The 115343-nt window shown below is 67.9% G+C and carries 105 protein-coding genes (2 of these 105 running past the window's edge); 54 read left to right on the forward strand and 51 right to left on the reverse strand.

Annotated features, from left to right (window positions below):
- Window positions 1-273, forward strand: partial view of a helix-turn-helix domain-containing protein gene (locus tag CHC08_RS12825; RefSeq protein WP_179282015.1) — the end only. Its footprint begins 1008 nt before the window's first position; only the last 273 of its 1281 coding nucleotides appear in the window; its start codon lies off the left edge, out of view; its stop codon occupies window positions 271-273.
- A complete protein-coding gene (locus tag CHC08_RS12830) occupies window positions 261-2057 on the forward strand; it encodes a prolyl oligopeptidase family serine peptidase (protein WP_089207476.1) in 1797 nt (598 codons plus the stop codon). Before CHC08_RS12825 ends, CHC08_RS12830 begins: the two co-directional genes overlap by 13 nt.
- Window positions 2058-2351: 294 nt before the next feature.
- Here CHC08_RS12830 and CHC08_RS48190 read toward each other — a convergent pair whose 3' ends face one another.
- Window positions 2352-3155, reverse strand: coding sequence for an HNH endonuclease (locus CHC08_RS48190; protein WP_143653198.1), 804 nt, complete (start codon window positions 3153-3155; stop codon window positions 2352-2354).
- Between the two features lie 343 nt (window positions 3156-3498).
- Here CHC08_RS48190 and CHC08_RS12835 point away from each other — a divergent pair, with 343 nt between their 5' ends.
- A complete protein-coding gene (locus tag CHC08_RS12835; RefSeq protein ID WP_179282016.1) occupies window positions 3499-4047 on the forward strand; it encodes a transposase in 549 nt (182 codons plus the stop codon).
- 38 nt (window positions 4048-4085) lie between these two features.
- Here the strand turns inward: CHC08_RS12835 and CHC08_RS12840 are convergent, their stop codons facing one another.
- A complete protein-coding gene (locus CHC08_RS12840; RefSeq protein ID WP_245878286.1) occupies window positions 4086-4580 on the reverse strand; it encodes a very short patch repair endonuclease in 495 nt (164 codons plus the stop codon).
- A 116-nt stretch (window positions 4581-4696) separates the two neighbouring features.
- Between CHC08_RS12840 and CHC08_RS12845 the strand changes: the two genes are divergently transcribed.
- The 6 genes from CHC08_RS12845 to CHC08_RS12870 all read left to right on the forward strand — a co-directional run bounded on the left by CHC08_RS12845 (window position 4697) and on the right by CHC08_RS12870 (window position 13567).
- Window positions 4697-5968, forward strand: a complete 1272-nt coding sequence (locus CHC08_RS12845) for a DNA cytosine methyltransferase (protein WP_089207479.1) — start codon at window positions 4697-4699, stop codon at window positions 5966-5968.
- Window positions 5969-6068: 100 nt separating this feature from the next.
- Window positions 6069-7505, forward strand: coding sequence for a PIN-like domain-containing protein (locus CHC08_RS12850; RefSeq protein WP_143653199.1), 1437 nt, complete (start codon window positions 6069-6071; stop codon window positions 7503-7505).
- Window positions 7506-7564: 59 nt separating this feature from the next.
- The gene (locus CHC08_RS12855) at window positions 7565-10084 is read left to right on the forward strand and encodes an ATP-binding protein (protein WP_089207481.1); all 2520 of its coding nucleotides are present in this window, start codon (window positions 7565-7567) and stop codon (window positions 10082-10084) included.
- On the forward strand, window positions 10081-11829 hold the full coding sequence (locus tag CHC08_RS12860; RefSeq protein ID WP_089207482.1) for a DEAD/DEAH box helicase family protein: 1749 nt from the start codon (window positions 10081-10083) through the stop codon (window positions 11827-11829). The genes CHC08_RS12855 and CHC08_RS12860 overlap by 4 nt, the downstream gene beginning before the upstream one ends.
- Window positions 11830-11841: 12 nt before the next feature.
- Entirely contained in the window at window positions 11842-12438 is a 597-nt protein-coding gene (locus CHC08_RS12865) for a peptidase associated/transthyretin-like domain-containing protein (protein WP_089207483.1), read from the forward strand.
- Between the two features lie 418 nt (window positions 12439-12856).
- Window positions 12857-13567, forward strand: coding sequence for an HAD hydrolase-like protein (locus CHC08_RS12870; RefSeq protein ID WP_143653200.1), 711 nt, complete (start codon window positions 12857-12859; stop codon window positions 13565-13567).
- A gap of 156 nt (window positions 13568-13723) precedes the next feature.
- Here the strand turns inward: CHC08_RS12870 and CHC08_RS12875 are convergent, their stop codons facing one another.
- Both CHC08_RS12875 and CHC08_RS12880 read right to left on the reverse strand, forming a co-directional pair.
- Window positions 13724-14995, reverse strand: coding sequence for an SGNH/GDSL hydrolase family protein (locus CHC08_RS12875; RefSeq protein WP_089207485.1), 1272 nt, complete (start codon window positions 14993-14995; stop codon window positions 13724-13726).
- Between the two features lie 88 nt (window positions 14996-15083).
- Window positions 15084-15566, reverse strand: a complete 483-nt coding sequence (locus CHC08_RS12880) for an anthrone oxygenase family protein (protein WP_089207486.1) — start codon at window positions 15564-15566, stop codon at window positions 15084-15086.
- Between the two features lie 368 nt (window positions 15567-15934).
- Between CHC08_RS12880 and CHC08_RS12885 the strand changes: the two genes are divergently transcribed.
- The 5 genes from CHC08_RS12885 to CHC08_RS12905 all read left to right on the forward strand — a co-directional run bounded on the left by CHC08_RS12885 (window position 15935) and on the right by CHC08_RS12905 (window position 22480).
- Window positions 15935-16669 carry a GNAT family N-acetyltransferase gene (locus CHC08_RS12885; RefSeq protein WP_089207487.1) on the forward strand — a complete coding sequence of 245 codons (735 nt, stop codon included), beginning with the start codon at window positions 15935-15937 and terminating at the stop codon, window positions 16667-16669.
- A gap of 374 nt (window positions 16670-17043) precedes the next feature.
- A complete protein-coding gene (locus tag CHC08_RS12890; RefSeq protein WP_089207488.1) occupies window positions 17044-18882 on the forward strand; it encodes an RICIN domain-containing protein in 1839 nt (612 codons plus the stop codon).
- 394 nt (window positions 18883-19276) lie between these two features.
- On the forward strand, window positions 19277-19957 hold the full coding sequence (locus tag CHC08_RS12895) for a TetR/AcrR family transcriptional regulator (RefSeq protein ID WP_089207489.1): 681 nt from the start codon (window positions 19277-19279) through the stop codon (window positions 19955-19957).
- A complete protein-coding gene (locus CHC08_RS12900; RefSeq protein WP_089207490.1) occupies window positions 19950-20858 on the forward strand; it encodes an ABC transporter ATP-binding protein in 909 nt (302 codons plus the stop codon). Before CHC08_RS12895 ends, CHC08_RS12900 begins: the two co-directional genes overlap by 8 nt.
- On the forward strand, window positions 20855-22480 hold the full coding sequence (locus CHC08_RS12905) for an ABC transporter permease (protein ID WP_089207491.1): 1626 nt from the start codon (window positions 20855-20857) through the stop codon (window positions 22478-22480). The genes CHC08_RS12900 and CHC08_RS12905 overlap by 4 nt, the downstream gene beginning before the upstream one ends.
- Before the next feature lie 428 nt (window positions 22481-22908).
- Here the strand turns inward: CHC08_RS12905 and CHC08_RS50665 are convergent, their stop codons facing one another.
- Complete coding sequence (locus CHC08_RS50665; protein ID WP_218825290.1) at window positions 22909-23256, reverse strand: hypothetical protein; 348 nt, start codon at window positions 23254-23256, stop codon at window positions 22909-22911.
- On the opposite strand from CHC08_RS50665, the gene CHC08_RS50670 reads away from it, so the two are divergent.
- Complete coding sequence (locus CHC08_RS50670; protein ID WP_218825291.1) at window positions 23246-23683, forward strand: hypothetical protein; 438 nt, start codon at window positions 23246-23248, stop codon at window positions 23681-23683. The genes CHC08_RS50665 and CHC08_RS50670 overlap by 11 nt on opposite strands.
- Before the next feature lie 382 nt (window positions 23684-24065).
- Here CHC08_RS50670 and CHC08_RS12915 read toward each other — a convergent pair whose 3' ends face one another.
- A complete protein-coding gene (locus tag CHC08_RS12915; RefSeq protein ID WP_089207493.1) occupies window positions 24066-24521 on the reverse strand; it encodes a hypothetical protein in 456 nt (151 codons plus the stop codon).
- Between the two features lie 595 nt (window positions 24522-25116).
- Between CHC08_RS12915 and CHC08_RS48200 the strand changes: the two genes are divergently transcribed.
- A complete protein-coding gene (locus CHC08_RS48200; protein WP_143653202.1) occupies window positions 25117-25635 on the forward strand; it encodes a hypothetical protein in 519 nt (172 codons plus the stop codon).
- A gap of 538 nt (window positions 25636-26173) precedes the next feature.
- Window positions 26174-26716, forward strand: coding sequence for a dihydrofolate reductase family protein (locus CHC08_RS12930; protein ID WP_089207496.1), 543 nt, complete (start codon window positions 26174-26176; stop codon window positions 26714-26716).
- Window positions 26717-26898: 182 nt separating this feature from the next.
- On the opposite strand, the gene CHC08_RS12935 is transcribed toward CHC08_RS12930, so the two are convergent.
- Entirely contained in the window at window positions 26899-27471 is a 573-nt protein-coding gene (locus tag CHC08_RS12935; protein ID WP_089207609.1) for a TetR/AcrR family transcriptional regulator, read from the reverse strand.
- A gap of 88 nt (window positions 27472-27559) precedes the next feature.
- Between CHC08_RS12935 and CHC08_RS12940 the strand changes: the two genes are divergently transcribed.
- On the forward strand, window positions 27560-27931 hold the full coding sequence (locus tag CHC08_RS12940) for a DUF4267 domain-containing protein (protein WP_089207497.1): 372 nt from the start codon (window positions 27560-27562) through the stop codon (window positions 27929-27931).
- Between the two features lie 216 nt (window positions 27932-28147).
- Window positions 28148-29389 (forward strand): alpha/beta hydrolase family protein, encoded by a 1242-nt coding sequence (locus tag CHC08_RS12945; protein WP_218825292.1) that lies wholly within the window; start codon window positions 28148-28150, stop codon window positions 29387-29389.
- 153 nt (window positions 29390-29542) lie between these two features.
- Here CHC08_RS12945 and CHC08_RS12950 read toward each other — a convergent pair whose 3' ends face one another.
- From CHC08_RS12950 to CHC08_RS12965, 4 genes are all read right to left on the reverse strand, one after another.
- Window positions 29543-30190: a response regulator gene (locus CHC08_RS12950; RefSeq protein ID WP_089207498.1), complete on the reverse strand. Its 648-nt coding sequence runs from the start codon at window positions 30188-30190 to the stop codon at window positions 29543-29545.
- Window positions 30187-31362 carry a sensor histidine kinase gene (locus CHC08_RS12955; protein ID WP_089207499.1) on the reverse strand — a complete coding sequence of 392 codons (1176 nt, stop codon included), beginning with the start codon at window positions 31360-31362 and terminating at the stop codon, window positions 30187-30189. Before CHC08_RS12955 ends, CHC08_RS12950 begins: the two co-directional genes overlap by 4 nt.
- Before the next feature lie 485 nt (window positions 31363-31847).
- The gene (locus CHC08_RS12960; RefSeq protein WP_089207500.1) at window positions 31848-32348 is read right to left on the reverse strand and encodes a hypothetical protein; all 501 of its coding nucleotides are present in this window, start codon (window positions 32346-32348) and stop codon (window positions 31848-31850) included.
- A gap of 103 nt (window positions 32349-32451) precedes the next feature.
- On the reverse strand, window positions 32452-32898 hold the full coding sequence (locus tag CHC08_RS12965) for a MarR family winged helix-turn-helix transcriptional regulator (protein ID WP_089207501.1): 447 nt from the start codon (window positions 32896-32898) through the stop codon (window positions 32452-32454).
- A gap of 226 nt (window positions 32899-33124) precedes the next feature.
- Here CHC08_RS12965 and CHC08_RS12970 point away from each other — a divergent pair, with 226 nt between their 5' ends.
- Window positions 33125-34117 (forward strand): Lrp/AsnC family transcriptional regulator, encoded by a 993-nt coding sequence (locus tag CHC08_RS12970; protein ID WP_089207502.1) that lies wholly within the window; start codon window positions 33125-33127, stop codon window positions 34115-34117.
- Entirely contained in the window at window positions 34114-35418 is a 1305-nt protein-coding gene (locus CHC08_RS12975; protein ID WP_089207503.1) for a M20/M25/M40 family metallo-hydrolase, read from the forward strand. The genes CHC08_RS12970 and CHC08_RS12975 overlap by 4 nt, the downstream gene beginning before the upstream one ends.
- A 342-nt stretch (window positions 35419-35760) precedes the next feature.
- On the opposite strand, the gene CHC08_RS12980 is transcribed toward CHC08_RS12975, so the two are convergent.
- From CHC08_RS12980 to CHC08_RS13005, 6 genes are all read right to left on the reverse strand, one after another.
- Window positions 35761-36576, reverse strand: coding sequence for an NAD-dependent protein deacetylase (locus CHC08_RS12980; protein WP_089207504.1), 816 nt, complete (start codon window positions 36574-36576; stop codon window positions 35761-35763).
- A 175-nt stretch (window positions 36577-36751) separates the two neighbouring features.
- Complete coding sequence (locus CHC08_RS12985) at window positions 36752-37963, reverse strand: metal-dependent hydrolase family protein (protein WP_218825293.1); 1212 nt, start codon at window positions 37961-37963, stop codon at window positions 36752-36754.
- A gap of 427 nt (window positions 37964-38390) precedes the next feature.
- On the reverse strand, window positions 38391-39077 hold the full coding sequence (locus tag CHC08_RS12990; protein ID WP_089207505.1) for an alpha/beta fold hydrolase: 687 nt from the start codon (window positions 39075-39077) through the stop codon (window positions 38391-38393).
- Window positions 39078-39133: 56 nt separating this feature from the next.
- The gene (locus tag CHC08_RS12995) at window positions 39134-39748 is read right to left on the reverse strand and encodes a TetR/AcrR family transcriptional regulator (RefSeq protein ID WP_245878287.1); all 615 of its coding nucleotides are present in this window, start codon (window positions 39746-39748) and stop codon (window positions 39134-39136) included.
- 42 nt (window positions 39749-39790) lie between these two features.
- Window positions 39791-40984, reverse strand: a complete 1194-nt coding sequence (locus CHC08_RS13000; protein WP_089207507.1) for a cytochrome P450 — start codon at window positions 40982-40984, stop codon at window positions 39791-39793.
- A 162-nt stretch (window positions 40985-41146) separates the two neighbouring features.
- Window positions 41147-42004 carry an NAD(P)H-binding protein gene (locus CHC08_RS13005; RefSeq protein ID WP_089207508.1) on the reverse strand — a complete coding sequence of 286 codons (858 nt, stop codon included), beginning with the start codon at window positions 42002-42004 and terminating at the stop codon, window positions 41147-41149.
- Window positions 42005-42270: 266 nt separating this feature from the next.
- Between CHC08_RS13005 and CHC08_RS13010 the strand changes: the two genes are divergently transcribed.
- Window positions 42271-43095 carry a sensor histidine kinase gene (locus CHC08_RS13010; RefSeq protein ID WP_179282018.1) on the forward strand — a complete coding sequence of 275 codons (825 nt, stop codon included), beginning with the start codon at window positions 42271-42273 and terminating at the stop codon, window positions 43093-43095.
- Window positions 43096-43209: 114 nt separating this feature from the next.
- Here the strand turns inward: CHC08_RS13010 and CHC08_RS51465 are convergent, their stop codons facing one another.
- The 3 genes from CHC08_RS51465 to CHC08_RS13030 form a co-directional block, all read right to left on the reverse strand.
- Complete coding sequence (locus tag CHC08_RS51465) at window positions 43210-44226, reverse strand: putative protein N(5)-glutamine methyltransferase (protein ID WP_245878288.1); 1017 nt, start codon at window positions 44224-44226, stop codon at window positions 43210-43212.
- Between the two features lie 272 nt (window positions 44227-44498).
- On the reverse strand, window positions 44499-44843 hold the full coding sequence (locus CHC08_RS49515; protein ID WP_179282019.1) for a GlsB/YeaQ/YmgE family stress response membrane protein: 345 nt from the start codon (window positions 44841-44843) through the stop codon (window positions 44499-44501).
- A 149-nt stretch (window positions 44844-44992) separates the two neighbouring features.
- The gene (locus CHC08_RS13030; protein ID WP_089207510.1) at window positions 44993-45958 is read right to left on the reverse strand and encodes a helix-turn-helix transcriptional regulator; all 966 of its coding nucleotides are present in this window, start codon (window positions 45956-45958) and stop codon (window positions 44993-44995) included.
- A 61-nt stretch (window positions 45959-46019) separates the two neighbouring features.
- On the opposite strand from CHC08_RS13030, the gene CHC08_RS13035 reads away from it, so the two are divergent.
- A complete protein-coding gene (locus tag CHC08_RS13035; RefSeq protein ID WP_245878289.1) occupies window positions 46020-47366 on the forward strand; it encodes an epoxide hydrolase family protein in 1347 nt (448 codons plus the stop codon).
- A gap of 104 nt (window positions 47367-47470) precedes the next feature.
- Here CHC08_RS13035 and CHC08_RS13040 read toward each other — a convergent pair whose 3' ends face one another.
- From CHC08_RS13040 to CHC08_RS13065, 7 genes are all read right to left on the reverse strand, one after another.
- Window positions 47471-48067: a TetR/AcrR family transcriptional regulator gene (locus tag CHC08_RS13040; protein WP_089207511.1), complete on the reverse strand. Its 597-nt coding sequence runs from the start codon at window positions 48065-48067 to the stop codon at window positions 47471-47473.
- 28 nt (window positions 48068-48095) lie between these two features.
- Entirely contained in the window at window positions 48096-48356 is a 261-nt protein-coding gene (locus CHC08_RS13045; RefSeq protein ID WP_089207512.1) for a hypothetical protein, read from the reverse strand.
- A gap of 15 nt (window positions 48357-48371) precedes the next feature.
- Window positions 48372-48506: a hypothetical protein gene (locus CHC08_RS52380; RefSeq protein WP_275937168.1), complete on the reverse strand. Its 135-nt coding sequence runs from the start codon at window positions 48504-48506 to the stop codon at window positions 48372-48374.
- A 168-nt stretch (window positions 48507-48674) separates the two neighbouring features.
- Complete coding sequence (gene corA / locus CHC08_RS13050; protein ID WP_089207513.1) at window positions 48675-49832, reverse strand: magnesium/cobalt transporter CorA; 1158 nt, start codon at window positions 49830-49832, stop codon at window positions 48675-48677.
- 314 nt (window positions 49833-50146) lie between these two features.
- On the reverse strand, window positions 50147-52138 hold the full coding sequence (locus CHC08_RS13055; protein ID WP_089207514.1) for an ABC transporter ATP-binding protein: 1992 nt from the start codon (window positions 52136-52138) through the stop codon (window positions 50147-50149).
- The gene (locus tag CHC08_RS13060) at window positions 52135-53868 is read right to left on the reverse strand and encodes an ABC transporter ATP-binding protein (protein ID WP_089207515.1); all 1734 of its coding nucleotides are present in this window, start codon (window positions 53866-53868) and stop codon (window positions 52135-52137) included. Before CHC08_RS13060 ends, CHC08_RS13055 begins: the two co-directional genes overlap by 4 nt.
- An 85-nt stretch (window positions 53869-53953) precedes the next feature.
- Window positions 53954-54694 (reverse strand): TetR/AcrR family transcriptional regulator, encoded by a 741-nt coding sequence (locus CHC08_RS13065; RefSeq protein ID WP_179282020.1) that lies wholly within the window; start codon window positions 54692-54694, stop codon window positions 53954-53956.
- Between the two features lie 311 nt (window positions 54695-55005).
- On the opposite strand from CHC08_RS13065, the gene CHC08_RS13070 reads away from it, so the two are divergent.
- Window positions 55006-55359, forward strand: a complete 354-nt coding sequence (locus tag CHC08_RS13070; RefSeq protein ID WP_218825294.1) for a DUF3140 domain-containing protein — start codon at window positions 55006-55008, stop codon at window positions 55357-55359.
- Between the two features lie 198 nt (window positions 55360-55557).
- On the opposite strand, the gene CHC08_RS13075 is transcribed toward CHC08_RS13070, so the two are convergent.
- Window positions 55558-56529 (reverse strand): NAD-dependent epimerase/dehydratase family protein, encoded by a 972-nt coding sequence (locus CHC08_RS13075; RefSeq protein ID WP_089207614.1) that lies wholly within the window; start codon window positions 56527-56529, stop codon window positions 55558-55560.
- A 341-nt stretch (window positions 56530-56870) separates the two neighbouring features.
- Between CHC08_RS13075 and CHC08_RS13080 the strand changes: the two genes are divergently transcribed.
- Both CHC08_RS13080 and CHC08_RS13085 read left to right on the forward strand, forming a co-directional pair.
- Entirely contained in the window at window positions 56871-57188 is a 318-nt protein-coding gene (locus tag CHC08_RS13080; protein ID WP_179282021.1) for an ATP-binding protein, read from the forward strand.
- 98 nt (window positions 57189-57286) lie between these two features.
- Window positions 57287-57661 (forward strand): STAS domain-containing protein, encoded by a 375-nt coding sequence (locus CHC08_RS13085; protein WP_089207517.1) that lies wholly within the window; start codon window positions 57287-57289, stop codon window positions 57659-57661.
- A gap of 31 nt (window positions 57662-57692) precedes the next feature.
- Here the strand turns inward: CHC08_RS13085 and CHC08_RS13090 are convergent, their stop codons facing one another.
- The 4 genes from CHC08_RS13090 to CHC08_RS13105 form a co-directional block, all read right to left on the reverse strand.
- Complete coding sequence (locus CHC08_RS13090) at window positions 57693-58238, reverse strand: AAA family ATPase (RefSeq protein WP_089207518.1); 546 nt, start codon at window positions 58236-58238, stop codon at window positions 57693-57695.
- 86 nt (window positions 58239-58324) lie between these two features.
- On the reverse strand, window positions 58325-58795 hold the full coding sequence (locus tag CHC08_RS13095) for a MarR family winged helix-turn-helix transcriptional regulator (protein ID WP_179282022.1): 471 nt from the start codon (window positions 58793-58795) through the stop codon (window positions 58325-58327).
- A gap of 60 nt (window positions 58796-58855) precedes the next feature.
- The gene (locus CHC08_RS13100; protein WP_089207519.1) at window positions 58856-59224 is read right to left on the reverse strand and encodes a hypothetical protein; all 369 of its coding nucleotides are present in this window, start codon (window positions 59222-59224) and stop codon (window positions 58856-58858) included.
- A 272-nt stretch (window positions 59225-59496) separates the two neighbouring features.
- The gene (locus CHC08_RS13105) at window positions 59497-59937 is read right to left on the reverse strand and encodes a hypothetical protein (protein ID WP_143653203.1); all 441 of its coding nucleotides are present in this window, start codon (window positions 59935-59937) and stop codon (window positions 59497-59499) included.
- 392 nt (window positions 59938-60329) lie between these two features.
- Here CHC08_RS13105 and CHC08_RS48210 point away from each other — a divergent pair, with 392 nt between their 5' ends.
- Together CHC08_RS48210 and CHC08_RS13115 are read left to right on the forward strand one after the other, a co-directional pair.
- Window positions 60330-61334 carry an FAD-dependent monooxygenase gene (locus CHC08_RS48210; protein WP_143653204.1) on the forward strand — a complete coding sequence of 335 codons (1005 nt, stop codon included), beginning with the start codon at window positions 60330-60332 and terminating at the stop codon, window positions 61332-61334.
- Between the two features lie 174 nt (window positions 61335-61508).
- Window positions 61509-62513, forward strand: a complete 1005-nt coding sequence (locus CHC08_RS13115) for an iron-containing redox enzyme family protein (protein ID WP_245878290.1) — start codon at window positions 61509-61511, stop codon at window positions 62511-62513.
- Window positions 62514-62694: 181 nt separating this feature from the next.
- Here the strand turns inward: CHC08_RS13115 and CHC08_RS52900 are convergent, their stop codons facing one another.
- Window positions 62695-62922: a CDGSH iron-sulfur domain-containing protein gene (locus CHC08_RS52900; protein WP_089207521.1), complete on the reverse strand. Its 228-nt coding sequence runs from the start codon at window positions 62920-62922 to the stop codon at window positions 62695-62697.
- Window positions 62923-63136: 214 nt separating this feature from the next.
- On the opposite strand from CHC08_RS52900, the gene CHC08_RS13125 reads away from it, so the two are divergent.
- From CHC08_RS13125 to CHC08_RS13145, 5 genes are all read left to right on the forward strand, one after another.
- Window positions 63137-63781, forward strand: a complete 645-nt coding sequence (locus CHC08_RS13125; RefSeq protein ID WP_143653205.1) for a hypothetical protein — start codon at window positions 63137-63139, stop codon at window positions 63779-63781.
- Entirely contained in the window at window positions 63778-64179 is a 402-nt protein-coding gene (locus CHC08_RS13130) for a phage holin family protein (protein WP_089207523.1), read from the forward strand. The genes CHC08_RS13125 and CHC08_RS13130 overlap by 4 nt, the downstream gene beginning before the upstream one ends.
- The gene (locus CHC08_RS13135; protein WP_089207524.1) at window positions 64155-64826 is read left to right on the forward strand and encodes a DUF3618 domain-containing protein; all 672 of its coding nucleotides are present in this window, start codon (window positions 64155-64157) and stop codon (window positions 64824-64826) included. The genes CHC08_RS13130 and CHC08_RS13135 overlap by 25 nt, the downstream gene beginning before the upstream one ends.
- A gap of 89 nt (window positions 64827-64915) precedes the next feature.
- Window positions 64916-65905, forward strand: a complete 990-nt coding sequence (locus CHC08_RS13140) for a YihY/virulence factor BrkB family protein (protein WP_089207525.1) — start codon at window positions 64916-64918, stop codon at window positions 65903-65905.
- A gap of 415 nt (window positions 65906-66320) precedes the next feature.
- Window positions 66321-69509 (forward strand): penicillin acylase family protein, encoded by a 3189-nt coding sequence (locus CHC08_RS13145; protein WP_089207526.1) that lies wholly within the window; start codon window positions 66321-66323, stop codon window positions 69507-69509.
- Window positions 69510-69640: 131 nt separating this feature from the next.
- On the opposite strand, the gene CHC08_RS13150 is transcribed toward CHC08_RS13145, so the two are convergent.
- Entirely contained in the window at window positions 69641-70501 is an 861-nt protein-coding gene (locus tag CHC08_RS13150; protein WP_089207527.1) for an aldo/keto reductase, read from the reverse strand.
- A 107-nt stretch (window positions 70502-70608) separates the two neighbouring features.
- Between CHC08_RS13150 and CHC08_RS13155 the strand changes: the two genes are divergently transcribed.
- Complete coding sequence (locus CHC08_RS13155) at window positions 70609-71508, forward strand: LysR family transcriptional regulator (protein ID WP_089207528.1); 900 nt, start codon at window positions 70609-70611, stop codon at window positions 71506-71508.
- Window positions 71509-71565: 57 nt separating this feature from the next.
- On the opposite strand, the gene CHC08_RS13160 is transcribed toward CHC08_RS13155, so the two are convergent.
- Complete coding sequence (locus tag CHC08_RS13160) at window positions 71566-72048, reverse strand: DUF2000 domain-containing protein (protein WP_218825295.1); 483 nt, start codon at window positions 72046-72048, stop codon at window positions 71566-71568.
- A gap of 108 nt (window positions 72049-72156) precedes the next feature.
- Between CHC08_RS13160 and CHC08_RS13165 the strand changes: the two genes are divergently transcribed.
- Window positions 72157-72633 carry an Lrp/AsnC family transcriptional regulator gene (locus CHC08_RS13165; RefSeq protein WP_179282023.1) on the forward strand — a complete coding sequence of 159 codons (477 nt, stop codon included), beginning with the start codon at window positions 72157-72159 and terminating at the stop codon, window positions 72631-72633.
- Between the two features lie 162 nt (window positions 72634-72795).
- Here CHC08_RS13165 and CHC08_RS13170 read toward each other — a convergent pair whose 3' ends face one another.
- Window positions 72796-73419: an XRE family transcriptional regulator gene (locus CHC08_RS13170; protein WP_089207531.1), complete on the reverse strand. Its 624-nt coding sequence runs from the start codon at window positions 73417-73419 to the stop codon at window positions 72796-72798.
- 320 nt (window positions 73420-73739) lie between these two features.
- On the opposite strand from CHC08_RS13170, the gene CHC08_RS13175 reads away from it, so the two are divergent.
- Entirely contained in the window at window positions 73740-75323 is a 1584-nt protein-coding gene (locus CHC08_RS13175; RefSeq protein ID WP_089207532.1) for an NCS1 family nucleobase:cation symporter-1, read from the forward strand.
- A complete protein-coding gene (locus tag CHC08_RS13180) occupies window positions 75323-76057 on the forward strand; it encodes an aspartate/glutamate racemase family protein (protein ID WP_089207533.1) in 735 nt (244 codons plus the stop codon). Before CHC08_RS13175 ends, CHC08_RS13180 begins: the two co-directional genes overlap by 1 nt.
- Before the next feature lie 201 nt (window positions 76058-76258).
- Here the strand turns inward: CHC08_RS13180 and CHC08_RS13185 are convergent, their stop codons facing one another.
- Entirely contained in the window at window positions 76259-77680 is a 1422-nt protein-coding gene (locus CHC08_RS13185; RefSeq protein WP_089207534.1) for a M1 family metallopeptidase, read from the reverse strand.
- 718 nt (window positions 77681-78398) lie between these two features.
- Here CHC08_RS13185 and CHC08_RS13190 point away from each other — a divergent pair.
- Complete coding sequence (locus CHC08_RS13190; RefSeq protein WP_089207535.1) at window positions 78399-79892, forward strand: mannitol dehydrogenase family protein; 1494 nt, start codon at window positions 78399-78401, stop codon at window positions 79890-79892.
- Window positions 79893-79937: 45 nt separating this feature from the next.
- Here CHC08_RS13190 and CHC08_RS13195 read toward each other — a convergent pair whose 3' ends face one another.
- Together CHC08_RS13195 and CHC08_RS13200 are read right to left on the reverse strand one after the other, a co-directional pair.
- Complete coding sequence (locus tag CHC08_RS13195) at window positions 79938-80792, reverse strand: ABC transporter permease (RefSeq protein WP_218825296.1); 855 nt, start codon at window positions 80790-80792, stop codon at window positions 79938-79940.
- 220 nt (window positions 80793-81012) lie between these two features.
- Complete coding sequence (locus CHC08_RS13200; protein ID WP_218825297.1) at window positions 81013-81909, reverse strand: ABC transporter substrate-binding protein; 897 nt, start codon at window positions 81907-81909, stop codon at window positions 81013-81015.
- A gap of 418 nt (window positions 81910-82327) precedes the next feature.
- Here CHC08_RS13200 and CHC08_RS13205 point away from each other — a divergent pair, with 418 nt between their 5' ends.
- The 3 genes from CHC08_RS13205 to CHC08_RS13215 all read left to right on the forward strand — a co-directional run bounded on the left by CHC08_RS13205 (window position 82328) and on the right by CHC08_RS13215 (window position 85068).
- Window positions 82328-83110 carry an ABC transporter ATP-binding protein gene (locus tag CHC08_RS13205; protein WP_089207536.1) on the forward strand — a complete coding sequence of 261 codons (783 nt, stop codon included), beginning with the start codon at window positions 82328-82330 and terminating at the stop codon, window positions 83108-83110.
- Between the two features lie 5 nt (window positions 83111-83115).
- On the forward strand, window positions 83116-84054 hold the full coding sequence (locus CHC08_RS13210; protein ID WP_089207537.1) for an LLM class F420-dependent oxidoreductase: 939 nt from the start codon (window positions 83116-83118) through the stop codon (window positions 84052-84054).
- Window positions 84055-84291: 237 nt separating this feature from the next.
- Complete coding sequence (locus tag CHC08_RS13215) at window positions 84292-85068, forward strand: S1 family peptidase (RefSeq protein ID WP_089207538.1); 777 nt, start codon at window positions 84292-84294, stop codon at window positions 85066-85068.
- A 177-nt stretch (window positions 85069-85245) separates the two neighbouring features.
- On the opposite strand, the gene CHC08_RS13220 is transcribed toward CHC08_RS13215, so the two are convergent.
- Window positions 85246-86100, reverse strand: coding sequence for an NAD-dependent epimerase/dehydratase family protein (locus CHC08_RS13220; protein WP_089207539.1), 855 nt, complete (start codon window positions 86098-86100; stop codon window positions 85246-85248).
- 635 nt (window positions 86101-86735) lie between these two features.
- Between CHC08_RS13220 and CHC08_RS13225 the strand changes: the two genes are divergently transcribed.
- Window positions 86736-87029 (forward strand): hypothetical protein, encoded by a 294-nt coding sequence (locus CHC08_RS13225; RefSeq protein ID WP_143653206.1) that lies wholly within the window; start codon window positions 86736-86738, stop codon window positions 87027-87029.
- A 1058-nt stretch (window positions 87030-88087) separates the two neighbouring features.
- Here the strand turns inward: CHC08_RS13225 and CHC08_RS13235 are convergent.
- Window positions 88088-88495: a hypothetical protein gene (locus CHC08_RS13235; RefSeq protein WP_089207542.1), complete on the reverse strand. Its 408-nt coding sequence runs from the start codon at window positions 88493-88495 to the stop codon at window positions 88088-88090.
- Window positions 88496-88593: 98 nt separating this feature from the next.
- Here CHC08_RS13235 and CHC08_RS13240 point away from each other — a divergent pair, with 98 nt between their 5' ends.
- Window positions 88594-89568, forward strand: coding sequence for a GlxA family transcriptional regulator (locus CHC08_RS13240; protein ID WP_089207543.1), 975 nt, complete (start codon window positions 88594-88596; stop codon window positions 89566-89568).
- Window positions 89569-89689: 121 nt separating this feature from the next.
- Here CHC08_RS13240 and CHC08_RS13245 read toward each other — a convergent pair whose 3' ends face one another.
- Entirely contained in the window at window positions 89690-90991 is a 1302-nt protein-coding gene (locus CHC08_RS13245; RefSeq protein ID WP_143653207.1) for a hypothetical protein, read from the reverse strand.
- A 249-nt stretch (window positions 90992-91240) separates the two neighbouring features.
- On the opposite strand from CHC08_RS13245, the gene CHC08_RS13250 reads away from it, so the two are divergent.
- Window positions 91241-91639: a YciI family protein gene (locus tag CHC08_RS13250; protein WP_089207545.1), complete on the forward strand. Its 399-nt coding sequence runs from the start codon at window positions 91241-91243 to the stop codon at window positions 91637-91639.
- A gap of 63 nt (window positions 91640-91702) precedes the next feature.
- Complete coding sequence (locus CHC08_RS13255; RefSeq protein WP_089207546.1) at window positions 91703-93028, forward strand: RNA polymerase sigma factor; 1326 nt, start codon at window positions 91703-91705, stop codon at window positions 93026-93028.
- Here CHC08_RS13255 and CHC08_RS13260 read toward each other — a convergent pair.
- From CHC08_RS13260 to adh, 7 genes are all read right to left on the reverse strand, one after another.
- The gene (locus tag CHC08_RS13260; RefSeq protein WP_089207547.1) at window positions 92960-93586 is read right to left on the reverse strand and encodes a TetR/AcrR family transcriptional regulator; all 627 of its coding nucleotides are present in this window, start codon (window positions 93584-93586) and stop codon (window positions 92960-92962) included. The two genes, CHC08_RS13255 and CHC08_RS13260, sit on opposite strands and share 69 nt — an antisense overlap.
- Window positions 93583-95067, reverse strand: coding sequence for an MFS transporter (locus CHC08_RS13265; protein ID WP_245878291.1), 1485 nt, complete (start codon window positions 95065-95067; stop codon window positions 93583-93585). The genes CHC08_RS13260 and CHC08_RS13265 overlap by 4 nt, the downstream gene beginning before the upstream one ends.
- Window positions 95068-95249: 182 nt before the next feature.
- A complete protein-coding gene (locus tag CHC08_RS13270) occupies window positions 95250-97691 on the reverse strand; it encodes an outer membrane protein assembly factor BamB family protein (RefSeq protein WP_179282024.1) in 2442 nt (813 codons plus the stop codon).
- Window positions 97682-98509, reverse strand: coding sequence for a hypothetical protein (locus CHC08_RS49520; protein WP_179282025.1), 828 nt, complete (start codon window positions 98507-98509; stop codon window positions 97682-97684). Before CHC08_RS49520 ends, CHC08_RS13270 begins: the two co-directional genes overlap by 10 nt.
- On the reverse strand, window positions 98506-100188 hold the full coding sequence (locus CHC08_RS13275; RefSeq protein WP_089207550.1) for an outer membrane protein assembly factor BamB family protein: 1683 nt from the start codon (window positions 100186-100188) through the stop codon (window positions 98506-98508). Before CHC08_RS13275 ends, CHC08_RS49520 begins: the two co-directional genes overlap by 4 nt.
- A 484-nt stretch (window positions 100189-100672) precedes the next feature.
- Window positions 100673-101080, reverse strand: coding sequence for a DUF779 domain-containing protein (locus CHC08_RS13280; protein WP_089207551.1), 408 nt, complete (start codon window positions 101078-101080; stop codon window positions 100673-100675).
- Between the two features lie 46 nt (window positions 101081-101126).
- Entirely contained in the window at window positions 101127-102650 is a 1524-nt protein-coding gene (adh, locus tag CHC08_RS13285; protein ID WP_089207552.1) for an aldehyde dehydrogenase, read from the reverse strand.
- A gap of 312 nt (window positions 102651-102962) precedes the next feature.
- Here adh and CHC08_RS13290 point away from each other — a divergent pair, with 312 nt between their 5' ends.
- From CHC08_RS13290 to CHC08_RS13320, 7 genes are all read left to right on the forward strand, one after another.
- Window positions 102963-104414 (forward strand): sigma-54-dependent transcriptional regulator family protein, encoded by a 1452-nt coding sequence (locus CHC08_RS13290; protein ID WP_218825298.1) that lies wholly within the window; start codon window positions 102963-102965, stop codon window positions 104412-104414.
- Window positions 104415-104598: 184 nt separating this feature from the next.
- Window positions 104599-105069 carry a diol dehydratase small subunit gene (locus CHC08_RS13295; protein WP_275937169.1) on the forward strand — a complete coding sequence of 157 codons (471 nt, stop codon included), beginning with the start codon at window positions 104599-104601 and terminating at the stop codon, window positions 105067-105069.
- A gap of 64 nt (window positions 105070-105133) precedes the next feature.
- Entirely contained in the window at window positions 105134-107542 is a 2409-nt protein-coding gene (locus tag CHC08_RS13300) for a propanediol/glycerol family dehydratase large subunit (protein ID WP_275937170.1), read from the forward strand.
- 14 nt (window positions 107543-107556) lie between these two features.
- On the forward strand, window positions 107557-109407 hold the full coding sequence (locus CHC08_RS13305; protein ID WP_089207555.1) for a diol dehydratase reactivase subunit alpha: 1851 nt from the start codon (window positions 107557-107559) through the stop codon (window positions 109405-109407).
- A gap of 151 nt (window positions 109408-109558) precedes the next feature.
- Complete coding sequence (locus CHC08_RS13310) at window positions 109559-110056, forward strand: glycerol dehydratase reactivase beta/small subunit family protein (protein ID WP_143653208.1); 498 nt, start codon at window positions 109559-109561, stop codon at window positions 110054-110056.
- Window positions 110049-110492, forward strand: coding sequence for an OsmC family peroxiredoxin (locus CHC08_RS13315; protein ID WP_089207556.1), 444 nt, complete (start codon window positions 110049-110051; stop codon window positions 110490-110492). The genes CHC08_RS13310 and CHC08_RS13315 overlap by 8 nt, the downstream gene beginning before the upstream one ends.
- A gap of 154 nt (window positions 110493-110646) precedes the next feature.
- On the forward strand, window positions 110647-111066 hold the full coding sequence (locus CHC08_RS13320) for a GlcG/HbpS family heme-binding protein (RefSeq protein WP_089207620.1): 420 nt from the start codon (window positions 110647-110649) through the stop codon (window positions 111064-111066).
- Window positions 111067-111182: 116 nt separating this feature from the next.
- Here the strand turns inward: CHC08_RS13320 and CHC08_RS13325 are convergent, their stop codons facing one another.
- Window positions 111183-112142, reverse strand: a complete 960-nt coding sequence (locus CHC08_RS13325) for a hypothetical protein (RefSeq protein ID WP_089207557.1) — start codon at window positions 112140-112142, stop codon at window positions 111183-111185.
- Between the two features lie 288 nt (window positions 112143-112430).
- Here CHC08_RS13325 and CHC08_RS13330 point away from each other — a divergent pair, with 288 nt between their 5' ends.
- The gene (locus CHC08_RS13330; protein WP_089207558.1) at window positions 112431-113756 is read left to right on the forward strand and encodes a phytase; all 1326 of its coding nucleotides are present in this window, start codon (window positions 112431-112433) and stop codon (window positions 113754-113756) included.
- A 189-nt stretch (window positions 113757-113945) separates the two neighbouring features.
- A complete protein-coding gene (locus tag CHC08_RS13335) occupies window positions 113946-114506 on the forward strand; it encodes a flavodoxin family protein (protein WP_218825299.1) in 561 nt (186 codons plus the stop codon).
- 150 nt (window positions 114507-114656) lie between these two features.
- On the opposite strand, the gene CHC08_RS13340 is transcribed toward CHC08_RS13335, so the two are convergent.
- Window positions 114657-115343, reverse strand: partial view of a hypothetical protein gene (locus tag CHC08_RS13340; protein ID WP_089207559.1) — the 3' portion only. The gene runs 699 nt beyond the window's last position; 687 of the gene's 1386 nt are visible here — the last part of the coding sequence; its start codon lies off the right edge, out of view — the gene reads right to left on this strand; its stop codon occupies window positions 114657-114659.

Genomic DNA, 115343 nt, shown 5'->3' on the forward strand with positions numbered 1-115343 from the left:
GCCCGCTCCTTCGAACACGCTCTCCGCGGTGCCCCCGCCACGTGCGTCCGCCGACGAGCGGAGATCAGCGTGGACCTGGCACAGGCACGCCTCGGGGAAGGTGAAACGACTGAAGCCGTACGGCTGGCGCGAGAGGCGATCGCCGTGTTCGCCCGGCGAGGATCCACCTCGGGCATGTCCCGGGTGCGGCGGCTCCGTGACCGGATGACGGAGCAGCGCCAGGACGTGGCGGTTCGCGAGTTGGATGATTTCGTCCGAACATGGCAAGAGTGAGCCCTATCCCGGCCGAACTCGTCGCCCGCGCCACCGTGTCCTACGACGCCGTCCAGGCGGTCGGCGAGACCGTCTACTGGATCGAGGGGCGGCCGAGCGGGGACGTGCTCGTGCGCTGGACCGCCGCTGATAGCTCTCGGGACGTGCTGCCGGAGGGCTTCCATGTCGCCTCCTACGTGCACGAGTACGGCGGAGGCGCCTATTTGGCCACCGAGCGGGACCTCTGGTTCTGCAATGCCGACGACCAGCGGATCTACCGCGTGAGCGATGGCCTGGATCCCGTACTGGTGACGCCTGCTCCCGTCTCACCGGGCGCCCTGCGCTATGCCGATCTGCGCCTACTGCCGGGCAGCGGTCAGTTGATCTGCGTCCGGGAGCGACACGAAGACGACAGGTCCGTCCACAATGAGCTCGTCATCCTGCCGGGCGACGGCTCGGCCGAGCCGCGGGTTATCGCGTCCGGTGACGACTTCTACATGTCGCCTGAGCCCAGCCCCGATGGGATGCGGCTGGCCTGGGTGTCATGGAACGCGCCGCTCATGCCGTGGGACGGCTCCTGCCTGTGGGTGGCGGACATCCAGTCTGACGGATCGCTTGTTGACCTTCGGCTCGTCGCGGGGGGTGAGGAGGAGTCGGTATGCCAGCCGCGGTGGAGCCCGGACGGCGTGCTGCACCTCGTCTCGGACCGCTCCGGCTGGTGGAACCTCTACGCCTGGCGTGATGATCACCTCGACCCGGTGATCACGGGGGAGTTCGAGGTCGCGGCGGCTCCCTGGGAGTTCGGCTACCGGACCTACGCGTTCCGGGATGCCCAGGTCGTGGCCGTCATCCAGCAGGGGCCTCAGCATCATCTGGCGGTGAGGAATCCTGATGGTGCCCTCGAACGTCTGGCTCTGCCGTTCACCTCAATCAAGCCCTACCTGGCCATGGCAGGCCGGAGCATCGCCTTCATTGGATCCAGCCCAGCCCAATTGCCCGCGGTAATGCTGGCCGAGCTGGATGGTTCCACCCGGGAGCTCGCCTCAGCCGACCTTGCTCTGGATCCGGCCTCGCTCGTCCGGCCCGAACCCTTCGTTTTCAGCACTCGTGACGGAGCTGAAGCGTATGGCCTGTACTACCCGCCGCTGGAGGCGAGAGGCCAGCCGCCACCGCTGCTCGTGCGGGCTCATCCGGGGCCGACGGCGAACTGGCCGCTGCGGCTGGACCTTCATGCGCAGTACTTCACGAGCCGAGGCTTCGCCGTCGCCGACATCGACTACCGGGGCAGCATTGGGTATGGCCGCGCGTATCGGCTTCAGCTTCGAGGGAGATGGGGAACAGCCGACGCCACCGACTGCGCGGATGCGGCTCTTCACCTGGCGGCTACCGGTCGTGCGGATCTCCAGCGAATGGCCATCTGGGGTGCCAGTGCTGGCGGCTACACCGTTCTATGTGCTCTGGCGACGAGCGATGTGTTCGCGGTGGGAATCGCCAGGTCCGCCGTAGTCGACCTCGAGACCTGGAGCGCAGTCGCACCGAAGTTCCAGGCTCATCATGCTGAACTGCTTCACAGAGAGCATTCCCGTGGAGTAAGCGAATCTGAAACCGAGGTCCGGCGTCCGCTCCTTCTGGTTCACGGAGGCGATGATCGCGTTGCCCCCCTGAACCAAGTCGAGACCCTTGCCCAGCGCTTAGGCCGTGTCTCACATCTGCTCGTCGTTCCCAAGGCAGGGCACACCGTGCGAAATTCCTCTGACGTCCGTTACATTCTCCGCCTGGAGCTCGAGCACCTTCGGTCGATGTAGGCAACATCCATTGGAGAAGCACGGCAGCTTTCAGATGGACTGCCGGTGCTGAAGGCCGGTCGTTCGGTCAAGCAGGTCGCGCATAGCGGCCCCCGAAATCATCTCCCATTGGATACGGGTCCGGCTATCACATCGACACCATTGGCCAGTGGGAGCACGGCCAATTTCTTGGCTTCCTCGTCGTCGACTCTGCCGAGCGTTCGTCGATGCCGTGCAGGATCGGCCGGGGATTGGCTTGACCCCCTCCCCGGCCTTACCTCAAGATAATCACCATCTGACCCCTTCCGGTACGGCTTACTGTATGTTCTCTCGCCCTTGAACTATGTCGCGAAGAGTCTGAACTAGTTCTTCGCGTTCGGTGGCAGAGAGCCGTCGTGTACGGTCATACGCCGTATCCACTCGGTTTCTGATGCGTTGCTTAGCCTGTAGCCAGGAAAGAAGCGTCTCCAAGTCTTGTTTACGGAAGCGTCTCACTTCCGGGAGGAGTGCCGCCAGTGTTTCGGGGATTCCTAACTCATTCCGTACAGGTTCGTTGCACCGTTTGCATTCAGTCTGAAGGTTATCGAGTTCAACTGAGCCGCCGAGATTACGTGCAATCCGATGTCCAATAGTCAGAACCGCTTTCGCGTTAGACTCGTCTGGATACGGCTCCTGGCTAGCCACACCACACACGACACAGCGCCGGTCATCGCGGTCAAACACGCGGCGTCGATCCCCATCTGACACCGCATCACTCTTTGGCCTCGGTCCAAGGCCCGGATGCCATCCCTTCACTTCCAGCCGGTAGGTACCGACGGGCAGGGTTCGATCATCGGCGTTGGACGGGATTCGCCAGCCGTCTGGCCTGAGATTCCGCAGGCGACGGTTCAAATGCTCTGCGTTGTTGGGAACGTCTTCGCCGAGTGCTCGGCGAAGGTCTCCCATAGTGAATGTGCCCCACTCTTCGACGTTGAACGTCAGCCAAGCAGCAAGCTTTTGCTCGTCACCGAACGTGCGGCGCGTCCCTGGCGCGAATTTTAGACGCCACCACAGTTCGCCGCTAGGGGCGTAGGCCTGAGGAGGGTAGGGGTGGCCGTCGGCCGTGTTGTCCGTGGTCATACGGAACTTTTTAGTCTGTCCGCGCAGCCATGCACAAATCACATCTAATCACAGAAAATTACATGTTAACCAGACGGGGGTCTCAGCACGTGTTCGCTGATCCAAGCGCCAAAGCTCGGCTAGAGCTGAGTGTGATAGGGAGTGACGACGATAACGCCCGAACATGTACATTTAGTCCGAAAAGTCACGGTTGAGGCGAGGTGTGAACAGTATGTATGTCGCGGGCTGTGACTTCCTTGAAGTTGTTGTCGACTACTCATAGTCGTTCAAAAGTCGCCAACGGTGACATTGTCGCGAGTGCCACCCGGCCTTTCTGGACCTGTTTGCCGGTCAAGACGGTGGGGTGACCTGCCGTGAAGCCCGCGCCATCTTGGCCATCGCTCCCACTCCCCAAGCCGCCGCCGCGCCCACCCCACCCCAGATCCGCGCTGCCCTGGCCGACAGCGGACGCGTCTACCACTTGGACACCTGGACCGAGAAGATCCATGCCGGGCTGCGCGTCCCGCACTTGCGCCAACCCGCACCCGTCGAAGAGGCCTTCGGCCGCCACTCCATCGCTTTACTGGCCATCCTGGACGCGATCTGCGCAGCAGCCGCCGCGTTTCACGAGGCGACCGTCACCGCCTTCCGCTCCCATCCCGAACACCCAATCATCACCAGCTTCCCCAGGCTTGGAGACCTGACCGGAGCGCGGCTGCTGGCCGAGATCGGCGATGACCGCACCCGGTTCGCCGACGCACGAGCGATCAAGGCCTACGCCGGCGCCGCGCCAGTCACCCGGGCCAGTGGACGCAGCCATGCCGTGGTGCACCGCCGCGTCAAGAACCGCTGCCTAGCCGCTGTCGGATACGTATGGGCCTTCGCCGCCGGGGCCGCGAGGATCAGCACATAGGTGAAGGTTGGTTTGCTGCGGGGCCAACGTTGATTCTGTCAGTCCTCAGCGATAGCTTCGAATCCGAGTTCGATCGAGGCCCGATCGATAGCAGTTGCGACCGTTTCAACCGCGGAGGGAAGAGGTTCATGCTCCCAGAGGCGGACAACCTGCCAGCCCGACGCAGTCAGCGCAGCATCAGCTGTGCGGTCACGCTCGACGTTACGCCGCAGCTTGGGAGTCCAGTACCACTCGTTCGAGGTGGGCTCCCGGCCGTGCACAGGGCAGACGTGCCAGAAGCATCCGTCGACAAATACGGCGACCTTCCGTGCAGTGAAGACGATGTCTGGCCGGACCCGGACTCCTCCTGGCAGATCCAGCCGGAAGTCCTTGCGGTACCGGTAGCCACGCGCGTGCAGGGCTTTCCGGAGCGCGATCTCGGGCTTCGTATCGGACCTCCGGTTGGCCCGCATGTTCCGCGAACGCCCCTCGCTGGATGCTCGCGGGTAAGCGCGCTTCGGCTTCGCTACCGGCGGCTCTGCATCTTGGTTCATATCGGACATGATCTAGCTGATGTTCCTTCAGTGTGCTCAGCCAGCGCTTCCATAGGAGAAGATAGCCTCCATGTCTCCACGCTCGCAGGGCCCTCGGTCACCACACGGAGGCCCAAATGACGGATCTTGAGGTAGTTGAGATCTGCGCCGGAGCTGGAGGCCAGTCTCTCGGGCTCCACCTCGCCGGGTTCAAGCACCGGCTGGCCGTTGAGCTCGACACCAATGCATGCAACACCCTGCGGGAGAATCTCAGCACCCGCGAAAAGATTGACGATCCCGAAAAGGTGGTCGTTCAGGGCGATGTTGCGGATCCGGAAAAATGGAAGCCCTCGGATCATGTTGAGGTTGACCTGTTTGCAGGCGGCGTCCCCTGCCCGCCGTTCAGCATTGCTGGGAAGCAACTCGGCGCCACCGACGAACGTGACCTGTTCGCCTGGGCCGTTGAGCAGGTCGAGGTCATGCGCCCTCGCGCCCTCATGCTCGAGAATGTCCGTGGTCTCAGCATGCCGCGCTTCGCTGCCTACCGTCAGCATGTTCTCGACAAGCTCACCTCGCAAGGCTACGTCGGCGAATGGAAGCTGCTCCACGCTTCGGACTTCGGTGTACCTCAGCTGCGCCCAAGATTCGTCCTCATCGCGCTTCAGGAAGAAGACGCTCCCTACTTTCACTGGCCTGACCCGCTCCCTGGTCCTCCGCCCACGGTCGGCAAGACTCTTCACGCCTTGATGGCTTCCAAAGGCTGGACAGGTGCTGATGCCTGGGCAAGGCGCGCAGACAAGATTGCGCCAACGATTGTCGGCGGTTCCAAGAAACATGGTGGCGCTGATCTCGGCCCGACCCGCGCTAAGCAGGCTTGGAGGGAGATGGGCGTCGACGCCATGGGCGTCGCGGATGACATCCCGAACGAAAGCCACCCCGCCGACTACCTTCCCAAGCTGACCACCGCGATGGTTGCCCGGCTTCAGGGCTGGGACGACGACGAATATCAATGGACCTTCACGGGCCGCAAGACTTCGGTCTACCGGCAGATCGGCAACGCGTTCCCGCCTCCTGTCGCTCGCGCCATCGGTGAAGCCATCGTTCGGGCTTTTAACCACGAAGGCGAGCCCACGGAACGTCTCGTCCCAGAGATCGATCCCATCTATCGTGCTCTCCGCGATAGCGATGGCTACCTCACCCCAGCCCAGCTCGCCCGTAAGTCCCGTCGCCACCTCGCTCCTGAGGACCTAGAACGCCACATCAGCCGCCTGAGCCGCGACTTCACCATCCTGACCAGCTCCACCAAATCCGGTGTCGCCTATAAGCTTGTCGAGTTCAAGGCCTTCACCGGGCAGGAGAACCACAGTCGCCACGAAGCCTTCCAGATGGCTCTCCCAACAATCAGCTGAGCAAAGCTGATCAAGTGATGCCTGGAGGTCAATAATTCAGCGGAGGGGAGACTCTTAATCTGTCTAGAATGCCGTGGGGACTCGGCAGGGAGGCGCCTTGGTGCAGGACGGGCAGACCGAAGCAGAGCTGAAGCTTCTCCGGCAATACTCGGCCTGGATCCGGCCCGGCAGTCTGACGGATGAGGAACGCAAGGAGTTCTTCGCGGGCGGGACGATCGTCTTGGATACGAATGTCCTCTTGGACCTCTACCAGTACACCCCGAACACCCGCCAGCAGCTGCTCGTCGCGCTTGGAAGGGTTTCAGACCGGCTTTGGATGCCGTACCAGGTTGGCCTGGAGTTCGTTCGCGGCAGGGCCGGGGTCATTAAAGGTCGGGTCGAAGCGCTGCACAAAGCTCCTGGCAAGGTGTCCACCGCCTTCAGCGATGCTTGGAAGCAGATCAATGACGCTGTCGCCGACGTCAAGCAGCTTCTCGAGGACTATGCGGGTGATCAGGACACCAGTGAGATAGACGCGTTGATCAGTGAGCGTCAGTTCAACAAACTGATGGATCCATGGCGAGCTGAGCTCGTCGACCGGGCCAAGAAGATCAAAGATGAGAGCGACTTCGGCGCCGCCACCTTCATCCAGGGGCGGGACACCCTTCTGCCACAGATCGCTGAGCTGTTTGGTGACCGGATCGGAGATCCTCCGGATCAGGGTCTTCTGAGGGAACGCATCGAGCTGGCGATTGCCTTCCGGTTCCCGAACAAGATCCCGCCGGGGTTTGCTGACACCCGTAAGGACACCGATCTCCGCTCGGCTGGTGACTTCCTGCTGTGGGAAGAGCTGGTAGAGCATGCCCAGGCGCTGCCGCCGGGGGCGAAGGTCATCTTGGTCTCGCGTGACACCAAGAAGGACTGGTATCAGCCCAAGGGCTTTGGGCAGGAAGAACGTCCCTGGCCGCAGCTGATCGACGAGTTCGAGCGGCGGACTGGCACGCACCTGCTCATCGCCGAGACGGCCACGTTCTATTCCGATGTGAAGAAGTATCTAGGTGCAGAGATCGCCAGCAGCACGATCGACGAGCTTAACCGGCCTGTTCCCTCTCCAGCTGAGGAGCAGCTCTTCCTGACACGGAAGGATCTCGCCCGGCAAGACCCGCCCGAAGAACTCGCCCTCGCCGCGTACCGCGCAGCCGGCTTGTCTAGCAAGGCGATCCGGCAAGCGCTAGTGCGGCCTTCGGATCGTCTTTTCCAGTGGTGGCTGGTCGGGGCCACGCGCGACCTTGGACTCCGGGAAAGCGGCGATGAACCGCTATTCGACCTCCAAGCGATTCTGCGCCCCGAGGCCCATCCTGGTCCAGGATGGGTGCTCGCGACAGAAATCGTTCAACCGGGAGAGCTTCCGTATCTCTCCATGTCCCTAGCGCCCTGGTTCGTCTCGATCTTGAAGGTAAGCCCTATGGTCGATCGAACGCGCCTCTTGAGGCTGGTCCAGCTTCATGGAAGTGCTACTGGTTTCGGTGCACCGGACCAGCCCAACCTGGATAGTTAACTCCGCGTGACATCGCAACACCACCGTATCGGCCCCCCACGTGAACAGGTAAGACATTCATGGCGCACAAGTTGCTCGACATCACCCCGACGCCCGAAGTGCTTGTAGCGCTGACGCGAACGCCGATCTCACCTCTTGACGCCCTGAGCGAGCTGATCGACAACGCCATCGACTCCTTTCGTGCTGCCGAGATCGCGGGGAAACCGCCTGCGGTCCGGCATGTCGTGATTGAGGTTCCCGGTTCTGCAGCGGTTGACCGAGGCGAAGGCTTGATCCGCGTCCGGGACACCGGCCCAGGCTTGAGCGCTGAGCAGATCGCCAATGCGATGCGCGCTGGATTCACTTCGAAGAACCACTACGACACCCTGGGCCTGTTCGGTATGGGGTTCAACATTGCCACGGGCAAACTAGGGCGGATCACTCGGGTGATCTCAGTGCAAGCCGGCGAACAGCATGCCCTCCAGGTCACGCTCGACCTTCCCAAGCTCATCAGGGATCAGGCGTTCGAAGTGCGGGCGGAGACCATCGAACGCCCTCCTGGTCTCGAGCACGGGACGATCGTCGAGGTCAAAGGCTGGTGGCCGCACGGAGACGCTAACCACGGCTTCATCAAAGACGTTGCCCGCATGTCCAAGCCGACGCTCAGGGACCGGATTGGCCGCCGATATGCGACGTTGCTGCGTGGTGACGCCGAGAATCCGGTCAAGATGACCGTCAACGGCGAGCCCTGCCGCGGTTACGAGCACTGTGCCTGGTCCCCGGAACGCTATGTCGAGCGCGCCGGACACGGGAGGATCCCAGCGAGGATCGCGATCGATGAGGAACTAACGCGTTCCCGAAGGTGCCTGAAGGATGGCGCCGACTTCGATGGGCATGATGCCTGCCCGCGCTGCGGCGGTAAGGACAGCCGCGAGGTGGCTGAGCGCATCCGTGGATGGGTAGGCATCCAGCGCTTCGACGATGCGAGCGGCTTCGGCATCGACCTGATCCGTAACGGTAGGGCTATCCGCACGGAGGAAAAGGACGCCTTCTTCACCTACCAGGACGAGGTTAAAGGCGTTTCTGAACGCGAGTACCCAATCGACCAGCAGTACGGCCGGATAATCGGTGAAGTTCATTTGGATCACGTGCCAGTTGACTTCCAGAAGCAGAACTTCCAAATCTCTACTGAGGAGTGGCAGACGGCGATGAAGTTCCTCCGCGGAGGATCGCTCCTGCCCAGCCAGTGGGCAGACGGCGAGAAGAACACGTCGCCGGTGTCGCGGCTCTTCCAGGGCTACCGCAAGGTACGGAATTTCGGCCGTGCCGACATGTATATGGGCAAGTACGACGAGGTGAAGAGCAAGGCTCTCCGGATCCCCCGGGAGGTCGAGCGGGAGTATCTCGAAAAGTTCAGAAATAAGGTCGACGGGTACTACGACGACGCCAAGTGGTGGGAACTAGTCGAAACAGCCAACGAGCCCCCGATCGAGGAACTACCCGAGTGCGAGGCTTGCGGGTTCCAGAACGTCAAGGGAGCTGAGAGCTGCGGCGGCTGTGGGGCGATCCTCATCGGCAAGACCTGCCTGAGCGCAGAGTGCAGCCAGATGATCGCCAAGAACGCAGATATCTGCCCGATATGCGGTGCCGATCAGAAGCCCGAGATCGCCTTCCCCTGGACCTGTACGTTCTGCGGTGGCAACAACACTCCGGGATTGAAGCAATGCGCGAGCTGCGGGCACCTCGAAGGCGAACCACACCCTGCCAGCCCGAAGACCCTGCAGGCCGAGTCGGATGAGAACACCGAGCTGAGCGTCACAGGTTTGTCGATCGAGCTGTGCAACGGGAAAGCCACCAACGCGCTCGATGTCGTCGTGCGGAACGTTCATCGCCCGATCCTCACTGGCCCGGCGCAGTCGGCAGTCCCGATGATCGCCGACCGCAGCACCGGGCGTATCACTGTCTATCTCCACCCGGGACACTCCGTCTTCGCTGCTGGTCTGCGGCCCGCATACCTGGTGGCTTCGGAAGTAGCCCAGTACCTCTATAGCCTCCATCAGAACCTCGCCGGCAAGCCCGGGCATACCATGGGGACGCTCATTACCCAGGTGCTGATGCAGGGCTGGGGCGACGCGGTCACCGAAAACGCTGACACTGCCAGGCAAACGATCAGGACGCTGTTCGCGAGCATCGTCGACCGCGTCATCGGTATTGGCCAGGCCGGAGACTTCTACGCCGAGCTCAGCGGCGAGCAGCAGACCGCCATGGCCAATGAAATGATCAGCTCCGACGTCGATCTGGCCGAACTCGAGCACCTCAAGACCGGTGGGTATCTGAAGTACTGCACGCCAGAGACGCTAGCGGCGTTCTTCAGCCGCTACCCTGCCGCTTGGTTCGGGGGCCAGGTCTGGAGCGACCCGTGGCCGAGAGTCGATCAGCTTCTGCCGGTCGCGGCGGAGGCACTGCAGGCCGAGCTGACGACGAAGTACCAGCGCTGCCTCGAAGACTGCGCCTCTTACCTCCGCTATCAGCAGCCAGAGCGCCTGATTGTTATCCGGGCGAGGGCGGCCGCCGAGTTCCTCGGTGACAAGCTCGCATGACCCAGCGGATCATCACCGACCGGTACCTGGACGACACCGGCTGGCAAGCGTTCGAGCGGATCGTGGAGAGACTGCTGTTGGGGCTCGGATACCAGTCCGTGCAGCGGGTTGGCGCCTCTGGCGATGGGGGCGCCGACGTTATCGGGACCTTCCACGACCGCCGGTGGCTCTTCCAGATGAAACGCTGGACACGGCCGGTTGGCCCCGCAGCAGTGGCCGAGACCATCGCTGCGTGCCATCGCTATGAAGCCGATATCCCCGTTCTGGTCAGCCTGAACGGCTTCGAGCCTGCGGTACGTGCGCAGCAGCGAGAACTCGTAGCCCAAGGCGTTCAGCTCCAGCTGTGGGACCGCAGGATGCTTAAGCGCCGGGCTGAGAAGATTCCCGCGGAATCCGTCGCGGCCAGGTTCACGGACCGGTATGAGCTGCGCGCCTATCAGGCTCAGGCCGTAGATCGGATTACCTCGGAGCTGCTTAACGGGTCCCGCAGCGCGCTTGTAGTGCTCGCCACCGGACTCGGCAAGACCTTCGTCGCCTCCGAGTTTCACCGCCGGTTCAGCGCGCTGAGACCGGGCGCACGAACACTTGTTCTGGCTCATCGCAATGAACTCGTTTACCAGCTTGAGCGATCCTTCTGGCCGATGCTTCCGGTGACAGCGGCCACGGGCGTCTGGAACGGCCACGAGCGACCACATCCCGGAACCCTCGCTGACCTGGACGTCGTCTTCGCGTGCGTGGACAGTGTTGCGACCGCAGTCGGCGCCGGCCGAGAGCTTCCAGACTTCGGCCTCGTCATGGTCGACGAATGCCACCACCTTGGGACCCGCGCCTACGACGCCGTCCTCAGCGAGCTATCAGCGGGAGACGGCGGGGCGTTTCTCGTAGGCATGACCGCGACCCCATGGCGCCCTGATGGCACAGACCTGGGCCGGTGGTTCGATTTTCCGATCGTCGACATTGACCTCGTCCGCGGACTGCGAGAGGGCTACCTCTCCAACGTCGACTACCGGATGTTTACCGACAATATTAACTGGGACGCGCTGGCTCACGGCCTGGCTTCCAAGCTCCCAGCGCTCTCACCCCGCGGCATTAACCGTACCCTCTTCATCGAGGAATGGGACGACGCCGTCGTCGAGCGTCTTGCCGAGGCATGGCATGAACAAGCTAACCCGCGCGGCATCGTTTTCTGCGGCACCATCGACCACGCCGAGCGCATGGCGGCCCGGATTAACGCTCTCGGCTTTACCCGCGCCGACGTCATCGCCTCCAAGCGCAGCGACGGCAAGACAATGGACGTCCCCACCCGAAGCCGCACTCTCTGGGACTTCGCCGACGGCCGTACCGGGATCCTTTGCGCCGTCGACATCCTCAATGAGGGTGTCGACGTGCCAGACGTCAACATCGTCGTCTTCCAGCGCGTCACCCATAGCCGCCGCATCTTTGTCCAGCAGCTCGGACGGGGACTCAGGCTCGCGCCGGGAAAGGACAAGGTCATCGTCCTCGACTTCGTCTCAGACATCCGCAGGTTCGCCGCAGGCTTGGAACTACAAGACAAGCTCAACAAACCCGACCTAGGCTCTCCGCGGATCAAGCTTGGCAACAAGGTCAGCTTCCTCAGGGCCAGCGGAGAAGATACCCAAGGCGCACAGTTCCTCCGCGAATGGCTCGGTGACCTCGACACCGTGCAGGATGCGGGTGAAGACTCCCATATCCTGAGATACCCACCCAGTCCGCCTGTGCGCTGAATCGGAGACCCAATGTCCCCAAGCACGTCTTCCCCCCGCGACGCTTGGAACCGCCTCCGCCCAGATGCCGTACTTGTCGTCAAAGACCTTCTCGTCCTTCTTGAATCCGACGGCTCATCTCAGGACATCTTCGACGTCTACCTCTACGCTAAGCGCCTGCTCGCGGAAGCTATGGAAGCTCGTATCAAGATTGACCTCGACCAGTCATGCGAGGCGTTCCATGATCTGCGCGGGAAGCTCCGCACCGTTATGGAAGACCGTTACTCGGCTCAGCTGCCGGCCGCGTACCTGACCGTCCCCTACGGATCTGTCGTCCACGAGAAGCTCTTCCTTACGCTGCTGCAGCGCCAGGGCAATGAGGTCCCCGCCAGCTTGCTGCGAATCGTCACCGCGGACTCGGTTCACACCGAGCGGCGGGTCAGAGAGCTGCGCGAACTCGGCCTCGACATCGTTACAGCCAAGGCTTCCGGGAGCGACACCTATAAGCTCGACTCCCTCGAGCTCGATCTGTCGTTCCTTCCCACAATCATCTACAACACTGCCAGCAGCAAGAAGCACCGCCTCATGCCCGAGCCGGAGCTAAAGAATCTCCTCAAGATCGCCGACTGATCCCTGCCCGATCGGGTCTTCGATGCGCGCGCCGCGCGGGACATGCGCGGGATAATCAAGTAAGTGATACGAGCCGTACAGGGCGTTTAAACAGGTCAGCTCAGGTGATCAGGCTGCTCTATCCTCGCTCTCCTAAGGCGTGGATCACATCGCTCACGGTGCCGGTGTCCGCGGCAACCAGCCGGGCGATCGCCGACTCGCACGGACCTCGTTAGTCGATCCGCTGAGCCTACAGCGGAGGGACAGGCACGCCGCGGGGTGGTATCGGTCGGCCGTGCTCGAAATCAAGGCCCCGCCCGCCGATGAGGTCACGACCAAGCTGGAAGGGGACGACCCTCCTCCGCTGCCGTCAGGTCCCGGACACTAGGCCATTAACGGCGATGACCTGGGAAAACAGGTGTCTCGTTATGCTCGTAGGGTGAGTTCTGCGAGGATGCTTGTGTTGTGGGACATCGATCACACGCTGGTCAGCATCGATGGGGTCGGCAAGGACATCTACGCCGAGGCCTTCCGCGTGGTCACCGGGCGGTCGATGCGGCGGGTCGCGGCCATGGCGGGGCGGACCGATTGGGCGATCACGGTGGAGACGCTCCGGATGCATGACGTCGAGGTGTCGGAGGAGCTCCTGGAGTCCTTCGGCGCCGCCCTCGCCGAGGCGTTTGTCGTCTACGAGGCGACGATCTTGGAACGGGGCAGGGTCCTGGCCGGGGCGCGTGAAGTGCTCGGTGTGCTGGCGGGCCGGGCCGATGTGATCCAGTCGGTGCTCACCGGGAACATGGAGCCTCTCGCGATCGGCAAGCTCACGGCGTTCGAGCTGGAGCATCTCGTGGACTTCGAGGTGGGGGCCTACGGCATGGACCACGAGGATCGCGCCATGCTGGTGGGCCTGGCGCAGGAGCGGGCTGCCCGGAAGTACGGGGAGTCCTTCGCCAGGCACAACACGGTGCTGGTCGGGGATACGCCGAACGATGTTCTCGCCGGTCACCTGGGCGGGGCGAGGGTGGTGGCCGTCGCCACCGGCTCCAGCGATGTCCAAACGCTGCAAGCGGCCGGTGCCGATCTGGTGCTGGAGGACCTCACCGATACCGCTGCCGTTGTGCGGGCCGTACTCGCGGCAGCGGATCGGTAAGCGGGCGATACCTCGCCGCGTCGTCGGATCGGTTCCTCGTGCTCTCTCCGACCAGATGTCCTCGGCTGAAGTTGGGACTGCGATGGCCGTCATCCTCATCTGCAACCGATTCTCGGTCGAACCGGTCACCGACCTGACCGGCAATGAGTCATTGCCTCAACCGAGGTCGGCCGGGTCGACGGCGTGAGCCATCGCGCGGTATCCGGCGTCGTTGGGGTGCAGGTGGTCGCCACTGTCAAAGGCGGGGTTGAGCTGGTCTCCGTCGGTGGGCGAGGCCAGAGCGTGATCGAGATCGACCACCGCGTCGTACGCTCCCGAGGTCCTGATCCACGCGTTGACCTCGTCCCGCTTGATCTCGCTGCGCGCGGTGTAGTACCGCGATCCCTTCATCGGCGGCAGCGTGGCGCCGATGACCCGCAGGCCTCCGGCGCGAGCCTGCCGGATCAGGTCGCGGTGCGCGGCGATGAGTTCCCCGGCGGAGACCTCGGTGAGCGGCGCGTCCATCGGTGAGGGGGCTTCGCTCATGCCGATGTCGTTGATGCCTTCCAGGATGACGACGGTGCCCACGCCCGGCTGGCTGAGGACGTCACGCCGGAACCGGGAGGTCGCCTTGTCACCGAGCCAGGCGGAGTCGACCGTCACCCGGTTGCCGCTGATGCCCTGGTTGAGGACGGCTCGGGGCCGGCCCGCGGCGGCCAGGCGCTCGGCCAGCTCGTCGGGGTAGCGGTTGTCGGCCTCGAACGTGGCCCCGTAGCCGTCGGTGAGGGAGTCGCCGAAGGCGACCACGCCGTCGCGGCGCGGCGCCCCGATGACATCGACCCCGCTCAGGTAATACCAGGACTGCGAGGTCTCACCGAAGGCCGCGGCGTTGCCGTCGGCCCGGTGGTCGCCGGTGGCGCGGTAGCTGGTCGCCATGGCCTGGGCGTGGTACGTCGCCGGACCGGTCGGCGCGGCCAGGTAGAACGTGACCGTCACCGAGTCCAGGGCGCCCAGCGGCAGCGGCACCGCGTCACTGGCCAGCTCGCCGCCGGCCGGGATCGTGAAGGAGCGCGCCCGATTGACGGTGAGGTGCCGAAGCGACCCCGGCCGGATGGCGGCGCCGTTCGCGGTGCGGGCGATGGTGGCGCCGGTGACCTTCAAGGGGGCGCTGCCGTAGACGTTCGACAGCCGGACGCGGACCGCCACTCCGCCGGCGCTGACCCGGACCACCTGGCGGATCGTCTGATTCGCGAAGCCCTGCTCGGACCAGTTCGGGGTGTAGTTCGGGCCCGGGCGCTGCGGCGAGGTGCTCCAGGTGGCGCTCCAGCCGCGAGCCGTGACGGCGGCCGGCGCCGGGGTCGCCGCGGACGCCACCTCGGAGCCGGCCAGCAGTGTGGCGAGCGTGAGGGCCGAGATGGACAACAGCGTCCGTCGGGGTACGAAATGCATGGGTGATCTCCTAATGATCGACTGCATGGGCAGCGGTTCGGATGGTCGGCGAGGTCCGGTGAAGGTGAAGGGGGAGCACAGCCGTCCATCATTCAGCGGTGCGGGACTTCCCGACCCGGTCGCCGAAGACGACGAGAAGGACGATGAGGAGGAACGCGACAAGCGCGGTGATGGTTCGCACGACGTGCCACGCCTCCCACCGCTGCAGGATCGCCGCGTAGTCGGCCGGGGCCGAGGAGACGGCCCACTGCCTGATCTGGCCGTTGATGGGAACATTGCCGAACCGGGTGACCAGGAACGAGGTCACCACCAGGGTGCCCGCGCCCGCCGCGAGAAGTCGCGGGACAGCGCGCGTCATGACGGCGAGCAGGAACGAGCTGACCACCGCCAGGGCCATCATCGTCTGCATGACGAGGCCGTTCACCCCCATCAACGCCGTGTGGAAGGTGAACCGCACATCGAGGGGAACGGCCCGGAACGCGTAGACGACGTTCACGGCGCCATAGCCGAACGCACCCGCGAGTAAGCCCGTGGACAGAAGCGCGAACGTTTTGACAGGTTGAACCAGCACGACGAGATCTCCTGTGAGAATGCGGAAGAGGGGTGTGCCCGGCTGTCTTGACGCGGCGGCTCACCACGTTCTTGCGGGCGGCACGTCGTAGCGATCACCTCCGGACACGTGTGCGGGGCCTCCGGAGAGGTCACGCAGCTCCCATGTCGTGGCTTTCACCTGAATCGTTCTCATGCCGAGATGATCGCTTCCGTCATCGCTCGCGGTCGTCATCCCTGGGGCGACCCCTCGGCTACGCCGCGGAGCGTAGACGCGGGTGGAACTACTACGCGGGTGCCACCCTGGAGGTGTTGCGCGACTTCGCCGACGAGCCGCCGGGAAGCGGGCCGGTCTCGTGACCTGCTACGCATCCGGCTACCGTCGTCTCGGTGGAATCACTTGAGACATCGCTCGCCGCGCACCGCGCGTACCTCCTCGGCTGGAACATCGGGGCCTCCGGAGGCCCCGACCTGCCGATCTACCGCAGTGAGGTGCCGCACGCGCCGCTCAACGGCGTGCTGCGCGTGGGCGGGTGCGCCCCGCAGGAGGCGCTCGCCGAGGCCCGTCACCGTCTCGACGGCGTGCCCCGAATCTGGTGGGTCGGCCCGGACAGCGACGCCGGCACCGCGGACGCTCTGCTGTCTCTCGGCGCTGTCCTGCTCGCCCGCATGCCGATCATGACCGTGGCGATCGACAAGGCGGCCTCCGCGCCCACGCCGCCCGGGTTGCACATCACAGAGACCACCGACCTGCTCGAATTCGTCCCTGCCTACGCCCGGGTATCCGGAATCAGCCCGGACGGTGTGGCCGTCGCGATCGAGCGGGAAAGGGCGTTCTCCGGTGACGGTACGGTGATCAGGCTGGCCGGTCGCCTCGACGACGGTCAGATCGTCGGCACGGCCGTCGCCTGGCTGAGCCATGATCTGCTCACGCTGTACTTCATCGGCACCCAGCCCGAGCATCGCCGGCATGGCATCGGCGCCGCCATGACCAGGGCCGCGCTCGATCTGGCCCGCGAGCGGGGCATACGCACGGCCGCCCTCACCTCGACCGCCGCCGGCGAATCGGTTTACCGCAGCATCGGCTTCCGCACCGTGGACGCCTTCGACCTGATGTCGTTCTGAGCCAAGCGACACCGCCTCACCGTTGAAATATCCCGAGGCCGATTCATTGGCTTGACCCGGGCACCACCTTCCAGGCATGCCGACGCTCTGATCCTTCCGGCGCCGGCCGTACCCATGAAGCGGACATCGAGTCCCTGTCGCCACGCCGTACACCGCGGCTCACGCCGGACGTCTCTCGCATCCGGTCCAGGGCTGCGCCGACTGACTCCACCACATATCGGGAATCGGCCAACTCCCCGTACGCCGCCGCTGGACCGTGCCAATTGATGACCTTGATATCCACTTATAAGTTGATCTTCGCCATCGCCAGGGGAGCGATGCGCGCAATCGGAGGTCAACCGGTGTTAGTCAGACGAATTTCGCTTTTTCTCACGGTGGGCCTTCTTGCCGTCACGGGTCTCGTCGGCGGTGGGGTGGCCGCCTCTCCCGTGGGAGCGGCGGCGGTCGCCCCGTGTCCCGGGGTCAAGGGCCTGCCCGATCCGGCGCTCTGCACCACCCATGAGGACGTGTTCCCCGGCGCGCGGACCGGGGCGCGGACCGGCCCGGAGGCGGCCGGGCCCCGGCTCACCGCGAGGCAGGCCGACGCGGCGGCCGAGGTGGCGCCGGCCCAGATCGCCTGTGAGGGCGACGGGGTGAGCGGCAAGCGCCTCCAGATGCTGTACGTCCGTGAGCCGAGCATGCCCGACCGCTACAGCCAGTTCATGCCCGTGTTCCAGGCGTGGCTCGCCAGCGCCGACGACGTCTACAACGACGCCGCCGCCGAGAAGGGCCAGAGCCGGCACATCCGCTTCGTCACGAAGGAGGTCCCCGGGGGGTGCCAGATCGTGATCGAGCCGGTCGTGGTGCCCGCGGGCTCGCTGGTCACCCTGGCGAGCAGCATCGCCGCGGTGAAGAGCCTGGGATACAACCTCCCGGACCGGAAGTACTTCATGCTCACCGAGTCGACCGCCATCTGCGGAGTGGCCCAGCTCTTCACGGACGATCGGCCCGGCCCGGAGAACTACAACAACTACTACACCAGCTACGGGCGGGTTGACGCGACCCCCAACTGCTTCGGAGCCAACGCCTTCACCCACGAGCTGGGCCACGCGCTGGGCGCGGTGCAGTCGACCGCCCCGAACAGCGACGGCAAGGGGCACTGCTCGGACCTGTACAGCACGATGTGTTACGGCGGAACCCCGACCTGGTCGTGCCCGGAGTGGAAGAGCAACCTGGTCCCCGACTGTAACCACGACGACTACTTCACCATGGCCCCGGAGGCCGGCAGCTATCTCGACACCCACTGGAACATCGCGAACAACGACTTCCTGATCAAGGGGAACACCGCCGACCCCGCCCCGCACCCCACGATCGGCCTCACCTATGTGATCACGAACGTGTCGACCGGGGGAGCCATCGAGCCGGTCGGCGGCTCCGTCGCCAGCCTGAGCAGGCTCAGCCAGCGGGCCCGGACCAATACGCCGAGCCAGAAATGGCTGATGGGCTACAAGACCGGCCTCCAGTTCGTCAACATGAACAGCCGGATGTGCGTGGACAGCGCCTACGAGGGGACCGTCCCCGGGACCCAGACGCTTCAGTACGGCTGCAAGGGCTCGGACGCCATGCGATGGACATACCTGTCGCAGACGGACGGCAGCCACTCCATCATCAACTGGAAGTCCGGGCTGGCCCTGACGGCCGTGGCCCCGTACCCGGCGCCCCTGGAGCAGCAGCCCTACACCGGTGCGGCCAACCAGCGGTGGATGTTCAACCAGATGGCCGACGCGGGTCCGGTCAGCAGCGCGACCTACTCCCTGACGGGCGTCGGCAACCGCGAGAACGCCGAGGTCCTCAACGGGTCGCTGACCTCCGGCGCGTCGGTCACGCACGCGGCGCCCTCGGGTGCGAAGAGCCAGCAGTGGACGTTGCGCAGGCAGGGCGCGCCCGGCATCTGGAAGCTGGTCAACGTCAACAGCGGCATGTGCCTGAACGTGCTGGCGTCGCCCGTGTCCGTGCCCCCGACCACGCCGCCCCGGGTCGTGCAGTCGGTCTGCGGCGGGAAGCTGGCCAGGGACATGTGGATGCTGCGTCGCGTGGCGGACGGGACGTACATCATCGTCAACACGTACGACCAGCTGGTGCTCAACATGACCACCGGCGCGCTGTCCGGCCTGAACCAGCAGGTCCTCGCGGCCGACCAGGACAGCCAGCTCTGGGCGCTCAAGCCGCTGTAATATCCGGCACCCCCTCCGGCGCCGTCTCCACGGCTCCGGAGGGGAGGTCGTCGGTGCGCGTCCGCAGGAGCGCCTCGGTGAGATCCTCCAGGTCCGGCCGGGGAAAGCCGGGCCGGTCGCGGCGGAGGGCGAGCCCGTGATGACCCCCGGGAGCGCCGGGCCGTCAGCGGGGTGCGGCGTTGCAGCGCAGGCCGTCGACGAGCAGGACGATGAGCCGGTTCGCCCGCTCCTCGGTCCCGGGCCGGCTGTAGGCGCCGGCGATGAGTGCTTCCCGGGTGGGGAAGTGGCGGTAGGGGGCCCGTCCATGTGGGGCTATACGCGTTCTTACCTTCCTATACGCTTGTGTAGCGAATTTCACAGGAATACAGTCAGCTACATGAGCAAGTAGGAGCGGATGCCAGTGACGACGATCAGCCCAGACCCCGAGGACCTCACCGCCCGCGCCCGGATCAGAGATGCGGCGATGCTGCACTTCGGCGAGCACGGGTTCGAGCGGACCACGATCCGGGAGATCGCCGCGACCGCAGGTGTGTCCTCGGGGCTGGTGCGCCATCACTTCGGCTCCAAGCAGGAGCTGCGTGAGGCGTGTGACGCCCACCTGGTCAAGATGGTCCGCCGGCTCAACGACCAGGTCCGGGCCGACGCCACCTATTCCGACGTGAACTACGTGGCAGCGGCCCGCGCCGCGACCAGGCCGTACCAGCAGTACATGGCCAGGGCCATGGCCGAGGGATCGGCCGAGCCGCTGTTCGACGAGATGGTCCGGCTGACCGAGGAGTGGCTCGCCGAGGCCGACCGGAACCGTCCCGACCCTCCCGACGTCGACCTCAGGACTCGGGCGACGGTGAGCACCGCGATGGCGCTGTCCGTCATGGTGCTGCACCGGCACATGTCCCGGGTGGTCGGCGTCGACCTGCTCAGCCCCGAGGGCGACCAGCTGCTGTCCCGGGCCCTGATCGACATCTACTCCCACCCGCTGATGAGCCTGGAGGACGCCGCCCTGGTGCGGGCCGCCCTCGACAAGGTTCAGCACACCCCACCCCCACCCTCATTCGAAGAGGACCCCGATGAATGACGCCTTAGAAGTGACCGGACTGGTCAAGGCCTTCGGCTCGACCCGGGCGCTGGACGGTCTGGATCTCCACGTGCGCACCGGCGAGGTGCACGGCTTCCTGGGACCCAACGGCGCGGGCAAGACCACCACGATCCGGGTGCTGCTGGGCCTGCTGCACGCCGACTCCGGGCAGGTCAAGGTGCTCGGCGGCGACCCCTGGAAGGACGCGGTCGCGCTGCACCACCGACTGGCCTACGTACCGGGCGATGTGAACCTGTGGCCGAACCTGTCCGGCGGCGAGGCCATCGACCTGCTCGGCGATCTGCGCGGCGGGCTGGACAAGGCCCGGCGCCAGGAGCTGATGGAACGGTTCCAGCTGGACCCGGCCAAGCGCTGCCGTACCTACTCCAAGGGCAACCGGCAGAAGGTGGCGCTGGTCGCCGCGTTCGCCTCCGACGTGGAGCTGTTCATCCTGGACGAGCCCACCTCGGGCCTGGACCCGCTGATGGAGGCGGCGTTCCAGCAGACCGTCCGCGAGGTGAGCGGCAGGGGCGCGACCGTGCTGCTGTCCAGCCACATCTTCTCCGAGGTGGAGGCGCTCTGCTCCCGGGTCAGCATCATCCGCGACGGCCGTACGGTCGAGTCCGGAACGCTGGCCGAGCTGCGCCACCTGACCCGCACCGCGGTCGCCGTGGAGGCCGCCGAGCCGATCACCGGGCTGGACGGGCTGCCCGGCGTGCACGACCTGGTGGCCGAGGGCATGCGGGCCAGCTTCGACGTGGACTCGGCGGAGCTGCCCGGCGTGCTGCGCCACCTGGCCGCGTTCGAGGTGCACGTGTTGACGAGCCATCCGCCGACGCTGGAGAAGCTGTTCATGCGCCACTACGGCAACGGCGTGCCCGTTTCCGAGGTGTCTCGATGAGCGCCTACGCGGGCACCGGAAGGCTGATCCGGCTGGCCGCGCGCCGCGACCGCATCCAGCTGCCGATCTGGATCCTCGCCTCGGCGGCCGTGATGGGCGCCGGTGTCGCAGCCGTCGCCGACGAGTTCCCGACCGAGGCCGGCCGGGTCAGCGCGCTGCAGGCGGCCGGTGGCAGTCCCGCCGTGCTGCTGATGCGCGGCACCCCGGTCGGCACCGACCTCGGCGCCCTGGTGAACTTCCGCAACTTCTCATCCATGCTGGTCGTGGTCGGGCTGATGAGCACGTTCGCGATGGTCCGGCACACCCGGCAGAACGAGGAGACCGGCCGGGCCGAGCTGATCGGCTCCGGTGTGGTGGGCCGGCACGCCGCGCTGACCGCCGCGCTGACCGTGACGATCGCCGCGAACCTGCTGCTCGGCGCGCTGGTGACCGCCACCCTGCTGGGTTCCGGCCTGGCGGTGGACGGCTCGCTGGCCTTCGGCGCCGCGTGCGCCGTGACCGGCATGGCTTTCACCGGGATCGCCGCGATCGCCGCACAGCTGTTCCAGGGCGCCCGCGCCACGAACGCCTTCGCCGCCACGGCCGTCGGGGTGGCCTTCATGGTCCGCGGCGTCGGTGACGCGCTCGGCGAACGGGCCGCGGACGGCATCCAGGTGAACAGCGCCTGGCTGTCGTGGCTGTCCCCGCTCGGCTGGGGCGCGCAGGTGCGCCCGTACGGGGACGAGCGCTGGTGGGTGCTCGCGCTGCCGGTCGCGCTGCTCGTGGTCTGCGTGGGGGCCGCCTTCGCGCTGGTCGACCGGCGGGACCTGGGCGCCGGGCTGCTCCCCGACCGCCCGGGACCGGCGATCGCGTCGCGGTCGCTGCTCAGCCCGCTCGGGCTGGCCTGGCGGCTGAACCGGGGCGCGACGTACGGCTGGGTGATCGGCAGCGCCGTGTCCGGTCTGGCGATCGGCTCGCTCGGCGCGGCGGTGAACGACGCGATGGCCGGCAATGAAGGCGCCTCCGAGCTGCTCGGTCAGCTCGCCGGGACGGGCGGCCCCGACCTGGTGGACGTGTTCTTCGCCGCGATGATGAACATCTTCGGTGTGCTGGCGGCGAGCTTCGCCGTCCAGATCCTGCTGCGGTTGCGCGCGGAGGAGTCCGGCGGGCAGGCCGAGGCCGTACTGGCCACGGCGGTCGGCCGGGCCAAGTGGCTCGCCTCGCACCTGACCTGCGCGGTCGGCGGTGCGGCGGCGATGCTGGTGCTGACCGGCGCCGGCGCCGGGCTCGCCGACGCCGCGGCCGGCGGTGACACCGGGGTGGTGACGCTGGCCGGCGCCGGGCTCGCGCAGCTGCCGGCGGCGCTGGCCATGGCGGGGTTCGTGGTGCTGGTGTTCGGCGGCCTGCCCCGGCTGTCGGTCACGCTGGCCTGGGCCGGGCTGGCGCTCGCGATCACCTTCGGCCTGCTCGGCGACGTGATCGGGCTGCCGCAGTCGGTGCGCGATCTGTCCCCGTTCAGTCACGTCCCGGCGATTCCCGCGGTGGCCGCCACGGCGGGGCCGATCGTGGGACTGCTGGCGGTGGCGGCGGTGCTGACGGCAGCCGGAGCCGTCCTGTTCCGGCGCCGCGACCTGGCGCTCTGAAGACCAGCCGGGGCGCTGCGGCCTGGCGTTCCAGAAGTCCGATAAGGGCGCAAACAACGGATTGGGCACCCAACGGAGCTCCCGCCGAGCAGTGATCTTGGTCGACACGGTTCTGGCAGGGGCTCCGTCCCAATTTCCGGCAACTCGCCCCACACCTAACTACACGGCGTTGATTCTGGAACTCCAATGGGGGTCACCGGCCCCAGCTCGTCGGCGTGGAGCGGCGGGTGCGCGAACAGTAGCTTCGGCATGGTGGCCCCCTGGAACCATCATGCCTCCAGCTCAGCTGGTATCCACACCCTCAATCAGGAACGCAGCGTCAAGGATCGGATTGCTCAGAGAATCACAGGTCAGCCACAGCGTTCTCATATGAACGACCGACAGCCTCTGTGCAGTTGCCCAAGCCAGAGGAGCGCCATCATGAACAACTACAACCCGACAAGCCACTCGTCGGCCGGGTCAGCCGCGTCGACCATGGCCGTGCAAGCACGCCGGCCAAGCGTACGGCGGTTGCTGTCGAAGAAGAAGGGTGGATGGATCGTGGCCGCCGGGCTGACGTGTGCGGTGGCCGGACTCACCGGTGTCGGCGCGTTCGCCGCGTCCGCGTCGTCCTTTTCGGCGACAGCCGCGTCGTCGCCGACCGCAGCGCCCAGCCGGCCCGCCAGCGGCGGGCCGGTGGCTCCTCCGTCCGCCGGGGGTGCGACCGGCATCGTCGACACCACGTCCGCGTCGGGCTTCACCATGTCGACGGCAACGGGTGTGAAGGTGACCGTCAACAAGACGTCCTCCACGAAAACCCTCGGCTCCTCGGCCAAGGCCGTGAAGAAGGGCGCAAGCGTCCTCGTTCTGGGGACGATCGACAGCGCGACCATCACGGCTACGCAGGTCATTGTGCAACACAAGGGCGACGGCGGAGCTGCGGCTGCCAAGGCGGCAGGGGTGATCGCCTTCCAGCGGGGGACGCCGTCACCGACGAAGACGGTTGGTCAGATCCCGTCGGACTACACCGAGGGAGAGGGGACGATCGTCAGTGGGACGACGGCGAACAAGGTGACGAAGGCCGCGCAGGCCGTCGTCCCCGGAGGCATCAACAACCGAGTGGTGAAGCTGAGCAACGGCGAGTACGAGGTCCACAACATCAGCGTCAACTGGCCGCACCACGTCTTCGTCAGCAAGAACTTCAAGGTCCTCGGCTACGAGTAAGCCGCCGCGATAGAGCGGCCGGTGCCCGTGGCCGGCTCGGGTTGCCCCTGGCGGCGTGCCGCCAGGGGCAACCCGGCCTTCGGGACCCACGGCGCATCAGCGGTTCGCCGAGCGGAGCGAGGCCAGGATGCGGGCCGAGCTCCACCGGGCGCCCCGCTGCCTGCCCTCCTCCGCCGGCAGCCCAATTAACGCGCATAGCGACGAAACGGCACGTCGGCGGGCGGCCCGCCATGAAGGAACTCCTAACAAAGTGCAACCAGTGCCACGTTCCTCATGGGAGGCACGGATCCCTGCCGGCCCGGGGCGCCGAGGGTAGGGAAGGCCCCGCAACAACCTCGGGTTCTCCACCGCGTGTTCGCTACCTCCGTTGAGGCACGCAGCGCTAGTCGCGCACGTCGTGCTTCTTGCCGTTCTTGCCGTTCTTGGCGGTGGTGACGGTGAACTCCGCTGTCGTGATCTTGCTGCCGACCGTGACGGTCACCGTCTTGCTGCCTGGCCGGGCGTTCGACGGAACGGTGAGAGTCTTCGACGCCTGCCGACCCCTGATGGTCACCTGGTAGCTCCTGCCCTCAGGGGTCTTCACGGTGGCCGTCGCACCGGCCGCGGCCCCCTTGGCGACGATCGACACCGTGTAGGAACCGCCCTGCCTGACCTGGCCGGGGTTGACTGCGACCTTGAGGGAGATCGCGCTGGGCGCCGTGGGCTTCGGCTGAGCGTCCTTGGTGACGGTGGCGATCGGCTGCAGGTGGCCGCTGTCCGCGAGGGCACTGCCGGCGAACGGGAGAGCGATCAGAGTCGCGCCAAGGACGGTGGCGGTAAAAGGCTTTGCGAAGCGCATTGAATAGATCCAATCCTAAACAACCTGACCGAATGACGATATTCAGCTCACAGAGGTTGTTCGTACTCAAAGCACTCTGTAGTCGTAGCCTGAAAGAAAACTAAGATTGAACTATGTGTTGGTATCAAGGTGACGAGATCACTGGGGCCCGCGGGGCGCACGACGCTGGAATGATCGCAGAGCCCGCCCGGCGGGCGAGAGATCCCAACCACTCTCTACCGGCTCCCTAGTGGACCTCCTGACCTGTGCCTTGCGTCATGGATGGGCCCGGATCGCCCGGAAACGGGAGGGGCCGCACCTTACCCCCCGGAAAACGGCCTCATCAAATTCACAGGTCGCTCATATTTTTCACAGAAAAGCCATCAGACCCGTTCTGGAGGATATCTAGCTGCTGAGGGTGTCTGAAAAAGTGTCAGGTTGGCGCTCAGTTGAGCCAGTGAACGTTTTTCATCGCGATTCGCGATCCGGAGGTTTCGCATCAGTCTTCCCGCTGCGGACGTTGATAGGTGGCCCACAGGTTCGTGCAATCTCACGCATAGGTTCATGCGCTGGGATTGAGCCGTAAGTTTTCAGGTCTCGCTCCGGGGGTCTCATCGTGGAATTGATCTCTTCGCGGTTCATCGGTGTCGCGGCTGCCGTTGCCACGGTCGTTCTGCTCGCCACCGGTTGTGGAGGAGAGGTGCCCGCCGCGGGTGCCGCCCCGGCGCAGTCGGCCGGCCCCGGAGGCCAAGACACCGCATACGCCGAGTGCCTGCAGAAGAACGGGGTGTCCGCACCCTCCGCCCGGCCTGTCGGAGACCCCTCCGCCAGGCCCAGGCCGACTGATGGGTCGTCGGGCGGTCCCGGTGCGGGCAGGGGCGGGGATGAGGTGTCTCCCGAGAGGCAGAAGGCGATGCAGGCCTGCGCGTCCCTGCGCCCCACCAACGGTTCCGGCTCCAAGGGTGGCTCCAACAATTCGGCCATGCAGGCGTTCCGCACCTGTATGAAGGACAACGGCGCGGAACTGCTCCAGGGGGTGGGCGCCCAAGGGCTCGACGAGAGCGATCCGAAGGTCACTAAGGCCCTTGAGGCCTGCGGCTCGCTCAGGCCCACATCCGGCGGATCCGGCGAATAGAGCAGACGGAAATACGGGTCGGCAGCCGTAGCGATACCATCCTGAATTCGCCCGATCTGGGACCATGGCGGCCGAGGATCGGCTTGATCTCTGGGCTGAGTGATGCCGAACTGGTCACCCTGGCGGTGATGCAGGTCCTACTGGGCTTCACCGCCGAGGCACGAGGGCTCTCGCGGGGGGTATTGCCCGGTTCTTCGTGGTCGTTCCGCAGGCGCCCGGATGAGCGGCGTGCCAGATGTCAGGCGGTGACTCGGCCGCGCAGGATGATGCGGCTGGGGTGAGCCAGAACCGAGGCGTCGAGGGTCGGATCAGTGTCGTAGGCGACCAGGTCGGCAGGGCCTTCGTCGACCAGCCGGGGCAGCCGCCAACCGCCGTCGACGATGAGGTCCGCGCCCGGACCGGGCTCACCATGTGGCCGCGGCGTACCGATGAGTTTTCGCGCACTCCGTCATTTCAACAGGGTCGTCTCAACAGGATCAGCTCAATAAGGTCGTCTCAATAGGGTCAGCCAAAATCGATCTCGATGGAGGTAGGTCGCATGGGTAAGGTTCTGTACTCGGTCACCATGTCGCTGGACGGCTTCATCGCCGGTCCGGGTGGTGACATGTCCTGGTTGACCGAGCACATCGGGCCCAACCCGACGGTGGACGCGTTGATCGGCGACATCGGCGCGCTTCTTGTCGGCAACCGCACCTTCCGCGGCGACGACCCGCACCGGGACACAGACAGGGAAGGCAAGCCGTTCGGCGGGGGATGGGACGGACCGCAGTTCGTGCTCACCCACCACGCGCCCCCCACCTCGGTTCCGGATATCACCTTCGTCGGTGACCTCGACAGCGGCGTCGCCGCGGCCAAGGCCGCCGCGGGTGACAAGTACGTCAACGTGCTCGGCGCGAGCATCGCCCGGCAGTGCGTCGAGGCCGGCGTGCTCGACGAGATCTTCGTGTGCGTCGCGCCCGTCCTGCTCGGCGACGGCGTCCGGCTGTTCGACCACCCGGGCGGGACCAACGTCAAGCTCGAACGCATCGGCCTGACCCACGCGCCGCTGGCGACGAACATCTGGCTGCGCGTCGTCCGGTAAACCCTTCGCGCTCATCGGCCGGGCGCACGAGTCGGTCGGGCGCGTGAGGTGGCCGGGCACGCCGTAACGATTCGGCCGGGCACGTCACGACGGTCACGGGCCGGCCGGACACTCCATGACGATCGTGGTTCGGCCGGTCCGTGTCGCCGTGATGACCGCTCTGTCCGCCGGCCTCCGGGAGGTCAGTTCGAGAAGCGTCCGATCAGGATCGCCAGCCGCAGTTCGTGGTCCTCGCGCCGGAGCCTACCGTTGCGCATGAGCGTGATGAGCCCGTGCAGCCCGCTCCAGAAGGTCTCGGTGAGCGTCTCCAGGTTGTCGTCTCCCGCGAACGGCCGCACGGCCTCGCGGAACTCGCCGAAGGCCTCCTGCAGGGCGGGCGGCGCTTCGGGGGTGGCGAACGGCAGATCGACGATATGCGTGAACATCACGTCGTAGAGCGCGGGTCGCCGCTCGGCGAACGCGGCGTACGCTGCGCCGATGCCGGCCAGGACCTGCCGGGGGTCGGTCGCCGACTCACGGACCGCGCGCATCTCGGCGGCGATCTCGGCGCAGCCCTCCACCGCGACCGCGGCCATGATGGCGTCCTTGCCCTTGAAGTGGCTGTAGAGGACCGGCTGGCTGTACTCGATCTCGGTGGCCAGCCGACGCGTGGTCACCGCGTCCCAGCCTTCTGATTCGGCCAGCTCCCGCGCGGCCGTGACGATCAGCCGTTCTCGCTCTGCGCGCTCGCGCTCCCGGCGCTCCTGGATCGACATGGCCATCATTCTAGCGCCGCTAGTGTTCCTGTCGAAGATATGTTAGTTTCGCTCTTGCACCTAGCGCCGCTAGAAAAAGGAGAAGATCATGCTCACCACCATCGCCTACGGACTGGCCATCGTTCTCAACCTCTTCATCATCTTCATCGGCGCCCGGTTCCTCCTGGCGCCCCACGCCTCGGCCGCCGGTTACGGCGTCCCGGCCAAGAAGGACGGGGACGCGGCCTACCTGACGATCAAGGGTCTGCGCGACTTCAGCTACGGCGTCATCGGGCTCGCCCTGCTCGCCTTCGTGGGAGCCCAGGCCGAGGCCTGGTTCATGCTCATCGTCGCCCTCGTCCCCCTCGGCGACACCGTCATCGTCCTGCGCCACGGCGGCACCAAGGCGGTCGCCTTCGGCATCCACTTCGCCACCGCCGCGGTCGTCCTCATCAACGCCGCCCTGCTGTTCGCCGTCTGAGGGCCGGAGCCCACCAACGCAACGAAGGTCGCAGGGGTTCGGCGACCTTCGCATGATTCGCCGGAAGGTACCCCGTTCCTACGGTCATCACGTGGCGGGAACGCCCGCCACGCTGGGACGAAACCCTCCGGGAGAACAACCGTGTCCGTACGTCGATCACACCTGCCGGGAACGGTCGCAGCTCTCTGTCTCTGCGCCGTCGCCGGGACCGTAGCCGTGCCGATCGCACCGGCCGCCTCCGCGGTCACGGCGCGGGTACGGCAGGCTCCGGCCCCCCACTCCGCCTCACCCCGGCTCATCGGCCCGCAGGACTTCCGCTTCGCCCTGCCCGAGCCGAGCGGACCGTACGCCGTCGGCACGGTCGAGCTGCATCTGGTCGACCGGGACAGACCCGACCCCTGGGTGGCCGGCAGGAACAGGGAGCTCATGGTCAGCGTGTGGTACCCCGCCAAGAGGGGAGGTGGCGACCGTGCCCCCTACCTGTCGCCGCCATTGGCCGATTACCTCAATGGGCTCACCGTTGCCCAGCTCGGGCTGGAGGAGGGCCAGGTAGACGCCGCGAGGGTCACGAGTCACGCCCGGATCGGCGCCCCGCTGCGTGATCGGCGAGACCGGCCGGTCGTGCTCTACTCCCCGGGAGGCGGCAACCCGCGGCACCTCGGCACCACGCTGGTGGAGGACCTGGCCAGCCGCGGCTACGTCGTGGTGACCATGGACCACACCTATGAGACGCCCGCGGTGGAGTTTCCCGGCGGCCGGGTCGCGACGCAGTCCCTGCCGAGCTCCGGTGATTCCGTCGCGCTGAACAGAAAGATGATCGACACCCGTGTCAAGGACACCCGGTTCGTGCTCGACGCCCTGGCGGAGCTGGCGGCCGGTCGCAATCCCGACGCCGAGGGACGGCGGTTGCCCAGCGGGCTCGGCCGGGCGCTCGACCTGACCAGGGTCGGCATGTTCGGTCATTCCGCGGGCGGGTTCACCGCGGGCGAGGCGATGCTGACCGACAGGCGGATCGACGCCGGCGCCGACCTCGACGGCAGCATGGCCTACAGCATGACAAACGGCGTGTACGGCGAGGTGGCCGAGCGCGGGCTGGACCGGCCGTTCATGCTCATGGGCGCGGGCATGTCGAGGGACCTGCCGCACACCCACCGGGACGCGCCGGACTGGAAGTCCTTCTGGGAGCGCTCGACGGGCTGGAAGCTCGACGTGTACATGGCGAAGGGGGAGCACTCGTCCTACACCGACTTCCAGTCGATCGTGCCCCAGCTCGGCAGGAAGTTCGACGTGCCGCAGAAGGTCGTGACCGACGCGGTCGGCACGGTCGACCCGGCGCGCAGCCTGCGCTCGCAGCGTGCCTATGTCACCGCCTTCTTCGACGAGCACCTGCGAGGCAGGCCCCAGCCGCTGCTCGACCGTTCCTCACCGCTCCATCCCGACGTCGAGCTCGTCCCGTAAAGCCCGCGATGCGGACCGGGCCGGTCGGTCAGCCCGTACGGACTGGGCCAGACGGATAGCGCGTACGGACAGTCCGGACGGACCGGGCCGGACGAGAAGAACCGCAGGGGAAGGACCGCCCACCGGAAACAGCGCGGCGGGCGGTTCGGGTGGTCACAACGGACCGGCGTCGTGGACCAGGATCGCCGCCTGCACCCGGTTGCTCAGCCCGAGCTTGGCCAGCGCGCGGCTGACGTGGCTCTTCACGGTCGCCTCCGACATGGACAGCTCGCGCCCGATCTCGGCGTTGGACAGTCCCCGCGCCACGGCCTGGACGACGACACCCTCACGGTCGGTGAGCTGGGCGAGGCGGTCGTGTGCGAGCTTCGCCCGGTCCGGGCCTCGCTCCACGAACGTGCCGATGAGCCGCCTGGTGACCGACGGCGAGAGCATGGCCTCGCCGGCGGCGACCGTACGGACGGCGGCGGCGATCTCGAGTGGAGGGGTGTCCTTCAGCAGGAACCCGACGGCGCCGGCCCGTAGCGCCGGATGGACGTACTCGTCGAGGTCGAAGGTCGTCAGCATGACGACCTTCGGCGGATCGGGCAGCCGCCCGATCTCCGACGCGGCGCTCAGACCATCCTTGCCGGGCATCCGCACGTCCAGGAGCACAACGTGAGGGCGGAGCCGGATGACCGCGCCGACCGCCTCGTCACCGTTTCTCGCCTCGCCGACGACCACGATGTCGCCCGCGGCCTCCAGGATCGTCCGGATGCCGGTCCGGACGAGAAACTCGTCGTCGACGACCAGAACACGGATCATGCGAGTGCCCCCACGGGAGCGACCGGGATCCGGGCGTGGACCTCGAACCCACCGTCCGGTCGGTGACGGGCCTCCAACGTGCCGCCGAGGAGTTCGACGCGCTCCCTCAGCCCGGCGAGGCCGGTCCCCGATCCGGGCAGCGAGCCGACCCGCCGCTCCGGCGGGTCGTTGCTCACCGTCACCTTCAGATGGCCGCCGAGATAGCGCAGCGTCACCTGGGTGGCGGCGTTCCCCGCGTGCTTGTGGATGTTGGTGAGCGCCTCCTGGACCACCCGGTAGGCGGTGCGCTCCACCGTGGACGGCAGCGCTCGCACGTCGCCCTTGTCGTGCCGGGTGATGGGGACGCCCGCCGTACGCGACTGGTCCAGCAGCCGGTCGAGGTCCTCCAGCACCGGCTGCGGGGCCAGCACCGCGTCCGCCGCGTGGTACGGCGAGCGCAGCACGCCCAGCACCTCCCGCAGGTTCACCAGGGCCTCCCGCCCGATCGAGCGGAGGAGCGTGGCCGTCTCCCTGGTCGTGTCGTCCGGGGTGCTGACCTCCAGCGCCCCGGCGTGCAGCACCAGCAGCGAGATCTTGTGGGCCACGACGTCGTGCATCTCCCGCGCGATCCGTGCCCGTTCCTGCGCCCGGACCTGCTCGGTGCGTGCCTCCTGCTCGCGTTCGAGGCGCTCGGCCCGGTCGCGCAGGGCCGTGAACGCCAGCCGGCGCGCGTCAAGCCACAACCCGACCGTCAGCGGCAGTCCGATCAGCAGCAACGCTGTCAGCACCGCGTTCCCCGGGGTCGCGGTGTTCATGGCGCGATCCCCGCCGATGTCGAGGGCGATCAGGATGCCCACTCCCATGACCGCGAGGGTCCCGGCGAGGTAGCCGGCGAGGTAGGCGCGGCGCCGGACGAGGACCGCGGCGTGGTAGGACGCCAGGAGTGGGGCCGGCCACATCGCGAGCAGGGCCCAGCCGACGGCGGCCATGACGAACAGCGGCCCGCGGCGACGCGGGGCCAGACCGGTGGCCACGCCCGACAGGGCCGCGACCACAAGCACGACCGGCGTGCCCACCGAGGCGCGCGTCCCCAGGAACCCCTCGGCGGAGGCCCAGGACAGAAGGAACACCGTCGTCCCGATTGCCCATGGAACGGCCGCGCGCAGGAGGGCGGTGACTCTGCTCCATCTCATGCGTCCGAGACTAGGCACCCCCCGCCGTCACCCCGTACGACCTTCGTGAAGAGCCGCTCCTCCTTTCGTCGCAGACGCCGGTATCGGGCGACCGGGCGCGGCACCGCGATCCGGATGCGGGAGAACGGGCCGCCTCGCCGCGCTGAAGCGCCTCGTGGGGATCAACTACACACCCTGGGCAACGTCTACCGGGTCCAAGCGGAGATCAGCCCCACCTCGGGCAACGTCTGAGGCCGTGGACGGAGCGGGCGTCGGATCGTTCACCCCGGCCAGCCACGGTGACGGGATCGCACCGGACGGTTCTGTCACCGGAGACGGTTTGCGAGACACGTCGGCCGAGCCGCACGCCGTCACGGAAACCGCCACGAACGCCGGCGCCAGTAGTCGCCTCATGACATGAAGATCCTATGGCTGACGGTCCTTCACAAGCGGAGCCGATCGGCGGGGCCGCCGGCGCGGAAGCCGTCCGTGTGCCGGGATGACGCTCACGTATAGTTTCCCGGGCGGACGATCATGAGGACCACGACGGCCGCCCACAGCAGGTTGTAGATTCCGGCGAGCATGCTCAGGGTGCGCAACTGCCTGCCGTCGTCCGGGGCGGCGAGGGCGTCGCGTTGACGCGGATAGATCTGCAGGGCGAGCAGCCCGCCTGCGCCCGCGGTGAGGATCATGGAGATGTTGATCCAGATCTCGCCCATCCGTCCCTGGACGAGGGCCAGAGCGATCCCCACAACAGGTACGACGATGCCGAAAATGCCGTACCCGCGGGTGATGCGGTGCATCGCGACAGCCACGGCCCGGTTGCGGCCTCCCGAGGTTTCCGGCTGCGGGTCGACGGGCGCGCCGAGAGCGGCTGTGCTAGCCGTGCCTGCCGTGACGCTCGTGGTGACCGGGGCATAGCGCGGGAACAGGCTTGCCGCGACGGCCGAACCCCCGACGAACACGATGCCGGCGAGCACATGCACAGACAGCAATAGACCTTCCATGAATTCTCCCCTCCACAACCTTCAGGCATACTGAAGCATATCAGATGCTTCAGTATGCCTGAAGGTTGTGGAGGGAACCCTGCCATCTGTCCCGCACATCAGGTCAGAGCGGGAAACGACCCTCGAACGCGGCGCGTACGGCCTCGGCGATCTGACGCTGGATCGGGTCGGCGTCCGGACCGAACAGCTGCTCGTCGACCTCGGCCACGGCCTTCATCGCCTCCCGCATGAGCTGCGCGCCCTCGGGGGTGATCTCGATGGCCGAGGCGGACCCGGCGCGAGCGGTGTTGTCACGAACGAGCCCGGCGCCGGACAGCGCCTTCACCGCCGTATGAACGCTCTGGACGGTGATCCCGGACATTCGCGCCAGGTCGCTGAACGACGCGCCGGGCACGCCGGTGATGTGCCCGAGCAGACCGAGCCTGCTGACCGTCAGCCCGAGCGGCGCGAGGGCGGCGCCGAGCTGGGACTCGATCCGGTGCGCCAGCGTGAGCAGCACGATGGAAGGGCTGGTCGCCGGCGGACCTGGAAGGGCGTTCTCGGTAGTCACCCCCTCAGTCTCCCGGATGGCGGTGTCACGGCGTAGGCTCCCTCGGCCGCCCTGCCGCCCCGCCGAGGAGAGGAGGCAGATCGGCACGCTGACCCGTACGGCCCCGGTGGACAGGAGTCGTTGGGATGACGGGCGAAGTCTCGGGTGGCCTACCGCGCGACTCGATGATAGAAATAGTCAAACATCTCCAGATCTCTTTATATTTGCGACACAAAGACGAGCCCTCGTGACTGCTTTGGATGTTCTCGACCGCCGCCTGGTCGCAGCCCTTCAGGTCAGCCCCCGCGCGACCTGGGGTGAGATCGGCGGCGCCGTCGGTGAGAACGAACGGACCGTGGCCCGTCGCCTCCAACGACTCCTGTCCACCGGGGCCGTACGGGTCACCGCAATTCTCGACGAGCTGCGCTGCGGGCTCGGCACGCCGGTCCACCTGCACGTCCAGGTCCGGCCCTGCACGGTCGAGCAGGTCGCCGAGGCCCTTTCCCAGCGGCCGGACACCCGCTCGGTCTACGGGGTCACGGGAAGCGCCGACGTCGGCTGTGAGCTGGTGGTCCCCTCCAGGGAACTCCTGCACGACGTCCTGACCGCGCAGATTCCCGCCACACCGGGGATCACCCAGACCCAGACCCAGGTCGTGCTGTACGCCTTCCAGACGGTGGCCGAGTGGCACGCGCCGTACCTCACGGAGGAGCAGGTCGCGCTCCTGAGGGCCACGGCTCCGCCGTCGGCCGGCCCGCCGCCGGAACGGGTCGAGCTGACCGCGGCCGAGAGGGATGTCGTCGCGCTGCTGGCCGCCGACGGACGCATCGGTTTCACCGCGATCGCCGAGCGGCTGGACCTGTCCGTGCCGACCGCCCGCCGCCGGGTCACGGCGCTCCTCGATCGCGGGGTCGTGCACCTGCGCGCGGAGGTGGAGCCCATGCTGCTCGGCCTGGAGGTGGAGGCCCAGCTCTGGCTCTCGGTCCGCGCCCACGGCCTGGACAGGGTGGGCAGGACGCTCGCCGCGCACCCGAGCGTGCGCTACTGCGCCGCCACCTCGGGTGCCCACACCATGATCGTTCAGGTCGCCGTGGCCCACGAGACGGAGCTCTACCGTTTCCTCACCACGGTCCTCGGCCCGCTCGACGACGTCACCGACGTCAACGTCACCCTCATCACCCGTGCCTACAAGCGTGGACACCTGCGCAAGTCGGGCCTGCTCACCCTGGAGTACGAATGACCCCCGCCGAGACCGAGGTAGCAGAGCTCTGCGCCGAACTCATCCGCGTCGACACCAGCAACTACGGGGACGGCAGCGGTCCCGGCGAGCGCGCCGCGGCCGAGGTCGTCATGGCCAGGCTCGCTGAGGTCGGCGTGGAGGCGACCTACGTGGAGAGTGCGCCGACCCGCGGCAACGTCGTGACCAGGATCGAGGGCTCCGACCCCGGCCTGCCCGCGCTGCTGGTCCACGGTCACCTCGACGTCGTGCCCGCCAACGCCGCCGACTGGGCCGTCGACCCGTTCAGCGGGGAGATCAAGGACGGCTACATCTGGGGCCGGGGCGCGGTCGACATGAAGGACATGGACGCCATGATGCTGGCGGTCCTGCGGCAGATGGTCACCGAGGGCCGTAAGCCCAGGCGCGACATCGTCTTCGCCTGGCTGGCCGACGAGGAGGCGGGCGGCGAGCACGGGGCCAAGTACCTCACCTCCAAGCATCCCGAGCTGTTCGACGGGGTCGACAACGCCATCAGCGAGGTCGGCGGTTACTCCATGGAGGTCGATCCCTCGCTGCGGCTCTACCTGATCGAGACGGCGCAGAAGGGCCTGGCCTGGATGCGGCTGGTCGCCGACGGCACCGCCGGGCACGGCTCCATGCTCAACTCGGACAACGCGGTCACCGAGGTCGCCAAGGCGGTGGCCAGGATCGGCTCGTACGAGTGGCCGCTCAAGCTGACGCCGACCGTGCACCGGTTCCTCTCCGAGGTGGCCGACGCCTTCGGTCTGCCCTTCGACCCGGAGAATCCGGCGCCGATCATCGACGCCATCGGCCCGCTGGCCAAGTTCGTCGGAGCGACCCTGCACCACACGGCCAACCCGAGCATGCTCTCCGCGGGCTACAAGGCGAACGTCATCCCCGGCCAGGCCAGCGCCGTGGTGGACGGCCGGTTCCTGCCCGGCCTGGAGGCGGACTTCTTCGCCACCGTGGACGAACTGCTCGGGCCGAACGTCCGGCGCGAGCAGCTTGTCCACGACATCGCGCTGGAGACGACGTTCGACGGCGCGCTGGTCGAAACGATGATCTCGGTGCTGAAGGAGGAGGACCCGACCGCCCGCGTGGTGCCGTACTGCCTGTCCGGCGGCACCGACAACAAGACGTTCTTCGCCGACCTGAACATCCGGGGGTTCGGGTTCGTCCCGCTGAGGCTACCCGCCGAGATGGACTTCGCCGGGATGTTCCACGGTGTGGACGAGCGGGTGCCCGTGGACGCGCTGCAGTTCGGCACGCGGGTCCTCGACCGGTTGCTGATGAGCTACTGAGACACGCGCCGGTGGGTCCCACAGGGGCGGGTCCATCGGCGCGGACGCGCCGGAGCACGACGCGGGCTCACCGGTTCGGTGCTCCGGTGAAGCTTGTACGGATTCATCGGTTCGGATGCGCCGGTGGGCTTGTGCGGCTCACCTCTGTGCGGCTCACCTCTGTGCGGCTCACCGGTTCGGATGCGCCGGTGGGCTTGGCTCACCCTTGTGCGGCTCATCGGTTCGGGTGCGCCGTGGCCCCTGCCTCGGAGGGCTTATCGGCCCCTGGCGAGCCAGCGGTCAGGCCGGCGTCGGCAAGGCCCTGCCTCGGGGGCGGGCCCATCTGTCTCCGGGAGTCGACGGTCAGGCCCGGGCGTCGACGAGGCGGACCAGTTCCGGAAGGACCGTGCCCAGCGGGGCGTCGACGGTGAGCGTCGCGTAGCCGTCGCCACGGGTCGGGCCCTGGTTGACGATCGCCACGGGGATGCCGAGCTTCGCGGCGCGCAGCACGAACCTGCGGCCCGACATCACCGTCAACGACGAGCCGAGAACCAGGAGCAGGCGCGCCCCTTCCACGAGGTCGAAGCACTCGCGCACCCGCTCCGCCGGGACGGTCTCCCCGAAGAAGACGACGTCGGGCTTCAGCACCCCTCCGTCGCACGCCCGGCAGCCGACCACCTGGAACCCGTCGATCTCCTCGTCCCGCAGGTCGGCGTCACCGTCGGGGTTGACCGCGGTGGCCAGAGCGCCGAACCCCGGGTTCGCCTCGGTCAGGCGCCGGTCCAGCTCCTCTCGCGGGCTCAGGTCGCCGCAGCCCAGGCAGACCACGTCATGCAGGCTGCCGTGCAGCTCGACGACCGCCTGGGCGCCGCCCGTCTGGTGCAGGCCGTCGACGTTCTGCGTCACGATGCCGGTCACCAGATCCCGCCGCTGGAGCTGCGCGACCGCGTGGTGGCCACTGTTGGGCGTCGCCCGGGTCATCGTCCGCCACCCGACATAGCTCCGGGCCCAGTAGCGTCGCCTGGCCACCGGGTCGCCGACAAACGCCTGGTAGGTCATCGGGGTGTTCCGTTTCAGGGCCCCGCTCGGCCCCCGGTAGTCGGGAATCCCCGACTCCGTCGATATCCCGGCTCCGCTCAGCACCACGACGTCGCCCGCGGCCAACAGCTTCGCCAGCATGTTCGTACCCTCGCTCACCCCTCCATGCTGCCTCACCGCTCATACCGGGCGAGCCTCCGCCCCCGTCAAGCGGTGCCGCCTCGATCTCTCCGGATCGCCGGACGGGTTCATCCGGGCAGGCCTCAGGACCCCGTCAAGCGGCGCCGTCTCGATCTCTCCGGATCGCCGGACGGGTTCATCGGGAGGAGATCACCCTGCCCGCCTGGACGACGTGGCGGATGTGCTTCGGCTCGGCGAGGACCCCGATGTCCCGCAGGGGGTCGCCGTCGAGGACGAGCAGGTCGGCGTGGGCGCCCACGGCGAGAGTGCCGATCTGGCCCGCCATGCCGACGAGGTCCGCCGCGTTGACGGTCGCCGCGCGGATCACATCGAGGGGCTCCTGCACCTCGCGGCGCAGACGGAACTCCTGGTTCTGGTGCCGGTGCATGCCGCCGAGCAGGTCGGTCCCGAAAACCAGCCGCACCCCGCCGCGCGCCGCGCGCTCCAGCGCCTCGACACCCGCGCCGAGCACCGCGTCGACCTTGTGCCAGCTGGACTCCGGCAGCCCGAAGGACCTGCCCTCCTCCTTGAGCGCCCAGTAGGTCACCAGGGTCGGCACGAGATAGGCGTCGTGCCGCAGGAACAGCTCCACGCTGCGGTCGTCGAGCAGGTTGCCGTGCTCGACGGACCGTACGCCCGCTTCCAGCGCGCGGTTGACGGCCCGCGCGGTGTAGGCGTGCGCGGCGACGTAGCGGTTGGCCGCTCCGGCCTCGTCCACGATCGCCCGTAGCTCGTCCATGGAGTACTGGGTGGAGTCGATCCGATCGGTGGGCGAGCTGACGCCTCCGGACGCCATGACCTTGATGTGGTGGGCGCCCTTGCGCAGCTCGTCACGGGCGGCGACGCGGACCGCGTCCACCCCGTCGGCGACCCGGCCGAGGCCGGCGCAGCACGGGTGGTCGTCGTGCCTGTCCGTACCGCGGCCGCGCACGTCGCCGTGACCACCCGTCTGGCTCAGCGCCTTGCCGCAGAACAGCAGCCGCGGCCCACGGATCAAGCCCTCGGCCTGCGCGTCGGCGAGCCCGTAGTCGGCGCCGGAGGCGTCGCGGACCGTGGTGAAACCACGATCGAGCATCTGCCCCATGATCCGCGCGCTGTGCGCGGCGACGTAGGACGGGGCCAGCGAGGTGAGGGCTCCGAGGTCGGCGGTGCACGCCGTGACGTGCACGTGCGCGTCGATCAGACCGGGAACGACCACGGCGCCGTTGACGTCGACCACTCGCGCGTCCGGCGCGGTCAGGCCGCGGCCGGCCTCGACGACCCGGCCGTCCTCGCAGCGCAGGTCACCCTCGGTGTAGTCACCGCTGACCACGTCGAGGACCAGGGCATTGCGCAGAAGTAGGCTCACGTGCGACCTCCATGGATCTGCCGGTGTCCGGTACCGGGCGTACAAACTATGACGTTGCCACATCGGTCGATGGGATTCGCGCCGGTTGTCGTCCGTGCCCCGCCGTCGGAGGCCGTACGGCTCCATGCCGTCCATGCCCCCTGCCGGTCCGTACGGGACTCCGTACCGGCTCTCGTCCGTATTCCGTTCCCGGTTCGCATGATTGCGGCAGGCCCCTACCTGCGGCGGCCTCGATTTTCCCGTCAGACCAATCCGATCGGGCGGCCGGTGCGTATCTCCTGGTGCCGGGACGACAGGGTTCCGGTGTTTCGCTGAGGACAGATCACTGCGCGGCGCGATGGGAGGTACGGCCCGGACAAGGGCCGCGTGGCTCGGAAGCTGGAGGGCTCCGAGCCACGCGGCCCTTGTCCGTTCACCGGGCGTTCGCTCAGCCGGCGGCCGCCTGCTTGATCAGCTCGGCGACGGCCTCCGGCTGGGAGATGTAGATGGCGTGGCTGCCGTCGGCTTCGACCACGGTGGAGCCGGCACGCTCGGACATCGCCCGCTGAGCCGGCGGCGGGATCGTCTGGTCACCGGTGGCGATCAGGTACCAGCTGGGCTTGGCACGCCAGGCGGGTTCGGTGACCACGCCGCCGACCGCGCCGACGCCCCACGGCACCTGCGAGTCGGCCATGAACGCGGCCTGCTCCGCGGGCAGGTCGCCCGCGAAGGCGCCGTGGAACCTGTCCCGGTCAAGAACGAGGAACCCGTCGCCCAGGGGCACGATCGGCGGCGCCGGCGCGCCCGGCGGCGGGTCGGCGATGAGTGTCTGCACGGACTCGCCCTTGTCGGGCGCGAACGCAGTGACATAAACGAGCGCCGAGACCCGCGGGTGCGTACCGGCCTCGCTGATGACCGCGCCGCCGTAGGAGTGCCCGACGAGCACGGTGGGGCCGTCCTGAAGGTCCAGGATCTGCCGGACGGCCTCGGCGTCCCCCTCCAGCGTCAACGTGGGGTTCTGGACGACGCTGACCCGGTAACCGTCCCGCTTGAGCAGGTCGTAGACGCCCTGCCAGCCCGACCCATCGACGAAAGCGCCGTGCACGAGCACGACGTTGATCGCAGTGGAACTCATGATGCTTCCTCCTTGACAGCGTTATCTCGGCGAAACTAGCTGGCCTCACTGGACGATCAGTGAAGATTTAGTTGACCGCTGCCACGGACCGTCGTCGAGGGGCGGGGGAGCGGATCGGCCGACGGGCGGATGCCGTTCAGGAGGAGCGCCAGGTAGCGCCGCTGGTCGGCGTCGTCATGGTCCGCCCGGTAGTCGGTCGCCAGCACCATCACCACGATCGCCGCCAGGTCGCGGACCAGCAGATCGGCACGGACCAGCCCGCGCCGCTGGGCGTCGGCCAGCACCTCGCCGAGCGGCTCCGCGAACCGTTCGGCGATGGTGACCGTGAACGCGCCGACCTCCCGCGCGGCGGTGAGGAGGGACCGGTGGGCTGCCAGCGTGTCGATGATGGAGCCCAGCGCCTCGGCCAGCCCCCGGAGGGGGTCGGCGGCCTCGCGGGCGGCCAGGGCGAGGGGCTCCACCTCTTCGGCGAAGTACGTCTCGAAGCAGGCCCGGATCACACCGTCGCGGTCACCGAACCGCCGGTAGACGGTGGCGATCCCGACGCCGGCCCGACGAGCGATCTCCTCCAGGGGGACGGCCACACCGGACTCCCGCAGAGCCGCGATCGCCGCCCGGACGATCCTGTCGGAGTTGCGCAGGGCATCGGCTCGGGGTCGGTGCTCCGGCACGTATCGAACGCTAGCGGTTCGCATGCGGTCATCCGGGGAGGGTCACCACGCGACCTGCAGGGATGCCAGGCCGTAGATGGCTTGGAAGGAACGGAAGTCCGCCTCGGGCCCGGTCACGCGGAGCTCGGGGAAACGCTGGAGCAACGCCGGGAAGGCGATGCGCATCTCCATCCGCGCCAGCGGCGCGCCGAGGCAGTGGTGCACGCCGTGACCGAAGGCCACGTGGGGCGCGCTCCGGGTGATGTCCAGTGCCTCCGGGTCGGACAGGAGAGCGGGATCGCGGTTGGCGGTGGGCAGGGCGCACATCACCATCTCGCCGGGCCCGATGGTGTGTCCGGAGAGCTCGACCTCCGTGGTGGTCACCTTGGAGGTGCCGGAGTGGACGATGCTGAGCCAGCGCAGCAGCTCCTCCACCGCGGCGTCGATGCGCTCGGGCTCCTTCCTGAGCAGCTCCAGCTGCTCGGGATGGCGCAGCAGGGCCAGCGTGCCCAGCCCGAGCATGTTGGCGGTGGTCTCGTGGCCGGCGAGCAGCAGCAGGCTGCCGATGCCGACGAGCTCGCTCGCGGTCAGGTCGTCGCCGTGCTCGCGCACCAGCATGCCGAGCAGCTCCTCGCCCGGGTCGGCCTGGGCGCGGGCGACCAGCTCGGCCATGTAGGCGCGCGACTCCCTCTGCATCGCCATGCGCTCCGCGGGGGGAGCCGAGACGTCGAGCAGCCGGCTGGTCGTGCGCTGGAAGTCCTCCCGGTCGGCGTACGGCACGCCCAGCAGCTCGCAGATCACCAGCGACGGGACCGGCAGCGCGAACGAGGACACGAGGTCGGCCGGAGACCCGGCGCGTTCCATCGCGTCCAGGTGCTCCTCGACGATGCGGGTGACCCGCGGTTCCAGCCGGCGCATCCGGCGGATCGTGAACTCCGGCGTCAGCATCCGGCGCAGACGGGTGTGCTCGGGAGGGTCGAAGGCGAGCAGGTTGCCCGCACGCAGTTCGGCGCGCTCCTCCTCGCTCAGCTCCATGACGCCGGGCAGCCGGATGCCGCCCCTCCAGGCGGTGCTGAACCGCTCGGCGTCGCCCATCACCGTGCGCACGTCCTCGTAGCGGGTCACCAGCCAGGCGTCGATGCCCAGAGGTGTGCTGACGCGCCTGATCCCCTCCCCGTCGCGCAGCGCCCCCAGCTCCGGATCGGGACCGAACTCCACTCGCCGCATGTGCAGCGGTAGCGTCGAAGACTCGCTCATGCAACCTCCTGGATGACTCGCCATCCTGACCGATCTGACAAAAACGATAGCAACCTATCGCTTACGTGCAAAGGATTCCGGCGAGGTGGCGGAGCGCCCGCCCGGACCCGTGAGGATCGCCCCCACCGACGTCGCCGGGCGGAAGGCGAGGATCGCTCCCGCTCACGCCGCCGGGCGGAAGGCGTCCGCGTGGTCGGCCGCCCATCGGCGGAACGAGGTGGCCGGGGCCCCGGTGAGCTCCTCCACCGTGGAGGTGACCGACTCCGGCAACGTCACCATCTGGGCGTGCGCGTGAAGGATTCCCTCCGCCATGGCCGCGGGCATGCCCTGGGCGACGAGCTCCCGCAGCGCGACCTCCGAGGGGAGCTCGTCCCAGCGCACCGGCCGTCCGATCGCCTCGCCGATGGCGGTCACCTGCTCGATCTGGGTCAACGTCTCGGGCCCGGTCAGCTCGTACGTCGCACCGCCATGGCCGGAGCCGGTCAGCGCGCGCACTCCCACCGCGGCGATGTCGCGTTCGTGGATCAGCGCCCTGGCCGCCGCCCCGTGGACCCAGCGGACGGCACCCGAGTCCCGGATCTGCGCCGCCCACATCAGGGTGTTGGCCGCGAATCCGCCGGGGCGCAGGAATGTCCACTCCAGCCCGGACTTCCTGATCAGGCGTTCGACGTGGGCATGGGAGCCGAGGATCGAGCCCGGCCGCTGCTCCAGGTCATCGGACACGCCGCGCGCGGAGACGTAGACGGTGCGGCGGGCGTGCTTGGCGATCGCCTCGATGGTCGCGGGCGCCGCGTGATCGGCCGAGAGGGTGGGCCAGACCAGAAACACCGACTCGATCCCGTCCAGGGCGGCGTCCAGGGAGGCGGGGTCGGCCAGGTCGCCGCTTACGACCTCGACGCCTTCCGGCAGGGACGCGGAAACGGGACTGCGGGTCAGGGCGCGCACGTCGGCGCCTGCGGCCAGAAGCTGGAACACGGCCTGGCGGCCGACATTGCCGGTGGCTCCGGTAACAAGGATCATGAGGACTTCTCTTTCGGCAGCGGGGACACTGCGCCCAGTCTTTAACCTCAAGTAAAGTTGAGGTCAAGAAATCGGGCCCCTGAAATGACGGCGAGGACGCCGGGGACCGGGGCCGGCAGCCGCGGGCGATCCTCTGAGACCATCGCTCGTCCCCAGGTCAGATGACGTCTTCGGAGGCCAGGGCCCTAGGCTGGACTCAGTGGTCCGCAAGCCGTCCGCGGCTACTGGGGATTTCCACGTTGTCAGGGGACCGAGGGGGCCCGGACATGAAAAACCCGACCAACCTGCATGACTGCCAGTATGAGCTGAACAGGGTGAACGACATCCTGGACTGCGTTCGCAGCCATCTGAAACAGACAAGCGATCAGCAACGGCGGTTCGCCGCCGATGCGGCACACGAGCTGCGAACTCCTGTCGCCGGGCTCCGCGCCCAACTGGAGGAAGCCCGGCTGAACCCGGGCGAGACCCCCCTGCCCGAGCTGTTGGATTATGCGCTCAAAGACGTCGACCGCCTGCAGCGGATCATCACCGATCTCCTTCTGCTGGTCCGGCTGGAAACCGGCATGATCACCGCGGAGGAGCCGCTGGACCTGGCCGAGCTCATCCGGACGCAGGTTGGCAGGCGAGACGATGAGATCACGGTGAACGTGCGGCTGGACCCGGGGGCGACCATGATAAACGCCGTCCCCTCTCTGATCGCCCGAGCGGTGACGAATCTGCTCGACAACGCGCAGCGGCACGCGGCGCAGGCGGTCGAGGTTCAGATGCGCCGCGACGACGGCAGCGCCGAACTGGTGATCACCGACGATGGACCGGGGATCGCCGCCCCGGATCGGGAGAGCGTCTTCGACGCCTTCACCAGGCTGGACACCGCCCGGGATCGCGACCGTGGCGGCACCGGACTCGGGCTGCCTCTCGCCCGTAATATCGCGGTCGTCCACGACGGAACGCTCATGGTGGAAGAGGGGTCCCACACGGGAGCTCGGTTTGTGCTCCGCCTCCCCCTGGCGGCCCCGGGAACAAGATCGTTCCCGCCGTCGGACTCGACGGTCTCTACCTCGGCGGTCGTGCGGAACCTGCCAGCGGATTGATCCGCGCCGAGGCTCTCACCTCGCCGCGGATCCACCTCGCCTTCCGGCCCGCGCATGCGGCCGCCGGGCCTCCTCGATGTCGATCCCGGTGACCACCAGGTCCGAAGGACGGGGTCAGCCGCCCGAGCCCTCCGGGAGGGCGGGCCTGGTACCGATGACAACGGTGGAGTTCAGCGTTCCGATGACAACGGTGGCGTCCAGATCGTCGGAACCGGCCACCCGTGGGATCAGCCCGTTACGGGTGAAGGTTTCGACGGTCTGCGGCGCCTGGCGCTCACTCGTCTCGACCAGCAGGTAGCCATCCGGCGCCAGCCATTGTGACGCCTCGGCGATCACCCGCCGCACGATGTCGAGCCCGTCCGCGCCACCGTCGAGCGCCACCCACGGCTCGTATATGCGGGCCTCCGGGGGCAGCAGCCCGATCGCCTCGGTGGGTACGTAGGGCGCACTGGCGACCAGGATGTCGACGCGGCCCCGCAGCCGGGCGGGGAGCGGCTCGTAGAGGTCGCCTTCGTACACCTGACCGCCGGCGGCGACGTTGCGGCGGGCGCACCGTACCTCGGCGGGGTCGATGTCGACGGCGTGCAACTCGACCCGGCCCAGGGCCGCGACCAGCGCGGCGCCCACCGCGCCCGAGCCGCAGCACAGGTCGACGACGACGGTGCGTGGCCGGGAGGGAGCCTGGTCGGTGGAGTCGGTGGAGTCGGTGGAGTCGGTGGGGTCGGCGGTCGGGTGTGCGGAGGCGGTGGCCTGATCGACGGGGCTCACGAGCCGGTGTTGTACGGGGGTGACGACCTCGTCGGTGAGGCCGGCGGTCTGACGGGCGAGGGCGGTGGCCTGACGAGCGAGAAACTCGGTGCGGCGGCGAGGCACGAAGACCCCGGGGGTCACGGCTATCCGCAGACCGCAGAACTCCGCCCAGCCAAGGACGTGTTCAAGGGGCAGACCTGTGACGCGCCGTTCCACCATGGTGGCGAGGTCGGCCGGGGTCGGCGCCGTGGAGATGAGCAGCTCCGCCTCGTCCTCGGCGAAGACACAGCCGGCGGCCCGGAGCCTGGTGACGACGACGGATCGAGAGAGGGGCGCGGGGGAAGCGATGGAACGGGAGAGCGGTGACGGCGAAGCCGACATGGGAAACCTTTCGGGATGCCTGTGGGCGCTCCCTCGGTCACCTATGTCGGATGGACCGCGCGGCCGTGAGATGGGAGCACCCGACCTGATACAGCGGTAATGGGTCCCACCTCCTCGATCCGTTCACTACTGGAGTCGGCAACTCTACCCGAGCCGGAATGAGTTGCGTCGGCCGGGTGACGCGCCAAGGCTCTGGCCTTCTGGTCTACCCGAGTTGGAATGAGTTGCGTCGGCCGGGTGACGCGCCAAGGCCCTGCCCTCTGTACTTTCCGCTACCTCTTACGCGGGTCCGTGCCCGGAAGGGGCAGGACATCGGTCTGTCCATCGTTGAATTCAGTCTGGCTCTGGTTGCCGTTCTGGTATCTCGATACGACACCCACGCAGACGATGGCCAGGCCGAACTGCACCAGGAGGACGATCCAGGCGTCGTCCGCGAAGCTCAGAAGGTGGGCGACAACCGTACCGGCAAGGGCGGCCGCGATGCCCGCGAGGATCGTGGCCCTCCACCCGATGTCCTGGCGGCCGGGTATCAGGAGCCGGCCGAGGAAGCCGGTCACGGCCCCGACGAGAATGGCGCTGAGGACGAACGTGATCATGCTGCCGATGAACGCGATCATATCGATCTCCCTGGGGGTGTCGTCCAACTCTCCACAACGATGCTAGAGCGCCTTAGTCGACACGAACTTGATATTTCGTACACACGAAACAGGCTATGGGGCGATGGTGAATCGCGCGGGATTCGCGGAGACAGGCGCCGAGGAGACCCTCAGGCGCCGGGGGTGGGCGGGTGCGCCGCGCGGTGGTAGCGGTCGGCCAGCCTGGCGACGTGCTCGACGAGCTCGGGTGGTTCGATGACGTCGAAATCGGCGTCAATCATGCTTAGGAAGACGGTGATGACGCCGAGGCTGTCGCCGGCCACGGTCAGCATGCAGCTGTGCTCGTCGATCGCCTCCAGCAGCCCGGTTATCCGGTCGGCGATGCTCTCGGCCGGCGCGTGCACCCGCACCCGTGCCTGGTACGGCCACATCGCGGTGCCCATGCGGTGCGAGACATAGGCGACGACGTCGCCTTCGGGCGGGTCGCGGGGGGCGAACCGCGGGCCGGCCGGGGTGCGGGGACTGATCCGGTCGGCGCGGAAGATGCGCCAGTCCTGCCGGTCGAGGTCCCACGCCACCAGATACCAGCGACGGCCCCAGCTCACCAGGCGGTGCGGTTCGACGGTGCGGACGCTGCCGGATCCGTCGTGGACGGTGTAGTCGAAGCGCAGGCGCTCATGGTCGCGGCAGGCGGCCGTGACGGTGGTCAGCACGCCGACGTCGACGGTCGGGCCGGTGCCGGGCATCGTGACGGTGTAGTCGTGGACCGCGTTGACGCGGCGCCGCAGCCGGGACGGCAGCACCTGTTCCAGCTTCGTGAGGGCGCGCACCGAGGTCTCCTCGATCCCCGCGACGCCACCGCCGGCGGCGGCCGAACGGAGCCCCACCGCGACCGCCACCGCCTCGTCGTCGTCGAGCAGCAGCGGGGGCAGCGCAGCGCCGACTCCCAGCCGGTAGCCGCCCGAGACGCCCGGGGTCGCGTGCACGGGATAGCCGAGGCTGCGCAGCCGTTCCACGTCACGCCGGACGGTGCGCGCCCCGACGCCCAGCCGTTCGGCCAGAGCGGGGCCGGACCAGTCGCGGCGTGCCTGGAGCAGCGACAGCAGGCGGAGCAGACGGGCCGAGGTGTCCAGCATGCCCGTAGTCTGCCAGCGATTGCGGCCCGAACCTGGCCGCAATCGTTCCTACTGTGGCGCCATGGACACCGAGACCCCCGCATTTCACACTGACATTTCCCGGACCGAGCTGGACAGCGCGCCCGAACCGAGAGGTGCCGACCTGGCCGGCGATATTTCCCGGACCGAGTTGGACGGCGTGCCCGAACCGATGGGTGCCGACCTGGCCGGCGACATTCCCCGGACCGCGCTGGACAGCGAGGTCCGGCCGCCGAGCCTGGACGTCCCCCCGGCCGGCCTGGGCGAGGAGATCCGCCCGTTCCGCGTCGACATCCCCCAAGCCGACCTGGACGACCTGCGCGACCGCCTGGCCCGCACCCGCTGGCCCGACGAGCTGACCGGCGTCGGCTGGTCGTACGGCGTGCCGCTCGACCGGTTGAAGGAGATGGCCGAATACTGGCGGACGGCCTACGACTGGCGTCGGCACGAGGCGAGGCTGAACGAGTTTCCGCAGTTCACCACCACCATTGACGGGCAGAACGTGCACTTCCTGCATGTCCGCTCGCCCGAGCCGGACGCACTGCCGCTGATCCTCACCCATGGCTGGCCGGGCTCGGTCGTCGAGTTCCTGGAGTTAATCGGGCCCCTGACCGACCCCCGCGCGTACGGCGGCGATCCGGCGGACGCGTTTCACGTGGTCGTCCCGTCGATCCCGGGCTACGGGTTCTCCGGGCCGACGGCCGCGACCGGGTGGGGCGTGTCGCGCATCGCCCGGGCCTGGGCGGAGCTGATGCGCCGCCTCGGCTACGAGCGGTACGGCGCCCAGGGCGGTGACTGGGGCGCGCGGATCTCGCCCGAACTCGCGAGGGTCGACCCCGTTCACCTCGCCGGTCTGCACCTCAACGGGTTCCTGGCCTTCCCGTCCGGAGACCCGGCAGAGGTCGAGGCACTGACCGAGGCCGAGCGGGCGCGTCTGGCGAACATCAGCGGCTGGGCCGGCGAGCGGTCGGGCTACGCGCAGATCCAGTCGACCAGGCCGCAGACGCTGGCCTACGCCCTCGCCGACTCACCGGTCGGCCAGCTCGCCTGGAACCTCGAATGGTTCGACGGCTACGGGCAGGACGTCGGCACGATCGGCCGGGACGCCATCCTCACCAATGTGGCGCTGTACTGGCTGACCGGGACCGCCGGGTCCTCGGCCCGCCTCTACAAGGAGGGCGCCGCCTCGTGGGGGCGGCAGGTCGAGCTGTCTCCGGTGCCGACCGGAATGGCGGTCTTCGCCGGGGACTCCACCATCCGCTCCTTCGCCGCACGCGAGCACACCATCACGCACTGGTCGGAGTTCGACCGCGGCGGCCACTTCGCCGCGTTGCGGGAACCGGATCTCCTTGTCGGCGATGTCCGCGAGTTCTTCCGCGGCGTTCGCTGACTCGCACGCCGCCACCACTCTGGTGGAGCCGGTCAGCCGCTCCACGCCATCCGGATACTCGATCACCAGATGTGTCTTGATCGTGGGCCGAAGCCGTACGAGGGTCAGCTCCGGGTGGCGTGGGTGAAGGTGGTCACGAGTTCGTCGGCGCACAGCACGGGGTCGAGTCCGGCGAGCAGCCGGTCGGCGACCGCGTCTATGGCCGCGCGCACGGTCGAGGCCATCAGCTCCGGGTGGAAGGGCCGGAAGACGCCGGTGTGCTGGCCGTTGGCGAACAGGGCGGCCAGTAGGGCCAAGGCGGTGTTCTGGTGCTCGCCCGGCACTGCCTTGGCGTTGGAGACGATCTGTTGGACCGCTCGCACGTGCGCGGGATGTGCGGCGATGAACTCCACATTGGCGCGGATGTAGGCGGCCAGTTGGTCGCCGGGATTGTTCGTGGCGTGGATCCTGGGGCGCATGTAGGCCGCGGAGTCGGCGATCACTTTGCCCAGTACGGCGGCGAGCAGGTCTTCCTTGGTGGCGAAGTGGTAGGAGATCAATCGCTTGCTGCTCAGTCCCGCATGCTCGCAGATCGCCTCGAAGGTGGTGGCGGCGTAGCCGCGCTCGGCCAGCACCTCGATCGTGGCCTGTGCGATCTGCTCGCGCCGGGCCTGGGTGGCCTGCGCGCGGTCACCCGGCTGGCGAGGTGCGGGCGTGGGCATGCGGGGGCCTCTCCGTGGCTGCGACTGATCAACCCATCTTGCCAGCCTTGGGGAACGCCGCCCTGACGGCGGGCCGGTTGACCAGGATCGCGACCCCCACGAGCAGCAGGCCGACCAGACCCTGCTCGGCCTTCATCCACAGCGGGTAGCCGCTGTCGGGTGCGAGCAGGATCGCCGCGATCCCGAGCGGGGCGAGTATCGAGATGAACCGGATCCGTACGAACGCCGGTCGCTTTCCCCGCAGGGCCTGACCGGCCAGGGAGATCAGCCAGAGCGAGGCGAGTGCCACGGCACCGCCGCGCAGCTACACGACCCAGTTGACCAGGTCGGCGTTGTCGCGCAGGACGGCGGCGACGAGAAGGGCCAGCACCGACACACCGAGCATGCCGATGAAGATCCGCTTGATCTGGGTGAGCGTCGAAATCACGTTATTATCCATGTGTGTAAACATTACTCATATGGATAACAAGTGGCAAGAGGTTGTTGCGACTGCTTGATGTGGGGTGTGCCGGTAGAAGCTCCTGGCTCACCGAGGTGAGGCGATACCCACAGGTCAGGGCGCGACCTCGACCGATGCCGACGCCGAGGAAGCGCCGCGGACTTCTCGTCAGAGCCAGTTGCGACGCTTGAAGATCACGTACAGGCTCGCGCAGGTCAGGGCCATCAGTGTCACGGCCAGGGGGTAGCCGAAGATCCAGTGCAGCTCCGGCATGAAGGCGAAGTTCATCCCGTAGACGGTGCCGATCAGGGTGGGCGCGAACAGGATGGCCGCCCACGAGGAGATCCTCTTGATCTCCTCGTTCTGGGTGTAGCTGGCCCGGGTGAGGTTGCGCATCTCCTCGTTCTGGGCCTGGTTCACCAGCGTGGCGTTCACGCTCAGGATGTCCTGCAGCATCTGCCGGAACCCGTCCACCCGCTCCACCACCGTGGTCAGGTGGTCCACCACGTCACGCAGGTAGCGGCGCATCTCATCCTCGACGCCATACTTGTCGAACCCCGCGGACAGCGATTCCAGCATGCCCATCAGGGGACGCGTGGCCCGCTGAAACTCGATCACCTCGCGTGACAGCTCGTAGATCCGGCGGGAGGCGCTGGGATCGCCGCGGAACACCTCGGTCTCGATCTCGTCGATGTCGTTCTGCAGACCCGCGATCACCGGCGCGTACCCGTCCACGACCGCGTCCACGATGGCGTACAGGATGGCCTCGGGCCCTCGGGCCAGCAGCTGCGGGTCCGCCTCCATCCGGCGGCGGACCGCCGACAGGTTCGGGGCCTCGCCGTGGCGGACGGTGAGCACGAAGTCCGGGCCGACGAACACGTGCAGCTCGCCGAAGTCGACCTCCTCGGCCTCGTCCAGGTAGCGGGCCGCGCGCAGCACGACGAACAGCGTGTCGCCGTAGCGCTCCAGCTTGGGCCGCTGATGGGCGACGATGGCGTCCTCGACGGCCAGCTCGTGCAGCCCGAACTCGCCGCCCAGCGACAGCAGTTGCGCCTCCGCCGGCCGGTACAGGCCGATCCAGGCGATGCTGCCGGACCTGTCGCGCAGGCACCGGTAGGTGTCGGCCAGCGTGGTGGGAGATTGACTGCGATGGCCGCCGACGTAGACGGCGCAGTCGATGATGCTGTTCTCCACGGGGACGTCGACGGTTGTCGCCCGCGGGTCCATCGACCGCTCGGGAGCCTCCTGGGGTCCCGGTGCGGCTTGATCGTTGTTCTGGGTGGCGCGCCGGAGGGAACGCAAGGCACGTGAACGCAGCTCAGACATGGTGAGCCCCCGAATCGGCCCAGCTCCAGGCGGTCTGCTGATCGCCACTCCAATGTACTGCGCGGCGGTGAAAGCAGCCTGCGGAGGGGCTGTCCCACCGCCAGGCGTCGCGGATCATTCGTGTACGGCGGCGATCCGGGTCGCCTTTCATGGCGGATCATCCGCGTACGGCGGCGATCCGGGTCGCCTTTTGTGAGGGGCCGGTCAATGGCCGGACCGGGTGAATGGGATGCCTCAGGGAAACTCGGATAAATACGGCGCCGCGCCACCTGGCCAGGTGGCGCGGCGCCGTACGGGGCTACATGACGCGGCGATCAGCTCTCGACGAGCTCCTCGTCGAGCGGATCCGCGGCGCCGCTGAACTGCGCGGCGTACAGCCGGTGGTAGGCGCCCCGAGTGGCGAGGAGCTCCTCGTGGGTGCCCTGTTCGACGATGCGCCCGGACTCCATCACCAGGATGAGGTCCGCGTCGCGGATGGTGGACAGCCGGTGGGCGATGACGAAGCTGGTGCGGTCCGAGCGCAGCGCGGCCATCGCGTGCTGCACCAGGACCTCGGTCCGGGTGTCGACCGAGCTGGTGGCCTCGTCGAGGATGAGCAGGGACGGGTCGGCGAGGAAGGCGCGGGCGATGGTCAGCAGCTGCTTCTCTCCGGCGCTGACGTTGTTCCCCTCGTCGTCGATCACGGTGTCGTAGCCGTCGGGCAGGGTCTGCACGAACCGGTCGACGAACGTGGCCCGCGCGGCGGCCTGGATCTGCTCCTCGGTGGCCTGGGGGTTGCCGTAGGCGAGGTTGTCGCGGATGGTGCCGCCGAACAGCCAGGTGTCCTGCAGCACCATGCCGATGTGCGAGCGCAGGTCGTCGCGGCTCATCGCGGTGATGTCGACGCCGTCGAGGGTGATCCGGCCGGCGTCCAGCTCGTAGAAGCGCATGACCAGGTTGACGAGGGTGGTCTTGCCCGCTCCCGTCGGGCCGACGATCGCGACCGTGTGCCCGGGTTCGGCCACCAGGGACAGATCCTCGATGAGGGGCTGCTCCTCGTTGTAGCGGAAGGACACGTGCTCGAACTCGACGCGGCCCTGCCGGACGGTGGGCAGCACCGGGGTGGCGGGATCGGGCTCCTGCTCCTCGGCGTCCAGCAGCTCGAAGACCCGCTCGGCCGACGCCACGCCCGACTGCAGGAGGTTGGCCATCGAGGCCACCTGGGTCAGGGGCTGGGTGAACTGCCGTGAGTACTGGATGAACGCCTGGACGTCGCCCAGGCTCAGCGATCCGGTGGCGACCCGCAGGCCTCCGACGACGGCGATGGCGACGTAGTTGAGGTTTCCGATGAACATCATCATCGGCATGATGAGCCCGGAGATGAACTGGGCGCCGAAGCTGGACGTGAAGAGCTTCTCGTTCCTCTCGCGGAACACCTCCTCGACCTCCGGCAGGCGTCCGAACACCTTCACCAGCTCGTGGCCGGTGAACGCCTCCTCGATGTGGGCGTTCAGGGCGCCGGTGTGGGACCACTGCGCGACGAACAGCTTCTGCGAGCGTTTTGCGATCTGCCCGGTGGCGAACACCGACAGTGGGATGGTCACCAGGGCGATCAGCGCGAGCAGCGGCGAGATCACGAACATCATCGCCAGCACGCCGATCAGGGTCAGCAGCGAGGTCAGCAGCTGGCTCATCGTCTGCTGCAGGGTCTGGGACACGTTGTCGATGTCGTTGGTGACCCGGCTGAGCAGCTCACCGCGGGGCTGGCCGTCGAAGAACCGCAGGGGGAGCCGGTTGATCTTGTCCTCGACGTCCGACCGGAGCCGGAACACGGTGCGCTGCACCACGCCGTTGAACAGGTAACCCTGCATCCAGGCGAAGACCGACGCCGCGACGTAGAGCACCAGGACCCACATCAGGACGGTGCCCAGAGCGCCGAAGTCGATCCCGTGACCGGGCACGACGTCCATCCCCGAGAGCAGGCCGGCGAAGTTGTCGTTGCCCGACGCCTGGGCGGCCTGGACCGCCTGCTCCTTGGTCGTTCCGAGGGGCAGCTGCTTGCTGATCACGCCGGTGAAGATCAGGTCTGTCGCGCGACCGAGGATCTTCGGTCCGATGACGGAGAACACCACGCTGATCACAGCCAGGCTGATCACGGCCAGGATCTTCGGGCGTTCGGGGGCCAGCCGCCGCATCAGCCGCCGGGCGGACGGCCCGAAGTTCATCGACTTCTCCGCGGGCATCCCGCCGCCCGCGAACGGTCCCCGTCCGAAGCCTCCGCCTCCCGCGGGCGGTCGGGGCCGCGCGGATGTCATGGGGGTGCTCATGCTGCGCTCTCCACGGCTAGTTGGGACTCGACGATCTCGATGTAGGTCGGGCAGGAATCCAGCAGCTCGTCGTGGGTTCCCTTGCCGACGATCACGCCGTCGTCGAGGACGATGATCTGGTCGGCGTCGGCGATGGTGGAGATCCGCTGGCCGACGATGATGACGGCGGCCTGGGCGGTGTGCGGACGCAGGGCGGCGCGTAGCCGGGCGTCGGTGGACAGGTCGAGGGCGGAGAAGGAGTCGTCGAACAGGTAGATCTCGGGCTTGCTGACCAGCGCCCGGGCGATGGAGAGCCGCTGCCGCTGTCCGCCGGACACGTTTGTGCCGCCCTGGGTGATGGGCGCCTCAAGGGCTTCGGGCATCGCCTCGACGAAGTCGCGGGCCTGGGCGACCTCCAGCGCCTCCCACAGCTCCTCGTCGGTGGCGTCCGGGTTGCCGTACCGCAGGTTGCTCGCGACGGTTCCGCTGAACAGGTACGGCTTCTGCGGCACCAGGCCGATGCGCGTCCAGAGCATCTGGGGATCGAGCTCGCGGACGTCGACACCGTCGACCGACACCGTGCCGGCGGTGGCGTCGAACAGCCGGGGGATCAGGGAGACCAGCGTCGTCTTGCCCGAACCGGTGCTGCCGATGATGGCGGTGGTCTGTCCCGCCGTGGTGCGGAAGGAGATGCCGGACAGCACCGGCGCCGCCGCACCCGGGTAGCGGAACTCGACGTCGCGCATTTCCAGCTCGCCGCGAGTGTGCACCTGCCGTACGGGGTTCTTGGGCGGGACCACCGACGACTCGGTGTCCAGCACCTCGATGATGCGCTCGGCGCAGACCGCGGCGCGCGGAATCATGATCGAGATGAAGGTGGCCATCATCACCGAGGTGAGGATCTGCATCAGATACATGAGGAACGCGGTGAGGGCGCCGATCTGCATCTCACCGCTGTCCACCCGGCTGGAGCCGAACCAGAGCACGGCGACGCTGGAGGCGTTGAGGATCAGCATCACGATGGGGAAGATGAGCGCGGTCAGTCGTCCGACACGCAGCGAGGTGTCGGTCAGCGCGGTGTTCGCCACGGCGAACCGCTGGGTCTCCTCACGCTCGCGGACGAAGGCGCGGACGACGCGGATACCGGAGAGCTGCTCACGCATCACCTGGTTGACCGTGTCGATGCGGGTCTGCAGCGCGCGGAACTGGGGAACCATGCGGGAGATGATCAGGCCGATCGACACCAGCAGCGCGGGGACGCAGACGAGCATGAGCCATGACAGGCCGATGTCCTGCCGCAACGCCATGATGATTCCGCCGACGCACATGATCGGCGCGGCGACCAGCATCGTGCAGGTCATCACCACGAGGATCTGGACCTGCTGCACGTCGTTGATGCTGCGGGTGATCAACGAGGGTGCCCCGAACTGGGAGACCTCACGGGCGGAGAACCCGCCCACCTGGTGGAAGACGGCCGAGCGGACGTCGCGTCCGAATCCCATCGCCGCGCGGGCGCCGTAGTAGACCGCCGCGATCGAGCAGGCGATCTGTACGAGGGACACGGCCAGCATCCAGCCGCCGGTGGTCAGGATGTAGCCGGTGTCGCCGACGGCGACACCCTGGTCGATGATGTCGGCGTTCAGGCTGGGCAGGTACAGCGAGGCCATGGTGCCGACCAGCTGCAGCACCACCACGATGATCAATGTTGATGAGTAGGGCTTGAGGTAGGTGCGTAGCAACCGACTCAGCATGGGGGCTCTCCACTTGAGGCGTCCGGGCGGGGCGCGTCTGAGGCGTCCGCGCGGAGCGCGTCGTGTTCAGGGGGAATGTCGTGCTCTAAGGCGAGGTCGTGTTCGGAGGGTTCGGGGGGCTCGGAGGGAGGGCCGTGTTGGGGGCGCAGGTGGATTCCGTGGGTTCGGGGGAAAGGTCGGGTTCGGGGTTCGGATCGGGTTCGGGATTCGGACCGTGTTCGGGGCTTGGATCGTGTCCGGGGCGCAGGCGGATTCCGTCCAGCAACATGGAGACGATCTCCGGAGACGACAGCGGGTTGCCCTCGACGAGCCGGGGATGGCTGCCCGCGGTGGTCATCAGTTGCAGGCGGCGCGCGGCCTCCAGTGGCTCGCATCGCAGCCGGTCGGGGCCGGGCTCGATCAGGTCGGCGAGCGCCTGCCGGATGACGTTGCCCTGATCGGTGCGGGCCCGGGGGTTGCGACGGGCCTCCGCGAGCCAGGGCGGTCCCAGCGCGTCCACCAGCCGGAAGATGCGCGTCGTGTGCTCTCGCAGGATCTCGACCGCCGCGACGAGCCTGACCCGCAGGGGAGCCGTACGGTCGACGGCTGCCAGGTCTCGCAGCAGCGGGGAGAGGTCGAAGGCGCTGGCCACGGCCGCGTCCACGAGCTCTTCCTTGGTGGCGAAGACCCGGAAGATCGTCCCCTCCGCCACACCGGCGGCCTGCGCGATCTGCCGGGTGCTCACGTCGGGGCCGTGGGCGAGCACCAGTGACAGGGTGGACGCGATGAGTGCGGCCCGCCGTTCGTCCGGTGGGAGTGGAGCGGCGCGCTGGGAGGTCGAAATCACATTCTTTACCCTACCCGAGTGAGTGAGTGAGTGGCTCACTCACTCGGGAGTTCGGTTCCGTCCTCGGCGAACAAATGCCAGGAACCGGATGCTTCCGGCGCGGACGGTGAGGGCGGCCGGGAGACGCCTGGCCGTACCATTCGCCGGTTTGACCATGGTGTTTGTTAGGGCGGCGAGGGCGGGGGTATGGCCGCCTGCGTCGGTCTCGTCGGGGCGGCCGAAGGCGAGATCGATCATCGGTCCGCATCCGGTGAGACGGCCGTTCCGGCCTGACGTGGAGAGGAGAGACCTGAGGTGGAGAGGAGAGAACGGTGGCCGAGAATTCGGATCTGATCTTCGATCTGGTGTGGCAGGAATTCCACGAGATCGTGAACATGACGTCGGATGAACTACGGGCCTTTCTGCTGGCGTCCGGCTCCGGGGAGGTTTTCCCGGGGGATCCCGAGTCGCAGATGCCAGAACTCGGGCGTCAGGTGCTGCGGGTTCTCGGCAAACGCAAGATCGACCTCACCCAGGACGACATCGAGACGATGCAGCGGGCCATCGACCGCGTCGAGGACGCGCTGACCGACACTTCCTTCGACGCCGAGGATGACGACGATCGGCGGCGGGCACTGCTGGAGGTCGGACACAACCCGCTCAGGCCATCGCGAATGGGAATCTGACCCGTCCCGCCACCGGCAGGGGATGTGTGGTCATCCCGCTGCCGGCGGGGAGAAGAAGAAGCCGTCGATCGACACGGCCTCGGCCTCGGTCGAGATCTGCCGGCTCCGTCACCCGGTTCCGTGCCCCACGGGACGGCTCCGTCACCCGGCCTGTGCCGTATGGGTCCGTCACCCGGCCTGTGCCGTACGGGGCAGAACCTACGACCGGGCTCGCCAGCGGGACAGGATGTCGGCCTCCCGGTCGGGGGTGATCGTGGTGCTCGTCGAGAAGGAGGCCTCCGCGTCGCGGATCTCGCGCACCGACTGGCCGAGGGGGCGCGGGCTGAGCCCCGCGGCGTAGGCGGCGGCCGGGTTCGCGGTGTTGATCGAGATTCCGTCCTCACCCATCGGCCAGAGCGGCAGTGACCGGCTGTCTTCGCCCTCGGCCGTCAGGAAGTCCTGCCCGACCCAGGTCAGGGTGGTCCCGGGAGGCGCGACCTCGGCCACGATCGCCTCCAGCATGTCGCCGAAGGAGAACGGCGGGGCGGGGCTGACCGCGTGGAAGGTGCCCGAGCCCGTCTTCTCGATCATGGCGATGATCCAGGAGGCCATGTCACGTCCGTCGATCACCTGGATGGGGTCGTCGGGGTTGCCGGGCGCGAGAACCTCGCCGCCGCGCGCGATCCGGTTCACCCAGTAGGTGAAGCGGCCGGTGTAGTCGTACGGGCCGATCACATACGTGGGCCGTACGATCAGCGTCTCAGGCCCGAACGCGTCGGTCGCCGCCCGCTCGCACAGCACCTTCAGCGGGCCGTAGGTCTTGCCGTTCACCTCTTCCGTGACCGGTCCGTCGAACTCGACCAGCGGCGCGTCCTCGGTGAAGTTCGGCGTCTCCGGGGCGTACACCGAGGCGGTGGAGACGAAGACGTACTGGCCGGTGGAGAGCGCGCCGGCGAGATGGGTGACCTGTGACGGCAGGTAGGCGCTGACGTCGATCGTCACGTCCCACCGCCGGTCACGCAGGACCGACAGGTCCGCGTCGCGGTCGGCCAGCAGGTGCTCGGCCTCGGGGAACAGGTCCGGACCCGTCTTCCCGCGGTGTATCAGGGAAACCTCGTGCCCGGCCGTGAGCGCGGCCTCGGTGATGTGACGGCCGACGAACCGGGTTCCGCCAATGATCAGAATCTTCATGCATGCCATTTTGTCGCATATTTGGATGGGTTTGATTTGCCGTCCCCGGGGTGAGGCGACGACGTTCGCGCCGCGCGCCTCGGGGGGCCGTGGCCGCCTGCTTCAGGGGGCCGTGGTTGTGCGGGCCGTTCGCGCCGCGTGCTGCGGGAACTCGGTCGGGTCGAGCGTTCACGCTGCGTGTTCGGGGCTACGGTGCGTAGAGTTTTCGCACCGCGTGTTTCGGGGTCACGGTCGTGAGGAAAGTTCACGCCGCGTGCTTCGAGAGTCGAAGCCGTGGTGGTTTTTCTCTGGCGTCATCTGAATTTTTCGGCCTTTCCCGTTAAAAGTTAAAAGCAGGCCGGATGGGGCTTGCCGGAGAACGCCTGGAGGACCTGCGGCTGATCGTCAGCGAGCTGGCCGCGAACAGCCTCGACTACGGCGGTGGGTCGGGGGTTCTGCGCCTGTGGCCGGAGGATCCGCGGGTGGTCTTCGACATCAGTGACGCCGGTCACATCGCCGACCCCCTCGCCGGGCGCCGCCCGGTCGGCCCCCGCCACCCGGGACTCCCGCGGCCTCCTCGTGACCAACCTCCTCAGCGATCTCGTCCGCGTCCACACCTCTCACGGCGCCACCACCGTCCGCGTCTACTTCAACATCCGCTGATCTTCTTCCTGGCGTGAACGACCGGAGGGGCCTCCCCGGGGTTCGCGTTTCACGGCACCGTCAAGGGGCAGGGCTTCACTCGCCGTCACCGTCTGTCTGTCCGGAAGAGCGTTTGATGCCCGAACTTCACCTGCAGACGCCCGCCGCGGAGTTCTGGGCCACGGCCGACGAGGGCGTGGGGGTCGTGGTGATCCGGGGAAGCCTCGACTTCTCGATCCACGATCTCGCCGGTGACTTCCTCGACCGGGCCTTCGCCCTGTTCGGCTCGGACCTGATCGTGGATCTCTCGGGTCTCGCCCTCCTGGACTCCCGGGCGACCGGTCTCATCGTGACCTGCTGGAAGCATGCCCTCAGCGAGGACGGCTGGTTCGCTCTGGTGGCCACCGAGCGCGGCGCCACCCGCATCCTCTGGATCACCGGGCTGACGATGCGCATCCCCGTCTTCCCCACGCTCCGGGACGCCCTGGACGCCCGGCCCGCTCGTCCCTAGACGAGTGCCTCCGATACGGTCCGCGGCCCGGTCATGATGCGGCGTCGAGCTGCTTCCTGACCGCCGCTACCCGGTCCGGCAGCATGCCCGGGGAGATCGGCACGCACTCGTAGCCGAGTGAGACGTAGGTGTCCTGGTGGACCCGCTCGAATCGCAGCGACTCCTCGAAGGAGATCAATCGCGCGTCGGTCGGTGTGACGAACCCGAGGTTTTGGATGAAGAAGACCTTCCTGGCGTAGATCTGCTGAGCTTGGATGCGTTCCAATTCGCGGGACAGGGCCGGAGAGACGGGATGGCCGAGATAAATGGCCAGGGCGTAGGTGCAGACGGGTGATCGATCGTAGATCTGTACATCGCCGGGAAGGGCCGTGGCCTGTTCCTGCCGCCGGCGCTGCAAGGTGGTGATCGCCTCCACGAAGGACGGCTTCGTCCACGGCTCGGGTTCGCCCCGGGCCTGGTGCAGGGCGATGACATCTGTCGCCGCCTCCTCGACGACGGTGTAGCCGTCACACTCCAGCCAACGCAGGATCGCCGTCTTCCCGGCCCCAGGGGTGCCGGTCAGGATGTAGCGCTTCATCAATTGCCCCCGTATGTCTCGGACCGGGCCGCCTACGGCCACGCGTCCGGCTTTCCCCCGAACGCCCGGACCGCTCGTTCTCAGGGTCAGTAGCCGCCGAACCAGCCGGGCACGTCGAGCCGGAAGAAGTCCGTCGGTGTCACCGCGCGCAGATCGGCCTCCAGGGCGCGCAGACGCTCCTCCCCGAGGGTCTTCGCCCAGCCCGCCCGCAGGTCGTCGAAGATGCGCGCCGACCGCACCAGGCTGTCCACGCCCCGCTCGGTCAGCCGTACGATCTTGCGCCGCGCGTCGGCGGGGTCGGAGCCGCGCTCGACGTAGCCCAGGTGCTCCAGGGTGTCGATCGTTTTGCCCGCCGCCTGCTTGGAGATTCCCAGCCGCCTGCCGAGCTCGACGGCGGTCGTGCCGCGCGAGCCGATCGCCTGGAGGACGAATCCGTGCATCGGACGCATGTCGGGATGGCCCTGGCGGGCGAGCTCGGCGTGGAGCTCGTCGATGAGGACCCGGAAGCCGAGGAAGAGCCGGAGCGGAAGTTCGAAGCCGGGAGGGTCAGCTGACACGATCGACGGCCCGCCTCGCTGTGTCGACACCTATATTGTCCAGTTTAGCAATGGAAGGCGTCATCGGGGATGACGGCGATCATGGAGCCAGACGTCGGTCTGGCGGGTGGTGACGGGTCTGGCGGGGGTGGCGACCGAGCGGCGGGTGGCCCGGGTCTCGGTCACGGTGAAGCTGGTGACCACGTGCCGGTTGTGCAGGAGGAAGCCCACCACGCCCGCGATCGCCTGCACGCTGTCCTCGGCGCGGGCATGGCCGGTCAGGAGATAGACCAGCGGCGTGGACGGCTGGTCGAGGGCGAAACGGCGGCCGTGATGGTGGACGTCCTGCAAGGTCCTGATGGGGATCGGCCGGTCGGTGGTGAACCACGCGACGACCTCCCAGAACGACAGCTCCGGGTCGGCGTCGGTCGATTCCTCGTAGCATGCCACGCAGCCTCGACGGGCATCCTGCCCATGAGGGCACGCCCACGAGCTGGGGTCGTGCGGCATGCTGCGCTCAGACATGAGCTGACCGTACCTTCCCGGGGTGAGGTACCAAAGTTCCCCCAGAGCAAGGCGTCAATCAAGTCCGGATGAGTTCATCCCCTTCGCCACCTTGTGGTCTTCGCCGTCCCGGCCGTTCTCACCGCGCCAGGTCTGTCCCGCCGCTTTCCGGGTGCGGCGGGAGATCACGTCGATGGCGTCGCGGTCTGGAGCGCTCCTCAGGAGGGCCCGCGCTCGTGGAGCCATACGTCTGTCTGGCGGGTGGTCTTGGGCTTGGTGGCCGTGGCGGGTGAGCGGTGGGTGGCCCGGGTCTCGGTGACGGTGAAGGTGGCGATCACGTGCCGGTTCTGCAGGAGAAAGCCGATCACGCCCGCCACGGCCTGAACGCCGTCGCGGGCGTAGGCTTCGCCGGTCAGGAGGTAGACGAGCGGGGCGGACGGCTGGTCGAGGGCGAAATGGCGGCCGTGGTGGTGGACGTCCTGAATGGTCCTTATGGGGATGGGCCGGTCGGTGGTGAACCAGGCGGCGACCGTCCAGAACGTCAGCTCCTGGCTGGGGCGGGCTGATTCCTCGTAGCAGGCCTCGCAGCCTCGGCGGGCGTCCTGCCCGTGGGGGCACGACCATGAAGTGGCGTCGTGTGGCATGCTGCGTTCAGACATGAGCTGACCGTACCTCCCGACCCCTGCTGCCAGGGTTCTAGGAGATCACATGTCGGCCGAACCGAGGACGAGTTTCCACGGTCACGAGGCGTCGGCACGGGTGAGACCCTGCGTTACGGCGGGTTCTGCCGGACATGCCCAATCCGATGGGCATCATTTCCGAGGGTGCGACTGCCTGTCGTATCCCCTCAGTCATGCCGGGCGAATCCTGATTCCGGCCGTCATCCGCCGGCGGCCGGTAGCCGGGCAGCCCGGGAGGGGTGGACGGCGTTCCGGCAGCGCGATCGACAGCGTCCCGGTACTGCGGCCGGACAGCTCCCTGGCAGCGTCCTGGCAGTGAGCCGACAGTGCGATCGGACACGCTCCTCTCCATGACCACGGAGGAGAAAGTGATGAACGACACCCAGGTACTCATCGTCGGGGCGGGGCCGACCGGGCTCACGCTCGCCATCGAGCTGGCCCGGCGCGGGGTGGGCTTCAGGATCGTGGAGAAGACCCCGGGACACCCCGCCGGGTCACGCGGCAAGGGTCTGCGGCCGCGGACGCAGGAGGTATTCGACGACCTCGGTGTGATCGACGAGATCCTCGCCACCGGCCGGATCTACCCGCCCATCCGCACCTACATGGGTGAGCAGGTGGTCTGGGAAGGCGTCATGCACGAGCACCGGGAGCCCGAGGCCGCCGTGCCGTACCCGATGGTCCTCATGCAGCCGCAGTGGCGGATCGAGCGGATCATGCGTGAGCGGCTCGCCGGGCTGGGCCACCACGTGGAGCTCGGCATCGAGGCGATCGCGTTCGAGCAGGACGAGGATGGGGTGACGGTCACTCTGAAAAGAGCCGCTCCAGACGGTGCCGCTCTTGAGGCCGCTCCTGAGAATGTCGTTCCGGAGACCGCCGCTCCTGACGGTGCCGCCCTTGTGACCGCCGCTCCTGACGGTGCCGACGTCGAGACCGCCGCTTCTGACGGTGCCGACGTCGAGACCGCCGCTTCTGACGGTGCCCTCGTCGAGGGCGCGGACGGTGCCGCTTCCGGTGGCGTCGAGCGCGTGCGGTGTGCCTATCTCATCGGTGCGGACGGCGGGCGCAGCTCGGTGCGTAAACTGCAGCGCGTTCGCCGGATTGACGGGTGGGTCGCCGGCCCAGAGGTCGTCGATCAGCCGTTCGGCGGTGATCACGCGACCGGGACTGAGGGCGAGCCTGACCAGGAGGACCCGCAGCCGCGCGCCATGGATCTCGGCGTCGCGCACGTACAGCGGTCCCAGGATCCCGATTCGCATAACGCACCCATTGTCTCCTTTGGTCTCCCTTTATCGGGCTATCCCGCGGAGAACAGGATCGAAGCAGGTTCTCCACCCCCGGGGGAAACCTTCGGGTTGCGGTGTTTTAGCTGCTCATGAGTGATGTATTGCGATCTTTCAGGCGTTTCGGCGGTGCCGCCGAGGGCATCGGAACCTCCAGCGGTCGGGGAATCGGCCGCGGAACGGAGAAGGGCTCATGGAGCAGAAGCCGGGTACGCGCGCCGGATCGCCATTTTTGATCTCTTACCGAGCAGTCCATCGCTTCTGGAGGCGATGATGCTGCTGCCCACGCCGCGGGGTCCGATCACGGCCCTGCTCTTCGATCACCTGACGCGTCTGCCGCACCCGCTCGACCCTCTTCCCCCGTATTCCGGGGACCCGGTTCTGGGGGACGAGGATTTCCAGCTCGCGCTCTTCGCCTGCTACGAACTGCACTACCAGGGCTTCGACGGGGTGGACGACCGGTGGGAGTGGAATCCGGCGCTGCTGGCGGTGCGGGAGATCCTGGAGGGCCGGTTGGAGCACGGCCTGGCGCAGGCCGTACCGCGCCCACCTTTCACGCCACCCGCGCAGATGCGCCAGGTCCTGGCCGATCTGGTGGCCGCCGATGATGGACCCTCCCTGGCGAGGTTCCTCCAGAAGGAGGCCGACCTCGGGCAGTTCCGCGAGTTTGTCATGCACCGGTCGATCTACCATCTCAAGGAGGCCGACCCGCACACGTGGGCGATCCCCCGGTTGCGCGGCTCCGCCAAGGCCGCGCTGGTGGAGATCCAGGCGGACGAGTACGGCGGCGGACGCGTCGAGCGGATGCATTCGGAGCTGTTCCGGGCCACCATGCGCGGGCTGGATCTGGATGATTCCTACGGCGCCTACCTCGACCGGGTTCCGGCGATCACGCTGGCGATATCCAATGTCATGTCCCTGTTCGGGCTCCACCGGCGGCACCGCGGAGCCCTGCTGGGACACCTCGCGGCGTTCGAGATGACCTCCTCGCTTCCCAACCGCCGGTACGGCCAGGGCCTGCGGCGGCTGGGCGGTGACGAGACGGCGGCCCGGTTCTACGACGAGCACGTGCAGGCCGACGCCGTCCACGAGCAGATCGCCGCCAACGACATGTGCGGCGGATTGACGGACGCGCAGCCGTCGCTGGCCGGGGACATCCTGTACGGCGCCGCCTGCTCACTGGCCCTTGAGCGGTTCTTCGCCGAGTACGTCCTGGGGCGCTGGCGGAAGGAGACCACGTCCCTACGGCAGGTGGGCGTCGTGACGAGTCCCTGACGGATCTCGGCGATGTTCGCCAGGTGGGTGTCGTGAGGAGTCCCAACGGATTCCGGCGGTGTTCGCCGTCTCGGAGTGCGTCGGGCGAGGTCCGTTGGCGCGGGTCGTCGGGCTCGCTCGAAAGGGCGTTCCGTCGGGTGGCGCGTCCCCTCGTCCGGTGGTGCGTCCCGAGGGTGCACCGTCAGTTTGGGCTGTCGGGCTCGCTGGAAGCACGGAATCCGGCGGCCTTGTGCGAGCCGTCGCAGAACGGTTTGGTCGCTGACCGGCCGCAGCGGCACAGCGCCACCGTCGTCCTGCCCGGGTCGATGGAACGCCCTTCCTGAGTCTCCAGTGTGAACGCCCCACGCAGTAGGAGGGGGCCGTCCTCACAGAGGGTTACTGTGACTGAATTATCAGGTTTTGCTTGCATTTCTGGTGGATGCCCGGGGCGCCCGAGAAAAAACGCTGACGGGTTGAAACTTAAATGTAAGGGGCGGGGAAGCTTGCTCGGATTACCGTCGCTTGGGATCAAAATTCACTTTCCTGTATAGGTCTTTTATAGCCTTTTAGGTGTTTTGCGTATTTATGCAACGATTGGGGGTAGCGCGAATTAAGTCAGAGAGGTGCAAGTTCAGGAGGCATCGATGAGTGAGTTTCCGACCGATGCGGGAGAGCGCCCGGGACAGAGCGGGGAGTTCCAAAAGACAGCTCAGCACGCCAGATCCGCCGCCGGGGAAGTAGCCGGAACCGCCAAGGAGCAGACGCAGGCAGTGGCCGGAGAAGCCAAGGAACAGGCCCGCCAGATGGTGGGGCGGTTGCGCGGCCAGGCGGGCGAGCAGGTGCACCACCAGAGCCGGCGTGCCGCCCAGGGGATCCGTCAGTGGGCCGACGACCTGTCCTCGATGAGCGAGGGAGGCAAGCCCGACTCTCCGGTGTCCGGGGTGGTGCAGCAGGTCGCCGACGGAGGGCGGCGAGTGGCGGACTACCTGGAGCAGCACGGACTGGCGGGGGCGGTGGACGAGGTTCAGAGCTTCGCACGCCGCCGTCCTGGAGCGTTCCTGGCCGGGGCGGCGGCGATGGGTTTCCTCATCGGCAGGATCGCCAAGGCGTCGGGAGGCTCCGCTTCCACGACCGCGAGTACCGGTCCGACCACCGGCGCATCGCCGATTCCGGCCCAACCGCTGCAGTCGCCGGTCGAGCCGCCGTTCCGGACGCAGCCGCTCACGCCGGAGGAGGAGTTCGGCGGGGCCGCCGCGCCGCCGGGAGGCATGGGCGGTGAGGTCCGATGAGTTATCCCAGCCGGCCCGACCAGCAGCCGTCATTGGGGCAACTGGTCGGCGAGATCGGGGGAGACCTGTCCAAGCTGATGCGCCAGGAACTGGTACTGGCCAAGGCAGAGATTCGCGAGGAGGCGGCAAAGGCCGGCAAAGCGGGTGGAATGCTCGGCGGAGCAGGACTGGCCGGCTACACGGCCGCCCTGTTCGGGACGCTGGCCGCGGTGTTCGGCCTGGGCCACGTCATGGACCTGGGTTGGGCCGCGCTCATCGTCACCGTGATCTGGGCGGTGATCGGCGCGATGCTGTTCGTGACCGGACGTTCCCGGCTACGGCAGGTGTCGCCCAAGCCGGAACAGACCATGGAGACGCTCAAGGAGGATGCGCGATGGGCACGGAACCTGAAGAAATAAGGGCCGAGATCGACGCCACCAGGGCGGAGCTGGCCGCGGACGTAGATCGGTTCGCGGATCGGACGAGCCCGGCGCGGATCGTGCAGCGCCGTACCAACAGGGTGCGCCAGACGATGCACTCGGTGCGTGAGCGGGTGATGGGAACCCCGGCTCACACCGCCCACAGGGTGGGCCGGCAGGCGGGACACGCCGCCGGAACCGTTCGTGACGTCGCCGCGGGCACCGCCGGAACCGTTCGCGACGCCGCCGCCGGCACCGCTGACACCGTCAAGTACGGCGCGCAGCAGACAGCCCAGGTGGCACAGAAGGCGCCAGAACAGGTGATGCGGAGCACGCAGGGCAACCCGCTGGCGGCCGGAGTGATCGCTTTCGGAGCCGGGCTTCTGGCGGCGACCCTCATTCCCGGGACCGAGGCCGAGGAGCGTGCCGCCGGGCAGCTCATGGAGCAGGCCGAAGGAGTGATCCAGCCGGTCAAGGAAGCGGTGCAGGAGTCGGTCCAGAACCTCGGTCAGGAGGTCAAGGACGCCGGAGGACAGGCCGCGCAGCAGATCAAGGAGACCGCCACCGAAGCCGCGCAGACCACGGGCCAGCACGCCCGTGATCAGGCTCAGCAGATGACCGACCAGACCCGCCCCAGCGATTACTAGCTGTTTCGAGCGCTGCTGCCGTCCTCGCCGCGGGCAGGGCGGCAGCAGCTTTCATCGAGACAGCGGTCTCTACCGAAGACGGCGCACCCATGTCGAACCACGAGATCAAACACCCAGCCGTCGGCTCCGACCGTGACCCGGGGAACGAAGCGGCACCCCAGAGTCCGACCGAGCTGCCCAAACAGTCGTGGTGGGGCGTGCTCAAACGCACCGTCAAGGAACTCCAGGAAGACCACCTCACCGACTGGGCCGCCGCCCTCACCTACTATGCGGTGCTGTCGATCTTCCCGGCGCTACTGGCCGTGGTCTCGCTGCTCGGCCTGTTCGGGGCGTCGGCCACCCAGCAGCTCATCGACAACCTCGGGGCCGTGGCCCCCGGAGCCGCGCGGCAGACCCTCAACACCGTGCTCCAATCCCTGCAGAGCAACCAGCGCGCGGCCGGGATCGCCACCATCGTGGGCATCGCCGTCGCACTCTGGTCGGCTTCGGGTTACGTGGGGGCCTTCATGCGGGCGGCCAACGTCATGTACGAGATGCCCGAAGGCCGACCCATCTGGAAGACCCTGCCGCTGCGTCTGGCGATCACCACCGTCCTGGTGATCCTGGCAGCGCTCGGCTCGGTCGCGGTCGTGTTCACCGGAGGTCTCGCCGAGCAGGCCGGCAAGCTCCTCGGAATCGGTGAAACCGCGCTGACCGTCTGGGGCGTCGTCAAATGGCCGATCCTGGTGATCATGGTGATGCTGGTGCTGGCTCTGCTGTACTGGGCGGCGCCCAACGTCGAGCATCCCGGGTTCCGCTGGCTCACCCCCGGCAGCGCCCTCGCGGTCGTGCTGTGGATCCTCGCATCGGCCGCGTTCGGCTTCTACGTGGCCAACTTCGGCTCCTACAGCAAGACCTACGCCGCCCTCGCCGGTGTCATCGTCTTCCTGATCTGGTTGTGGATCTCCAATATCGCCGTGCTGCTCGGAGTGGAGTTCGACGCCGAACTCGCTCGCGGGCGCGCCATCGAGGCGGGCAGGCCCGAGGACCAGGAGCCCTACGTCGAGCCACGTGACACCCGCAAGTTCGACAAGCGATAACCGGTGCGCGCGAGCGCCGGGATCGAGCGGGAGTCACCGGCGCATCGCGCCGTGCCCGGCACGGCGAGGAGGCCGGTCGACCGTACGGTGAGATCGAGAAGACGCCGAGCACTCGCCTCGGACCGGGCGAGATGCCGCGGCGCCTCGACGCGTTGCGATTCACGTGGGGCTTCCGCCTGCTCGATCCGTGCTGACCGCTCGACGCGATTCACGCGGGGCTTCCGCCTGCTCGACCCGTTCTGACCGCTCGGCGCGCCGTTTCCCGCGCTGTCGAACGATGCCTGATGACTGTCGACGATGACCGATGGTCATGGTCCGGCGTGGGCGATTATCACATCTGCCATTGATCCGCCGTTGGCCCGGCAGTATGTTCCTCCCAACATCCGAGCACGCCTCATGTTTTGGGGGTTCTCACATGCCCGCACGTCTCCGGCGGAAGATCACTGCTGCCTCCGCGGTCGCGATCCTCACGCTGGCTTCCCTCGTCGTGCCCGCATCCGCAGCGGTCTTCACCCCTGCCGACTACTGCCTCGGCGAATGCGCGGACATCCTGCCACCCGGCGAGAACGGCAACGCGACCCTGGTCGAGATTCTCGGCAACCAGGGGTTCGGCACGATGCCGCGACACAGCGACGACCAGCTCGGCAAGTACGCCAACCTCATCTCCGGCTACACCGGACTGACCGACGACCAGATCACCACCTTCTTCAACGACGGCTCGTTCGGCGTGCCGGCGGGGCAGGTGGAGAGCACGACCAGCCCCCGGCCGGATGTGAAGATCGTCCGTGACAAGGCGACCGGCGTCCCGCACATCACCGGGACGACCAGGCAGGGCACGATGTTCGGCGCCGGATACGCGGGCGCGCAGGACCGCCTGTGGGTGATGGACCTGATGCGGCACGTCGGCCGTGGTGAGCTGACGCCGTTCGCCGGTGGCGCGCCGGGCAACCGCGCGCTGGAGCAGAGCGCCTGGCGGAACTCCCCCTACACCGAGGCGGACCTCCAGGGACAGATCAACAGGCTCAGGGACGGAAGCCCCCGAGGCGCGCAGCTCTACGCCGACGTGCAGGACTACGTGAGCGGGATCAACGCCTACATCGACCGCTGCATGGCGAACCGCGACTGTCCCGGCGAGTACGTCCTGACCGGGCACATGGACGCGATCACCAACGCGGGCGGGCCCCAGGACTTCACCATGACCGACCTGATCGCGATCTCCGGAGTGATCGGCGGGCTGTTCGGCGGAGGAGGCGGCGCGGAGATGCAGTCCGCGCTGGTGCGGGTCGCGGCCCGGGCCAAGTACGGCACGGCGGCCGGTGACCAGGTCTGGTCGGCGTTCCGGGCGCAGAACGACCCGGAGGCCACGCTCACCCTGCACAACGGCCAGAGCTTCCCCTCCGGCAACGCGCCCGGCGCCACCGGGGCCGTCCTGCCCGACCCGGGGACGGCCCCCGTGGACATCACCGAGAACGAGACCGGATCGGCCACCGCCTCGGCCACCGCTTCGGCTCCTGCCGCGAAGGGCGTGCTCGAAGGGATGCTCGTCGACAACTCCAAGCCCGGCATGTCCAATGCCGTGGTGGTGTCGGCGGCCAAGTCGGCGTCCGGGCATCCGGTCGCGGTGTTCGGCCCGCAGACGGGCTACTTCGCCCCCCAGCTGCTCATGCTGCAGGAGATCTCCGGACCCGGCATCCAGGCACGCGGCGCGGCGTTCTCCGGGCTCAACTTCTACGTGCTGCTCGGCCGGGGCGCGGACTACGCCTGGAGCGCGACCTCCAGCGGCCAGGACATCACCGACACCTACGCCCTCCAGCTCTGTGACCCGGGCGGCGGCACGGTGACCAAGGAGTCGAAGTACTACCTCTACCACGGCGTCTGCATGGCGATGGAGACGCTGAAGAAGACGAACGCGTGGAAGCCCAGCACCGCCGACGCCACCGCCGCCGGTTCCTACGATCTGGTGGTGGAGCGGACGAAGTACGGGCTGGTGAGCTGGCGCGGCACCGTCGGCGGGCAGCCCACCGCCTTCGCCACCCTGCGGTCGACGTACCAGCACGAGGCCGACTCGGCGATCGGGTTCCAGATGTTCAACGAGACGGCCCAGATGGGTGACGCGGCGGCGTTCACGAACTCCGCCTCCAACATCGGCTTCGCGTTCAACTGGTTCTACGTGAACTCCTCCGACGCGGCGTACTTCATGTCGGGCAACGACCCGGTCAGGTCCGCGGTCTCCGACCCGAACCTCCCGATGCCGGCCGACGCGGCCCACGAGTGGGCGGGCTTCGACCCGTCCACCAATACCGCGACGTACAAGGCTCCCGCCACCCACCCGCAGACGGCCGACCAGGACTACCTCGTCAGCTGGAACAACAAGCAGGCCAAGGACTACGGCGCCGCGGACGGCAACTTCAGCTTCGGGCCGGTTCAACGGGCCGACCTGCTGGACGCCCCGGTCAAGGCGGCCCTGTCCGGATCCGGCAAGCTCGACCGGGCGGGCACCGTGAAAATCATGGCCGAGGCCGCCACGACCGACCTGCGTGGCAAGAAGGTCCTGCCCGACCTGCTCCGAGTGATCAACAGCGCGACCGTGACCGACCCGGCACTCGCCTCGGCGGTCTCCAAGCTGTCCGCCTGGGCGGCGTCGGGAGCCAGGAGGCTCGAAACCTCACAGGGCAGCAAGGCCTACACGAACGCCGACGCGATCCGCGCGTTCGACGCGTGGTGGCCGAAGCTCGTCAACGCGCAGTTCAAGCCCGGCCTGGGCGCCGGGCTGTACCAGTCGCTGGTCAACGCCCTGCAGATCAACGAGTCGCCCTCCGGCCACCAGCAGGGCGACCTCTCCAGCCTGCCCACCTCCGCGAACGAGGCCCAGACGCACAAGGGCTCGTCGTTCCAGTACGGCTGGTGGGGCTACGTGAGCAAGGACGTCCGGTCCGTGCTCGGCGACCCGGTCACCGGTCCGCTGCCCAGCAAGTACTGCGGGGACGGCACGGTGGCGGGCTGCCGTACGGTCCTGCTGAACAGCCTGTCGGCGGCGCTCGCCGAACCCGCGGCGACGACCTACCCGGCGGACGACGCGTGCTCGGCGGGCGACCAGTGGTGCGCCGACTCCGTCCGGCAGTCGCCGCTCGGCGGGATCAAGCAGTCGCTGATCTCCTGGCAGAACCGGCCGACCTACCAGCAGGTCGTGTCGTTCCCCGCTCACCGCGGTGACCCGATCGCCAACCTGGCGAGCGGGGGAACGGTGAAGGCGTCCGAATCCCAGCTCTTCTACCCGGCGAGCGCGGCCGTCGACGGCGACCCGACGACCCGCTGGGGGAGCGGGTGGAACGACAACCAGTATCTCCAGGTCGATCTCGGATCCGCGAAAACCGTGGCCCGGGCGGTGCTGCGCTGGGAGTCGGCCTACGGGTCGGCGTACTCGATCCAGACGTCGGCCAACGGGTCCACCTGGACCACCGTCTGCTCCACCACCACCGGAAACGGCGGCGTGGACAACGTGACGTTCAGCCCGGTCAGCGCCCGCTACGTCCGCATGCAGGGCGCCGCGCGCGCGACGTCGTACGGCTACTCCCTCTACGAGTTGGAGGCCTACTCCCGATGACGACGGGAGAAAAGACACCGAGGTAGGCGAGAGGGACGGTGGCGGAGATCCTCCGCCACCGTCCCTGGGAACTTCTCCGTGACCGGCCGACGATTCCGGCGGCACCGGGCTCGGCCGGGCCGGCGCCGGGATCAGGCCGTGTCGAGGCGGGCCAGCTCCTCGGCGGACAGCTTCAGGTCGACGGCGGCAACCGAGTCGCGGATGGTCTCGGGGCGGGAGGAGCCCGGAATCGGGATCACCACTGGCGCCTTGGCGAGCATCCACGCCAGGCACACCTGCTGCGGACTCACCCCGTGCGCCCGCGCCACGTCCGCGAACACGGCGAACCGTGAGCCCAGTTGGCCCGCGCGCGAAATCCCGCCCAGCGGGCTCCACGGCAGGAACGCGATGCCCAGCTCCGCGCACAGCTCCAGCTCCGGTTCGCTGGAGCGGAACGCCGGTGAGAACTGGTTCTGCACACTCACCAGTCGCCCGCCGAGGATCTCGTTGGACTGCCGGATCTGGTCCGGGTCGGCGTTCGAGATGCCCGCGAAGCGGATCTTGCCGGCGTCCAGCAGATCACGGATCGCCCCGACCGACTCCGCGTAGGGGACCTTCGGGTCCGGCCGGTGGAACTGGTAGAGCCCGATGGCCTCGACGCCGAGTCGCTTGAGCGATGCGTCGCAGGCATCCTTCAGGTACTTCGGTGAGCCGTTCAAGGTCCACGAGCCGTCACCGGGACGTAGGTGACCACCCTTTGTCGCGATCAGCACGTCGGAGGTGTCGCCGCCGTAGCCGGCCATCGCGCGGGCGATCAGGGACTCGTTGTGGCCGACCTCGTTCGCGCCCAGATGGTAGGCGTCCGCGGTGTCGATCAGCGTCACGCCCGCCTCCAGGGCGGCGTGAATCGTCGCGATCGAACGTTGCTCGTCGGGGCGCCCCTCGATCGACATCGGCATCCCGCCGAGACCGATCGCGCTGACCTGGACATCGCCGATGTGGCGAGTCTGCATGGGAGTCCCTCCTGGGAGATCAATTGGTACGCCCTCAGCCTGCATCCTTACGATTAAGCTGTCCAACAGAAAAAATCGATTCCTTTGAGCAGGCCCGGTGATTAATCATGGAGCTCCGGCAACTCGAGTACTTCGTCACCGTCGCGGAGGAGTGCCACTTCACCCGGGCGGCCAAGCGTTTACGTGTCGCACAGTCGGGGCTGTCGGCCTCGATCCGCTCGCTCGAGCGTGAACTGGGCACCCCGCTGTTCCTCCGCAGCACCCGGCAGGTTCAGCTGACCCCTGCCGGACAGGCGCTCCTGGTCGAGGCTCGGCGGGCGCTGTCGGCGACCAACGCCGCCAAGGACGCCGTCGCGGCGGTGCGGGGCCTGCTCCGGGGCAGCCTGGCCATCGGCTCGCTGCAGTGCCTGCACGCGGTGCATCTGCCGGCCGTGCTCGCTCGCTTCCTCACCGCACACCCCGGGCTGGAGATCCGGTTGCGCCAGGGGGGATCCGGCGAGCTGATCGAACAGGTGCGCGCGGGACGGCTGGATCTGGCGTTCGTCTCCCGCCCGCCCCGATACCCGGACGACGTCACGGTCGCGCCTTTCGCCAGCGAGCCGCTCGTGCTCGCCTGCGCGCCCGAGCATCCGCTGGCAGCACGCGAACAGGTCAAGTTGGTGGAGTTGCAGGAAGAACGGTTCGTGGACTTCCCCCCGGACTGGGGCACCCGGGACCTGGTCGACGACGTGCTCGCCACCGCGGGTGTCGAACGCCGCGTCGCGCTGGAGGTGACCGACGTGCACTCGCTGCTCGATCTGGTGACCTTCGGGCTCGGCGTGGCGCTCGTGCCGCAGTCGTTCGCGGCCAAGACCGATCGGGTGCGCTTCATCGGTCTCGCCGGGATCGTGTCGGCCTGGGAGATCATCACGGTGACGGCGGATCCGACGAGCGCGGCCGCGGTCGCGCTGCTGCGCGAGGTCCACGAGACGAAGAGCGGCCGCCGGCCCACCGCGTCGACGGATTGACGGCGACGTGCCGGAGAGCTCACCGGGCCTCAGCGGACGCCGTGCGGGCGCGTCTCCTCACGGCAGCAGCGAGAGCTTGCGGACCAGCTTGTCGATCCTGTTCCGGGGGCCGACGAGGCTCAGCGCGTAGTAGGCGATCTCGTCCGGGCCGGACGCGGCCATCCGGTCGAGGTATTCGTCGTAGACGCGGGTGCTCTGCGCGAGGCTCGGCATGTCCGCGACGAACACGTCGCCGGCCTCGGCGGCCCTGGCCCGGATCGCCGCCAGTTGCTCGGCCGAGGCGGCCAGGATCGAGCATCCCGCCCAGGGCAGGCCCGGATGGGCGGCGCCCTCGGCGTCCTTCGCGTCCGGGCCGAGCAGCCCGGGAACGGCCACCGCGGTGGCCGAGGCGACGCAGACCGCGGCATTCACACCGCGTCCCGCGGGCAGCGCCTCGTCGACGACGACCACCCACTTCAGTTTCGCCGCCCGGGTCGACTCTCCCGTCTGGATCTCCTCCGGGGCGTATCCGACCGCCGGGGCCGACTGCTTGTCACTCACCGACCTGCTCCCTCCGTAGCTGCTGATATCCACCATCTCGCTGAAATGCTAGGCGGATATTCGAGGTGGAAGCAAGGCGTCCGTATTAAGTACGGTTACCATGGCCGCATGGCGGATTTGGATGAACTTGATACGGCGATTCTGCGAGAACTGCAGACAGATGCGCGGCGGACCAACCGCGACATCGCCGCTGCGGTCGGTGTCTCGCCGACCACCGCGCTGGACCGCACCCGCGCGCTGCGCGAGCGGGGCGTCATCCGGGGCGCCCTGCTCGACGTCGACCTGGCCGCGATCGGCCGGCCGGTCCAGGCCCTGATCGCCGTACGGATCCGGCCGCCGTCCAGGCGGAACATCGAGGCGTTCCGCAACTGGGTCAGCCGGCTGCCCGACACCCTGGGCGTGTTCGTCACCACCGGCACCGAAGACTTCATCATCCACGTCGCGGTGCCCGACAACGACAGCCTCTACGCGTTTGTCATCGACAAACTCACCGAACGCGCCGAGATAGCCGACGTGCGCACGTCCGTCATCTACGAGCACCTGCACAACAGCCGCATCGCGCCCGTGACATCGAACCCCGCCTGACCCACCTCGGGCGGGGAGGGCACCCGAGTGTCCGTGGCGGTCTCGTCGCCGTACGCCCAGGGGTCTCGGCGGCGGGCTGTACGTCCGAGGGGCGGGCCGTGCGCCTGAAAGACCGATGTCGGCTGTACGGCCCAGGGACGGCGCGGGCTGTACGCCCGTGGGTCAGTGGTGGACGATGAGCCAGGTCGCCACGGCGGTGATGGTTTCCGAGCGGTTGCCGATGATGTGGGGACGGCTGCAGGGGAAGGTGATGGAATCGCCTTCGGCGAGGGTGACGACCTCCGACTCGAAGTCGACGGTGAGCTCGCCCTGGGTGACGGTCCCCACCTCGTACCCCTTGTGCCTGAGGAAATGGCCGTGAGCGTTGGAGATCGAGCTCGGTGGATAGGTCGACTCGAAGAACTCGACGTCGGGCGTCGGCACGGGCGAGAGCCTGCGGAAGGTGATGCCGCCGCTGAGCTGGATGGGGGCGGCCTCGAACGCACGCCGGATGGCGAACCGTTCGACGGGCGAGGAGGGAGCCTGAGCGTGCTCGCCGTCGGCCGCCTCCGCGGCGTCGAACACGGCGGCGAGCGGCGCGCCGATCGCGGAGACGAAGGCGATGAGCCTGCTGACGGACGGCCGCATCGTACCGAGCTCGATCTGGGAGACCGCGCTGGCGGAGATGCCGAGCTCGCGTGCGAGGGCTCGCAGCGACATCCCCGACTGGAGCCGCAGCTCGCGGAGCCGCCGACCGAGCCGCTCGTTCGTGATCGCCTCGATCTCCGTACCGGATTCCGGGGTCATGGCTGTAGTGGCCTCCACGCCAATTGTCACAAAGCCTTTACGCGCGCGAAATTAGGGCTCGAATGTCAAGGCATACATTAACGGCAGCTGTTAAGTGACCACTTAACAGCCTACGTCGTAGCCCTGATGCGCCACCGTGGCTCGTCGGCGCATCACCTTCGCCAATCCTCCGAGTACGTCCCGCCCCTACCTCGGCATGCCCGCACGTAGGACATCCCGGTTCCCGCACCGTACCTCCCGCGGAATCCGGAAAGACCACCCTAACGGACGCCAAAACGACCCCCATGGAAGCCGGAACGATCACCCCCACGGAAGCTGAAATGACCGAACACAGCGCACCGCCCCAGCCGAAACCACACGACCTCGTCGAGGCAGCCGGCATGCCGGTCGGCGCAGGCCTCATCAAGCCCGGCTACGACCCCCGGCTCGCGAACGAGGATCTGGCACCGCTCCGCAAGCAGACGTGGTCCTCGTACAACATCTTCGCCTTCTGGATGTCCGACGTGCACAGCGTCGGCGGCTACGTCACCGCGGGCAGCCTGTTCGCCCTCGGGCTGGCGAGCTGGCAGGTCCTGTTCGCCCTGCTCGCGGGAATCGTCATCGTGAACGTGTTCTGCAACCTGGTCGCCAAGCCCAGCCAGGTCACCGGAGTGCCGTACCCGGTCATCAACCGGGCGATCTTCGGGGTGCGCGGCGCGAACATCCCCGCCGTCATCCGCGGGCTCATCGCGATCGCCTGGTACGGCGTGCAGACCTACCTCGCCTCCCAGTCGCTCATCATCATCTTCCTCAAGTTCTGGCCCTCGACGGCCGCGCTGAACGAGGGCGGCTTCCTCGGCCTGTCCGCCCTCGGCTACATCTGCTACGCCATCCTCTGGGTGGCCCAGGCGGCGGTGTTCTGGAAGGGCATGGAGGCGATCCGGCGGTTCATCGACTGGGCCGGGCCCGCCGTGTACGTCGTCATGGTCGTGCTCGCCGTCTACCTGGTCAGCCAGGCGGGCTGGGAGAACATCAGCCTGGACCTCTCGGAGGGCGAGAACCTCGACTTCGGCGCGCCGATCCCGGTCATGATCGGCGCGATCGCCCTCGTCGTCTCGTACTTCTCCGGCCCGATGCTGAACTTCGGCGACTTCTCCCGGTACGGAAAGTCGTTCGCGGCGGTGAAGAAGGGGAACCTCCTCGGGCTGCCGGTCAACTTCCTGTTCTTCTCGCTGCTCACCGTGATCACCGCGTCGGCGACCGTGCCCGTGTTCGGCGAGCTCATCACCGACCCCATCCACACGGTCGAGCGCATCGACACGCCGTTCGCGATCCTGCTCGGCGGGCTCACCTTCGTCATCGCGACCATCGGCATCAACATCGTCGCGAACTTCATCTCCCCGGCGTTCGACTTCTCCAACGTGAACCCGCAGAAGATCAGCTGGCGGACCGGCGGCATGATCGCCGCGGTCGGATCGGTGCTGCTCACGCCCTGGAACTGGTACGGCAACCCCGACGCCATCCACTACACACTCGGCATCCTCGGCGCCCTGATCGGCCCTCTCTTCGGGATCCTGATCTCCGGCTACTACATCGTGAGCCGCCAGCGGGTGTGGGTGGACGACCTGTTCACCTACGACCCGGCCGGCCGGTACTGGTTCCGGAACGGTTACAACCCCAACGCGGTCTGGGCGACGGTGCTCAGCGGCGTGCCGGCGATCGGGTCCGTGCTCGTGCCCAAGATGCTGGTCGACCTGGAACTCACCACGGTCGACATGACGTGGATCGCCGACTACAGCTGGTTCGTCGGCTGCGGCCTCGGGTTCGTGGCGTTCACCGTCCTGGAACGGAGGTCGCCGCGGATCGGCGGTCTCGACCGCGACCTCGAGCTCGTGGCGGACGGCACGGCGGCACAGGCCGGTTGATGGTCCACATCCGAGTGATCAACCCCAACACCGCCCGGACCATGACCGAGAGCATCGGACACCGCGCCCGGGCGGTCGCGGAGCCGTCCACCATCGTCACGGCCGTCAATCCGGCCATGGGCCCCGAGTCGATCGAGAGTCACTACGACGAGGCTCTGGCCGTACCCGGCCTGCTGGCGGAGATCGCGGCGGGGGAGGCGGCGGGGGCGGACGGGTACGTCATCGCCTGCTTCGGCGACCCGGGCCTCGACGCCGCGCGCGAGCTCGCGTCGGGACCGGTGGTCGGGATCGCCGAGGCGGCCATGCACGCCGCCACCCTGGTCGGGCGCGGCTTCAGCGTCGTGACGACCCTCGCTCGGACCACGGGGCGGACACGGGACCTCGCCGCCCGGTACGGCTTCGCGGATGCGTGCCGGGGAGTGCACGCCTGTGACATCCCCGTGCTGGAGCTGGACGACCCGTCCTCGAACGCGAGAAAGGTGGTCGCCGATCTCTGCGCCTCGGCCGTGGACAGGGACGGATGCGACTCGATCGTGCTCGGCTGCGCGGGCATGGCCTCCTTCTGCACGGACCTCTCCCGCCGTGTCGGTGTCCCCGTGATCGACGGTGTGGCCGTGGCGACCAAACTCGTCGAGTCGCTGGTCTCTCTCGGGCTGCGGACGAGCACCCGCGGTGAGTTCGCCCGGCCGGGTCCCAAGAAGTACGCGGGCCTGCTCCGCGATTTCTCCGTCTGACCGGCCGGCGCGGCATGGGGCCAGAAGTTCGGCGACCTGGCCGGGAGCGCTGCTCCAGGGACCGTGACGGCCGATGGCCGTGCGAACCCGAGGATGGGTTCGCACGGCCATCGGCTGCCGTCGGTACGGCTGGTGAGGGCGAGGCTTCCAGGTGGAAGGCTTACCGGCCGGTCGGCGATGAGCTCGCCGGGAGGGGCGAAACTACCAGGTGGTGGGCTTGCCCTTCTGGTAGAGCCACACGTCGAAGAAGGACTTCAAGTCCTTGCCCGAGATTCTCTCCGCCTCGCTGATGAAATCGGCGGTGCTCGCGTTGCCGTACTTGTGCGTGGAGGCCCAGTCCTTGATCAGCTTGAAGAAGGCGGTGTCGCCGATCTTGCCGCGCAGCGCGTGCAGCGTCATCGCCCCGCGGTTGTACGGCACATTGCCGAACATGTCCATCGTGCCGGGGTCGGCCGTGACGGTCTGCCAGAACGCCGAGGTCGCGGCACGCCCGTAGTTACTGGTGCTGTCGAACGTCTGCTGCGCTGTGGCCCCTCCGTTGTGCTCGGTCCACAGCCACTGGGCGTAGGTCGCGAAGCCCTCGTTGAGCCAGATGTCGGACCACCGCTTGACCGACACGCTGTCCCCGAACCACTGGTGCGCGATCTCGTGCGCCATCGTGCTGAGGCTCGGGGCGCTGGAGAAGATCGGCTTGGTCTGGCTCTCGAGGGCGTAGCCGACGTTCGGCGCGCGGTCGATGATCGCCCCTGCCGAGGCGAAGGGATACGGCCCGAAGAGCGAGTTGAAGTACTCGATGATGTCCGGGATCTTGGCGACGGTGGCCGCCGACTGGCTCGCCAGCGCCGGGTCGACCGCGGTGTAGATGGGGATCCCGCCGGGCGTCGTGGACTTGGCGACCTGGAACTTGCCCAGGGTCACCGTGGCGAGATAGGTCGCCATGGGCTCGGTCGAGTCCCACACGAACGTCGTCTGGCCGTTCTTGGTCGTCTGCGACAGCAGCTGGCCGTTGCCGACCGCGGTGATGCCCTCCGGCACGGTCGCGTGGAAGGTGAACGTCGCCTTGTCCGTCGGGTGGTCGCTGGACGGGATCCACGCGGGAGCGCCCTGCGGCTCGCCCGGCACGAACGCGCCGTCATCGGTCGGCACCCAGCCCTCGATGGAGTCGTCCGGGTCCGTGATGACCGGCGGCGTCCCCGCGTACTTCACGACCACCGTGAAGGACTTCCCGGACTTGAGCTTCGGGCGCGGCGTCACGACGAGTTCCTGGCCGTCCCGCTGGAACGAGGCCTTGTGCTTGTCCACGTTCAGGCCGGTGATCTCCGGGCCTCGGAAGTCGAGGTTGAATCGGTCCAGGTCCTGGGTCGCGGTCGCGGTGATCGTCGTGGTGGCGTCCATGAGCTTGGTGGCCGGGTCGTAGGCGAACGAGACGTCATAGTGCTTCACATCGAAGCCCCCGTTGCCCTGGGCGGGGAAATACGGGTCGCCGATGCTGGCCGCACCCGCCGAATAGCGTGGCTCACCGGGATTGCCGGGAGCGGCAAGAGCGGGATGCGCCAGTTGGGCACTCGCCAGAACGCACAGCGCGGCCGTGAGGGCCGTGCCACGGATACTGCGGAGTCTCATGCGGTTCCTTTCATTGGTTCCGGCCGGACGGTAACCCGGCCGGAACACACTTGCAAAATGAGGGGGGCAGAGTCAGCCCGCGACGGTGCACAGCGGGATACCGGCGCTGTGCGGTATGGCGACTCCTCAAGTTGGCAGGGACGACCCATCTTCGGGGGAGAGGGGCCGTCCTGGAAAACGACGCCGCTGGGCGCCGGGGAAAGATGATACAAATGGTATAAATCACCACTAAATCGGTCAAGCACCCTCGAAGCACTTAAAATGCCGTGTTCTCCACGCGGATGCCCTTTGCGGATCATTCGGAGGCGAGGCGGGGGCGTGCGTCACCGGCATCGAAGGTGCCCGTGACCTGGCCTTAAGGCTCGTCTCATCGTGCGGGACCGGGCGGGCCGGGGCTGCCGGAGTCCAGCTCTGGCCCATGTAAACATCACGTTACGGCCCCTCGCAGGGTCAACGGGGGCGAAGACCCGCACCGCGCCTGGGCGAACCCGCGCGGCCTGCCCGCACGGCGGCCACCCCGTTCGATCCTCGCGGGCCGGACCCGCCGCGGCTCTGACCGGTCACCGGAGTCCCGTCCCGACATGCCTCTTTCATCGCCATTCCTTTTAATGCCGATGAACAGGGTGGATGTTATGCCAATAGTTTAAATTTTTAAGCTGTTGGAGATGGCCATATTAGGCGTAAAGACGAATTAGGGAGGTCGCCGAAGAGGAGATCGATGGCAGTGACCACACTGACGCAGGAGACGGTGAGAACCCTTCCCGGGGAAGTGGCGATCCCTTCCTATGACCGGTCGGGGCTCACGGCCGGCATCGTTCACTTCGGGGTGGGCGGGTTCCACCGCGCCCACCAGGCGATGTATCTCGATCGGCTGATGAACGAGGGCAGGGCACACGACTGGGCCATCTGCGGCGTCGGGGTCCTCCCCGGAGACGCGCGGATGCGGGACGCGCTGACCGCGCAGGACGGCCTTTACACGCTTGTGGTGAAGCACCCCTGCGGAGCGCGGGAGGCCCGCGTCATCGGATCGATCATCGAATACCTCTTCGCCCCCGACGATCCGGAAGCGGTCATCGAGAAGATGGCCGATCCGGCGGTGCGGATCGTGTCGCTCACGGTCACCGAGGGCGGCTACAACATCCATCCCGTCACCGGGGAGTTCGACGCGGAGGCCTCCGCGATCCGCGCGGACCTGGAGCCCGGCGCGATCCCGGCCACGGTGTTCGGGCTCGTCACCGAGGCCCTGCGCCGCCGGCGGGCTCGGAGGATCACGCCGTTCACCGTCATGTCGTGCGACAACATCCAGGAGAACGGGGAGGTCGCACGGCGCTCCTTCACGGCGTTCGCCCGGCTCGCCGATCCTGGCCTCGCCGCCTGGATCGAGGACACTGTCGCGTTCCCCAGCTCGATGGTCGATCGCATCACCCCCGTCACCACCGGCCAGGACCGCGAGGCCACGGCTCTGCGGTTCGGCATCGAGGACGCCTGGCCGGTGGTCTGCGAGCCGTTCGCGCAGTGGGTGCTCGAGGAGCGTTTCCCCGGTGGGCGGCCTCCCTGGGAAGAGGCCGGGGTTCAGGTCGTCGCGGACGTGGAGCCGTACGAGTTGATGAAGCTGCGCCTGCTGAACGCCGGCCACCAGGCGCTCTGCTACTTCGGCTACCTCAGCGGATACCGGTACGCCCACGAGGCGGCCACCGACCCCGCGATCGCGAAGTTCGTTCTCGACTACATGAACGTCGAGGCCACACCGACGCTCCGGCCGGTGCCGGGCATCGACCTGGACGTCTACAAACGGACCCTCATCGAACGGTTCTCCAACCCCGAGGTACGGGACACGCTGGCGAGGCTGTGCGCGGAGTCGTCGGACCGGATCCCGAAATGGCTGCTTCCCGTCGTGCGGGAGCGGCTGGCGAGCGGGGGAGAGGTCACTCACGCGGCCGCGGTGGTGGCGAGCTGGGCGCGCTACGCCGAAGGGGCCGACGAATCCGGTGAGCCGATCGAGGTCGTCGACCGGTTGAGGGACCGGTTGACGGCCGCCGCGAGGACGCAGCGTGAGCGCCCCACGGCCTTCATCGAGAACCGTGACCTGTTCGGCGACCTCGCCGACGACGCGCGGTTCGTCGAACCGTACCTGCACGCGCTCGACGTGCTGCATACAAGAGGTGCCCGAGCGACGGTGCGAGAGCTCGCGGGGTACGGGATACGCGCCTGAGGGTGCGGCACGGGTCGGCCTCGACCGGACCGAGGTGGTCGGCTCTCACCGGGCCGAGGTGGTGGCCCGGACCCATGGCAACGCGAGCCGTTCCACCAGCACCAGGGCGAAGTAGAGAACGATGCTCATCACCCCGACCAGGATGATCGCGGCCCAGGCGGTGGCGCTGTCGGCGACCCCGCTGTACTGCACGATCTGGTAACCCAGGCCCCCCTCACCGGCCTGGAACTCGCCGATCACCGCGCCGATCGCGGCCAGCGGCATGGCGATCTTCAAACCGACGAAGATCTGCGGCAGCGCGGCCGGCAACCGTACCTTGCGGAACGCCTGCCAGCGCGACGCGTCCAGGGATCTGGCCAGCTCGGCGAGGTCGGCGGGGGTGGTGGTCAGGCCGGTCACCGTGGAGAGCACGATCGGGAAGAAGCTGAGCAGGAACACCATGGTCAGGATCGGCCGCTGCCCCCAGCCGAGGGAGACGACCAGCAGCGGCCCGAACGCGATCTTCGGCACCGCGTTGATCGCCACCAGCAACGGCGAGAACATCCGCTCGATCGCCCGCGAGGCGGCCAGCGCGAGCCCGATCAGAACCCCCGCGACCGCGGAGAGCAGGAAGCCGACCACGGTCTCCAGCGTGGTGGCGCCCAACCCCTCAAGCAGCTCCGCCGACCTCGCGTCGAACGCGGTGAGCACCTCCTGCGGCGGCGGCAGCACCGCCGGATGGACGAGGTTGAACACCGAGGTGACGAGCCACCAGCCGGTGATCGCCACCACCAGCCCGAGGATCGGCCACAGCGCCGTGGCCGCCGCCCCGCCACCGGGGCCGCGCTCCCGGGACTCCTTGGCGCGCACCGGGGGGCGGACCTCGCTCACCTCGACCATGTCACGGTTCTCTCTCCTCATGCGGTCCGGTCCGTCCACCGGCTCATCTGGTCGGCCCATCACGTGTGGTTCATTTGGTCCGGCCCGTCCACCGGCGGCTCATCCGGTCCGGCCCATCACGGGCGTCTCATTCGGTTCGGCCCGTCCACCGCCGGCTCGTCCGGTCGGCCCATCGGCCGGCGGCACGAGGGGCGCACCCGCCGGTGAGACCGGCGGGTGCGCCCGTTCGATGACGGAACGGTCAGGACGCCGGCACCAGGCTGGAGTCGATGAGCTGATCCGGGGTCAGGCCGGCCGGGATCGCACCGGCGTCCTGCAGGATCCCGATGCTGCGGGCGACCCGTTCGGGGTCGATCGTGCCGGCCGCGGCGCCCGAGTCCGCGGGCCGGACGAACGCGGCCATCAGCTCGCACTCGGCCGCGGCCGGTGCGGCCGTCGCGGCCGGGACGTTCTTCTGCAGGATCTCCCCCGACTCCTTGGGGTTGTCGATGCTGTACACGAGCCCCTTGATCAGCGCCGCGGTGAAGCGCTTGACCATCTCCGGATTCTCCTTGGCGATCTTTGTCGAGGTGACCAGGACGTTGCCGTAGAGGTCGTCCATCACGTCGCTGTACGGCAGCACCACGGCCTTCTTGTCCTTGGCGACCGACTCCACGGTCGGCTTCCCCACGACGAACTGGCCGATGCCGGCCACCGTCCCGCCCGCCAGCAGGCCGATCAGGTTCGCGGGCAGGCCGTTGACCCACTTGACCTTCGTCGCGTCGACGCCGGCCAGCTTCGCGTACGTGGGAAACAGGTTGCGCACCACCGAACCGGGGCTGTCGGCGAGCGTCTTGCCCTCCAGGTCCTTCGGAGCGGTGATCTTGTTGCCCTCAAGGCTGATGATCGCGGCCATGGTGTTCTGCTGGATGCCGGCCACCACCGTGACGCCCTTGGCGCCGCCGTTCCCTCGGGCCAGCAGAACACCGGTGAGATCGAGCGGGGTGAACATCGCCGCGCCGGCCTCGACCTTCGTGATGTTGTCGCCGGTGCCGCCTCCGGGCTTGATGTCCACCTCGAACCCGGCGTCCGCGAAGAAACCCTTCTCTTTCGCAACCCACGCGTACGAGTCTCGTCCGAAGTTCCCAAATGACGTCAAATAGGTCACTTTTTCCAGGGCTTTAGCGGGAGAACTACTAGCTTTATCCGGAATGTCCGAATTTCCACAACCGGCCACGGTGGCGAACATGGCGGCCAGGGTCGTGACGGCAATCGTATGAGTGAGCCTTCTCATGAACACCGTTTCCTTTCGACCGGCGGTTTTCGGCCGGCCGGGGGGTTGGAGCGGGACGGCCCAGGGCCGAAGCCGTGGGTGAGGAACCTCGCGGACAGCGTACGAGGAAACCGCCCTGGGCGCGCGAGTCGCTTTATGGTGTGAATCATGCACAAACCGGTATTCATATATGTGAAATAGAATAAAACCGGCATTTCATATCCGAGGGCTGCCTTTCGTCGGGTGATCCAGATAATCTTGGTGAGATGTGGAATCACCGTCGCTGGATGGGGAGCCTGCCCGCATGATCCGACTCGCCGGTGTCTCCCGTACCTTCACCGGACGCTCCGGCACGGTGGAGGCACTACGCGGCATCGACCTGGACGTGGCGGAGGGCGAGTTCGTCGCGGTCGTCGGCCGATCGGGATGCGGGAAATCCACTCTCCTGCGACTCATCGCCGGCCTGCTTCCCGTCACCGAAGGCGAGATCACCGTCGCGGGCGAGCGGATCACCAAGGCCCGCCGCGACATCGCGATGCTGTTCCAGCGGCCCGCGCTGCTGCCCTGGCGGTCGGTGCTCGACAACGTGCTGCTGCCGGTGGAGATCTTCGGCTGGCGGCGGGCCGCGTACAGCGCCCGCGCCCAGGAACTGCTGGACATGGTCGGGCTGGGCGGCTTCGAGAAGCGTCTGCCGCACGAGCTCTCCGGCGGCATGCAGCAGCGGGTCTCGCTCTGCCGATCGCTGATCGGCGATCCCCGGGTGATGCTGATGGATGAGCCGTTCTCCGCACTCGACGCGCTCACCCGCGAGGAGCTGTCGGTGGAACTGCAGCGCGTCCACATGGAGAGCTCGGCCACCATCGTCTTCGTCACCCACTCCATCGACGAGGCGGTGCTGCTGGCCGACCGGGTGGTGGTGCTCAGCCCGCGACCGGGCCGGATCCGCAAGGTGGTCGACATCGACATCCCGCGACCACGCAGCCTGGGCCGTAACGCGCACCTGGAACAGGTCGCCCGGTGCAGTGCCGACCTGCACGAACTGCTGATGGAACGAGACGCTCCGGCGCCGGCCGGGGAAAGAGGATGACGAGCATGCGCGTGTGCGTCTTCACCGAGCCCCATCGCGGCGCCACCTACGACGACCAGCTGCGGATGGCCCGGCTGGCGGAGGACGGCGGGTTCGAGGGCTTCCTGCGCGCGGACCACTATCAGTCGATGGGCCCCGACGGCGGCCTGCCGGGTCCGACGGACGCCTGGACGACCCTGGCGGGCCTGGCCAGGGAGACCTCCCGGATCCGGCTCGGCACACTGGTCACCTCGGCGACCTTCCGGCTGCCCGGCCCGCTGGCGATGATCGTCGCGCAGGTGGACCGGATGAGCGGCGGCCGGATCGAGCTGGGCATCGGCGCGGGCTGGTACGAGCGGGAGCACACCTCGTACGGCATCCCGTTCCCCGGGCTCGGTGAGCGCTTCGACCGCCTGGAGGAGCAGCTCGCCATCGTCAGCGGGCTCTGGGCGACCCCGGTGGGATCCCTGTTCAGCCACCACGGCGACCACTACCGGCTGGTCGACGCGCCCGCCCTGCCCAAGCCGGTACAGGTGCCCGGTCCGCCGATCATCGTCGGCGGTCGCGGGCCGAAGCGCACCCCCGAGCTGGCCGCCCGCTACGCGGACGAGTTCAACATGCCGTTCAAGAGCGTGGCGGAGACCGCCGAGGCGTACGAGCGGGTCATCGAGGCCGGTGAGCGGACGGACAGGGCCGCCACCGGCCGCGCCCCGCTGACGCTCTCCGCGGGCATCGTCGTCGCGATCGGACGCGATGACGCAGAAGCCCGGCGCCGGGCCGCTCCGCTGCACGTGCCGAGCGCGCTGCCGCCGGAGGACCCGGTGATCGGTTCGCCCGCACAGCTGGTCGAGCGGATCGGCGAGTTCGCCGCGATCGGCACCACCCGGGTGCACCTGCGGCTGATCGACATGGACGACCTCGATCACCTGGAACTGATCGCCGCCGAGGTGCTGCCCCACCTGTAGGACGGGCGATGAGCGCGCCTGAGGTCGACCCGGCGGGCCCGAACCCGGCCGGATCGGCCCGCCCGGCCGGGAGGCCGACGAGGCCGGTCCCTTTCTTTCATGGATGGGACCGGCGAACAGGGATGGGACTGACGAGACAGAACGGGGTCAGGTTTCGGCAGGTACTCGACGCCTCCGGAAGTAGATCTTTTCTCCGCACTGTGTCATATAGAGGCCCTGTGTGCTTAAAGTCCTTTCATGCGTTTTGCTCCCTTTGTCCCGATTTTCGCCATACTGATCGCCGGTATGGCCTCCCCTGCCTGGGCCATCACCAACGGTTCCGCTGACGACGTCGCGCATCCGGAGGTGGGGGCCATCCTCGGCCACAAGCCGAACCCCGACGGCACGTGGACCTACTGCACCGGCACGCTGATCTCGCCGACCGTCTTCCTGACCGCCGCTCACTGCGGCGACCCGGGGGAGAAGACCGCCAGGGTCACGTTCTCCAGCCACTACAAGCATGGGGACAAGGTCTACACCGGTCGTTACGTGCCCGACTCGCGGTTCAAGGAGAAGAACGAGCTCTACGACATGGCGGTTGTCGTCTTCAGCACGGCCATCCCGGACATCAAGCCCGCCACCCTGCCCACCGAGAACATGCTCGACGATCTCAAGGCCGACAGCAGCCTGAAGACCTCGCAGTTCACCCCGGTCGGGTACGGCGCGGTGGGCCCGGTCAAGGGGACGCACGGCAGGGAGTTCAACTACAACGACACGCGTAGCCGGACGTCCATCTCCTTCGAGAAGCTCACCCGCTCGTGGCTCCAGCTGTCGGTGGACCACTCCAAAGGCGACGGCAGCACCTGTTATGGAGACTCGGGCGGCCCGAACTTCCTGGGAGACTCCACCTCGAACCTGCTCGTGGCCACGACGATCAGTGGAGACGACGACACCTGCAAGTCGACCAACATCGACTACCGCCTGGACACCCCTTCGGCGCGGCATTTCCTCAGCAAGTTCGTCACGCTCCCCTGACCTGGTTCCGCCGGTTCTGGTCCCACCGGGCCTCGGCCCGCGGACAACCCCGGTGGGAGGCGGAACCGCGTCGGGCGAGCCGATGGGTGCGGCCGCCGGTGCTCCGTCATGACGCGATGAATCCCCCCGCTCCGGCCGCGCCGATGAACGCCGACGGGTGCGGCCGGTGGCACCTCGTCATGACGCGGTGAATCCCTCCCGCCAGGACGGGTGGCGCGGAGTCCAGCCCAGGTGCTTGCGCGCGTAGTGATTGTCCGCGCCCCGCGCCCACTTGTGACGGACCGCCTCGGTGGCGCGTCGGGGTGCAGCCGCTCCCACCGACTGACAGAACGCCGGAACCCACTCGTATCCCGCGGCCGGCTCGTCGTCGCAGACATTCACCGCGCCCGAGGGCCACGCCAGAGCCGCCACCGCGGCCGCGGCGGCGTCCTCGACGTGTACGAAGCTGCTGACATCGGCGTCTGCGACCAGCTCACGCGCCTGGGCCCTGCCGGCAGCCAGCCCGCCGCGCGTGTACCAGGTGCCGGGGCCGTAGAACAGCCCGTAACGCAGCACCACCCACTCCGGAGCCTCCCGTACGGCGCCCTCCAGCGCGGCCACACCCCGTACGGCCGTCAGCCTGGGCATGCTCGCGTCCAGGTCCAGCGGTGTCCGCTCGGTGGCGGGATCATCCCCGCCCTCGTAGGCCCACGCGATGCTCTGCGCCACGATGCGGCTCACGCCCGCCGCCAGCGCGGCATTGGTCAGGTTGCGGGTGCCGGTCTTCCGCATCACCGCGTTGGACTCGCCGTTGCCGTCGCTCAGATCGGTCAGCTGATTCATGACGACCTCGGGCGCGGCACTCTGGACGGCCCGGGCGAGCGCGTCGACATCGTAGACATCGGCCACCGCCGCGTCCGCGCCCTGGGCGTGTAGTGCCGCCGCCCCCGCGGCTCGTCGTACCAGGCCGGTGACCTGGTGACCCTGCTCGATCAGCAGCGGCACGATCCGCCTGCCGATGACCCCGGTGGCCCCGGCCAGGAATATGCGCATGGCAAGAACTCTCTCGTCGCGTGTGGTGTGGAACGTCAGTACTGCCGCGGCGCGGCGTTCGAGCTCGTCGCCATCGCCTCGGCGGGCTCCGGGACGAACGGCGGGCGCTGTTCCGGCGGCATCGCCGGCGCCGAGTCGGTCGTTGTCATACCCGCCACACTAGGCATCGGTCGGACCAGACAAACAGGCCATTTATCGGCAAATTTGTCCTACCAATCAACAGAAACGTGTCGGCGACAGAGCGGCCCGCCGTCTCGTCGGGGCTCAACCGGACGGTGAGGAAGCGGGCGGAACACCCCGGATCCGCCGCCACCGTGGTTGTGGTCGCCGGTGGCGCAACCGCTCCGAAGCGGTGAATTCGCCGCCCCGCGTATGCCGGAGAAGAAGTGCGGGGGTGACACGGAGCCGGGCGCCCATCCGGGCTCATCATCTCTGCCATGGCGTAAATTCCGGCTTTCTTGCTCCGTAATGATCCCGGACCAAGCCTTTGTTCTCTCTGGGGAGACCGCCCATATGCCCCTCAACTAGCGTCTTTAGTGAGGACGCCGATTCGGCATATTTCCTGGAAACCGAGACGGTGCCCTGTAAGTCCAGGCAGCACGCAGGGATCAACCATCAGACACGGAGTGATTTTCATGGTGAAGCACGTTCTCGCCGCCGGAACATTGGTGGCTTCCAGTCTCATCGTCGCCCTGACGATGTCCGCCCAGCCCGCCGGCGCAAGCGTCGTAACCCAGGAAACCACGGCCGCATCCGTGCTCCTGAACGGCGGCCGTACCTACCACGACCCCTACGACCCCACCTATCCCTGGGGCGGCGGACCCTACCTTCACAGGAATTACGATGGCTCGGGCTACCACGTCCACCCGGGCAACCGCTGGGGCGGCGGCTATTACAACAATTACGGCTATTTCGGCCACATTCACTAGAAATAGTCCGATACAGGAGTAAATAGAGCGACTGGCCGGTGAGTTGAGGTGTGAACGGTCGTGGTCGACCACGTTCGCCGCGGCTCGTCACCTGCGACCTCAGGTGAGCCTGTCGCCCTGCGGCACCTCGGGTGGGCCCGCCCGAGGTGCTGTCCCGGGCGGAGAGAAGTCCTGTGAGTGCGCGGTCACGCGTCGAATCGCGCGCCCGGCAGGTCCTTCAAAGGGGTTTTCCACTCCTGGCCGGCGCATTCTTGATAACCATATTCATCGTCAATACCGGGTTTGTCGTCTCCGTTCCGATGTAACCTCCGGCTTTCTTTTTCGGTATTGATCCCGGACCAAGGCTTTGTTCTCCCTGGGGGGACCGACCAGATGTCCTCAACTAGCGTCTTTAATCAGGACGTCGATTCGGCATTTTTCGCGAACTCGGTCGGCGCTCGATAGTCCAGGCAGCATGCCGGGATCAACCATCAGACACGGAGTGATTTTCCATGGTGAAGCATGCCCTCGCCGCCGGAACATTGGTGGCCTCCAGTCTCATCGTCGCCCTGACGATGTCGGTCCAGCCCGCGGGCGCAAGCGCGACAACCCAGGAAGCAGCTCCTCCGTTGTCCGGAATACGGAATGACCCCCCACCCGGCGGTTGGGGTGACCGGCACCATGACGACCACTGGAACGACGGACGGCCCGATTGGCACGGCGGGCGACCCGACTGGCACGGCGGGCGACCCGACTGGCACCATGACGATCACTGGCATGCCGGGCGGCCCGACTGGCATCACGACGATCACTGGCACGGTGGACGGCCCGACTGGCACCATGACGATCACTGGCACGGCGGACGACCCGACTGGCACCATGACCACCGCGGTCCTTTCACTCGCTAGAACCACGTCGGCAGCGGCAGAGGGTAGTGATTGACCGGCGAGCCGAGGTGCGAGCGGCACCGGTCGTGGCCGGCCACGACCGGTGCCGCTCGTCGCCCCGTGAAACTCCCGGACGGGCCTCCGGTTCGGAGAGGGGGCTCGGATACGTGATCGGACGGGCGCCCGCCGACGTCAGCCGGCACATCCGGCGTACTCGTCGAGACGCCAGAGCATGACGACCAGCATCAGCGGAAACATCGCCACGTGGGCGAGGCCCATCAAGGACCCACCGTCGATGAGGCCCATCCAGAGCAGCGGGAACAGCGGCAGCGCGGGAGCGAACATGGAGCCGCACATCTCCAGGGTGCGGGCCCAGCCGTGGCCGCGATAGCGCATCCAGGCGGCCATGCCGACGGACATGTCGAACGCCATCAGCAGGTAGGCGAGCTCGGGGTCCCGCTCGTGCGAGAAGCCGAGCCCGACAGCGGACAGGAGCATCCCAAGGATGATCATTCCGGCGAACATCGCGATGATCATCTCGACGTAGTGCCAGGCGAATCGGCGCCACCTGCGGCGGGTGATCGGTGCTGTCTGACTCATGGCTCAACGGTGTCGCCATGCCGGCCGCGCGCCCAGAAAGACGAATGTACAGGTCTGGAAACCTGGGCACCCTGTCCTTTCTGACATAGGTTCGCCCCATGATCGAACGGCGCATCGCCGTCGTCGGGTACGACGCGGCAGAACTGCTCGACATCGCCTGCGTGACAACGAGCCTGGAGATGGCGAACGCGCACGGCGCCAGGCCCGTCTACCGCGTGCGCCTGATCACCCCGGGAGGCCATCCCATCACCTGCGGCACCGGCCTGACGCTCCACGCGCAGGAGGCACTCGAACGGATCACCGGGCCGCTCGACACGCTCATCGTGTCGGGGGGCGTCGGGCATGAGGCGGCGGCCGGAAATCGGTTGATCCTCGGTCACATCCGCCGCCTGTCGCGCGAGAGCCGCCGCGTCGCGTCAGTGTGCACCGGGGCCGACGTCCTGGCCGCCGCGGGTCTGCTCGACGGCCGGCGCGCCACCACCCACTGGGAGCAGGCGTACGATATCGCCGCCCGTCATCCGAAGGTCCTCTTCGATCCCAGCCCGATCTTCATTCGCGACGGGAACACCTACACGGCGGCCGGCGTCACCAGTGCCCTGGACCTCACGCTCGCCTTCATCGAGGAAGACCATGGCGCCGAGCTGGCGCGGCGAGTGTCGCGGAGCCTGGTGACCTACCTGCAGCGGCCCGGCAACCAGGCGCAGATGAGCATGTTCACCGTCGCCTCGCCGCCGGTGAACAGCCTGGTCAAGAAGGTGGTCGACCATGTCACGGGTCACCTGGACGCCGACCTGACCACGGTCGCGCTGGCGGCCGGCGCGGGCGTGAGCGGACGGCACCTGACCCGGCTGTTCCTCAGACACCTCGGACAGACACCGGGCCGGTTCGTCCGGCAGGCCCGTACGGAGGCCGCCGCGCACCTCCTGGTCTCCACCTCCCTGCCCATGGCCGGTGTGGCGGCCCGCTGCGGGTTCGGGACGGCCGAGACCCTGCGCCAGGCGTTCGTCAAGCAGTACGGGATCTCACCCTCGCAGTACCGATCCACGGCGACGTCCACGACGCCGACCGCGTAGTGCCCTCACCGCGGGGAAAGCGGCAGACCAGGCGAAGCGGGAAGATAGCAGACCAGGTGAAACGCGCCCTCCGAACGTCACGTGGCCGCGTTCCGGGAGCCGCTCCGCTCCGCGACGCGTCTCAGGGGGCGATCGTCCGGGCGTAGACGGCAGAGGTGGAGGCGGTCAGCGTCACATCCGACGGGTAGGCCGCGCCCACTCCCCAGATCTTCTCCGGTGTCGCGGCCAGATCGTTCAGGGACACACGCCCGCCGGAAACCTCCGGTAGGGACACCGATGACGATCCGTCCGCGGCGAGCGACAGGACCGAGGTCGTGTGGATGTCCGCGCCGGAGTCGTCGTCGGCGGGCCAGACGATGACGTGAGCGCCACCGCGCCCATCGGGTACGGCTTCGCGGAGCCGCCACGTGGGCGGTACGGTCACCGCGCGCCACGAGCGCCCATCCCAATGGGCCGCCACGGGAAGGCTCCGCGGCCGTTCGCCCTCACCGGACTCCTCCTGACGCTCCGTCCGGGAGCCGAAGACCCAGACGTCGTCTTCGCCGCCGGTGACCAGGTTCTCCAGTTGCAGGTACCCCTCCTCGTCGTCAGCGGGGAAGATCTCGCCGAAGGAGACACGCGTCCAGCCGGTTCCGTCCGAGCGGAAGAGTCCCGTGGCCCTCCGCGCGCCTTCCCCCGACGTGCCGACCGTCCACAGGGTGCCCGGTGAGGTCGCGCCGATCGCCAGGCCGAGCACTCCGTCGGGCAGCGGCACCTCCCGCCAGCCGGTTCCGTCGAAGAACCAGGCCACGGCCGCGTCACGGGAGGGGAGAGCCCAGACGTGCGTGCCGTCCAGCACCTCGATCTGCCCCACCGTGAACGGAAACTCCTTCGAGACCGTCCAGCGGACGCCGTCCCAGTGGAGGGCGGAGGAGGCTCTCTCGGTGTTGACGTGCAACCAGACGTCGTCGGGCGCGGAGGAGCCCGCGTCGACGACGGAGCCCTTGACGCCGCCCGGCAGCGCGCTCTCCACCCACTGCCAGCCGTCCCACCTGAGCGCGAGAAGGGAAGCGTTCGAGCCTCCGGCCCGCCCGAACGCCCAGGCGTCGTCCTCGGCGGGAGCCACCACGTGCGTCAGCGAGTCGAAGACGCCGTAGTCCGCGAGGTGGACGAGCTTCCAGGGATCGCCCGTGAGCGGAATGTTCACCGGGTCCTTCGCCGAGGCCGCGTGGTCGGGATAGATGAAGTCGAACGCACCTGTTACGTCCTTTTCGTCCTCGGGAGGCGAGGGAGGGGGAGTCATCTCCGGCTGAGCCGCCGCGGTTGTCGCGACATTCTCTGTTCTCCGCTCCGCCGAGGGTTGCCGCCCTGCCGAGCCGCAACCGGCGACCGCCAGACCGAAAGCGGTGATCAGCACGGCAAGTCCCTTTGATTCACGGAGCATTCCGTGATGATAGGAGCCGGATGCGCTCGGGACCGAGGGAAGGACACATTCACGTGTGGCCGGACAGGAAGCCGACCTCACCGTGAGGATGGCGGGCCGTTCCAGCGGCGGCCTCGGTCGACCCTCGGGGCACGCCGTACGGACTCGGGCTGATTTTTCTTTCCCGGATGTCCGCCAGGATGTCGAGACCGAGGGAGCGTGCTTCTACCTATACGTGAAAGCGTCGGCGAGAACGTAAGGGACGATGACATGAAATACATGATGCTGATGCAGTTCAGCGAGCAGAACGACCTCCAGCCGATGCACACCTGGGCCCCGGAGGACGTCAAGGCACATATCGAGTTCATGCACACCACGAACGAGAAGCTCACCGCCGCCGGGGAGTTCGTGGAGGCGCAGGGACTGGCCGCCCCGGATCAGGGCCGGATCGTGCGGGCGAACGGTGACGGCCCTCCCATCGTCACGGACGGTCCGTATCCCGAGACGAAGGAGTTCCTGGTCGGCTACTGGATCGTCGACTGCGAGAGCATGGAGCGGGCGATCGAGCTCGCCGCGTACGTCTCGGCCGCACCCGGCCCCGGCGGCAGGCCGTTCAACATGCCGATCGAGGTGCGCCAGGTGATGTCGGCCAGGTCCGAGGAGCTGTGACCGTTGAATGCCGATCGGGGCGTGCCGGGTGAGGCGCCGGTCATGTCCGAGGGACCGTGACCGATGAGTGATCCGGCCGTCGACGACCTGCTGCGCGAACTCGCGCCGCAGGTCGTCGGCGTGCTCACCCGGCGCTTCGGAGATTTCGACGCCGCCGAGGACGCGGTCCAGGAGTCACTGCTGGACGCCGCGGCCCAGTGGGTCGAGGAAGGCGTGCCGGGCAACCCGCGGGGCTGGCTCATCCAGGTCGCGTACCGCCGGATGATCGAGCAGCTGCGCAACGAGCAGGCCCGCCGCCGCAGGGAGGAACGGGTGGCCACGCGGGAGCCCCCGGACCGGCGGGTCTCGCCGTCGGCGGACGACGCGTACGAGACGGACCGGGACGACACGCTGATCATGTTGTTCCTGTGCTGCCACTCCGAGCTGACCCCGACCTCGGCGATCGCCCTCACCCTGCGCTCCGTGGGCGGTCTGACCACGGCCGAGATCGCCAAGGCCTTCATGGTGCCCGAGACGACGATGGCGCAGCGGATCAGCCGGGCCAAGCAGCGCATCAAGGCGTCCGGCGTCCCGTTCCGCATGCCGGCCCCCGGGGAGCGGGCGCGGCGGCTCGGCTCGGTGCTGCACGTCCTGTACCTCATCTTCAACGAGGGCTACGCCAGCAGCGCGGGCCCCGACCTGCAACGCGTGGAGCTCTCCCGCGAGGCGATCCGGCTGGCCAGGATGCTCCACGGGCTGCTCCCCGACGACTGCGAGGTGGCCGGGCTGCTCGCGCTGATGCTGCTCACCGATGCCAGGCGCCCCGCACGGACCGGTGCGGGCGGCGTCCCGATCCCGCTGTCCGAACAGGACCGGAGCCTGTGGGACGGCGAGGCCGTCACCGAAGGGGTCGCGCTCGTCACCGGCGCCCTGGCCAGGGGCGCGGTCGGCCCCTACCAGCTCCAGGCGGCGATAGCCGCGGTCCACGACGAGGCGGCGACGGCCGAGGAGACCGACTGGCCGCAGATCCTGGCGCTGTACGGCCTGCTGGAACGCATGTCCGACAACCCCGTGGTCTCGCTCAACCGTGCCGTCGCCGCCGCCATGGCGCACGGCGCCGCGATCGGCCTCGACATGCTCAGGGCACTCGCCGCGGACGGGCGCCTGGCGGGAAATCACCGCTTCTACGCGGCCCGGGCCCACCTTCTGGAGATGGCCGGCGACCGGCAGGCCGCCGTCGACGACTACCGGACGGCGGCGAGCCGTACGACGAGCATCCCGGAGCGCGACTATCTCACCACCCGCGCCGCCCAGCTCGCCGCGGTGGACCACCGCTCCCGCTCAGCCGGTGACCAGGCGCTGGAGCGCGGGAGCGTAGAGGTCGGCCAGGTGCTCGGGGGTGGCCAGTGATCCGGCGCCCGAAGGGTGGAGGCTGAGGGTGGCGCCCAGACCGAGCAGCTGACCGGCGATCAGCTCGGCTCGCAGGGCGGGCTCGGGGCCGGTGAGCAGGGCGGTCAGCCGCGAGGTGACCTGCTCGCGGAAACGCTCCCGCAGGAGGGAGCGCTCGTCGCTGTTGCCCAGGGAGAACACGACGCGCAGCAGCGGGTCTCCCTGCTGCGCGCGACGGCTGCGCACCACCGTCAGGACCAGGTGCCTGCCGAGCGTGCCGAGGGGCGCCGCGAAGAGTTCGTCGGCCGCCGGTTCGAAGTCGGCGACGGTGTTGAACAGCTGTTCCTTGCTGCCGAAGTGCTTGACGATGAGCGACGCGCTCACCCCGGCGTCGGCGGCGATGCCCCGCAGGGTCACCTCGGCGTAGGGGCGCAGGGCGAACGCCCGCCGGGCGGCGCGCACGATGGCGCCGCGGCCCGTGCCGGCATCGGCGGCGGGGCCCGTACCGGCGGCGGGGCCCGTACCGGCGGCGGTGGCGGCCCCGGTGTCCGTCGCCTCGTCGGTGGCGTGCCCGGTCATACGTGCTCCTGGGCGAGTGCCGTCGGCGGACGCCCTGCCGCGTCCGTCATCCGGTCCTGTCCGACGGTAGTCGAAACCGGTGCCGTACGGCCCGGTAGGCACAGCGTGACGATCAGGGCGAGGAGCGCCGCGCCGGCGGCGATGAGGAAGACCAGCAGGTAGGCGTGGAGGGTCGGTGCGGTGTGGCCGCCGACCTGGAAGGTGATGTTGGCCAGGACGGCGGCGACGACCGCGCTGCAGAAGGCCTGCCCGATCGATCGCATCAGCGTGTTGAGGCCGTTGGCCGCGCCGGTCTCGCTGACCGGCACCGCGCGCATCACGAGCGCGGGCAGCGCGGAGTAGGCGATGGCCGTGCCCGCCGCCACCACGGTGGCGCCGAGAATGATCGTCCACAGCTGGTGGCTGGTGAAGAAACGCACCACGTAGCCCACGGCCATGAAGGCCGAGGCGAGCGCCAGGGTGACCTTGGGGCCGTAGCGCGCCGAGATCCTGGCGGACACCGGAGACAGCGCCACCATCGCGAGGCCGCCGGGCAGCAGGCACAGACCGCTGACGACGATGGACGCGCCGAGACCGTAACCGGTGCTCGTGGGCTCCTGCACCATCTGGGCGGTGACCAGGGAGTTGGCGTAGAAAGCGAAGCCGATCAGCATGGCGGCGAGGTTCGTCAGCAGCACCGCGGGCCGTGCGGACACCCGCAGGTCGACGATGGGGGAGGAGGCGCGCAGCTCGTAGACGCCCCAGAGCAGGGCGGCCACCACGGCCACCGCGAGCAGCCCGAGGGTCCGGACGGACGTCCAGCCCCAGTCGCCGCCCTGGGTGACCGCCACCAGCAGGCTGACCAGGGCGGCGGTCAGGCCGAGGGTGCCCAGGACGTCGAAGTGGCCGCGCGAGCGCAGCGGCGACTCGGGCACAAAACACAGCACCAGCACGATGTCGAGCAGGCCGATGCCGGCCGACGCCCAGAACATGATGTGCCAGTCGGCGTGTTCGACGACGAGGGCGGCGACGGGCAACCCGACGGCCGCGCCGATGCCCAGCGTCGAGCTCATCAGCGCGACCGAGGGCAGGATCCGCTCGGGTGCGAGTTCGTCCCGCATGATGCTGATGCCCAGCGGCACCACGGCCAGCGCCGCGCCCTGCAGGGCGCGGCCCGCGATGAGCACCCCGATGTGCGAGCTGAGGGCGCACATCACGGAGCCGGCGGCCAGTACGCCGAGGGAGGCCAGCAGCACCCTGCGCTTGCCGTACATGTCGCCGACCCGTCCGAGGACGGGCGTGCAGACGGCGCCGGTGAGCAGGGTGACGGTGATCAGCCAGCTGGCGGCGGTGGGGGTGCTGCCGGTGAGCCGGGGGATGTGCGGCAGGAGCGGTACGACAAGTGTCTGCATGACGGCCACCACCACGCCGCAGAACGCCAGGACGGCGACGAGAAAACGCGGGTGGGACGCCTCGACGGGTTCGGTCATCGCTTCGGGCACGGTTCTCCGTAGGTCGTGAGACGGCATGGGGTGCACAGACGTTCACCTCAAGGGTAAACGCCTGTGCACCCCATATGGGACTCGGCCGGAGAAATGCGAACGCCGGCCCGCCGCTCGCGGAGCGGAACGACGGGCGGAGGGGGCTACCTCACCCGGTCGCGTTCAACGCGCCGGGGTCCTGGTCACCGGGGTGGGACAGGGCCGTCGAGAGACGGGGCATGAGACAGGGTCACATCCAGCCCCGACCCGCTCGTGCCGGGATCGGAGAGCGCGAAGAGGGTCCGGAGGTCCGTACCGGCGAGGGTGATGACCTTTGCGGATGATTTTCGCGCGTCGATCCGCCATGCGATCAGATGGGAGTCGTCATACCAACCGATCAGGTTGTTCGGGAGAACGGGAACGTGCGCGATCGTTTCGCCGGTTTCCCTGTTCACGACACATATCTCGTGTTGTTCCCTCACGCACTGCACCGCCAGCAGGCGACCCGACGGGGAGACCGGCATGTCGGCCGCGCCGATGGGCCGTGCGCGCACCCGAAGCGTTCTGACCGGCTTACCGGTGAGGTCAAACGCGGTCAGTCGCATGCGGCTTTCCTGCTCGGGCCTGCCGTACAGCGCGACCACTTCATTGTCTCCGCCCCAGCCGAACCGTCCGTCGACGCGATATCCCTTGGGGATCAGGTGAACGCTCGCCTTTCCGGCCGCGGGGTCGATGATCGCGAATCCGGCCGGGTCGTCGGCCCCGGGCCGCTCGATGGTCATCAACAGGTGCTTGCCATCGGCGGACCAGTACGGGTCCACGGCACCCAGAGGCGCCTTCACCGTGGGGATGACCCGGCGGGCTCCGGTGGCACGGCTTGTCATCCGTACCAGGTCATGGTCGCCGGCCGCGGGGTAGTTGGGCGACAGGGAGGCGCTCCACGCGCCGTCCGGGGAAACGGTGCCGGCGCCACCGGCGGTGTACGTGCGGGACCCGTCCGTACGGGTGTAGGTCTTGCCGCCGAAGGTGAAGCTCCGGAGCCGCACCGGATCGGAGGGCTGATCGACCACGAACAGCGGGGTGCGGGCCACCCGCGTGACCGGCCCGCCCTGTCCCGCCACAGGCGGCACCGCGGCCTTCGGCGCGCCCGTCGCCCGGGGGAGACGGGCGCCGATGGTCGCGGCGATGCCCTTCAACGTGCCGCGCAGGCGCTCGTCCCCCGTACTGAGGTCCACGAGCAGGCTGCCGACCCTCATGGTGAGACGGCGCGGGAGATCCTGATCGATAACCGCCTGGTCCCCGACTCCCTCGATGAAAATGCCCTGAGCAGCCATTTCCCCCTGCTCCATGAGGGTCGCGGCGTCTCCGGGCGTGGACATGACGGCCGCGACCGTGACCGACAGCGACGCGCCTCGGTGGTCGGTGAAAGCGCACCGCTGGGCGGTCACCCGGTCGACGGGGCTGGGCTGGATCCGGAACGAGGACGGAACGGGCAGGGAGCACGCGTCCGGCCAGGTGTCACGCGGCGGTGCGTCCTGGCGTCCCAGGTCGCCTCCCAGGCTGGAGACGCGCAACTGCCCGGTCCCGCCCGGCCACCACGTCGAGGCGAGATAGAGGTGAGCCGGATCCCGGCTGAAAATCTGGCCGTCGACCGGGAGCGACACCGATCGGAGCGTGCGACCGCCGGCGGGGTCGATCTCGCTGAACTGCAGGGGTCGCGACGACGTGGTGACGCGGATACGCGAAGGTTCGACGGCTCTGACGTCGAGCGCGGTCAGGTCATCGCGCTTCCAGGCGGAGGCCCCGGTCGCACGGTCGACGCCTTCGACCACGGGGTGCGGGTCACCGTACAAGATGATCAATTTCCCGCCTGACTGTATGAGGGAACAGCCGTTCCAGCACCCTCCTCGCTCGACGATGAGCCGTCCCTTTCCGTCATAGGCGGACAAGGTCTCGCCGTGCAGGACACTGACCACGTCCTCGTGGATTCTGGCGGTCACATTGTCGGACGCGGGCAGGGTACGGCGACCGCGAATGCGGCCGCTCAGCGGATCGACGAACAGGACCGTCGCCGTGTCACCTTCGTTCATGGCGATCACGGCTGTTTCCCGAGTCGCGCCGGAAGCGCTGAGATCGCACTTCTTCTTTCCGCACTCCGAGCTGGTCCACAGGGTCACGCCGCTGACCGGATCCAAGCCGGTCAGCCGGCCGGCGTTCTGATCCCAGACCATGATGACGGGTGCGGGATCGCCGCCGCTCCGCCAGTCTCCAGCGGATCGCATACCGTCACGACGCCATCGCAGGCGTCCCGTTGCCAGGTCGATGCCGGCGATGAATTCGGTGCCGTCACCGGTCGACGGCACGGTGAAGTGCCCGACCAGAACGCCGGTCGACGACGCCCAATCCCGGAGGCTGCCCATGAGGGGAGACTGGCGCCACCGGAGGCGGCCTGTGGAAATATCGTAAACGCTTAGTCCATAGGAAGACTTCATCACGAGGTGATTGCCGATGAAGCCCAGTTCCGGGGAGTTGTCAATGCGCTCGGAGATGGTCCACAACGGATGGATCCGCGCGGGCGCCTGATCGCCGCCGGCCGCCACGCCGACGAACAACAGGAACACCGCGAACACGACCCTCAGTCGCATGACGCCTTCCTGGAGATCTTTCTGAACATTCTGTCGATGCGGTTGGGCGTCTCGAAAGCGATGCCGTACTTCTTGACCGGTCCGGAAACGCGAAAAGGCTGCCCATTGCTCTGCGCCGCATAGGTCCGTTGAAGGGCTGATCCACTTCCGTAGTCGTACAGCACCTCGACGTCCCATTCGTAGGCGGCCTCCTGGGCCCCTACCACGAGGTTTACGGTAAGGCGTTCGTCCTGTTTGAGATCGACGATTTTCTCAAGAAACTGACTGCGGCCCTTCGGGGGCCGAAGATTGTCCAGGTCGGCCTCGACCACCTGTTGCAGGGCCTCTCCCTCCGGCGGCGGGAAAACCAGGCATGTTCCTGAAGGGCGCTGGATGCTGGACAGGATATGGGGACGCACGTCCAGGATTCGTACAGACTTGCTGCGTCGTCCCCCGATCGTCACGCTTACCGTCATCACCCGGAGCTTGAACGGCGGATGCCGCAGGAACAATTGGTTGAGCTCAACGTCGCTGGGACCGCTGGTCAGCAATCCGTAGTCACTGCCGCTGCTCAGTTTGTCATTGAACGCCAAAATATCATCAGGCCAGATACTTGAGTCCGCTACCACGTGAATGGGCGGCGAGCCGCCCAGATCACTGACGGTGTCCACCGTCCACGGCCACGCCCCGCTGATACCGGCTGTGATCAGTGTGGCGAAGCCCGCCCCGACGGCGCCCAGAAACCATACCCACAGACGCCGCGCCGGGGGCTGCGGTGCTTCCTGCTCGTCAGGGGTTTCCGGCGGAGCAATGTGATCGGCAGGTGGGCCGGCGGTCATCGCTGTTGCTCCTTCAGCTGTTTTACGATGCGTCGCATAATGCGAAGGGTCAAATCTGGCTTTTTATCTGTGTAGAGGCGAAAAATGGCTGCTCCCACGCGAAATTTCACCGTGTCGGAGAGCGGGCCGGACCGATACCCTTCATCGGCCTCCGCGATGGGAGAATCACCATCGTCCATGGCAATCTCCGAAAGATATCGATGTGCCTGGCTGGAATCGGGAAACACCCACATCACGTCCAGCCCGACATGGGGCCCGTCGTTGTCGTGGGGTTCCAGGTAGCATCGCACCGGGCGATCCAAGCCGAGAAGAGGAGAAACCTCCGCCGGCACCCGCCGGTAAGTGATGCCCCCCATCGACTCGGGCAACAATTCACACGCGTCGGGCCAGGCCTCCGTCGGCACCAGTCCTCGTACGGCCTGAGCAGGGGTCACGTCCGGCCGATCTCGAACCTCATACGCCGCCAACGTCGTATCGGGGCCTTCCAGGGAAACGTCAAAAAGAAAAACGTCATCCCATGCGTTTTTCAGTTCGTCCTCCTGAAACACGGGACCTATCGGTTGTGGAACCCGGTCCGTCTCGTCCACCCTGTACAAGATTGACGCGCGCGGGCCGCCGGTCAATGAGGAGTCGAAATACAGCCGTCGTCCTCCGAAGAGAAGGCCGTCGTTGGGATAGGACCCTCGATCTTGGCCGGATGCGATGTCTGCCAGGGTTACGGTGGGGACCGTGGCAAGCGTTTGCGTCGAGGTGGACATTCCGATGACCCCCGCACCCACCGCCACCTTCCCTCGCTCGACCCAGTTGTTGCGATAGAGAGCGGTTCCGCCCATATCAAGCAGGGTGATCGACGTAGCGCCGATGACTTCGACGACCGAATCACGTAATGCCACGTCCTCCGGTTTTCCCGTCGGCAGCGCGTGCGTCCACATCACTCGGCCGTTCATCGGATCAAGCGCCCACAGAGTCGTCGGCCGGGTGCCACACGTGACCAGGACGGCCACCATCCGGTTGCTCACCGCGGGGGTGCCTCCGAGATCGCAGCCGGACCACAGCCGTTTGCGCCAACGTCGGACACCCGTATGGACGTCGACCGACATGACGTCTCCACGCCGGGGATACAGAAGGAACGCCTGACCGGCAGAGGCTCCGATCAGATTGAAATATCCGTCATCCGTCACATACGGCGATGTCAATGACCACAGCTGAATCCCGGTCCTGGCATCGAAGGTGTATACGGTGGTGCGCTCATCGGAGTAACTCTCGTCCGCGTCGTAGGGCGCGCTGGTCGACGTGCTGACAACCCCGTCGTCTGATGACCAGGTAATGAACGACTCGTTTTCGCCGAGGAAATCCTTGCCCCAGGTCCAGAGCTTCTTCCCCGTATACGTGTCCCTGGCCTCCAGGGTCCGGCCGTGGGCCAGAAGCAGGGTGTCCCGCACGCGATATGAGTCGGACAGTTCCGCTTTCAGATCCTCACGCCACAGCGGCACCATGACGGGGTGGGTGGCGATGGGAACGGTGTCTCGCCGGTGTGCGGGAGGCGCTTCCCGAGGAGGAAGGACGATAACGCAGGAAGAGATCAGCAGACTGCAAAGCGTGAAGCGCACGGCCTTCCCACGCGCGCGCCCCAGCACGATCTGCCCCCAACCTGATCCTCGTCCCATGATGATCCACATTGCTGATCTTGTCCTGTGACAAGGCGGGATGTATCCCACTTGTAACAGGACGGCGCTCGGTAACCCCGAGAAGGAAATGAGAGTTTTTGCAGGCTGTGAAGTCGCTTCGGTGCTGCGGGCTTCCGGGATTTCCGACCGGGCGGCGGCATGGTCGTCTTCTTGGATGGTTTGCGAGCTTGGTTGCCGCCTGTATTCAGCGGGGCCGAGCCGTGTATTGACGGCGGGATGGACGGTGAAACCCCTGGATGAAGCCGAATGCGGTCCGCCATAGGCGCCGGCCTGGGACGGAAGATCCCACGCTTTCAATGGGCTCGCACAATGAATCCGCGGAACGATAAGCGGGGTGTGCCATTTCGTGATCAGCGGTGGTTAGGGGACAATAACGTGCGGCTGTGGCGGCCCGGCGACCCCGGCAGCGGGCTCCGCGCCTGCGGCGGGCCGGTCGACTCGACGACCCGGCCGCCCCGGCAGCGGGTCCCGGTGGTCAGACGTCGTCGAGTTCGCTCAGCTCGTCGTCCGTGAACAGCCGGGAGCGGACCAGGAAGCGCACGCCTTCCGGAGCCTCCACGGAGAAACCGCTGCCCCGGCCGGGCACCACGTCGATCGTGAGGTGGGTGTGCCTCCAGTACTCGAACTGCGACGCCGACATCCACACCGGGATCGGTTCGTCGACGCCGTCCACCGTGAGGTCGCCGACGTGGGCGTCGGCCCTGCCGGTACGGAACTCTCCCAGCGGATAGCACATCGGGGAGCTGCCGTCGCAGCATCCCCCGGACTGGTGGAACATCAGCGGTCCATGCTGTCCGGTGAGCCGTCGCAGCAGGTCGGCCGCTGCGTCGGTGAGATCGACTCGCTTCCCCGAAGGACGGGGACGGCGCTCCTGAACGGACATGATCAGATTCCTGAAGGGCGAGAACGGCGCTTGTGAACGGACATGATCAGAAGAAACCCTGGGCGTTCTGCGAGTAGGACACCAGCAGGTTCTTCGTCTGCTGGTAGTGATCGAGCATCATCTTGTGGTTCTCGCGGCCCATGCCGGACTGCTTGTACCCGCCGAACGCGGCGTGTGCGGGGTAGGCGTGGAAGCAGTTGGTCCACACCCGGCCCGCCTGGATCTCCCGGCCGGCGCGGTAGGCGGTGTTGCCGTCGCGCGACCACACGCCCGCGCCCAGCCCGTACAGGGTGTCGTTGGCGATCTTTATCGCGTCGGCGTAGTCGTCGAACCGGGTCACCGACACCACCGGGCCGAAGATCTCCTCCTGGAAGATCCTCATCTTGTTGTGGCCCTCGAACACCGTCGGCCGGATGTAGTAACCGCCGGACAGTTCGCCGCCGAGGTCCGCCCTCTCGCCGCCGGTGAGGATCTTCGCGCCCTCCTTCTGCCCGATGTCGATGTAGGAGAGGATCTTCTCGAACTGGTCGTTGGAGGCCTGTGCCCCGATCATGGTGTCGGTGTCCAGGGGATGGCCCTGCTTGATCCTCTCCACCCGCGCGATGGCGTCGGGCATGAACGTCGAGTAGATGGACGACTGGATCAGCGCTCGCGACGGGCAGGTGCACACCTCGCCCTGGTTCAGCGCGAACATCGCGAAGCCCTCCTGCGCCTTGTCGTAGAAGTCGTCCCGCGAGTCCGCGACGTCGGCGAAGAAGATGTTGGGGCTCTTGCCGCCCAGTTCGAGAGTGACCGGGATGATGTTCTCGCTGGCGTACTGCATGATCAGCCGCCCGGTGGTGGTCTCCCCGGTGAACGCCACCTTGCGGACCTGCGGGTGCTGGGCCAGAGGCTTTCCGGCCTCCACTCCGAACCCGTTGACCACGTTCAGCACGCCCGGCGGGACGAGATCGGCGATCAGGTCCAGCAGCACGTGGATCGAGGCCGGGGTCTGCTCGGCGGGCTTGAGCACCACCGTGTTGCCGGCGGCCAGCGCCGGGGCCAGCTTCCAGGTGGCCATCAGGATCGGGAAGTTCCACGGGATGATCTGCGCGACCACGCCCAGGGGCTCGTGGAAGTGGTACGCCACGGTGTCGGCGTCGATCTGCGAGATCGAGCCCTCCTGCGCCCGGATCGCCCCGGCGAAGTAGCGGAAGTGGTCGACGGCCAGCGGGATGTCCGCGGCCAGGGTCTCCCGTACGGGCTTGCCGTTCTCCCACGACTCGGCGACCGCGATGGCCTCCAGGTTCTGCTCGATCCTGTCTGCGATCTTGTTCAGCACCCCGGCACGCTCGGCGGGCGAGGTACGGCCCCACGCGGCCGCGGCGCCCTCCGCGGCGGCCACCGCACGGTCGACGTCCTCGGCGGTGCCCCGGGCGATCTCGGTGAACGTGCCGCCGGTCACCGGGGTGGGGTTCTCGAAGTACTGGCCCTTTGCCGGTGGGACGTACTCACCGCCGATGAAGTGGTCATAGCGTGGCTGGAACGTCACGATGCTGCCTGGCTCACCCGGCGCCGCGTACCTTGCCATGGTTCTGCCCCCTATATCATGAATTGACGGTTATATATCAACTTAGGAAGGCCGACGTTGCAGCATCGTTGCACGGGGGAACGCCTGGCGGGTACGGTCGGCTGCCCGCCTTCGCCGAGATAGAGGCAGGCGTCGCGCGGCATGCTGGTGTAGGTCCGGTCACCGGCAGTGACGGTTGCCCTGACGCGCCCCGTCAGGGTCGCCGCGGAGCGCACTATGAAAGTCCATCCCTCCAAAGCCTCGACAGCAGCACCGACAGCAGCCCCAGCGCCAATAGCAGCCCCGACGGCCCTGAGCCTGGCGTCGGACCCCGTGGCGCAGTTCCATCTGCTGCAGCAGGTGCGCGAGGCCACGCTCGGCGGTGAGAAGGCGACGGTGTCGCTCCGCTCGGTGATCTCCGAGTCCTGGCGGCGCTCACTGGCCGCCCATGTGGACCCGGAGGACTACCAGCCGCCGGTGGTCTACGGATCGGACGAGGTGGCCGACGTACGATCGGCGCATCCGCTGCGCGCCGTGGTGCCACTCCTGCGTGATCTGCTGGTCGGCATCGCGGACGAGTCACGGCACGTCATGATCGTCACCGACGCGGAGGGCACCATCCTCTGGCGTGAGGGGCCGAGCGACATCTGCCTGCGGGCGGACCCGGTCGGGCTGTGCGAGGGCGCCCGCTGGACCGAGGACGTCATCGGGACCAACGCGATGGGCACCGCTCTCGCGATCGACGCCCCGGTGCAGATCTACTCCGCCGAGCATCTTGTACGGACCTATCACACCTGGACCTGCGCGGCCGCGCCCATCCACGACCCGGACACCGGAGACCTGCTCGGCGCGGTCGACGTCAGCGGACTGCTCCAGGCGTTGCACCCCGCGGTGGTCTGCCTGGTCAACGCCACCGCGCAGCTCGCCGAGAGTCACCTGCGCGGGCAGATGCAGCTGCGTGACGAGCGGTTGCGGGTCAGGAACATGCCGCACCTGGCCGGGCTGCGCGGCGAGGCGGGCGCGCTGCTGACCCCGACCGGGCGGGTCCTCGCCGCCGAGCCGCTCGGCCGGTGGCCCGAGCGCGTCCGGATCCGGTCCGGTGCCGATCGGGTCCTGCTCGACGACGGCCGCGAGGCGCTGGTCGAGCCGCTGGCCGAGGGATACCTGCTCCGGGTTCCCCGCTCGGCGCGGGCGGTGCCGCGCCGGCCCAAGCTGTCGCTGTCGTTCCTCGGAGATCGGCCGGTGGCGGTGCTGGACGGCCGCGAGCTGCCGCTGACCCTGCGGTGGGCCGAACTGCTCGCCCTGCTCGCCCTGCACCCCGCCGGGCTGACCGCCGAGCAGCTGGCGCTGCAGCTCTACGGCGACGACGGCAACCCCGCGACGGTGCGCGCCGAGATCCACCGGCTCCGGACACAGCTCGGCGACGCGGGCATGCAGGCCAAGCCGTACCGGCTGCGGGCCGACGTCGAGGCCGATTTCCTCGCCGCGCGGGCCGCGCTGAGCTCGGGTGACGTACGCGCGGCGGTGGCGGCCTGCCACGCGTCGCTGCTCGCCGGCTCGGAGGCGCCCGCCATCCGGGCGGAGCGCTACCACCTGGTGGCGGCGCTGCGGTCGGCCGTCCTCGATCACCACGACCTCGACGCGCTGTGGACGTTCGCGCAGAGCGAGCCCGGCAACGACGACCTCGAGGTGTTCGAACGCCTCGCCGGTGAGCTGCCCGCGCACGACCCCCGGCGGCCGGTCGTCGTGGCAAGGCTCGCGTGGCTGATCGCCGAGGACGAGTAGCCGCCCGCCGTACCCGGCGGAGAGAAGACCACGGTTCAACACCGCAAAAGCGAGGTGATTAAATCGCCAAATTTGCACAATCAGTGAGCGCTATGTCATTGCAACGTAACGTTTCTTAGCATTCGTCACATCTTGGCACCGCGGTGACCGTTCATGCGTTCGGTCGGAGACGGTGGCGACTCCGGTGACATCGAGCCCGCGGGCTCGTGATGGAGAAGGCAGGTGCGAGCCGATGACCTCGGAAAAGCTGGATCCGCAGCGCGATTACCCGTTGGCGTCCCATCGTCCGGAGCTGCTCAGGACCCCGACCGGCAAGCGTCTCGACGAGATCACCATGGAGGCCGTCCTGGCCGGCGAGGTGGCGGCCGAGGATCTCCGCATCGCGCCGGAGACGCTGCGGCTGCAGGCGCAGATCGCGGACTCCGTCGGCAGGCCGCAGCTCGGGCAGAACTTCCGCAGGGCCGCCGAGCTGACCGCGTTGCCCGACGAGAAGGTGCTGGGGTTCTACAACGCGCTGCGGCCGCGCGCCTCCACAAAACAGCAGCTGACCGCGATCGCGGAGGAGTTGGAGCATGACTACTCCGCCACGCTGTGCGCGCAACTGATCAGGGAGGCCGCCGACGTGTACGAGCGCCGGGGCATCCTCGCGAGCTGAGCACGCCACGCGTTCGCCGGACGTATTCGCCGGCGACAGAGGCATCAGGAAGGTGAGACCGGAGATGAGCACCAAGCGCGCGGCGCGTCCCCAAACGTCAACGACCCAGACGCCGGCGGCCCAAGCGACAGCGGCCCTTCAGCGGCCCGGCCGCCAGACGCCGGCGGTCCCCAGGCGTTCCAAGCGCACGGAGATCCTGGAGAACCGCCCGGTCAACCTCGACGGTTTCGTGGAGGAGTGGCCCGAGGTCGGCATGGTCGCGATGGACAGCCCGTACGACCCGCGGCCGAGCGTGCGGGTGAAGGACGGGACCATCGTGGAGATGGACGGGAAGGACAGGAAGGATTTCGACTTCCTCGACCAGTTCATCGCCGACCACGCGATCGACGCCGCCGCGGCCGAGCGGGCGATGGCCATCCCGGCGACCGAGATCGCGCACATGCTGCTGGACCCGAGGGTGTCGCGCGCCGAGGTGCTGGCGGTGTCGTCCGGGCTGACGCCCGCCAAGCTGCTCGAGGTCGTCAAGACCATGAACGTGGTCGAGATGATGATGGCGATGCAGAAGATGCGGGCGCGGCGCACCCCGGCCAACCAGGGACACTCCACGAGCGCGCGGGACAACCCGGTCCAGGTGGCCGCGGACGCCGCAGAGGCCGGGCTGCGGGGGTTCCGCGAGCTGGAGACCACCCTCGGCGTGGTGCGGTACGCCCCGCTGGTGGCCATCGCGCTGCAGGTCGGCGCCCAGGCGGGGAAGCCAGGTGTGCTCACCCAGTGCGCGCTGGAGGAGGCCACGGAGCTTGAGCTGGGCATGCGCGGCATCACCGCCTACGCGGAGACGATCTCGGTGTACGGCACCGAGCAGGTCTTCTGCGACGGCGACGACACCCCGTGGTCGAAGGCGTTCCTCGCCTCCGCGTACGCGTCCCGCGGGATCAAGATGCGGTTCACCTCCGGCACCGGCGCCGAGGTCCAGATGGGCAACGCCGAGGGCAAGTCGATGCTGTACCTGGAGGTCCGTTGCATCCTGGTCGCCAAGGGCGCCGGGGTCCAGGGTCTGCAGAACGGCTCGATCAGCTGCATCGGCGTGCCCGGCGCGGTGCCGGCGGGGATCCGCGCCGTACTGGCCGAGAACCTCATCGCCAGCACCGTCGACCTCGAATGCGCCTCCGGCAACGACCAGTCCTTCTCGCACTCCGACATGCGCCGCACCGCGCGGATGATGCCGCAGCTGCTGCCCGGCACCGACTTCATCTGCTCGGGCTACTCCGCCGTGCCGAACTACGACAACATGTTCGCCGGTTCCAACATGGACCCCGAGGACTACGACGACTGGAACACCCTCCAGCGGGACCTGCAGGTCGACGGCGCGCTCCGGCACGTCCCGGAGGCCGAGATCCTCGCCGCCCGCAACCGGGCCGCGCGAGCGCTGCAGGGCGTGTTCGCCCACCTCGACCTGGCGCCGATCACCGACAGGGAGATCGAGGCCGTCACCTACTCCCACGGCAGCAAGGAGCTGCCGCTCCGGGACGTGCTCGAAGACCTGAAGTCGGCGCAGTCGGTGATGGACCGGGGCGTCACCGGGCTCGACATCGTCAAGGGACTGGAGGCCGGCGGTTTCCCCGAGGTGGCCGAGGCGCTGCTGGGCGTGCTGAGGCAGCGGGTCTCCGGTGACCTGCTGCACACCTCGGCGATCCTTACCCCGGAGCTGACGACACTCTCGGCCGTCAACGACGCCAACGACTACGCGGGTCCGGGGAGCGGATACCGTCCGAGCGGCGCGCGGTGGGAGGAGATGAAACAACTCCGGCACGTCGTCAGCGCCCGCAACCCGGAACAGGAGGTCGGAGGCTCCTCCCCGAAGGCGGTTCCGGCCGGGACGGCGGTAGGCACGGGAGGCACGGCCGGTCGGCGCACGCTGCACCTGGAGGAGAAGGGCGCGGCCCATCAGGGGCGCCGCTCCGACGAGGTGGTCATCGGCATCTCACCGGCGTTCGGCGACTTCTTCTCCAAGACCATCGTCGACGTTCCGCACGCGGAGGTGCTGCGTGAGCTGCTGGCCGGGGTGGAGGAGCAGGGCGTGCACGCCCGCGTCATCCGGCTCCGCTCCAGCGCCGACCTCGCGGTCATCGCCCACACCGCGGCCAGGCTCTCCGGCTCCGGCATCGGGATCGGCATCCTCTCGCGCGGGACCACCATGATCCACCAGAAGGACCTGGTCCGCCTCTCCAACCTGGAGCTGTTCCCGCAGGCGCCGTTGATGGACCTGGAGACCTTCCGAATGATCGGCCGCAACGCGGCCCGGTACGCCAAGGGGGAGTCGCCCGAACCCGTGCCCTCACGCAACGACTACATGGCCCGTCCGCGCTGGCAGGCCAAGGCCGCGCTGCTGCACATCAAGGAGACCGAGTTCGTACGCCCGGACGCCGGGCCGGTGGAGCTCGGGGCGCTGATCAGCATGGCCGACGCCGGCTGAGGCTGGGGAAGATCATGTCCCTGGTGGCAGGGGTGGACATCGGCAACTCGACCACCGAGGCGTGCCTCACGGACGTCGGCGAGGACGGGAAGGTCACCTACCTCTCCGGGGCGCTGGGCAGGACCTCGGGGGTGAAGGGCACCACGGAGAACGTCTCGGGTGTCGTCGAGGTCGTGCGCAAGGCCCTGGCCGGGGCCGGACGTGATCCGGCCGAACTCCAGACGGTGCTGGTCAACGAGGCGACCCCCGTGATCAGCGGAATGGCCATGGAGACGATCACCGAGACGATCATCACGGAGTCCACGATGATCGGGCACAACCCGGAGACGCCCGGTGGTGTCGGACTGGGGGTCGGCACCACCGTGGCCTTCCCGGACCTGCCGCGCTGCGCCGCGGGGAGCGCGGTGATCTGCGTGGTCGGCGCCGGAGTCGACTTCGAGGACGCCGCCGCGGGGATCAACGGCGCCGCCGCGCGCGGGGTCCGGGTCACCGGCGTGGTCGTGCACGCCGACGACGCCAACCTGATCGCCAACCGGCTGGCCGAGCAGGTACCGGTGGTCGACGAGGTCACGCTGGTGGACAGGGTGCCGCTGGGCATGTCGGCCGCCGTCGAGGTCGCGGAGCAGGGCCGCACCATCCGGACCCTGTCCAACTCCTACGGGATCGCCACGGTGTTCGAGCTCAACCCCGAGCAGACCCGCATGATCGCGCCGGTGGCGCGGGCGCTGGTGGGCAACCGTTCGGCCGTGGTGGTGCGCACCCCGGCCGGGGACATCACCGACCGCAGGATCCCCGCGGGCACCCTGACCCTGATCGGGGAGAAGGCCAAGCGGCCGGTCGAGATGGAGGCCGGCGCCGAGGAGATCATGGCGACGCTGCAGCGGGTGCAGCCCCTGGTCGACGCCGTCGGCGAGCCCGGCACCCATGTCGGCGGGATGCTCGCCCGCGTCCGCGACACCATGTCGGGGCTGACCGCGATGCCGGTCGACACCGTACGCATCCAGGATGTGCTCGCCGTGGACACCTTCGTACCGCAGCGGATCACCGGTGGCCTGGCGGGGGAGTTCGCGCTGGAGAACGCGGTCGCGCTGGCCGCGATGGTACGTACCAGCAGGGGGCCGATGGAGCTGCTCGCCGCGCAGCTGCGCGCGGCCCTCGGCACGGAGGTGCTGATCGGCGGCGTCGAGGCCGACATGGCACTGCTGGGCGCGCTCACCACTCCGGGTACCGAGAGGCCGGTGGCGATCCTCGACCTCGGCGGCGGATCCACTGACGCGGCGGTGTCCACCGAGAACGCCGAGGTGCACTCGGTGCACCTGGCCGGGGCAGGCGACCTGGTCACCAACCTGATCGACTCCGAGCTCGGGCTGGAGAACCTGGAACTCGCCGAAGAGATCAAGAAGTACCCGCTGGCGAAGGCGGAGAGCTTCTTCCACATCCGCATGGAGGACGGCACCGTCCGCTTCTTCGAAAAGCCCCTGCCCGCCGACGCCTTCGCCCGCGTCGTCGTGCTCACCGACGCCGGCATGCACCCGATCCCCACCCGGCACGGCGTGGAGAAGATCCGTCAGGTGCGCAGATCCGCCAAGCACCGGGTCTTCGTGGTCAACGCGCTCCGTGCGCTGGAGCAGGTGGTCCCGGGCGGCAACATCCGGCGTACGGGTTTTGTGGTGGTCCTGGGCGGTTCCGCGCTGGACTTCGAGATCCCGGACATGATCGCGGAGGCCGTCGCGGAGTTCGGGATCGTCAGCGGGACCGGCAACGTGCGTGGCTCCGAGGGCCCGCGCAACGCGGTGGCCACCGGCCTGGTCGTCGGCTACGCGTCGGCACGGGCGGCCAGAACCGCGGTGAGCGCTGATGGATGACATGGACGGCACGGCCGGGACCGTGGATGAGAGGTCGGCGGATCATGTGGCCGGGATCATGGGTGAGAGGTCGACAGATCCTGTGGCCGGGACCGTGGGTGAGAGGTTGACGGATCATGCGGTCAGGACCGTGGTGAGGAGCTGACGGATCATGCACCACGCACCTGTCAATGACCGGCACTCCGATCGCGCGGGGCGAAACCGGCCCGCAGTGGTGTTGCTCCACCACCCGGATCTCGGAAATCGGCACTGCCTGCGTGAGATCACCGCCGGCATGGAGGAGGAGGGCGTGCCATGCCGCATCGAGAGCGTGCCCCGCCCTGCCGAGAACGAGTCGTACCGCACCGAAGACAGGCCGTACCGTGCTGAGAACGGGCCGTACCGTGCTGAGAACGGGTCGTGCCCTGCCGGGAACGCGGCGGACGGCGGCGCGCGGGAGCTGGCCTTCGCCGCGGCCCAGGCCTCCAACCTCGACGTGGGGATAGGCGTGGACGCCGCGGGGTACATCTGTGTGCACCACGCCAAGTTGCCGCCGGACGCGCCCGCGGTGGCGGGCCCGCCTTCGAGTGCCCGCACCATGGGGCACAACGCCGCCCGGCTGGTCGTCGGCATTCCGTTCAAGCAGCAGGAGGGCTCTTCCCATGCCTGATCGCATTGCCACGACACGATGGACCGGTGAGCTGGTCACCGGATCGGGAACGGTCACCCTCGTCTCCTCGGGAGCGGGCCGGTTCACGTTCTCGCTGCCCACCCGGGCCGGCGAACCGGACGGTCAGACCAGCCCGGAGGAGCTGATCGCCGCGGCACACTCCGCCTGCTACAGCATGCAGCTGTCAGCGCTGCTCACCGCGGCCGGCACACCCCCGGAACGGATCGACACCACGGCGACGGTGTCCCAGAACCAGCGTGGAGAGGCCTACCTGATCACGGAGATCCGGCTGGTCGTGCGGGCCGCCGTTCCGGGCGTCGACGCGGAGGCCTTCCGCCGGGCGGCTACGAAGGCCAAGGAAACCTGCCCCGTCTCCGTGGCACTCAGCGCCACGGAGATCACCTTGGACGCGGAGCTGGAACAGGTGCCCACCTAGGAGCGCGACGGCACCCGCGATCTCGTCGATCAGTGAGGGGGACATCATCCGCGACCGTACCGATCGGTGAAGAGAGATCTCGTCCGCGACCGTATTGATCGCCAAGTGAAGATCTCGTCCGCGACCGTAATGATCAGTGAAGGGAGACGTCATCATGCCCGCACGATTCGGCCTCGCCGAGGCCCGCCACGTGCTGGACGCCGCGCTGGACAAGGCGGATGAGATCGGCCAGCCCATGGACATCGCCGTGGTCGACGACGGCGGACACCTGCTGGCGTTCGCACGCCAGGACGGCGCCATCCGCGCCGGCATCGACATCGCCGTCCGCAAGGCCCGCACCGCCATACTGATGGGGATGACCACCGAGCAGCTGGGGATGGCGGCCGCGCCCGGTGGCTCGCTCTACGGCATCGAGGTGACCAACGGAGGCCTGGTGATCTTCGGTGGCGGCATCCCGCTGGCCGAGGCGGGCGGTGAGGTCGTCGGCGCGATCGGGGTGAGCGCGGGAAACGTGGAACAGGACATCACGGTCGCCCAGGCAGGGGTGGAGGCCTTCGACAAGCACGCCGGATAGCCGCGGCGTACGACCTGCTCCCTACGGAGGAGCTGGCTCTCCACGACGCGTTGCCACCATGATCGTCCTGTTGGCAGTGACGGCACTGATAAGCCTGAGCATCTCGACCACTAAGATCATTCACCCGGTACGGCTCCGCCGTCCTTGAGCGGGGCGAGCCGCGTCACCTGGTCACGGACGGGGTCGTCGATGTCGGCTTGGAGCAGCCCGTTGTCGATGCCGGGCTTGCAGCCCATCGAGATCTGGACGTCTGCGGGCGGTCCGTCCTCGTAGCCGAACAGCAGCCGGAAATGGCCTTGGTCCATGCCTGCGATCGGATGGCACCCGCTCTCGCTGGGCACGGAGTCCAGGGAGTTCAGCGTCGCCGCCAGAGTCGTGGCCACCTGTCCGCCGTGCTCCAGCCGCGGGGGCCGCCCATCGTATGAGGCGGCCTCCCCGCACACCAGGACGGAGATGGGCTTGTCGGGCACCATTCGCTCGTCCTGACCCCGGCGTCCGGTGGTGCGCCCCTTGCAGGGGTCGTCCGGTTGCACGGGCTTCCATGTTCCCGTCCGGTAGGCGGCGGTGATGTTGGGCCCGACGTAGGAGCGGCTGCCGGTCGTGCCGTTCGTGGTCCTCGCGCAGGAGTTGACCTCTTCGGCGCTGCCCACCCAGAGCGCCTTTCCGTCCGGGTAGGCGAACCGGATGAGATAGTTCGTCATCGGCCCGCCCATTGCCGTGCATGCAAAGCCGTGATCCGCTGTGCTCACCGGAAGGTAGCCGAGGTCGCGGGCCATCGCCTTGGTCTCGCCCGTCAGGGTCCGGGACCCGGCGAGCCGTTCACCCCCCGGATCCGTGTTGCTCCCGGGATAGGCGCAGATCATCGCCTCGATCGGCTCGCCGGGCACGAGTGACTCCTCGGCCCCGTCGAGGTCGGCGGCGGCGGGCACCCAGCCGCCGATCGTGTCGCTGTCCCATCGCTGCGGGCACGCCGCCGGCACCGGTGGTGACCCGCTCACCGATCGTGAGATCAGTACGGCTGCCGCGCATATCGCGATCACGGCCAGGGCCGCGCCGATCACATAGAGAGGCTTCACAACGCTGAGACGTTGATTCCGCTCAATCGGTTCGATCGACTCATATGTATATCGACCAGATGACTGATAAATCCGTAAACGATGCCTCGGCTCATCGACTTTCAGTTCACCGGACGGTCCCAGACCCGTTCTCCTCGGCACAGCCGGCTGTCGCCGCCGGGAAGAAGGCGGTCGGCCGTGACGACTAACGGAATCCCGATTTGGCGGGGAGTTTCGGCACGGTTCATCGTCCCTTCCGTTTCTCTGAACAGGATCAAGGTTGCAAGGTTCCCTTACGAGGAGAAGTCAATGCGCCCTCTGACCGCCCTGGCATCCACCGCGTTGACGATCGGTCTGCTCGGTGTCGTGGCACCACCGGCGACGGCGAGAGACCTGCCCACCGTCGAACCCCGAATCGAGACCCCTGCACTCTTCGACGACGAGGCCGGCGGCAACGCCAACGGCGACGACCCGGCGATCTGGGTCCACCCCACCTCACCGGCGTCGAGCGTGATCGCGACCACCGCCAAGGAGGGCGGTCTGTACGTCTACGACCTCGACGGCAGGCAGCTCCAGCACCTGCCCGCACCGGCCGCGCCCGGTCGGGACGACGAGCCGGGCCGGCTGAACAACGTGGACGTCGTCTACGGCCACGCGTCCAGAGCGGGCCGGTCGGACATCTTCGTCGCCTCCGATCGTGGTTCGGACAAGCTGCGCGTCTACCGCGTCGACCCGGCCAAAGCGGGCCGGAACCGGCGGCCGCTCACCGACATCACCGATCCTGCGGCGCCGTTCGTCTTCAACGCGACCCAGGCGGAGGTGAACAACGCCGAGACCGTGTACGGCCTCGCGACCTGGAAGCGGAACTCGGGCACCTACGTCCTGGTCAGCCGCCGGCACACGACACGGCTCGCGCTGCTGAAGCTCACCGACGCCCCGGGTGGCAAGGTCGGCTACACGAAGCTCCGGACCATCGATCTGCCGTCGAGTTTCACCCTCCCGAACGGTCAGAGCTGGAGCCCCTGCGACGAGCCGGGCGTGGGTCCGCAGATCGAAGGCATGGTCGTCGACGCCCAGACCGGCACGCTCTACGCGGCTCAGGAGGATGTCGGCATCTGGCGCATCTCCGGTGACCTCACCGGCTCACCGGTACTGATCGACCGCGTCCGCGAGTACGGCGTACCGGCCACCTACGACGCCGACACCGAGGAGTGCGTCCCCGGAGCCGATCCCGGATACGGCGGCGACAACCTGACCGCGGACGCCGAGGGCGTGACCATCTACTACGGCAAGGACGGCAAGGGCTACCTGATCGCCTCCGGCCAGGGCGGCGACACCTTCGCCGTCTACGACCGCAGGGGCCGGAACGCCTACCTCGGCTCCTTCCAGGTCGGCGAGCGCGGCGGCATCGACAGCGTGCAGGGCAGCGACGGGACGATGGTGATCAACGTGCCCCTCGGCCGCCGGTTCCCCAAGGGCCTGTTCGTCACGCACGACGGCGCCAACACCCCCGAGGCACTGGATCCCGAGGGCGAGGCGCGCGAGAACACCAACTTCAAGTACGTGAGGTGGGATGACATCGCCCGCCGTCTCGGGCTGACCGTCGACACCACGGGCTGGAACCCGCGCCGCTGAAATTCCGCAGCGGTCAGGTCGGCCCCAGCGGCTGTAGCGGCTGCGGGGGCCACGGCGGCCATGGGCGCGGCGACTGTGTCGAGGCGGTGATCGGCGGCTGTCCGCTCAGGAGGCCGTGTCCGGATTGGCATGGCTCGGGCACGGTCTCCTATGCTCATGCAACTAATGCATGAGCATAGGAGTGGTTCCGTGGACTTCCTTTTCCTGCTGGGCAGCACGCGCCGGGACGGCAACACCGAGGCGCTGGCGCGGCAGGCCGCCACGCATCTTCCCGCGGAGGCGAACCAGAGCTGGTTGCGGCTGAGCGACCTCCCGCTACCGACGTTCGGCGACGTCCGCCACGAGGGGGAGGGCACTTATCCACAGCCGGTGGACAACGAGCGCGTCCTGCTGGAGGCGACCCTCGGGGCGAGTGATCTGGTGATCGCGTCACCGCTCTACTGGTACAGCGTGTCCGCGAGCACCAAGACCTACCTCGACCACTGGACGGCGTGGCTCCGGGTGCCGGGCGCCGACTTCAAGAACCGGATGCGGGGGAAGACCATGTGGGCGATCACCGCGCACACCTCAGAAGACACCGCCCGGGTGGAGCCTCTGCTCGGCACGCTGCGGTTGACCGCCGACTACATGGGCATGCGATGGGGCGGAGAACTCCTCGGATACGGCAACCGTCCGGGACAGGTTCTCGAAGACGCCGAGGCGCTGGCCCGCGCGCGGACCCTGTTCACGTCCCGGGCAGTGCGGGCGTAACCCGGGAGCCATGCCTTCGCGACGACCCGCCTGCCGAACCGGTTGCCGTCAGCGCGGAGCCCGGTCCTCGCGATGCCTTGTGATGACCTGTCTGCCGAACCGGTTGTCGTCGGCGGGGCCCGGTCCTCATAGGTCCGGGCCCCGCCGTGGCTAGGGATTCGGGACGTGAATGCCCGCGACGATCTTGTCCAGCTCGCCGGCCAGATCGGGACTGACCTTGACGTGAACGGCGACGCCCGGGGCCACCCAGAAGGCTCCTCGACGGCCGTCCGAGTCGGTGGTCCATATCCCCACGGGCTCTCTTCCCACTGGGGCGGGCTGCCGCTTCTCCCCGCGCAGGAACTCATTGAGCCACTGGCTGGTGTGCAGGACTCCGCCCCGGACCACGGCGACCTTGACTTCGCGTTTGCCGTCCGACCAGAAACCGGTCGTCGCGCTCCAGTCGGTGCCGAGCCGCGTGCTGCTTAAGGATGTTCGCCGAAGGCCGGAGGGCATATAGGCGACACCGACCTGGTCGATCGATTCGCCAGGTGCGGGTGATGGTTCGGCGGGAGCGATGCCGTTCACGATCCTGTCCAACTCGGGAGCCAGGGTCTGGCTGATGACCAGGATGTATCCGAGTCCTGGCTTTTCCACCCACAGGCGCGCGTGCGCCCGACCCTGGCCAGGAGTGTTCAGGGTGGCACTGTATCCGGGTCTTCCCCGGACCTCCTGCGGTGTGCCGGCGGACAGGTCCTGATGGGCTCTGGCCCAGGCGAGCAGCTTCCGTGAGTCCTCGGCGCCCACTCCGCGCACGGTCAGAAGTCGCATCGAGGTGTCGCTGTCCCCCTTCCACTG

The organism is Streptosporangium subroseum (assembly GCF_900188345.1).
GTDB classification, from domain to species: Bacteria; Actinomycetota; Actinomycetes; order Streptosporangiales; family Streptosporangiaceae; genus Streptosporangium; species Streptosporangium subroseum.

Excerpts from the sequence above, each read along its gene's own strand:
- corA (WP_089207513.1), bottom strand. The coding sequence starts at position 49,832 with ATGTCTGAGCTGCGTTCACGTGCCTTGCGTTCCCTCCGGCGCGCCACC.
- CHC08_RS12935 (WP_089207609.1), bottom strand. The coding sequence starts at position 27,471 with ATGTCGATCCAGGAGCGCCGGGAGCGCGAGCGCGCAGAGCGAGAACGG.
- CHC08_RS13210 (WP_089207537.1), top strand. The coding sequence starts at position 83,116 with ATGCGCGTGTGCGTCTTCACCGAGCCCCATCGCGGCGCCACCTACGAC.
- CHC08_RS13235 (WP_089207542.1), bottom strand. The coding sequence starts at position 88,495 with ATGAGTCAGACAGCACCGATCACCCGCCGCAGGTGGCGCCGATTCGCC.
- CHC08_RS13260 (WP_089207547.1), bottom strand. The coding sequence starts at position 93,586 with ATGACCGGGCACGCCACCGACGAGGCGACGGACACCGGGGCCGCCACC.
- CHC08_RS13170 (WP_089207531.1), bottom strand. The coding sequence starts at position 73,419 with ATGACCCCGGAATCCGGTACGGAGATCGAGGCGATCACGAACGAGCGG.
- CHC08_RS13270 (WP_179282024.1), bottom strand. The coding sequence starts at position 97,691 with ATGCGACTGAGGGTCGTGTTCGCGGTGTTCCTGTTGTTCGTCGGCGTG.
- CHC08_RS12895 (WP_089207489.1), top strand. The coding sequence starts at position 19,277 with ATGCCAGTGACGACGATCAGCCCAGACCCCGAGGACCTCACCGCCCGC.
- CHC08_RS13150 (WP_089207527.1), bottom strand. The coding sequence starts at position 70,501 with ATGCAGACTCGCCACATCGGCGATGTCCAGGTCAGCGCGATCGGTCTC.
- CHC08_RS13155 (WP_089207528.1), top strand. The coding sequence starts at position 70,609 with ATGGAGCTCCGGCAACTCGAGTACTTCGTCACCGTCGCGGAGGAGTGC.
- CHC08_RS13245 (WP_143653207.1), bottom strand. The coding sequence starts at position 90,991 with ATGCTCCGTGAATCAAAGGGACTTGCCGTGCTGATCACCGCTTTCGGT.
- CHC08_RS13250 (WP_089207545.1), top strand. The coding sequence starts at position 91,241 with ATGAAATACATGATGCTGATGCAGTTCAGCGAGCAGAACGACCTCCAG.
- CHC08_RS13205 (WP_089207536.1), top strand. The coding sequence starts at position 82,328 with ATGATCCGACTCGCCGGTGTCTCCCGTACCTTCACCGGACGCTCCGGC.
- CHC08_RS13185 (WP_089207534.1), bottom strand. The coding sequence starts at position 77,680 with ATGAGACTCCGCAGTATCCGTGGCACGGCCCTCACGGCCGCGCTGTGC.
- CHC08_RS12865 (WP_089207483.1), top strand. The coding sequence starts at position 11,842 with ATGTCCCCAAGCACGTCTTCCCCCCGCGACGCTTGGAACCGCCTCCGC.
- CHC08_RS13000 (WP_089207507.1), bottom strand. The coding sequence starts at position 40,984 with ATGAGCGAGTCTTCGACGCTACCGCTGCACATGCGGCGAGTGGAGTTC.
- CHC08_RS13305 (WP_089207555.1), top strand. The coding sequence starts at position 107,557 with ATGTCCCTGGTGGCAGGGGTGGACATCGGCAACTCGACCACCGAGGCG.
- CHC08_RS12960 (WP_089207500.1), bottom strand. The coding sequence starts at position 32,348 with ATGGAAGGTCTATTGCTGTCTGTGCATGTGCTCGCCGGCATCGTGTTC.
- CHC08_RS13135 (WP_089207524.1), top strand. The coding sequence starts at position 64,155 with ATGGGCACGGAACCTGAAGAAATAAGGGCCGAGATCGACGCCACCAGG.
- CHC08_RS13085 (WP_089207517.1), top strand. The coding sequence starts at position 57,287 with ATGCCCGAACTTCACCTGCAGACGCCCGCCGCGGAGTTCTGGGCCACG.
- CHC08_RS52900 (WP_089207521.1), bottom strand. The coding sequence starts at position 62,922 with ATGCAAGCAAAACCTGATAATTCAGTCACAGTAACCCTCTGTGAGGAC.
- CHC08_RS13035 (WP_245878289.1), top strand. The coding sequence starts at position 46,020 with ATGGACACCGAGACCCCCGCATTTCACACTGACATTTCCCGGACCGAG.
- CHC08_RS12830 (WP_089207476.1), top strand. The coding sequence starts at position 261 with ATGGCAAGAGTGAGCCCTATCCCGGCCGAACTCGTCGCCCGCGCCACC.
- CHC08_RS13190 (WP_089207535.1), top strand. The coding sequence starts at position 78,399 with ATGGCAGTGACCACACTGACGCAGGAGACGGTGAGAACCCTTCCCGGG.
- CHC08_RS12840 (WP_245878286.1), bottom strand. The coding sequence starts at position 4,580 with ATGAACCAAGATGCAGAGCCGCCGGTAGCGAAGCCGAAGCGCGCTTAC.
- CHC08_RS13055 (WP_089207514.1), bottom strand. The coding sequence starts at position 52,138 with ATGAGCACCCCCATGACATCCGCGCGGCCCCGACCGCCCGCGGGAGGC.
- CHC08_RS13125 (WP_143653205.1), top strand. The coding sequence starts at position 63,137 with ATGAGTGAGTTTCCGACCGATGCGGGAGAGCGCCCGGGACAGAGCGGG.
- CHC08_RS49520 (WP_179282025.1), bottom strand. The coding sequence starts at position 98,509 with ATGACCGCCGGCCCACCTGCCGATCACATTGCTCCGCCGGAAACCCCT.
- CHC08_RS48210 (WP_143653204.1), top strand. The coding sequence starts at position 60,330 with ATGAACGACACCCAGGTACTCATCGTCGGGGCGGGGCCGACCGGGCTC.
- CHC08_RS52380 (WP_275937168.1), bottom strand. The coding sequence starts at position 48,506 with ATGGATAATAACGTGATTTCGACGCTCACCCAGATCAAGCGGATCTTC.
- adh (WP_089207552.1), bottom strand. The coding sequence starts at position 102,650 with ATGGCAAGGTACGCGGCGCCGGGTGAGCCAGGCAGCATCGTGACGTTC.
- CHC08_RS13195 (WP_218825296.1), bottom strand. The coding sequence starts at position 80,792 with ATGAGGAGAGAGAACCGTGACATGGTCGAGGTGAGCGAGGTCCGCCCC.
- CHC08_RS13075 (WP_089207614.1), bottom strand. The coding sequence starts at position 56,529 with ATGAAGATTCTGATCATTGGCGGAACCCGGTTCGTCGGCCGTCACATC.
- CHC08_RS12905 (WP_089207491.1), top strand. The coding sequence starts at position 20,855 with ATGAGCGCCTACGCGGGCACCGGAAGGCTGATCCGGCTGGCCGCGCGC.
- CHC08_RS13040 (WP_089207511.1), bottom strand. The coding sequence starts at position 48,067 with ATGCCCACGCCCGCACCTCGCCAGCCGGGTGACCGCGCGCAGGCCACC.
- CHC08_RS13175 (WP_089207532.1), top strand. The coding sequence starts at position 73,740 with ATGACCGAACACAGCGCACCGCCCCAGCCGAAACCACACGACCTCGTC.
- CHC08_RS12990 (WP_089207505.1), bottom strand. The coding sequence starts at position 39,077 with ATGAGTTCCACTGCGATCAACGTCGTGCTCGTGCACGGCGCTTTCGTC.
- CHC08_RS51465 (WP_245878288.1), bottom strand. The coding sequence starts at position 44,226 with ATGTCGGCTTCGCCGTCACCGCTCTCCCGTTCCATCGCTTCCCCCGCG.
- CHC08_RS13275 (WP_089207550.1), bottom strand. The coding sequence starts at position 100,188 with ATGTGGATCATCATGGGACGAGGATCAGGTTGGGGGCAGATCGTGCTG.
- CHC08_RS13080 (WP_179282021.1), top strand. The coding sequence starts at position 56,871 with ATGGGGCTTGCCGGAGAACGCCTGGAGGACCTGCGGCTGATCGTCAGC.
- CHC08_RS49515 (WP_179282019.1), bottom strand. The coding sequence starts at position 44,843 with ATGATCGCGTTCATCGGCAGCATGATCACGTTCGTCCTCAGCGCCATT.
- CHC08_RS13215 (WP_089207538.1), top strand. The coding sequence starts at position 84,292 with ATGCGTTTTGCTCCCTTTGTCCCGATTTTCGCCATACTGATCGCCGGT.
- CHC08_RS13255 (WP_089207546.1), top strand. The coding sequence starts at position 91,703 with ATGAGTGATCCGGCCGTCGACGACCTGCTGCGCGAACTCGCGCCGCAG.
- CHC08_RS13315 (WP_089207556.1), top strand. The coding sequence starts at position 110,049 with ATGCCTGATCGCATTGCCACGACACGATGGACCGGTGAGCTGGTCACC.
- CHC08_RS13225 (WP_143653206.1), top strand. The coding sequence starts at position 86,736 with ATGGTGAAGCACGTTCTCGCCGCCGGAACATTGGTGGCTTCCAGTCTC.
- CHC08_RS12900 (WP_089207490.1), top strand. The coding sequence starts at position 19,950 with ATGAATGACGCCTTAGAAGTGACCGGACTGGTCAAGGCCTTCGGCTCG.
- CHC08_RS12855 (WP_089207481.1), top strand. The coding sequence starts at position 7,565 with ATGGCGCACAAGTTGCTCGACATCACCCCGACGCCCGAAGTGCTTGTA.
- CHC08_RS13280 (WP_089207551.1), bottom strand. The coding sequence starts at position 101,080 with ATGTCCGTTCAGGAGCGCCGTCCCCGTCCTTCGGGGAAGCGAGTCGAT.
- CHC08_RS13310 (WP_143653208.1), top strand. The coding sequence starts at position 109,559 with ATGCACCACGCACCTGTCAATGACCGGCACTCCGATCGCGCGGGGCGA.
- CHC08_RS12980 (WP_089207504.1), bottom strand. The coding sequence starts at position 36,576 with ATGCTGGCGAAGCTGTTGGCCGCGGGCGACGTCGTGGTGCTGAGCGGA.
- CHC08_RS48190 (WP_143653198.1), bottom strand. The coding sequence starts at position 3,155 with ATGACCACGGACAACACGGCCGACGGCCACCCCTACCCTCCTCAGGCC.
- CHC08_RS13220 (WP_089207539.1), bottom strand. The coding sequence starts at position 86,100 with ATGCGCATATTCCTGGCCGGGGCCACCGGGGTCATCGGCAGGCGGATC.
- CHC08_RS12915 (WP_089207493.1), bottom strand. The coding sequence starts at position 24,521 with ATGCGCTTCGCAAAGCCTTTTACCGCCACCGTCCTTGGCGCGACTCTG.
- CHC08_RS13060 (WP_089207515.1), bottom strand. The coding sequence starts at position 53,868 with ATGCTGAGTCGGTTGCTACGCACCTACCTCAAGCCCTACTCATCAACA.
- CHC08_RS13005 (WP_089207508.1), bottom strand. The coding sequence starts at position 42,004 with ATGATCCTTGTTACCGGAGCCACCGGCAATGTCGGCCGCCAGGCCGTG.
- CHC08_RS12950 (WP_089207498.1), bottom strand. The coding sequence starts at position 30,190 with ATGATCCGTGTTCTGGTCGTCGACGACGAGTTTCTCGTCCGGACCGGC.
- CHC08_RS13130 (WP_089207523.1), top strand. The coding sequence starts at position 63,778 with ATGAGTTATCCCAGCCGGCCCGACCAGCAGCCGTCATTGGGGCAACTG.
- CHC08_RS13105 (WP_143653203.1), bottom strand. The coding sequence starts at position 59,937 with ATGTCTGAACGCAGCATGCCACACGACGCCACTTCATGGTCGTGCCCC.
- CHC08_RS13165 (WP_179282023.1), top strand. The coding sequence starts at position 72,157 with ATGGCGGATTTGGATGAACTTGATACGGCGATTCTGCGAGAACTGCAG.
- CHC08_RS13145 (WP_089207526.1), top strand. The coding sequence starts at position 66,321 with ATGCCCGCACGTCTCCGGCGGAAGATCACTGCTGCCTCCGCGGTCGCG.
- CHC08_RS12875 (WP_089207485.1), bottom strand. The coding sequence starts at position 14,995 with ATGCATTTCGTACCCCGACGGACGCTGTTGTCCATCTCGGCCCTCACG.
- CHC08_RS13030 (WP_089207510.1), bottom strand. The coding sequence starts at position 45,958 with ATGCTGGACACCTCGGCCCGTCTGCTCCGCCTGCTGTCGCTGCTCCAG.
- CHC08_RS13180 (WP_089207533.1), top strand. The coding sequence starts at position 75,323 with ATGGTCCACATCCGAGTGATCAACCCCAACACCGCCCGGACCATGACC.
- CHC08_RS12955 (WP_089207499.1), bottom strand. The coding sequence starts at position 31,362 with ATGAGATGGAGCAGAGTCACCGCCCTCCTGCGCGCGGCCGTTCCATGG.
- CHC08_RS12930 (WP_089207496.1), top strand. The coding sequence starts at position 26,174 with ATGGGTAAGGTTCTGTACTCGGTCACCATGTCGCTGGACGGCTTCATC.
- CHC08_RS12940 (WP_089207497.1), top strand. The coding sequence starts at position 27,560 with ATGCTCACCACCATCGCCTACGGACTGGCCATCGTTCTCAACCTCTTC.
- CHC08_RS13140 (WP_089207525.1), top strand. The coding sequence starts at position 64,916 with ATGTCGAACCACGAGATCAAACACCCAGCCGTCGGCTCCGACCGTGAC.
- CHC08_RS13330 (WP_089207558.1), top strand. The coding sequence starts at position 112,431 with ATGCGCCCTCTGACCGCCCTGGCATCCACCGCGTTGACGATCGGTCTG.
- CHC08_RS13320 (WP_089207620.1), top strand. The coding sequence starts at position 110,647 with ATGCCCGCACGATTCGGCCTCGCCGAGGCCCGCCACGTGCTGGACGCC.
- CHC08_RS13010 (WP_179282018.1), top strand. The coding sequence starts at position 42,271 with ATGAAAAACCCGACCAACCTGCATGACTGCCAGTATGAGCTGAACAGG.
- CHC08_RS12860 (WP_089207482.1), top strand. The coding sequence starts at position 10,081 with ATGACCCAGCGGATCATCACCGACCGGTACCTGGACGACACCGGCTGG.
- CHC08_RS13300 (WP_275937170.1), top strand. The coding sequence starts at position 105,134 with ATGAGCACCAAGCGCGCGGCGCGTCCCCAAACGTCAACGACCCAGACG.
- CHC08_RS12845 (WP_089207479.1), top strand. The coding sequence starts at position 4,697 with ATGACGGATCTTGAGGTAGTTGAGATCTGCGCCGGAGCTGGAGGCCAG.
- CHC08_RS12975 (WP_089207503.1), top strand. The coding sequence starts at position 34,114 with ATGACCCCCGCCGAGACCGAGGTAGCAGAGCTCTGCGCCGAACTCATC.
- CHC08_RS13115 (WP_245878290.1), top strand. The coding sequence starts at position 61,509 with ATGATGCTGCTGCCCACGCCGCGGGGTCCGATCACGGCCCTGCTCTTC.
- CHC08_RS13240 (WP_089207543.1), top strand. The coding sequence starts at position 88,594 with ATGATCGAACGGCGCATCGCCGTCGTCGGGTACGACGCGGCAGAACTG.
- CHC08_RS13090 (WP_089207518.1), bottom strand. The coding sequence starts at position 58,238 with ATGAAGCGCTACATCCTGACCGGCACCCCTGGGGCCGGGAAGACGGCG.